Raw genomic sequence first — 115,343 nt, 5'->3', positions numbered from 1 at the left:
TCAAACGTTGTCAATACTTGAGCAACTTGATCATCGTTTCCTGATAGTAATTTTAAGCAAGCCAGTGCCTGCAGGCTTGCAACGATATCAACTACCGGAGAAAGAACGCCTATCGTATCACAAGTTTGTCCTGCCGTGTCATTTGTGGGGAACATGCATCGTAAACAGGCTGTTTTGCCAGGAATAAAAACAGCACCCATCCCCCGTGAACTTACTGCTCCGCCATATATAAACGGTATTCCTTTTTTATACGCAACGTCGTTCATCAAGTATCTTGTTTGAAAGTTATCGGTGCCGTCGATGATAACATCAACACCTTTCGTATAATCCTCGATATTGTCAGTAGAAACATCGGACACATATCCTTCTATCTTTATAGAACTATTTAGCTTTTTAAGTTTCTTTTCTGCGGCAACAGCTTTTGGTAAATAGTTTTCAACATCTTCCTCATCAAACAACATTTGACGTTGGAGATTGCTAAGTTCCACATAATCCCGATCACAAAAAATGAGGTGGCCGACCCCTGAACGTGCAAGATGATTGGCAACAACTGTTCCTAAAGCTCCCATCCCAACTATAAGGACTTTGGAATCGCCTAGTTTTATTTGACCTTCTTCACCGATAGGCTTAAATAGGACTTGCCTAGAATACCTTTCCCAAGAAGCTTCCATACAACGACCTCCTAGATTCATTAATCTTTATAAAAAATAAATGTACCCAATGATTCCACCAATAACCGCACCTGACAGTGTACATAAATCATTCACACGATCATTTGTTATCCATGAGTAACCTTTTACTAAAATGGTGGCTTGATCGCAGTGTCTCCTTCTTTCTGTTAGTTCTCCACACGTTCTGCATTTATACAGCCCTTGGAACTTTGAACCAGCCATTGCGTCAATTACCTGACCTAAATAACCTGCAAAAATAAGGAATAGAGCTATCCACCATGGAAAGAAAAAGTCAACAATCATTCCCTGCATGCTAAAGGCGATGATAACAATAACTGTACTTCCCAGTAATGCAGCGAGGTTTCCTAAAGCAGTTGTTCCTCCTGATTGTCCAACCAAGACTTTCCTATTAGTAAAAAACATCCTCGGAGTTTGTTTACTCGTTTTACCGATAGTGGAGGCCCATGTATCACTTGTTGCGGCTGCTAATGAACCAATAAAGGCCGTAATAAGAAACGTTTCTTTTGTGATTAAAAACAAAAGAGCTAGAATTGCTGACACACCACCGTTTGCAAATACTTGAGAAGCACCTCGAGTCTCCCCCTTTTCCTCAAAGGGTATTGAATTTCTGCCCGTATTTTGTCGACCGTCAATTATTTTACCTAAGATTGTCGAAGTTAGAAAAAAGCTAGCTAACAATACTAATCCATACAAGGAAAGCCCCAACGAAATAATTGCCCCAATCAAAACACTTGCAAAAGCTCCGCTCCGATTTAGCGATTTCTTTTTATAAGAAATAATAGCAAGTAGAAATACACCGGTAATTAAAAAAAATTGGATAGTTTGGGAAGGTGGCAATACAAGTCACTTCCTTCGTAGTTTGGCTATGTATTAAAACATGTGTATTTGAAACCGTTTTAGGCGGCTGAGTACTTTTATAAAATTGAACCTCAGATGCTATAAATAAGTATCGTTGACGTTTGAGATCACTTTTGATGGTGTAACAATTTTATTAACCGGAATATCATGACTTTCAACTGGAAGTTTTCCTTTAATTTGGAAGTCAAAACAAATGGATACTGTATGGAATAAGTAATCTGCTAACATTCGGTCATAATATCCACCACCATGACCAATGCGGTAGCCCCTATCATCGAATACAATTCCGGGAACAATCATTAGATCAATATCCTTCATGTCTACATACTCACATTTATTTGGATCAGGTTCTTTTAAACCATAGAAGCTAGTTTTAAGCTGATTTACATTCTCTAAATAATAAAAGTCTAATTTTTTATCTTTTGGAGAGCAGCGTGGAACAGCTATTTTTTTTCCTTGTTTCCAAGCTTGTTTTATAAGTGGCATCGTATCTAATTCGACACCAACCGCTATTGTGACAGCAACTGTTTTACTGCTTTTCCAATCCACCAATTGATACAATTGTTTATATATCTCAGTCAATTCTTTTGTCCGTATTTCTGGACTATGTAATGAAAGTTCCTTTTTCGTATTCTCTCTTAAGTTTTCTTTCATAATAGGATCCGCTCCCTAGTTAAATAGTCATTTTCATCATCTCATTTTTTATTTAAAAAGTAAAAAATGAAAGAAATAAGTTTAATTTGTAGCTGGAGAATACCACTGGTTTCTTTTTGTGACATTTATCAAACAGCAAGATGGTTTCACCTTTAGATGTCATTTTGTTTTATAATGCGACATTTTCACCTTTATTTAAGTGTATTATTTAAATTGTCCTCCCCTTGTATGGAGGGAGGTGAAAACTATGGGTCTTAAAGATATAGAATTAGCAAGCTTTTCTAAGTATGAACTTGATTGCTTATTAAATAGCATCAAGACGTATTTAGCGAAAAATGATGGAAGTGGAAAACGTAATCTGAAAGATCTTTTATTTATGTTAGAAAAAGAGATCAGTAATCGAAACTAATTAAAAAATCTTGTTGATAAACAGATTTTTTAATTCTTTAGGCATTATTAGGGGAGGACTTTAATATATAAAATAACTGACTTTGACTCGAAACACCTTTTAGTAACTAATCACTTCTAGGAAAGTATTGGTTTATCTTTTTAACCTATAACTCAAAGGATCTACTAGGTCTTTTGAATCCTGAATACATAATTACCTAAGGTTAGTATCCTTTATATTCCCCTCACTTTCACCTATCCTATGGACAATTATTTCAGTACATCTCTTAAGCAATTACAAAGTAAAAGAGCGACTATAAATCCTCTTGTGGGAGGTTTATAAGTCGCTCTTCCAATACTTATTACTTTGTTTCACGGTGAATCGTGTGACGCTGCAATCTAGGGCTGTATTTTTTGAATTCCATACGGTCCGGGTTTGTACGTTTATTTTTTGTCGTAATATAATTACGGTCGCCTGTCTCAGTGCAAGCTAAAGTTACTTGTACGCGCATATATTTCCCCTCCAAACTCTATTGTTACTCATACCTTAAAATAATAGCAGATTTTCGCAGCAGATTCAAGCTAATAAATTATTTTTTGTGTACTTAAAATATTAGTTCGAAAATATTGGCTTTATTACTTAAACTTGTTAGTCGGACAATTCTTGAACTTTCCGAGGAAAAACAATGCCACCTGAACCGACAGAGCTTTCGCCGCCCCCGATCAGTACCTATACAGTACGTGTGGCTTAAAGAGAGCTGTCAGCTCATACTTACCTAAAAACCTCCATAGAAATTAAGGCCTTAACTATTAAAAAATGTAAATAACGGAATATTCTTTTTAAACAAGTCATAGAATGGTGGTGGCTTCAACCATTCGAAAAACTATTTTTTGTGACTACTTAACCTTGTCCCCTAGTAATTGCTTGAATTCCTCGTGAGCAGATTCTAGATCATAAAGCTTTTCTCTCTTCACTGTCCAGTCGTAAAGAGAGACATTTTTATGAGGCTCGATTGTAATATCATAAACCATCCCCCAACCATAACTATGCTGGGATATCGGTGCATAAATCGTACTTCGGGATTTATCTTCTAGATATGCCTCCATGTCAATTTCATTCGTTTGATATTGTGAGGACCCTCCATTTGGACCAATTCCACTAACCAAATAATATTCTTGATCGTCACATACCATTATCGACTCATTATGAGGAGAATAATAAACAAACGGGACTGAAACGGAAGATTTCATATGGTATTGAATCATTAACTTCGCATGACAAATATCGCTTTTATCATTATAAATAACCAACTTATGCAACTGACTTTCTCCCGAGGATATTGGTAAATGAAACCACTTCATTCTTATTCCATTTTCTTCATTCTCTAAAAATTTTAACCCTTGTTGGGGAATAATAGATTGTTTTATGCCTTGATTTATTGTAAGTACGTATTCGTTATAAAAAGGGGCGAGACCTGATGTTGTTATTTCCATTCTGTTCATCTCCTTGTTCATTGTCTTTCTTCTCCTTCTATCGTACCTAGAATAATCCATTTCAACAAGAAGGTATTTTTGTTATTTTTTGTCACTATTTCTGCAGTATCACTAAAGAATAAATATAAAGAACCTAGGAACAAATCGTAATTTATGATATAAAATAATGGTAGCATTCTATTCACTAGGAGGAAAAATTATGGAATTAGTTATTATTGCATTATTAGGTGTGTCCGCTCTCTTATTTATCTTGTCTTTTTTTACTAAAGATCGCTATAAAGTAGTGGAAAAACAGCAAGAAAATATTTCGATTCAATTTATGCAAGAAATTTATCAATTAAAAAAGAAAGTAAAAGTTCTAGAAGAGGAATATATGCTTGAAGATGGCAGTAGCTCACCTAATAACAGTTTGAAAGAAAACACGAAGGTAATTAGCAGAGATGATGTGTTGGCTATGTATGAGGAAGGATACTCGATTGAGGAGATTGCTTCAATGAGTGAATACAACGCGGAGGACATCAAGGATCTATTGGAGAATTAATACATAGGATAGGAAGTGGAAAAGAATATGGCTTCTAAAGAAAACATACGCGGAGCAGCAGCTGGGTTATTCTTTGCTGGTGTTATTTTAGCCGGAATAAATTATCTTCAACCTACATCAAGTGACAGCGAACAAAATTCAGAAACACGTGTAAATGCAAATGATATTACAACTGAAGAGGCTTCATCTTTTTTGGAAGAAAAGGGTTTTTCAACAATACCAACTGAAGAATATGAGTTGCTCACTGAGCAACGAGACGACCTAACCGAAGAAATTAACTCACTGACAAGTCAACTAGAAGAACTCGAGCAATCTCAGGTTAATGAAGAAGAAAATAACCCAGAGGAAACAAGTACTGAAGCTTCTGACTCAGAAGTCATTTATAATAGTGTACTTTCGATCAGCTCTGGAATGACAACGCAAGAAATAAGCGAACAACTAGTATCTCTTAATATTATTGACGATGCTGAGGAATTTTCTAACGCGATATTTGACAGGCAGTTAGAACAACGTCTTCAAATAGGTGAATTTACCCTTGATAGTCAAATGAGTATTAATGAAATTGTCGAAAAAATTACTTCCTCATAAATTAGACTGTTTCTTATAAATCGATGTTTTAATTCGAATTTCACGAAAATATTCTAAGAAAAACGCGTAGCGTCTTTTATTAAATAAAAACAGGCGTATGATCAAGGATAATTCCCCCTTGTCATACGCCTGTTCCCTTTATAAGTTAGTCTTCATTGTTATCAATTACTAAGGTCATTGTCAATCTCATCAACCTCTACCGCGTTATCAGGAGCATTAGGTCCTTCACGATACTCTTGAAGCTCAAAATAAGCCTCTAACGCACCTTCTGCAATACGATTGGCTACACCACTGGTATCAATATTAGCCGTACCAGGTACGACCACTGAGATAGCAACTTCCGGATTATCATATGGCGCATATCCAACAAACGTTTGGTTATTTGCCTCCTGGTTATTTTCGTTCTGATCTTTTACAGTCACCTGTGCAGTTCCTGTCTTACCTGCAACAGTCTCCCCTACGTCACCAAAATAGGAACTTGCTGTCCCTTTAGGACCATTCACAACACGATTAAAACCTTCTTGTATTCTATCTAAATAGGTTGGATTAGAATCGAGATAATTTAGAACATTTGGTTTAATTTGCTGCGAAAGTGCTCCCATCTCATTTATATCCGAGTTAGGCTCACGAATTTCTTTGACGACTCTTGGTGCAACTCTAACTCCATCATTCGCAATTGTCGACACATATTGTGCTAGCTGCATTGTGGTATACGTGTCGAACTGCCCAAATGACAAGAACAATAACGAACTTGGGATATCATATCCACCATTAATTCCTTTAAATTCATTTGGCAGATCAAGACCTGTTTCAACCCCCAGACCAAATTGCTGGTAATATGATCGTAGGGTATCATAACCATGGTAATAACTACCCCAGTTTGTTCCTGAGACACCAGGAGTGTAATCTACAAGCCTCATAGCTACATAAGCCATATATACGTTTGATGAACGTTCTAAGGCTGTGCGTTCATCCACGTATCCTAATGTACTCACAGAACTAATATCTTGTGAACTTGGGAATGAAAGCGGCCGATCATAAATCCCTACTCCTGGTTGCATAACTCCCGAATCTAGGCCTGCAAAAACTGTTGCACCTTTTATAGACGAGCCAACAACGTAGGCTGAGGTGAAAGTTCCAATGTCATTGTTAAGGCCTGTCATGGACAGTACATCTCCTGTATTTGGGTCCATCATAACAACATATGCCTCTTCTTTATCAATAAATGTACTTGCACTGCTGTTCATTTCATCTTCAATGATATCTTGAACACGTTGGTGCAGTTCCAGATCAAGTGTTAGGACAAGATCATTCCCTCTACTTCCAAGGCTCTCTTCAGGATTACTATGGATATTGCCATCTTGGTCGATAGAGTTTTCAAGTTCCCCTTTTCTTCCTTTGAGAACAGACTCATACTGCGCTTCTAAATAACTTCTTCCGACTTCTTCGTTTCGTTCATATCCTTGCGATAAAAACATATCAATTTCATCTCTTGGTATCGAACCTACACTACCTATAATTCCTCGTAATTCATCTCCATACATGTACTTTCTCGCTGAATCACGAATAATGTCTACTCCTGGCAACTGGTCCATATGTTCCATTATTTTAGCACTTTCTTCATATCCGATTCCACGATCAACTTTATGAGGCAAATTATTATACCCTGAATTAAACTCGCGCCAAATTAGAAAAACTTCCAAATCATTGTCTGTCAGCTGAGAAAGCTCTTCTTCCGTAATATTATCTAGTCGCTGTAAATGTGCTTCTGAATCAGAAAGATCCATTTCTTCAGCTTCTTTTATCGAAAGTTTTCCCAAATATTCCTCTTCGTTTAAAATTGACCAAAATTCTTTCCGGTCCCGTTCAAACTTATCTCCTAACTCTTCTACTTCATCACTCATAGAGATAAATTCACTGAGTTTCGTTGCTGTCTCTATCATTTCAATTTGTGAAGTATTTCTGTTTGTGTATGTCACAGTAAATTGTAATTCATTATCAACTAAGAGATTTCCATACCGGTCATATATTAATCCACGAGGGGCTTCGACAGGTTGACTTACATTAACCGTACTTTCGAGCTGTTCTTGATAAGATTCCCCCTGCACAATTTGTACAACACCCAGTCTTAATATCAATGCAGAGAAAAGCATAAATACAACAAAGAACAACAAATTGAGCCGAATTGATAAATGTGGTTTTGTTAATTTTTTTTCACTCATAGCGGAAACCCTTTCTGTCCTTCTGAAATAAAAAGTATGAATATTAAAAAAACATTTAGAATAGACACCCTATTTCATAAGGTGTCTATAAGACGTTGCCCGCATATGCGGTTATCTTCCAGGTTTCACGAACCCGCCAATGACAGGTGGGTGCTTGCAAAAATATCTTCAGCTTCCTTTCATTTTCAATAAGGCATGCTGTTAACATTTTAATATAAAGCTCCCAAAGTGAATAAATGTTCGGCTCGAATTATACTTGAAGTTCACCAACAAAGCAGGCATCTTTATTTAAGATTATTATATCATACGATACTCACTTTTCAATATGAAGCGATTGTCCTGTATTTATCTTTTCTTAAGCGCGCTATAGCTCTCTTTCTTGTTTGACTCTGGTAAAGAAATATCCTTGATAAACCAATAGATAACGAAATGTCCTAGCCCAAGAAAGAGCAAAGCTATCGGTACCCCCTTTTCTTCACCTAAACCTAATATGGCGACAATCAGTATGAGAATAGAGGCAATTCTTCCGAAATTTAAAAATAATTCACGAACTACAATATATTCTACCCTCATTGTCGCAGCATCACGGCTGCTTCCTATGACATCATATGTTAAGGAAAGATAAGGAACTAGTAATAATGGATATGCAATGGATGCAAATACCCCGTAAATAATTAAATGTGTAAAATCTGCACCAAATGCGATGATAAAAACTGCAAAGTATAAAATAGTTCCTCCAACAAGGACCGCATATTTACGTTTGGTTTTCGGCAAAAATCTTCCTACGATAAAATAACAAATAAAGGACAAAAATGAAGTTATTAAACCATATGTGCCAATAGCTAGTTCACTTCCCGTTGCAATGTACAACCAGACAATGACAACAAAAATGAAACTCCCTTCCCTTAAACCTTGAAAAAAGTTCGCATGCAGGATATTCTTCCAATGACGATATTCTTTTCGATACGAAAAACCTTCAGCGAGTCGATATTCTCCTTTTGCTGACCTTCTCCCTAAAAAAAAACTTAAAAATACGGCTACTGAGAAGAGAAAAAGGGATCCTGAGAATATCACTTGATAACCGATTAGGTCTTCCATATATGTAATAACAAAACCAGCAAATATCGGGCCTATCATTCCTGCAAAAGAAGTAAGCAAGCCAAGAAATCCGTTGAAAAAGTCTCTTGTTTCAGGTTCCGTAATCTCAAAAGTAAGTACGTGAAAAGAAAGCCAGTAAAACCCATAGCCAATACCTAAGAGTGCACCTAAGAGGATTAAGTATTTTCCCGCCTGATCACTTAAAATAAGTACCGTCAAATAAAAACAGGATAGTGATATAACACCTAATCGCAATACGATAATCCGGTCAATTTTCTTTGCCCATCTGCCAGCTAGTATAAATGTTATGGGCTGCATAATAACTGCTGATAAATTATAAATTGAAAGTTTAATAAGATCCTCTGATTGTTTCCACAAGAACACATTCACAAAAGTATTTGATAAAGCGATACTTAAAGCATAAAGCCCTCCAATAACCAAAAGTAATGTAATGTCTTTATTTACTTCTATATCACCAATTAATTTTTGAGTCCATTTTTTCACACTACCAACACTCCTTTCACCAACATCACTTAGTTTGTCACGAAGATAAAAGGATATTCTTGATTCTGTATGTAGAATTCAAAAAAGTGTTCCGAAAGCATAAGCTTTCGAAACACTCTAATTAAACTTTATTATTTAGCTGCAGAATAGCGCTTAGCTACTTCATCCCAATTAATTACGTTGAAGAATGCATCAACATAATTAGGACGCAGGTTTTGATACTTTAAGTAATAAGCATGCTCCCAAACGTCTACACCTAAGATTCCAGTCTTGCCTTCCATAATAGGTGTATCTTGGTTTGGTGTGCTTGTTACTTCAAGCTTGCCATTATTAACTGCAAGCCAAGCCCAACCTGAACCAAAACGAGTTAAAGCTGCATTTTTGAATTCTTCTTTGAACTTATCAAAGCTGCCAAAAGTTTCTGTAATAGCGTCCGCTAATTCACCTGAAGGTGCGCCGCCGCCATTTGGAGACATGATTTCCCAAAAAAGTGTGTGATTAAAGTGTCCGCCACCATTGTTTCGAACAGCACCTCGAATACTTTCAGGTAAAGCATCAAGATTAGTAAGTAAGTCTTCTAGGCTTTTACCTTCAAGATCACTGTGACCTTCAAGTGCACCATTAAGCTTTGTTACATACGTGTTGTGGTGCTTGCTATGGTGAATTTTCATCGTTTCTTCATCGATGTGTGGTGTTAGTGCGTCATGTGCGTATGGTAGTTCTGGTAAAGTAAATCCCATTCATATCTCCTCCTTATATTTAGTATTGCAGGTATAAGTTTTATTGAAAAATAAAAAATCCCCCACAATGATAAGGCCTTTTCTAATGTTTATTAGAAGAGGACTTCTTATCTTATTTCACATTATCAAATATTCCCTCAGCTTACAAATAATAAACCTTTGTTTTCAGATAAAGCTACTTAGTCTTTAAATTTAACTACCGTAAAAAAATTGTGATTTAGAAGACTCCGTGAGAATTTTACAAGGATAAAACAGAAAAATAATTTTTAACTAGCACTCAACATACCACTCTATACATTTTGAGTTGACTTGCTCCATGACATGAATGACATCCGGGGATTTATCATTTGGTTAGGACTCTTCAATTGAAGCATATTTGCGTTCTTAGAAAAATCAATAATTAGTTTTTCATCATATATCCATTCGACACGCTTTTCAATAGCAACGCGAAAAGGTAATGGTGTAGTTTCTATGAGTAATTCTCTATCTGTAATGTCTTGTTCCTTTAATTCAACTAATTGACTGACTCCACTTACGACACAGCCACATCCATCTGTTTCATACTGGATAAACAACACTTGATCTTCTTGAAGAGATGCTGCTTCGTTAATTACATTTATCGCTTCATTAGTTATAAAAACTTCCATTACATTCACTCCCTTACTTTCTTCATTATGAAGGAGGAAAAGAAAGAAGACAATTAAAAAGCTCACTAGCAATAGCTAGTGAGCTGTTAAAGTCAATATGGAGGAGGAAGAGGGATTCGAACCCCCGCGGGATTTGACTCCCCTGTCGGTTTTCAAGACCGATCCCTTCAGCCAAACTTGGGTATTCCTCCTAGAAAAATATGGTGGACCCTGTAGGACTCGAACCTACGACCGGACGGTTATGAGCCGTCTGCTCTAACCAACTGAGCTAAGGGTCCAAACTGGATAAGTCTATAAAATCATGGTAGCGGCGGAGGGGATCGAACCCCCGACCTCACGGGTATGAACCGTACGCTCTAGCCAGCTGAGCTACACCGCCTTGCTGTCCATCGCTCTTTTAAAGACAATGATTATCTTAGCACGGGAATCAAATACAAGTCAACACTTTTTTTAATCTTTCTCACAAAAGTTGAAGACAGCAGGAAGAAATGACCCCTTCCTGCTGCTAACAATCCCCATAATTAACTTTATTCTTCTTCCAAAATAGCTTCAGCAATATTCACTGAATGATCGCCTACCCGCTCTAAATTACTAATCATATCTACAAACACGATTCCTGCAGAACCTTGACAACTACCATCATTTAGCCGTAAAATATGTTTTTTGCGAAGCTGTCTTTCCATTTTGTCAATTTGTTCCTCTTTTAATACAACAGATCTGGCAGCATCAACATCTTCATTTTCTAATGCTTTTATTGCCTCATCTAACGTATCGATCGTCAAACTGAACATTTCGCGTAAATCTTCTTTTGCTAATTCTGACATTTTCACTTTATTTGTTACTTGGAATTCAGCTAATTCAACAATATTTTCCATGTGGTCCCCGACTCTTTCTATATCACGGACTGTATCCATAAGCATAGAATGTAAACGAGAATCACTAGCCGTTAAAGAGTTCGTTGAAATCTTAACTAAATAATCCGTGATTTTCCGGTCCAAGTTATTAATCGCATCTTCAAATTGATAAGTAAGTTCTGCGTGTCGCTTAATTTTTGTTTCTACAAATTGAGAAGCTTCGGTTAAGCCTTGCTTAGATAACTCCGCCATTCTCAATGTCTCTTTCTTTGCTTGACCTAAAGCAATAGATGATGACTGGGAAATTAACACAGGATCGAGATGCTGCGCTTTGTACTCAATCACTGTTTCATCTCCTGGAATAAGTTTTGTAACTATAAGAGCCAATATTCCAATGAACGGAAGCTGAATGAGAACATTGGAGACGTTGAAAATACCGTGAGCTACAGCAATGGTCATTTCTGGATTCAATACTAAAGAATCTTGTAAAAAAGAAATCATTGCAATGTAAGGACCTATAATAATTAAAACTAAAATTGTTCCAATAACATTGAAAATAACATGTGTTAGTGCTGCTCTTTTCGCTGCAATGGATGCCCCAATTGCAGCAAGAACCGCTGTAATTGTTGTACCTATATTATCACCAAACAAGACCGGTAATGCAGCACTCAAATCCATAGCGCCTTGAGCAAATAATTGCTGTAATAAACCAATGGCTGCAGATGAACTTTGCACCGCTACCGTGAAAATAGTTCCTATTAGAACTCCTAATAGTGGATTTTGACTCATACTAACCGTTAAGTCCGTAAATGCTTCCATCTCTCTTAACGGTTTCATACCATCGCCCATTAATTCTAATCCATAGAACAATGCGCCAAATCCGAAAAATACTTGCCCGTAATTATTTGCTTTTTTATTTTTCAGGAAGAAAATCAGAAAAGTTCCTACTGCAATAATGGGCAGCGCATAATCGGAAACTTTAAGTCCAATTATAAATGCTGTAACAGTTGTTCCAATATTCGCACCCATTATTACACCAATTGACTGGCGAAGAGTCATAAAACCAGCATTTACAAGTCCAATCGCAAGAACTGTGGTTCCTGTACTGGTTTGTAAAAGTATTGTTACTACAATACCCGCAATAACACCCATAACAGGATTACTAGTAAACTTGTCTAATACATCTCTTAGTTTGTCACCAGCAACCTTTTGCAGTCCATCCCCCATGTATTTGATTCCAAATAGAAAAATACCCAATCCACCGAAAAACATAAACAACAAATCTCTTAGTTCCAATACGTCATCCCCTTGATCTACCAAGTTTCGATTTAATTCGATCTGTTTCGCTAACCTTTACTATCGTAAACTTTAATTATTAATAAAATATTAATGAATTGTAAAGATTATATTAAGTTTATAAACCAACTCAAAAAAACACAAGGAAAGTTTACTTGTCCATTATGATATGTTCCTTTAGAATAAGAGTCATTAACCAAATAATTTACATAAATAAACCAAGGAGTGAACAAATGAATATATTTAAACAATTTATTAGCAGTTTACATTCTCCGGAAACTATTGCAAAATTTCGTATGCAAAAAATTGGCAAAACAATTCTTTATGTATTTTTCCTCATGCTAATCACATCTATCCCTTTTTCCATTCAATTAGGTGCCAATGTTAACAATCTTTATACGTACGTAAGTACAAATTTGGAAGAGTCTATTCCTGATTTCTCCGTTGAGAATGGAATTCTTAAGTCTGATGTAGAGGAACCAATTATTACAGAAAACGATAATACGGTGATCATTTTTGATCCCACAGGAGAGCTCACACCATTAGATTTAAATGAGTATCAAACTGCTTTTGCACTATTAGATCGGGAAGCTGTATTGGTTATTGAAGGGAATCCCCAACCTGTAAGTTATCAGGACCTAGGTACAGACATATCAAAAGCAGAACTATCAGAACACATAGAAACTTTCGGAGAACTCTTACCGTTAATAATCGGTGTCATGATTATAGGACTGTATTTATTTACAACAGCTTTGAAATTTATCGGTATCTTTACTTTGTCTGTTATTACCCTTCTATTGAAACGAAAAACTGCTAACCAGCTAAACTTTAAACAAGGCTGGGTACTCTCCGCTTATGCGGTAACGTTACCAACTATAATTTTCGCGGTCTTTGATGCTATTGGTTTAAATATTCCTTTTTCTTTTGCTATATACTGGGTCATCGCTATCGTTATGATTAACCTAGTTTTAAGAAATATACCTAAACCAAAACAAAAACCAATAAGTGATAAACCTTCAGATCCACAACAACCACAAATTTAGTTCTCAGCTAAATTAAAGCCACTAAAAACAAAATTTGAGCGAATCCTCTAAAGGGCTCGCTCAAATTTTGAATATCATTCTACAATAAACCAATTCGCACGAACTTAACTAGATTTGTTCATCGCTTTTAAGGATGTTTAAAAAGTATAATAGACTCCCGTAATACATCTTCTTTTAACATTAATTCTTAATTAATGTAATTTAGAGGTTTTTCATTAAAAAATGTGATATATTAATATTATATAACGAACAGTAAAGTTCTTGATATAAACCAACACCAAGGCTAGCTGGTGTTTAAGACTTTTAAGGGGGCCTCAAATGATAGGAGAGCGTGTTAAAAAATACCGGAAAGAAGCCGGATTATCTATGACTGAATTAGCTGATAGAGCAAGTGTTGCAAAGTCATATTTAAGTGCATTAGAAAGAAATATACAAACAAATCCATCTATTCAGTTTCTAGAAAAAATAGCTACCGTCTTACATATTGATATGAATGTATTATTGAAAGATGAATCAGATTTAGACAATATACATACCAGTAATCTTGATAATGAATGGCAAGCTTTAGTTAGAGAAGCGATGGATTCAGGTGTGTCAAAAGACGAGTTTAAAGAGTTTCTGGAATTTAACAAATGGAAAATAAATAAAAAATAATGAAAGTCCTTCGCGGGGCTTTTTATTTTGCCTTAAGTAAATTACTAAAATGACGTTCTTTATAAAGTTATATAATGTACATTATACAGAATGAAAAATAAAATATAAAACCTCATAATTCGTTATAATTACTATATAACGAACAGTTATCGTCTTTTATATAGTACATGCTCACATTTACTTCCTTTTTCATTTTTCCGATATTTACGTTTGTGCGTTATAATGAACTAAGTGCAATATACATTCAAGGAGGAATGAAAGTGATTAGTGAAATGATCAAGCGACGCCGTAAAGAAAAAGGGTATACGTTATCAGAATTATCTAGAAAGACTGGAGTATCTAAATCTTATTTAAGCTATTTAGAACGTAATATGAAGAAAAACCCTTCAATTGATGTAGTAAAGCGTATATTCTTAACGTTAGATTTACCTCTTAGTCCTTTATTGCATCACGAGAGAATTGTGGAAGATTTACCAAAACAACAGCAACAATCATAAAAAACACATGATTATAACCTTAAACCCATCAAATTTCTGTAGCACCAGGTATTTCCAAGGTGCTACGGACTTATTCTATACAATAAAACAGATATGATGCAGAACTTAAATTTTGTCCTGACGCAATTCACTTTTTTTGGTTATCGTTATTAATAAAAACTCCCTTACCTCTTCGGTTTTCAAACCTAAATTTTTTGCTTGTAGTATTAGATCTGTCCATTCTTCATCTAGCTGATACCGGTATTGTTTTTCCATCCTAATAGTTAACTCCTCCTAACGGGACTTTTTAACCGACTAGACAGTTCAGCAATCATAGGAAATGCCAATACCCCTTAGACCCGAAACTTTGCGTCTCTATTTTTCAATAGATTTGCCATTTACTAGAATATGTATGTATTTATTCATTTACATCTCAAAACCACAACTAATCACCCTATATTTAGTAATAAATAGCGAAGAGTATCTAAATTATAGACTATATAATTAGAAAATTTTAGGGGAATTTGTCATGTGCTTCAAAACACATCTTTTTACTCACCTTTTTTCATATTACTGAGAAAGAATCTAATTATAAGTTACTCTTTCAAAGATTTGCTTATGTGAATTTCTTTAGAATTTACTATAAATTGATATCCAAATTACGAAAACCAAGTAAATTAAAACGCTTGGATATAATTTATCCAAGCGTTTCAATAGTATTGGCATTTAATAAGAAATTTTCTGTGCTGATTTCCTAGTTACTTTACTTATTCTCTGGCGCTATTAAAATTCTCGTCCCATCAACAGAAATTATCTTCACACTTACCTCTTCATTAATCCAAAGATTATCCGAAGTGGCGCTGAATAACTTACCGTCAATTTCCACAGTCCCTGTTGGTCGAAAAGGCGTTTTGGTTACTCCCATTTTTCCAATTAACTCATAATAATCATCGTTCATTGAATTGTATCCATTTTCACTAGATAATTTGTCTTTTAACGTCATCTTTTCCCACATTTTTCTTGGTCGGAACACCTTAGTAAATAAATATGAACTAGGTGCTGCAATAATCAATGCCAATCCAACCAAAACACCATATACTAAATCCGGTGCCGGGAGAGCCAATCCTAATACCATTAGAAGTATTCCTATAAAAGCTATCGTACCATCTCCGGTCACCTTACCATCAAAAATAACAAGACATAATCCTATCAGGTAAAGTATGACAACCCAAAATCCCTCATCTATTGAGGTTAGGTGGTAGGAGAAATACATTGTCATAATTGCAATACCTAACAACCCGAATAATCCTTTTGTCCTCACCATTATTTCGCCGAATATTAGCAACGTCGCTAGGAAAATAACTAAGAACCCGATGGAAGCTTGATCTAAAAATTCCATATGGTTTCCTCCTCTCAATCTAAATCCTGATGTCTATATTGTATCAAATGTTTTCCTTATATGTGTAAATACGAATCTAAAACTAAAAAGTTTCATTAGTTTCAAAGTAAAAGAACTAAAAAACAAACAGAAGGCTGAAGCATTACCCGGGGAGGACAGCAGCCTAAAGCGGATTTGGGCCTCTCTGTTCGACGAAAAAATAATCTCTAATCCCCAGTAACACTATAGATTTCAGTGTTAAAAAGGGCACTTCAAAGTTTAAACTTTTGAAGTGCCTTTGATTAACTAAGCTGTTTTCTTTGTTTCTGGAATATAGAAAGCTTCAGAGCTAAACCAACCTCTAATAATATCAATTAAACTGCTGAAAAACTCTAAAATAGAGTCAATGAAACCTTGCCCTTCTTCACTGCTTAAAAAATCTCCAATATTTTCACGAATATGGCTAATCTGGTCCTGAACTTGGTCCCAGTCTATATTTAAATCTTTCATTCGATCAAACAAAGAGACAAGGCCATTAAGTTCTTCTTCAGTTAGTGTCATTCCCAGCTCATCCGCTAATCGCTGAATAAGAGCTCTTAAATCTTCTTCCGTTTCAATATTTTCTTCCGCTAATGCTTCCTTTATTCTTGCCATTAGTTCTGTTGCGTCTTCAACACCATATTCTTCGCCTAATTCGGCAGTTTTAACTAACTCTTCATTTGCTACTTCTTTTTGTTCCTCAGGTATAACCTCATCTATTGATGCTTCATAAGCTTTAATAAGACCAGTTAAAGCTCCTGTACCAGAGACATCAAAAGGAGCCGAAACATAAATTTGAGCATCTTTAACACCTGCAGTAATTAAAGCATTTGCATACATTCCTTCAGAAACCCAATTAATACGATTCGTTTCTACATCAATGCCTTCTCCTGCTTCTAACATAGTAATCTTAGAAGATGAAAGGGCATTACTCCCTATAATGGAAGCACTAATATGTTCCCCTAAATATTTGTGTTCCTCTTCATTACTAACTGAGATCATCATGGCTGTTTCTTCGTCTACATTCATTTCATCTAGTAAAGAGGATCGTTGTTGAGGATTCAGATCCTCTCCTAATGTAACTATTTCATCTCCTGGTGCAGCATCAGCAAAGCTCACCGAGACAAAAAGTATCCAAATAGCAAATGTTGAAATCATCACTCTATATATTTTATCCATCGATCATTCTCCTTTTCTTTTGTAAATCATATCACAAATAATATAAACGCTTAATTTACTAGTAGCTAGAGACAAAAGTCTTAACATTTATAAATACTTTTCTCCTCCATTCTTATTTGTACTCTCTTTAAGACGTTTGACAGTTACAAAAAGTTACATCCCGTTGAGTTTATCCGGAAAATTCTAGCATGTCTATATTATCAACGATATTTCGTCATAAGTTAACATAGGGCTTCATAGATTAGAATATAAGAACATTTTCTTTTATATATGAATAAACACTCAAGGTAACAAAGGCAAATTATAAGGAGGATTACCATGCGTCCAATAATAACAATATTACTTATAATTATCATTGGTTTCTGTGTAAGGATTGATCTGACAACTGGTTCTATTCCTACTACCCTTCCGCAAACCAGTTTAGAGAACGATTCTGTTTCTAACGAAGAAGAATCAGTAGTACCACCTCCTGTTGCTATCCCGAATCAAGTGATAATTGTTGAACCCGGGCAAACCGTATATGGAATCGTGCAAGAACTTCATGAAGGGCAGCCTTTTGCTATCCCGATCCATGAAGTTTTAGAAGACTTTGAAACCTTAAATCCTGAAATATCAGCTAATCAATTGATAGCAAACGAACAATATAAGTTTCCATTGTATAAAGATAATGTTACGAATTAATCATACTTCTTGCCACGCTTCTCCTGCGTTGTTACAATGTAATACGATAGAACATATTTTATTGACCTAAACGCGCAAAAGGGGCGATGATGAATAATGACCCAAATGACTCACAGGAAAGATACACGAGCTGTAAAAGTAGGATCCTTAACCATCGGAGGTAGTGATGAGGTCATCATGCAAAGTATGACCATGTCTAAAACCCATGATGTTGATGCTACTGTAGAAGAGATAAACCGACTTGAAGAAGCCGGTTGTCAAATCGTACGTGTAGCTTGTCCAGAAATGAAAGATGCAGAAGCAATATCTGAAATAAAGAAAAGAATAAATATTCCGCTTGTCGTGGATATCCATTTCGACTATCGTTTAGCATTGAAGGCAATTGAAGGCGGTGCCGATAAAATTAGAATTAATCCTGGTAATATCGGCAAAAGGCATAAAGTAGAAGCCGTAGTAAACGCCGCTAAAGCTAAAGGAATTCCGATTCGAATCGGGGTTAACGCAGGTTCTTTAGAAAATCGTATTTTAGAGAAGTACGGTTATCCTACAGCTGATGGTATGGTCGAGAGTGCTCTTCATCATATTAAAATACTGGAAGAACTAGATTTTCACGACATTATCGTCTCTATGAAAGCATCCGACGTGAATTTAGCCGTCGAAGCATATGAAAAAGCTGCTCAAGCTTTTGACTATCCACTTCACCTAGGAATTACGGAATCTGGCACACTTTTTGCAGGAACAGTTAAAAGTTCGGCTGGTCTCGGAATTCTGTTAGGTAAAGGAATAGGAAACACGATGCGCATCTCATTGAGTGCAGATCCGGTGGAAGAAATAAAAGTAGCGAAAGAATTACTTAAAACATTCGGATTAGCAACAAATGCTGCAACTCTTGTTTCTTGCCCTACATGCGGAAGAATCGAAATTGATTTAATTAGTATCGCTAATGAAGTCGAGGAATATCTTCAAACGATCAAGGCACCGATAAAAGTATCCGTTTTAGGTTGCGCTGTAAATGGTCCAGGTGAAGCCAAAGAAGCAGATATAGGTATTGCAGGGGCACGTGGAGAAGGTCTTCTATTCCGAAAAGGGAAAACGATCCGAAAGGTTCCAGAAGCTGAACTAGTAGATGAATTGAAAAAAGAAATTAATATATTGGCCGAAGCACATTATGCAAAAGAAAAAGAAAAACTGCAAGAACAAGAATAAATGGAAATAGCAGAAAGAGGGTGACTCTAAAGTCGCCCTCTCTCTTTTTTTTGTTGTTCACTAACTGACAAAAGGTGCGAAGAAAAAACTCATGATTAAAGAAAATGCTCCAATACCAATTGCTGTATACCCTATTCCCGGATGATCCTTTTTAGCTGAGATTGCCCCGAAAATAATACCTGCGATTGAAAATATAACTGGCAGAAAAAATAGTGACACAATGGAAAGAGCTATACCTAATGCGCCGACACCTTTGCCGGCTGCTTTTGTATCTTCCTCATTGGTCACTTCTTCTTTACCCTCGTCTGCTTCTGGTCTCGGTTCCCTAAACCCAGCTATACCAGCCCCTGCATTCGGTGCAATCTCTGCTGCTGTTTCTTCTCTATACACTTCTGTTATTTCTCTTTCTTCCGGTCGATCTAACGGATATTCATCGTTATAGCTTTCTTCTATCGTTTGGGCTTCTTGTAACGCTTGATCTTCCGTTTCATCTTCTTCTAAAAAATCTTGATTATCAGTTTCATCTTCCCCTAGTAAGCCTTGTTCTTCTTGAACCACTTGATCAACTTTTTCTTCTTGCTTCTCTTGATGATGCGCTAACAATTCTTCTTCTAAATCGTCCTCTATCTTTTCATCATCCAATTCATCATAACTTATCATTACTTTTCCCTCCTTTCTTAGATGCAAGGTGTACAATTAGTATGAGTATGAGACAATAAAAGCATAAGAGGAAAGATTACACATTACGAAGAAGGCAGGCATTAGCCCTGCGAAATGCTATTTTCTACAACAGCTTTAAAATTAAATCATTTATTAAAAGAAGGTGTTCATGATGGGAAAATACAGATTCGGTATTGATATTGATGGAACGATTACTAATCCAGATACATTCTTACCGTACCTTAACAAACATTTCGAGAAACAACTCACGCTGGATGATATCGTCGAGTATGAACTTAGCGGTATACTGGGCTTAACAAAGCAACAGTTTCTAGATTGGATGAAAGTTCATGAACAAAATATTTACAAACAAGCTGAAATGGCAGAACATGCTAAAGATACATTACTTGATTGGAAAAAGTATCATGAATTGTATTTTATCAGTGCAAGACCTAAAGAGGTCAAGACCGTCACGGAAGAATGGTTTCACCGTTTAACGGTGCCTTATGATCACATTGAATTACTAGGCCAACACGATAAGTTGAATGCAGTAAAAAAACATAATGTCGATATCTTTTTTTTTTTGAGGACAAGCATGATAATGCTTGTAATATTGCTGAAGAGTGCCATATACCAGTAATACTTATGAATACCCCATATAACCAGCTCCCTGTACCAAACAACGTCTTTAGAGTTGCTGATTGGAAAGAAGCAAAGCAAAAAGTATCCACGATTTTCTGAAAAAACTGACTTATATCAAAACAGGTACTCAGTCATATTCTACACAGATAAACCCGCCAAGACGGCGGGTTTATCAAACGTTTTTTTGTTCTCCACACTGTTCACAATAGCCGTACACTTCAAATTTATGATCGATTATCTGAAAGCCTTCATCAGATATAATTGACGTATCCATAGGGCATTGATGAATATGTTTTGTTTTCCCACAATCTAGACAAATTAAGTGGTGATGATGATAATCAGTCGAGCAAGAAAATCGAAACTTCTTTTCACCATCCAAATCTGTGGTTTCTAAGATGCCTAGTTCGGTAAACAAGGATAAGTTGCGATAAATCGTGTCAAAACTCAAGCCATTATACTTATTCTGCAGAGCTTCGAGAACATCTTTTGCTGCTAAATACCTGCTTTCATCCGAAAATAATTGTAAAATGTCTGTTCGTTTATCTGTATGCTTATAGCCTTCTGTTTTCAGCAGTTCTTTTGCTTCTACAACATTCATCTATTAACCCCCTTAGAAATTAAACCGTTTTCCTCAAACGTACAATTATTCGTTGGACAACGATAGATACTACAAGTATGGTAACTCCGCAAACAACGATCATTCCACCGGTAGCTATATTTAAATAATAAGAAGTGACAATTCCACCTATTACAGAGATCTCTCCAAATAGAATACCAAAGAATATTACTTGGCGAAAGCTTTTTGCAAACTGAATACTTGCCGCAACAGGCAGTGTAACCATTGCACCTACAAGCAATATCCCTACAACTTTTATAGACATAGTAATCACCAGTGCAATGAGTAGAGAGAATAAAAAGTTTATTTTTTTAACTGAGATCCCCGAAGTGACAGCAAATTCCTGGTCAAAAGAAATAGATAATAATTCTTTGTAAAACCCTGCTAAAATAACAACGGTCACTATGCCAGTGATGACAATGAAAAACAAGTCGGATAAAGTGACTGTAACAATACTTCCAAAAAGATAACTGTACCATTCTGTATAACTGCTTTGTACTAAACTAATTAAAATTGCACTCATACCGATCCCCGTTGAAAGAATAATCGGAATAGCCAACTCTTGAAAATCCTTGTAAATCTGCCTAAGTTTCTCGACTAGGAGCGAACCGGCCAATGAAAATAAGAGTCCGGTATATAAGGGATTGACGGGTCCTAACCAAAAAGCACTCTGACTCATGAATATCCCCGCTGTAATACCAGTGAGGGTAATATGAGAGAGCCCTTCTGAAATAATCGTCATACTTCTTACAAGCAAAAAGGCTCCGATTAATGGACTTAAAAATCCTATAATAATACCAGCGATCACACCTCGTTCTAAAAATGTTAATTGCTCTAATATTTCCAACCTTCTCACCTTACTTCTTTTTTATAATGCCTAACGTTTTTTGGTCAGTGTGATAGAAACAAGCAGGATAAGTACATTAACCATAACAATAGTCCCTCCCGGTGCTAAATCGAGATGAAAGGCACTAATGAGACCTGTTAGTACTGAAATTTCACCAAATAGAATGGCATAGAAAAACATTTGTTTAAAGCCTCTTGCCCACCTCATTGCAGCAGCTACTGGTAAAGTCATTAATGCAGAAACAAGTAATATACCTACTATTTGCATCGAAATACCTATAACCAGCGCTACCATAATCATAAACAGAAAATGGAGCGTTCTTCTAGGAATCCCGGAAATAACTGCTTGTTCTTCATCGAAGCTTAAAAAGAACCACTCCTTATAGAACAAAATTAACAATGCTGTCACAATAATTGTAACGATGATGACAACATAAAAATCCTGTTTGTTAATTGCTATAACACTTCCAAACAAGTAATTAAATAAGTCATTATTAAAGCCATTGGCAAGTGAAATAAACACAACACCTATACCGATCCCCGTTGACAATATAATAGGAATCGCCAATTCTTTATAGAATTTATAGACATTTCTTAAACGTTCAATAAAAATAGAACCTGTAACCGAAAAAGCTATTCCCATATATACCGGATTAAGTGCTGCAAATAATGGATAATGCCTTCCAAGCAATAAACTAAACGCTATTCCAGTCAAAGTAATATGAGATAAAGCATCCGCCATTAAAGAAAGACGGCGTACTACAATAAATACTCCAAGAAATGGTGCTAAAAAACCAATCATTAAACTTGTATACAAAGAGTACATTAAAAAATCATACTGAAAAAAAACGTCAATCATTGCTTATCTCTCCATACATCATCGTGGTCATGGTCATGATGATGGTGATCATGTTCATGATTGTGTTCTAATAGATTAACATCATGACCATACATCGCTGACATCATTTCTTCTTTTTTATTTTCAAATGTTTCTTTGTTTCCATGAAAATGAAGACATTTATTTAAGCAGGCAACCTCTGTGACATATTCAGACATGGCACCTATATCATGAGTAACGAGCACCAAAGTAATCCCTTTTTCATTATTAAGCTTTTTCAGCATCGTATAAAAGTTCCGTACTGATTTAGCATCCACACCAACTGTCGGTTCATCTAAAATAAGTAAATCAGGATCACTTACCAGCGCACGTGCTATAAATACTCTTTGCTGCTGCCCCCCCGATAATTGACCAATATTCTCAGATAAATACTCTTCCATCCCGACTTGCTTCACTGCTTCATACACCTTTTGTTTGTACTTCTTTGTCATGAAGCGAAATAAACCTATTTTACCGAACAACCCCATTGAAACTACTTCAAAAACAGTTGCCGGAAAACCACTGTTGAAACTGTTTGCCTTCTGAGAAACAAAGCCTATTCGACTCCAACTGTCGAACTTGTTAATCTCTTCCCCAAATAATTTCACTGTTCCCTCGTTAGGTTTTAACAGTCCTAATATACTTTTAATTAATGTAGATTTACCTGATCCGTTTGGTCCAACTATTCCTAAGAAAGACCCTTGAGGTATTTTTAAGTGAATGCCTTCCAAGACATTTCTTTGATTGTAAGCAAATGAAACCCCTTCTACATCAATCGCTAATGGGTGTCTTTCTTTTTTCATGTTGATCCTCCAATGTTTATGATCAGAATCATTCCGATTTAACTACTCACAAAAGTATACATGAGCCTGCTAAATTTGTAAATCATTTGAGATGTGTCGTATCTTAACAGTTTCTCGCATTTTATGTCTTTCCCCTATATACTATAGGTATAGTTATAAGGAGGCATTAATGATGAAAGCAGAGCAGATTGGAATCATCGATATGGGCTCAAACTCCATTCGATTTGTTGTTTACGATATTAATGAAAAGGCTTGCTATAAAGAGATTCAAAACTTAAAGGTTGTCGCAAGATTAAGTAGTTATATCACAAAAGAAGGCATCATGTCGAAAGAAGGCATTGATATCATTATTAAAACGTTACATAAATTTGAAGAAGTTCTTGCAGATTATAGTATTTCCCGTGTAAAAGGAGTAGCAACTGCGGCAATTAGAAATTCTAAGAATAAACAAGAAATTCTAAAAGCTATGAGAAAATACTCCAGTTTTGATATAAAAATACTTTCTGAAGAAGAAGAAGCCTATTACGGGTATTTAGCAGTCACAAATTCCACACAATTAGAAGAAGGAATTACGATTGATATCGGTGGTGGCAGTACGGAAATAACGTATTTTAAAGATCGGCTTCTTCAGCATTCCCACAGTTTTCCTTTTGGGGCGATTACATTAAAAAACCAATTTGTTGCTGGAAGTACCCCAACTAAAGAAGAGTGGACAAAATTAACATCATTTTTAAAAGAATCCTACTCTTCCCTTCCTTGGCTTCAGGACAAAAGTGTTCCTGTTATAGGTATTGGGGGTAGTGCGAGAAATCTCGCCCTCGTCCATCAAAATATAATTTCTTATCCTTTATCCGGGCTTCATCAATATCAGATGTCAACAGTCGATGTCACATCTGTTCAGAGCAAACTTTCTGGTCTACCCCTCAGCAAAAGGGAAAAGGTAGATGGTTTATCCAAAGATCGTGCTGATATCATTCTGCCTGCCATAGCTGCCATAGAAGAACTTCTTTATCATGTGAGAGCAGATGAGTTTGTGGTCAGTAATAAAGGCTTAAGAGATGGCATTTTTTACAAACTTTTTTTGGAACCACTGAATACTAGTCACTTTCCAAACGTTACCGAGGAAAACTTTTATCAATTATCGATAAACTATAGTTTAAACATAACGAAGCATAAAAATATTGCTGTCCTTTCCAGTTTCCTTGTCCATGAATTGCTTCATCACGAGCTCATTTCTCTAACATCTGAAGATTTAGATCTTATGAAATGGTCTGCCAAAGTGTTTTATATAGGGAGTTCTATTCACCCAGAGGCTAAAAGTCAACACACCTTCTATTTATTGACAAACCAAGCAATAGACGGTCTTTCTCACATGGATCGGCTAGCAGTGGCCTTTATTTCTTCCTTCCAATCTAAATCTAGCTTAAAACAATTTGCAAAACCTTTTAGTCATTGGATAAAGAAAGAAGAAATATCTAAGTATGAATTACTTGGAGCTATTCTTAAGTTTTCTTACGGGCTGAATGCGTCCGATAGAAATGTTATTAAAAAAATAAAAGTATCATTTGTTCATAAAAGAACCATTGGTTTGAATATTTTTCACACAGACGATCCATTCTTTGAAGAATTTAATGCAACGAAATATAAGAAACATCTTGAACGCGTATTGAATAAATCAATTCAGTTAACGTTTGTGCCTATTTAACTTTTTAGGAGGTCTGCTATGAAAAATAAATCCAAACGACAAGCAGTGAATTTAGACGATCCTCTATACTATAATAACCGCGAATTAAGCTGGTTATATTTCAACAAAAGAGTATTGGAGGAAGCATCTGATACACGTAACCCATTATTAGAAAGATTGAAGTTCCTCGCAATTTTTGGAACAAATCTAGATGAGTTTTTCATGGTACGGGTAGCAGGCCTAAAAGATCAACTAAAGTTAGGATTTAACAAGTTAGATAGTATCTCTGGAATGACACCTAATCAGCAATTACAAAAAATTAGTCAACAAAGCCGTCGACTCGTTAAATCACATGATCAACTCTTTAAAGACACGTTGAAACCAATACTCAAAGGGGAAGGTATACAGTTTTTCTATATAGAAGATTTAAACGCTACTCAATACAACTTTGTATCGAACCATTTCAAAAACTATATTTTCCCTGTACTTACTCCTATGGCTATTGATGCTTACCGTCCTTTTCCGATACTCCTTAACAAAAGTCTTAACCTAGCCGTTTTATTAGAGGACAACTCTTCCGACACATCTGCCAGATTAGCAATTGTACAAGTCCCTGCTGTTTTAAACCGAACACTTAACATTCCTTCCTCTAACAAAAATAAAGGGTTTGTGATGCTTGAAGAGGTTATTAGCTATTTTATCAAAGAACTATTTCAAGGTAATAAAGTTCATTCTGTATCTCCTTTCAGAATTACAAGAAATGCTGATTTAACCATTCAAGAAGAGAGTGCAAGTGATTTATTAGGTGAAATTGAGAAGGAATTGAAAAAGCGTAAGTGGGGCTCTGCAGTAAGATTGGAAATCCAAAAAGGAAACATGGACAAGAAAGTATTGCTTTTTTTATTAAAAGTTCTGGAGTTAAAGCAAGATGATGTTTATGAAGTCGAGGGCTCTATAGATCTTTCGTTCTTGTTAAATTTTTACGATCAGGAATCCACATACTTTGAACATCTTGTATATAAAAAATTGTTCCCTCAGTATCCTGAAGGTTTATCAATGGATGACGATATATTTGATGTTGTAGATAAAAAAGATTTATTTTTCCATCATCCCTATGAATCATTTCAACCTATTGTCGACATGATTGCTCAAGCGGCTACAGACGACCGAGTTCTTGCTATTAAACAAACTCTCTATCGTGTTAGCGGAGATTCCCCAATTATAAAATCGTTAGCAAAAGCAGCGAAATACGGAAAACAAGTCACCGTTTTAGTCGAAATAAAAGCAAGATTTGATGAGCAAAAAAACATTCAATGGGCGAAAAAGTTAGAAAAAGCAGGTTGCCACGTCATTTATGGCCTGACAGGATTAAAAACGCACAGCAAGATCACGCTTATTATTACGAAAAAAAATGAAAAAATTCAAAGATATGTTCACCTTGGTACTGGTAACTACAACGATACTACCGCCAAATTTTATACGGATATGGGAATTTTCACTTCAAAGGAATCGTTTGGAGAAGATGCTACCAATTTTTTTAACGTACTAAGCGGATACAGTGAAAATCCTTCTTGGCGGGAATTAGTTCTCGCTCCTTTTGAAATGAGAGATACTTTTGTAGAGATGATTCATCGCGAAATTATCGAACATGAGAAAAACTCTGACGGGCGTATCATCGCTAAAATGAATTCCTTAACCGATAAACCCATTATTATAAAACTTTATGAAGCAAGCCAAGCAGGGGTGAAAATTGATTTAATTGTACGAGGAATATGTTGTTTGAAACCTGGGATTAAAAATGTAAGCGAAAACATTCGGGTAATCAGTATTGTTGATCGTTTTCTCGAGCATAGTCGTGTTTTCTACTTTCATCAGAATGGAGCAGATAAAATATTTCTTTCGTCTGCTGATTGGATGACAAGGAATATGGAAAAACGCATTGAACTTCTTTTCCCTGTTTATGAAGATCGAGCTAAAAAACGAATTAAAGAAGTTTTGGAAACAACTTTATTAGACAATAAAAAGGCTCGTTCTCTTCAAACTGATGGCAGCTATTGCTATGTAGACAACAAAGAAACGAGAAACATTCAGAGCCAACATATTATCTATCAGCTAGCGGCTAAGAATAATACTACTAGATAGAAAAGTGAACCGCCTTGCGTATAAGAATAGCGGCAAAGCGGTCTTTTATTATACAGCGTCAGCTTCCACCGCCCCGAGTAGCACCTACGCAGTGCGTGTAGGTGCTACTTGAAAGGATGTTGGTTTCCCTTGATACGTGTGGTGTGAAGGTAGCTGCCAATTTTATAAATTCTTATCTTGGAACAAAAAGGATGTCTCGTTAGCTCAAAGTTTGAACTAACGAGACATCCCCTTTTATTAAAATTTATATGTTACTAATCATAAGCCAAAAGTTCTGTAATTTCAGCATTCTCCTGTATTTCCACAGCATACTCACTTTTGGCATGCCCATTTTCATCTTTATAATTTTCTAAGCCAGTCATTCCTCGATGGTAAGCAGTTAAAGCATGGTTCCAATCGCCATATTCGTTATGCAGAAATTCTAAGTAAACGACAGATAATTGTATGGAAAAGTGCGGATCAAATAATTTCTCATCATCATATGGAAGATCTGCCATATCTGCTATCCAAGGACCAGTATTTTTCATAAATTGTGCTAACCCATAAGCATGCCCATACTTTGTTTCAGGACCTACTAACGACGGGTCAAACTGCCCTCCAGTCTCTATCTTTAAGAGTTCATAAACAATATAGGGGTCAACATTTCTCTTTTGAGATTCAAGTGCTAATAAAGTCCCCCATTCTCTTTTAAAGAGTTTATTGCTATCATCATACAACTGATCAGCTACGTGACGCGCTTCGCCCCATCCGTCATATTCACTTGCATCATAATCATCTGGCAGCTGCTCAAAAAAAGCTTCCATTCTTTCCAATTCTAAATTGACTAGCGGTTCTCGCTGTTCTACTTTTTCAAGTTTCAATTCTTCAATTGATTTTTGAGTAGTCGAATACTCGCGGCCTAAAATAATTGAAGCTCCAACGAGGACAACAATTGTAATGATCATTATAATCATTTGATTGCGCATTGTTTGTTCCTCCTTCATAAAATAACTACAAATTAGCATAATAAACGTTTTACACACAAGTTGCAACTTATTACACTCATTTACTAGTACCCTTAATAGTAGAATTGCAAACAACAGCTATTTATGTTTTGAATATAAAAGGGTGATCAGGATCCTGATCACCCTACAAACGATAGCTGTGAAAACAAAAAATCCATTTCCCAGTCTTCAACTGCAATTAAACATGATTATTGCACATTTCTCCTAAATTAACATATTTTAAATAATCTTAAGTTAATCATATCTGTTTACTACAGTAGGAGGTAATACATTGAATCCGTTTATAAAAGATGTTGTTAATCAAAAAATCAAAAATCTAACAGCTAAAGAACTTATTCGTATGGGACGTCAAGAAGGCATTTCACTCACAGTGAAAGAAGCTAACCAAATTCTTTCCATTTTACACGCACAACCATTTGATATTAGTAATAAAAACCAGGTAAATAATATTAAAGCACAATTAAAACAAAAATATCCCCAGCTCTATCAGCAGGGAATACTTTTGTTGAAACCGTATGAACATTATTTAGAGTAAGATAATACTTCCCTTCAAAAGCTTTTAAAGAGTGTTGGACAGGTAGGAAGAAAAACATGTTCAATACTTTTTTTATTTCAGCTGTTTCATATATTAGCGTTGATCGAAGAAACGAAGGCTGTGACTACAGTAGCAAAAAAAATAGCGAAAAACCCCTCAGGAAGACTTTTTCGCAGAGGCTGAAGTCGTTTCCCGCAGAAAACAGCCAACAGGCTTTTTAATCCAGGTCATTAGTTCACGAATTAGTTATTACTAACAATTCCTCTTTTAGTGAAGGATTAAAAGTTTGAGCTTTTAACATTTCTATTTCTTTTTGATAAGGAGCTTTTTTATTTTTTTTATCTGTTCCTACATAAGGTGTCTCTAATATCTTAGGAACTTCCTTTAGTGCATCATGGAAAATAACTCGTTCTAGCGTTTCAAATCCAATATGGCCAAAACCAATATTTTCATGACGGTCTTTACTGGCTCCTTTAATATTTTTACTATCATTCACGTGGAGTACCTTTAGTCGATCTAACCCGATGATCCGATCGAATTCTGCTAGTACAGCATCTAGATCATTCACTATATCATAGCCCGCATCATGTACGTGACACGTATCAAAACAAACGGAGAGTTGTTGATTGTGAGTCACTCCGTCTATAATTTTAGCTAATTCTTCAAAAGACCGACCACATTCAGTTCCTTTTCCTGCCATTGTTTCTAAAGCTATTTGCACGTCTTGATCCGGATCTAAAACCTCATTTAATCCTTCAATAATTTTTTTAATCCCTTCATCAGGACCTGCACCAACATGAGCGCCTGGATGAAGTACGATCTGTTTTGCACCTAGTGCTTCTGTACGATCAATCTCACTTTTAAGGAAATCGACTCCTAATCGGAAAGTTTCCGGCTTAGTTGTATTTGCAATATTAATAATGTAAGGTGCATGCACAACGATATTAGAGATATTATTGGCTTTCATATGTGCTTGACCTGCTTCTATATTCAAGTCTTCAATTGCTTTTCTACGGGTATTCTGTGGCGCTCCTGTATAAACCATAAATGTCGTTGCACCATATGAAGCAGCCTCTTCACTGGCTCCTAACAGCATTTTTTTACCACTCATTGAAACATGAGATCCTAGTAACATCTTATTTTCCCCCTTCAAATCTAACGAGATAATACTGAAAACGTACTTTTTTATATGTAGTGAAGCTTAAAGTCCCAGTAATAAGAACTTACCACTCTTCCGGAAACCAAATTAATATGTCTGGGATGAGTGGTAAGAAATTTTTTTATTTTTTCCGGTTCAGTCTTCGTTGTCGTGTTGCATCTCTTTCCATTTGTTGTTTTGCTTTCTTCTTATAGCCTGGTTTTACTTTTTTAGGAAGTTTAATTTTTGCGTTGGCACCCTTATCATCAGACTTTACTGATCTGTTTTGTACCTGAAATGATCTCTTTTCGATCGTAGTCCATTCATCTTTTTTCAGTTCTGTATACTTAAAATTAATTTTCTGTTTTTCTAGTCTTTCAATACTATTCTGATCATCTCTTCCATAAAGGGTAATGGCAATACCATCCCACCCGGCACGAGCTGTTCTTCCTACTCGGTGAACGTAATATTCTAATTCTTTAGGAATTTCATAATTTATAATATGACTAATTCCTTTGATGTCAATTCCTCTGGCCACTAAATCAGTTGCGACCAAATATTGAATTTCAGCATCTTGCAATTTTTTTAATACTTTTTTACGATTCCGAGCAGGAACACCGCCGTGAATACAATCAACATTCAAGCCTTCTTTTTGCAAGCGGCTGAATACTTTGTTCGCTGAGTCTTTTGTGTTAGTAAAAATAATCGCCAGAAAAGGATTAACCTTTTTTGCTATTCTCACAAGTAAGTCTTCACGGTCTCGATCTCGATCCGGCACGAGCCAATGTTCCATGCGAGTTGGAGAAGCACCTTTTGCTTCCACTTCAATTTGCTTTGGATTCTTCATATATTTTTGCAGGAAAGGCTTTAACTTTTCAGGAATTGTTGCTGAAAAAACTAGAAGCTGAAGATCCTCACCTAATCGAGATGCAATGAGATCCACATCTTCAATGAAGCCCATATCAAGCATTTGATCCGCTTCATCAACGACAAAGGTTTTTATGGCGGATGGTTTTAACGCCTGCTGGTTTAACATATCTAAAATTCTTCCTGGTGTACCTATGATGACATGCGGTTGATTTTTAACTTTTTCAATCATACGCAGACGATCTGTCCCACCAACTACTAATGATGTCGTAATTGGATCTTCACTCGTTTGACTATATGAAGTAAAAACTTCGTATAGCTGTGTGGCTAATTCTCTAGTTGGAGCTGCAATAATATGTTGGGTGGTTTTTGATGCAGGATCTACATTGTGAAGTATTGGCAATAGAAAAGCTAATGTTTTTCCTGTGCCTGTATGTGATCTTCCAATGACATCTTGTCCATTCTTTATTGCTGGTATGAGGCGTTCTTGAATTTCAGTAGGTAAATTTATCCCATTATCCTTCAAGGCTTCAATAAGAAAGCTCTTTAATTCAAATCGTTCAAAATTATGTTTCATCTTACTCCTTCTTTCTCTTTTCGTCTTTATACAAAACGAATCGGCTAAGCTAATTACCTATTTTATCATGAAAACAATCGTGAATGCTAGTTCTAAAGAAGACTTTACTTGTTATCTCCTCAAGATTAATTCGTTTCTTCTTCCCCTCTATGTCTAAATCCAAAATACATTACATATTTTGCGTACCTTATTCTATTTTATGAGAATAACGCCCAAACAACTTTTGATGGTTTGCATATGACTAATAAGAGAAGAATTTGCACGAAAGGATGATATTCATGTTTGGCCCTCCACCATATCAACAATTTCAACCACCTTCTAATCCGGGCTTTAATCTTTTTCAACCTGGTCCTTTCACCGGTGGCGCGCCTCAAGCCCCACCCGCTGCTGCTGCATCAGGTGGAAAGGGATTTTTATCTAAATTACTCGGTGGGAAAGCTGCTGCTGCTGCTGCACCTGCCGTTACCGGCGCTCCTTCTGTTGCAAGCGGGATGAATATTGGTCAAATGCTAGGTTATGCTCAACATGCTCAACACGTTATTAAAACTGTTCAAACAGTAGGACCAATCGTTCAACAATATGGTCCCCTTCTAAAGTCTTTACCCGCTTTACTTGCTGTATTAAAATCAAATACGGATGATGCCGAAGACTCTTCCACTTCAGAAGAACCTGCTGATCCTTCAGAGGAAGATAAAGAATCAACTTCATCGAAATCTAAAGCCTCACCCGCTATTGAAAAAAAGGTGAAGAAACAAGTTCCTGTGCCGAAAAAAATCACTCCTAAGAAAAAAGTATCTACATTCCAATCCGAACCGTCAAAACCAAAACTTTATGTATAGTGTTTTACTGGAAATTTACCTACATCGTCTGACACGATGTAGCATACATAGTAAGGAATATTTTATCACATTTCCTCGAATCTTTTTATTGACTAATCGGAATTAACATAGTAAAATTTTTATTTTAAATTATTTTGTGCTATAATAGAAATATTATTGTATTGGAGGAATGTCTATGTTTAAAGTGGGAGACAGTGTCGTTTACCCTTACCATGGGGCAGGGCAAATTAAAGACATGGAAGAAAAAGATATTCTTGGTGAAAAACTAACGTACTATGTTGTTTATTTCCCTTTGAATCACGTAACATTAATGCTTCCAGAAAAGCGTATTCAAGAATCCGGTTTAAGGAAAATCATTGAAACTACCCAGCTTGAAGAACTGGCAGTAGCTTTAAAAACCTGCGAAGTCCCCGTTAAAAAAGAGGCAGCTCGTCCATATTCAAAGGAAAATGAAACACTTCTGAAAACCGGTAGTATTTTAGATGCTGCAAGCGTCATTGCAAACTTAACTTCAAAAGAGGGCGAACGAAACAACGGCCTTCATATGGAAGATCGTAAAAATTTAGATCGCGCTAAACAATTTATCGCCAGTGAATTAATGCTTGTTAATGATATTAGTGAAGAAGAAGCATTAAGCTTTATAAATGAAAATTCCCAGTCACAAGGTGCTTAACAGTTGTTATGTCAAATGAATAGCATTTTAAGAGGGCACTGAAAAAGTCGTTTTTAACTTTTTCAGTGCCCTCTTTTTGCAATTAAAGAAACCTTCACGTGTTATTTATTACCTCCCTTCGCCTTTCTAACCCCTATCTCTTTGATTGTTTTCCAAAGACACAAGCTTTATAATGAGATAGTGAAGTTAGTATAATGGTTACTAGCTGAGAATTGAATTTAAAGAGAAAAATGATATTTGTATTATAGAGGAGGATTTCTCATGGAAGTCATTAAAATATCTCCACGAGGTTATTGCTATGGAGTGGTAGATGCTATGGCTCTGGCCAGACAAGCCGCAGATAATCTGGATTTACCTAGACCTATCTACATTCTGGGTATGATCGTTCATAATAAACATGTTACAGATGCTTTTGAGGTTGATGGTGTTATTACACTTGATGGTTCTAACCGTTTAGAAATACTAAAACAGGTAGAAAAAGGGACAGTTATTTTTACAGCTCACGGTGTTTCTCCTGAGGTAAGAGAGTTAGCAAAGAAAAAGGGGCTTACTACTATTGACGCTACCTGTCCGGATGTAACAGTGACTCACGACCTTATTCGTAATAAAAAAGATGAAGGATACGAATTCATCTATATAGGAAAGAACGGTCATCCAGAACCAGAAGGGGCTATTGGCGTTGCTCCTGATGTTGTTCATCTTGTAGAATCCGTCAAAGATGTAGAAAATTTAGAACTTAACAATGATAAGATACTTGTTACAAATCAGACAACAATGAGTCAATGGGACGTCTCCCATGTGATAAATGCGGCAATTAAAAAGTATCCTCATGCAGAAGTTCACAATGAAATATGTCTAGCCACTCAGGTACGTCAAGAGGCTGTCGCCAAGCAAGCTGGTGAAGCTGATCTACTTATCGTGGTCGGTGATCCGAAAAGTAACAACTCGAATCGCCTTGCTCAAGTTTCCAAAGATATTGCAGACACACCATCTCACCGCATTAGCCATGTAAATGAAATTCACTTGGAATGGCTAAAAGGCATTGATAAAGTTGCTGTCACTTCTGGAGCAAGTACACCCACACCTATTACAAAAGAGGTTATTACTTTTCTGCAAAACTTTGATGAGGATGACCCACACACTTGGGATACTACTAGTATGGTGAAATTAACTAAAATTCTTCCAAAGATTAAAAAGAAGAAAAAAATTCAAAAAGTATAGTATTTTAAGAAGAAGGCCGCCAAAATATTTTTGGTGGCCTTCGCTCTAGTCTAGAACCTGCCTAGAGCGGATTCAAGTTTCTAAATTATATCAACTCTTTATAAGTAACACTCTTTCTACAAAAATCGGAAAGGATCGGTATGAACATTAGAACTAATAACCTCTGTATCATATTTCTTATCTCTAAGAAAAAGTTCTACTTTTTTCCGTACCCCTTCTTTCATAATTTTTTCTACATTATGTCCAGGGTCTACCATCGCTAACCCTTCTACCATCGCATCGTGAGCCACGTGATAGTATAGATCCCCGGTCACATAAACATCCGCACCTTGCCTTATTGCCTGGAAAGTGTATTTGTTTCCATCACCACCAAGAACAGCTACTTTTTTAACTTTCCGATTTCCTTCACCAACCACACGAAGACCCTTTACGTCAAAAGCAAGCTTCACTTTCTCCGCGAATTCATCTAACGTTAACTCATTTTCCAAATAACCAATTCTTCCTAAACCCAAGGGTTCTCCAGGAGAAGCTATTTGATATAGATCATAGGCAACTTCCTCATAGGGATGTGCTTTGGTCATCGCTTGGATTACTTTTTTTTGCTGAGATGCATGGTACACCGTTTCTATTTTTATTTCATCCACAAATGCCATTTTACCTTTTTCGCCGATGAAAGGATCCGTTCCTTCCTCAGGTTTAAAAGCACCCGTGCCTAGTGAGTTAAAGGTGCAGTGACTATAGTTACCTATATATCCCGCTCCTGCTCCTCCAAGCGCTTGTCTTACGTTATCAGCCTGCTCTTCAGGAACAAACACAACAAGCTTCATTAATGGATCCGTATCTGTCTCGACGAGTACACGAAGGTCAGTTAGTTCTAATGCATCTGCCATCATGTCATTTACACCACCTGGTGCTACATCCAGGTTTGTGTGAGCAGCGTAGACAGTGATATTATGTTTAATAAGTTTTTCAATTGTCCTTCCATACCCAGTATCAGTGCGCAGAGCTTTAATAGGTTTGAATATAACAGGGTGATGAGCAATGATTAAGTCAACATCATTATCAATAGCTTCATCAACCACTGTCTCCAAGACATCTAATGCTACCATTACTTTTTTTATCGGTTTATTTAACGTGCCTACCTGTAAACCGACCTTATCACCTTCAACAGCATAAGATTTTGGTGAAAATTGTTCAAATGACTGAATAATCGTTTGGCCATTCGCTAACTTCACGATAATTCCTCCTTGATCCATTGTAATCTTTTTGAAATTTCATTCATTTTTTCTTCTTTATTTGTTTCTTTTTTTGCTTGTTGAATTTGTGATCTCACGTGTTCTAATTTTAACTCTTCCCTTATCCATTTCTTTTGAAAAGTAGAATTTTTATTTTTCAATAAACAAGGTCCCATCCAGAGTTCTTTTTCTAAGTTGTCGCTATACATTGCAGAAGGTTTACCTGGCTCTGCAACAATTATTTCATAAATATGCTCATCTTCTTCTACCATTTCTTCTGCTATCAAACTCCACTGATGTTGATAGAGCCATTTTCTAATATGATTAGCAGCTACATTTGGTTGTAAAACCAGTCGTTTTACATTCACTAATTGTTGTTTGCCTTCATCTAAAATGGAAGTTATTAATGGTCCGCCCATGCCCGCTATCACAACAGTATCGACATTTTCCCCTTCAAGAACTTCCAGTCCACTACCTAACTTCGCTGTAATTTTTGACGATAATTCATGTTTGTTAATTAGAGATCTTGCTGAGCTCAACGGTCCTTCATTTACTTCTCCGGCAATGGCCGTTTTACACTTTTGGTTTTGCACCAAAAATACAGGTAAATAAGCATGATCTGTGCCGATATCTGCTACAGTGTCTCCAATCACGTATCCACCAACAGTATGTAATCGTATCGAAAGATTTTGTTCATTCATAAAAATCACCTTAGCTCCTATGTTAATACTGGTTCAATGCATTTTAAAAAATAATAATGTTTTTGAACTTCCTTTTATATGACAAAAAGAAGGATACATGATCCTTCTTTTACTAATTAATTATTCAGATTCAGCCATAATAAATTCAGCTACAGCATCAGCTTCTTCTCCTGCTACTAGTCCATCAGGCATATTACCCGGACCTTCTGCAATTGCAGCCAGAACATCATCGTGCGAAAGATTTCCGCCATTTAATGGTGGACCTGACGCACCACTCAAGTCTCCGCCGTGACAACCTGCACAGGTACCTTCAAAAATATTTTCTCCTAATTCCACAGGACTTGCAAATTCTTCTTCCGCAGCGTTTTCATTGCCTTCACCATTTTCGGATGCAATATCCTCCTGATTAATACCAACAAACGATAAAACAATGATTAAACCGATCCCTAGAAATGCAGTTAATGCGAAAGGGAATAGTGGTTTTCCTCTCATCTGTATGTACCTCCCTTATTATATACTAAGATAATTAATTTTAAACGCTTCACATCGCAAAGCTCTATTATATTGTATATGAAAAACTAACAATAGAAAAGTAAAATATCTATTTCCATCACATTTGATATTTTTATCGATCGGATAACCCAAAATCCTCCGTCATAGCCCGAGGATCGTCTGTAATAATAGCATCAACCCCACATAGTTTACATATTTTAGCTTCTCGTATCGTTTTGATGTTATAAACCCTCACCGGAACATTTTTTTTACTCCATCTCCGATAATATCTTATCGACTGAAAGCTATGTCGTATGTGTATGCCATCCGCTTTTATTTTCTGTGCATAATTTGGTCCTCTGAAAATTGGAGTTTTCGTCAACAAAGCCGTTTCGATTTCAGGAGCTTGTTTTTTTATTTCGGCTATATACGGATGATAGAATGTTGAAATAATGACGGAATGAGTAACGCCATGTTGTAGAATTTCATTTACACAACTTTTCACAAATAAATGGTGATTATCAGATTGCTGCTTCAATTCAACATGTAGCTTTAAGGAATGATCTTTTGACCAATTTAGTACTTCAGCAAAAGAAGGAATCTTCTCTCCTCTAAATGATTCTTTAAAACTACTTCCTGCATCAAATTGTTTTAACTCTTGTAATGTAAAAGAACGAACAGCACCACTTCCATTTGTAGTCCTGTTAATTGTTGAATCATGAATAACGACCGGGATATTATCTTTAGACCATTGAATATCGAACTCTATTCCTTTTATAGGGTATTTTACAGCTGACATAAAGGCAGCCAGCGTATTCTCAGGGGTGTAACGATTGTTTCCTCTATGCGCAATAATGTCCATCGCTAAAACTCCTTTCTATATTCCTTGACCAACTACTAGTGCGATAAATAATAGTATCCCAGTTCCTCCTGCGATATATAAATAATGATAACGAAATCTCCACCCAACAATAATCCATACAATACATAACAGGACTATTCCCGTCCCCAAAGCAAATAAATTATCTAGGAAAAATTCCTCTACAGTTACAATGAGTAATATAAAAGAAATAAATGTCGAAAGAACAACGAAAAGATGTGAAATTGGTTTACTTTTGTTATTGTAGTTCCTTGCCCCTATTATCCCGAGAATTAGAAAACCTCCTAATCCACTTAATTGCACCACTGATGAAAATTGTACGAAAAAAATGATGGCAAGAAGAATAGTAATGATAACTATCATAGTTAAAAAACTGACGATAACTTTACGACTATTTTTAAGGATTGCCTTGATTGCAGTTGACCTGTTCTCATTTTCTTCCTGGAGTTCTCCTTCTGTATATAAACTAAGCAAAAAACGGCAATATGTTTCTGGTAACAATTTATTTTCTTGCCACTTTTTTATTTCGTTTATAATAATATCATTTTTACTCTCCTCCATATAAAGCACCTTTCTCCCTAATTAGGCATATTTTAAATCATTACAATAATCATTCTATTATGTATCTTTGACAGATAACCATGTGATGCACCTAACGTAAAGCTTAGTTTATACTCTCTTATAGGTGCTACTGCTACACTATTTTATTATATCGTCTATTTTATTTTATGTATAATGAAGTTCATAATAAAAACGCACAGCGTCTTTTATTAAAAACAACGTGACCTTTCGCTGCCATTTATTTAACAAAGATAGCTGTTTTCTGTACTTTCTTACTATAAAATAAAAGCTTGAAAGAGGAAAACCTCTCCCAAGCTATATGGTCGTTTAAATATTGATGTTTATTCGAGAAAATCCTTCAGACGTTTACTTCTGCTTGGATGGCGCAATTTACGTAATGCTTTTGCCTCAATTTGTCGAATTCGTTCCCGAGTAACCCCAAATACTTTTCCTACTTCTTCTAAAGTACGGGTTCTGCCATCATCTAGGCCAAATCGTAGGCGTAATACATTCTCTTCACGGTCTGTGAGTGTATCAAGAACGTCTTCTAGCTGTTCTTTTAACAATTCATAGGCTGCAGCATCAGCTGGTGCTAGAGCTTCCTGGTCCTCAATAAAGTCGCCTAAATGTGAATCATCCTCTTCCCCGATAGGAGTCTCTAGAGATACCGGTTCTTGAGCTATTTTCAATATTTCTCTAACTTTATCTGGTGTTAACTCCATCTCTTTAGATACTTCCTCAGGTGTTGGCTCTCGACCTAGATCCTGTAGAAGTTGTCGTTGCACACGAATAAGCTTATTTATTGTTTCTACCATGTGTACTGGAATTCTAATGGTTCTTGCCTGGTCAGCAATCGCCCGGGTAATCGCTTGTCTAATCCACCAAGTAGCATACGTACTGAATTTAAAACCTTTGTCATAGTCAAACTTCTCCACAGCTTTAATCAAGCCCATGTTTCCTTCTTGAATTAAATCAAGGAAAAGCATACCTCGACCAACATAACGCTTAGCTATACTTACAACTAGACGAAGGTTTGCTTCGGCTAATCGCCGCTTCGCTTCCTCGTCACCGTCTTCAATCTTTTTAGCTAACTCAATTTCTTCTGCTGCAGATAATAATGGAACACGTCCAATTTCTTTTAAATACATGCGGACGGGATCATTAATTTTAATACCTGGTGGTACACTTAAATCATTTAAATCAAAAGAATCCTCCTTCTCCACTTGCTGGAGACTTGGTACATTCTCGTTATCATTTATGATTTCTACTCCTTGTTCTCCAAGGTATTCGAAAAATTCATCCATTTGATCAGAGTCTTGATCAAATGCACCTAATCTCTCTGTAATTTCGGCGTAGGTTAATGTTCCTCGCTTTTTTCCTTGTTCTACTAATTGTTCCTTAACCTGATCGATGGTAAGATCACCTTCCGCCAATGGACGAATTGGTTTATCAGCCATACGACCCCTCCTTCCTGAAGTTCACAACAAATACTAAAATTATTGGATTCAATGGTTTTTTAATTCTTGTTTCATTTTGATGATTTGCATCGCTATTAACGCTGCTTCTCCAAAATTATTCATTTCTTCTGCTTTTTTTTGCTGTATTTTTAATTGATCAATTTCTCTATATTTAGGAAATTGATGAATCTGTTTCAGATAATCGTTCAATTCCTGCTCAGACAAGTCATGGTTAACCCTCTTCATCGCAAGACTAGTGGCTTTGCTTCTCAAATCACTATCTGATATTCTTTCTATAAAGTGAGATGGATTTGGGTCGTATCCTTCTCCGTAATAGCTATAAATGAGTGCGGCAATTGCTTGGTAGTCATCAATGTAAAAATTACCACCAATTTCTTTTTGCACATGGTCAGCTATTGACCTAGAATGAAGCATAAGGGCAATAAGTTCTCTTTCCGCATTTTCATGGGCGGGAAGCAATTTCTTGGCTTCCTTTGCTACCCTAGTTTGAACAGCTTTATGAATTTGCCGCTTTTGTTTTTTTTCAGCAACCTTCATTAGACCCATTTGTTCTTGCTTTAATGCTTCTAATGATAAAGAGAACTCATCCGCTAATTTTCTTAAATAGTGATCTCGCTCAACAGCACCGGATAATTGACTAATCTCCTGTAAAATGTTTTCTATATACGTTAAGCGATCTCCTTCTTGTTGAAGATTCTTGCCTTTGCGATAAAATTCAAAAATGAACGACATGAATGTCACACTCTGCAGGATGACATCCTGGTTAAATCGTTTTGAACCATGTTTTCTTATATAATCATCGGGATCGTCTCCATCAGGCAGTAATGCTACCTCTACTTCGAGACCAACATTCCGCAGTAATTGCCCGTTTTTATAGGTTGCTTGCATACCAGCATGGTCAGAATCGTAACAAATAATAATCCGATCAATATTTCTGCGCAACATTTTTGCTTGATTTTCAGTTAATGCCGTACCCAATCCGCCTATCCCGTTGTCTATACCCGCCCTCCATGCAGAAATAACATCAACATACCCTTCAAACAAAACAGCTTCACTTTTCTTTTTCATTAAAGGGCGAGCCTGATGAAAATAATAGAGAATATCACTCTTATTAAAAAGCTGGGATTCGGGACTATTTAGGTATTTAGGCTTACCATCATTTAACACACGACCACCAAAAGCAACCATTTTCCCTTGTCGGTCCCAAATGGGAAACATGATTCGGTCTCGGAATTTGTCATACGCTTTGGAGTCAGAGTCTCTTAAACCGACGAGACCCGCTTGTTCCATCTCTTCCATGGAAAAATCCCTTTTCAGTAAAAAACGGGAAAGAAACTCCCAGGAATTTGGTGCGTATCCAATTTGAAAGTGGTCAATAACCTCTTTCGTGAATCCTCTACCCCTTAAATACTCTCTTGCTTGTTTCCCTTCATCAGAAACGGTCAATACATGATGGTAGAGCTTTGCTGCTAGCTGGTGCGCTTCGTGCCAACTCTTTGATTTGTTATCTGAACTCTCGTCCGTTTTGGACAGAGCATCTAATTCTGGAATGGTTACATCTGTTTTATTGGCCAGTTTTTCAACTGCTTCAATAAAACTAACATCTTCTATTTCCATGACAAATGAAAATGCATTCCCACCAGCGCCACAACCAAAACAATGGTACAACTGTTTATCGGGTGAAACAGAAAAAGAGGGCGTTTTTTCTCCATGAAAAGGACATAACCCTTGGAAGTTTCTTCCCTGTTTTTTAAGCTGAACATACTCACTAACTATATCAACGATATCCAGTGATTGACGGACTTGTTCAATTTTTTCATCAGGAATTCGTTGACTCACCAGACTCACCAACCTTTTATTTCAAAACATTCCTTAACCGCGGAAGCACCTAAGCTTCGATTGAGGTATTATCTTGTTTGTTTCGGATTACACCCGATCCTCCTTATAGCGTTTTTAGGTCATAGCAGTACAGCTCTTCATTAGCTTCACTTGGAGGGTGACAAGGCACCGTACAAAATAATCTATTCCTGATCAGGTAATTCCACTCTCCTCTTCACTCAATGAAAAACTTACTATGGTTTAATCAACAACTGGATTCATCACCATCGACAAAAATCCTCATATTTTTCTTTTGCATATGTTGGTTATTCTACATCCATTTTCAGAATCCTTCTTTTTTGGCCACTTATTCCATATTCCCTAAAAAAATAAGAGAGAAGAAATAAATTAACATAATGACTCTTACTATCTTTACCAAAAAAAAAATAAAAAGTCTTGACATTTACAATTTATTTGTTCTCACTGTAATTATTCCTATTTTTATTTATTATTATCAAGTCACAATATTTCATTATATAGGATAAATTGACTTTTGACTAGAATTTTCTCTTATTTCTCATTTTTCTAGAAAAGACAGTTCAAATACTAGTAAATCCACGTTCCAAACAACACTTCAAGTGCCCATACAAACGATGACACTAGTTAATAATTAGAAAATCATAAGAACTTGAATGACTATTTTAGAAAAGAAATTATATTATAAATTTATTTTAATAATTTTAAATGCAGGCTGCTATTTAAACTATGTCGCGCTGAAAAAAATCTTGAAAAGCTTATTAATCATCTAATAAATAAAAACAAGAATAAAAAGTAAAATATCGGATAAACATCTTAATACCGTGTTTCTTCACTTAAATATATTTTTCACAAGCAAAATATGCCCACATAAACGAAGACCCAAAGGAGGAAACCCCAGTGAGCCTTTAACCATTTATTCTTTTTCTTTACGCTGGACAATTTGAAATATTAGATTTGCTGTTTCTTCTACTGCTTTAGTCGACACGTCAATTACTTCACACCCAATGCGCTTCATTACTCCGGCCGAGTAAACAAGTTCATCTTCAATGCGTTGAATTTTAGCATAGTTTGCTTCTTCTTTTAGTCCCAGAGCTTTTAAACGCTCTGTTCGAATACCATTCAACTTAACGGGACTGATCGTTAAGCCAATTACCTTGTCACTATTTATAGAGAATAGTTCCTCCGGTGGTTCTACTTCAGGAACTAAAGGAACATTGGCAACTTTGAGACGCTTATGGGCAAGATATTGTGATAATGGTGTTTTTGACGTTCGAGACACACCTACAAGCACAACATCGGCCCGCAGAATGCCTCTAGGATCTCTTCCATCATCATATTTCACCGCAAATTCAATGGCTTCTACTTTTTTAAAATAATCCTCATCCAGCATATGGATAAGACCAGATTCATTTTTAGGAGGACATTGTAACTTCTTTTCCATCATGGCAACCATTGGTGAAAGAATATCATGCGAAGGTATATTATGGAGCTTTGCCTGCTCAACCAGATGTGTCTTAACTTCCGGAAGAACAACAGTAAATGCAATCATTCCATGATTTTCTTTCGCAAGAGCAATAACCTCATCTACCGTCCCGATATCTCCCACATAGGGAATACGTTGTATCATTGTTTTATCTTCATCAAATTGACTAATCGCTGCTTTTACTACTAGTTCAGCAGTTTCACCAACAGAGTCCGATATAACATAAACGATCGACCGATTAACGGGAATTTGTGAATTAATCATATATACTCCTCTCATTTTGACAGAGAAACCTTAAGAATGAATATCATCATCAGCAATAAATACGAATGCTTTCGTTATATTCGTCTTCGTCAATCGCCCAATTACTTCATGGTGGATTTCGCCATCAGTTTCAACTTCTTTTACGACAGGAAGTCCGTCGATTTGCTTGCCTATTAGTTTGTTTGCTACTTCCAACATACTGTCAGAAGGATGACATGTTGTAACATTTGGCATCCTCGTCATGATTATACTTACTGGAACTGATTCTAAGTCTTGCTTCCCCATACTTGCCCGAAGCAAATCCTTTCTAGAAACAATCCCGATCAGGTGTTTCCTTTTATTAACAACAAAGAGAGTTCCGACATCCTCAAGAAACATCGTGCATATCGCATCGTACACAGATGCCGATTCCTCCACAACTACCGGAATTGATTGAAACTCTTTTACCGTTAGCTTTTTCATTCGTTCATTAAAGAGCTGTGAACCGGTCTTACCGGTATAATAATAGCCCACTCGCGGTCTAGCATCTAAAAATCCAGACATGGTCAAAATAGCGAGATCAGGTCTTAAAGTTGCTCGCGACAATGAAAGTTTTTGAGCAATTTGCTCACCAGTAATAGGACCGCTTTCTTTTACGATAACAATAATCTTTTCTTGTCTTTCATTAAGTTCCATTGCCTTCACCGCCCTCTGTACTCAGGCAAGAGTAATTCTAACTAACCTTATTATATCTTAGTCTTCCCTGCAGGTCTAAAATCTTTCTATTCCTCTGCATGAAACACAATCACTTGGAATTCAGCAAAAGACGTAATGATTGCGGCAACTTTTTTCATTTGTGCTAATCTATTTTGCTTGATATCATTATCTTCGGCCATGACCATAATATTTGCAAAATAATCATGAATAACTGGTTCCAACTCTTTTAATTGCGCATACGCGTCAGAAATATTCCCCTCTTCCAAAAGCTGAGCAATTTTTGATTGTTTTTCTTCCGCTTTGTTTTGCAATGTTATTTCTGCTTGCTCTTTTAGAAGAACAGTGTTTACCTCTTCTTGATCATTCGCTTTTTTAGCAATATTCAGGACGCGACTGAATGCTTCCACATCTTTTTTAAATTCATTCGTATTTAGTAATGTCATTAAAAATTCTGCTCGATAAACTGTTTTAGAAACAAATCCTATCTCGGTACTCAGAACAGCATCCGCGACATCATAGCGGACGCCCCGCTCCTGAAGCATATTTTTATAACGGAGCCTTATAAAATCCTCCATGTCTTTCATGACATCTACTTTATCACGGTTTAGAAGGCCTTTTTCAGCAATAATTTCAAGCGTTTCCTTGATTACCGAAAATAAATTAACATCCCATTCTTGTGATAAAAAGATTGTTAATACTGCCGCAGTTTGACGGCGCAAGCCATGTGGATCTTGAGAACCGGTTGGTATGTTACCAATTCCGAAACTAGTAACAATTGTATCTAATTTATCAGCTACGCTAACATAGGCACCAATAGACGTGCTTGGTGGCTGATCACCAGATTGTTTTGGTAAATAATGCTCACGGATTGCTTTCGCTACTTCTGCTTCTTCACCAAACTTTAGAGCATACTCTTCCCCCATTCTTCCCTCCAGTTCCGGAAATTCATTGACCATGTGGGTTACTAAATCAGCCTTTGCTAGTTGGGCAGCACGCTTTGTTTGATTAAGTTGAGTGGGACTAGCTCCTGTTTTTACAGCGATCTTTTCTGAAATTTCTTCTATCCTCCGAACTTTGTCACCAACAGAACCAAGTTTTTCGTGATAAACAATTGCTTCTAAACGAGGTAACCTTGAATCTAGTGACTTTTTCAAATCCTCCTGATAGAAAAACTCAGAGTCAGCAAGGCGTGCCCGTAATACTTTTTCATTTCCTTTTTGAACGTTCTCTAAATGACGATGATCACCATTACGGACAGTCACGAAATGAGGCAGCAGCTCTCCTGCTTTATTTTTCACCGGGAAATATCGCTGATGTTCACGCATCGATGTAATTAATACCTCATCAGGAACTTTTAAAAATCGTTCGTCAAAGTTTCCAAAAAGAGCTGTAGGGTATTCTACCAGATTATTTACTTCTTCCAATAATCCGTCATCAATAGGAATGACCCAGTCTTCACTCTCTGCTATTCGCTCGATTTGAGTGCGTATAGCCTCTTTTCTCTCCATTGGGTTTACCATAACATGCTCACTTAAAAGCGTTTCAACGTAACTATCAGCATCAGCCAGCTGTCTCGTTGTCCCTAAAAAACGATGTCCTATCGTTTCATTGCCGGTATGGACGTTCGTTATTTCAAACGGAATAACCTCGGATCCATATAATGCTACAAGCCACTTCACGGGTCTGACATAACGGAGGTCATTGGCACCCCACTTCATGTTTTTAGGAAAAGGAACACGCAGAATAACATCTTTTAATTGCGGTAGAAGTTCAACTGTCTTTTGACCCGTCACATGCTTTTTAACAAAAACGTATTCCTCGCCTTTTAATTCTTTGAAAAATAAATCATCGACAGAAACCTTTTGTCCCCTTGCAAATCCTTGAGCCGCTTTCGACCAGTTTCCTGACTCATCCATCGCAATTTTCTTAGAAGGTCCTTTTGCTTCTTCTTCAATATCACGTTGTGTTCCTTCCAACCCTTTAATGACTATTGCTAGGCGTCTTGGAGTTGAGTAAGCCTCTATGTTATTATATCGAAGGCGATTTTCCTTCAACCACTTTTCTACTAATCCCGATAGATTGTTCATTGCATCCGTGACAAATCTCGCAGGCATCTCTTCTAATCCAACTTCTAGCAATAACGATTGATTATTCATGAGATGTTTCCTCCTTATCCTTCAACATTGGAAATCCTAAATCTTCCCGTACATTGTAATACTGCTGAGCACAATTCCTTGCTAAGTTTCTGACCCGTCCAATGTACCCCGTTCGCTCGGTTACCGATATGGCACCTTGCGCATCTAATAGATTAAATACGTGCGAGCATTTTAAAACATAGTCATAAGCAGGTATAACAAGTTTTTCTTCTAAAATTCTCTGTGCTTCTTTCTCATATTTAGAGAACAAATCAAACAGCATCGCTGCATCTGCAACCTCAAACGCATATTTTGACTGTTCATATTCATTTTGTAAAAAGACATCTCCATACGTGAATCCATTCACCCATTCAAGATCAAATACATTTTCTTTATCTTGAATGTATGAAGCAAGTCTTTCAATACCATAAGTGATTTCAACAGATACAGGCTTAGCGTCTAAACCGCCTACTTGCTGGAAATAAGTAAATTGGGTGATTTCCATTCCATCGAGCCATACTTCCCAACCTAGTCCCCATGCAGCTAACGTCGGAGCTTCCCAGTTATCCTCCACAAAGCGTATATCATGTTCTGCTGGATTTATTCCTAATTGTTTAAGGCTTTCTAAATACAATTCCTGAATATTGTCTGGAGAAGGTTTCATGACTACCTGGAACTGATGGTGCTGGTATAAACGGTTCGGGTTTTCACCGTATCTTCCATCTGCCGGACGTCTAGAAGGTTCTACATACGCAACATTCCACGGCTCTGGTCCTATACTTCTTAAAAATGTCATAGGGTTCATCGTACCAGCACCTTTTTCCACGTCATAAGGTTGCAAAATCAAGCAGTTTTGGTTGCCCCAAAATTTTTGTAACGTTAAAATCATTTCTTGAACGTTCATTTTCATACCCCTCCAATAATAGTGTTTACAAAACTAAAACATTAGACTATTCTTATAAAATCAAAAAACTCTCATCCCTATGCCCAGACTTTGGACATAGGGACGAGAGTTACCCGCGGTTCCACCCTAATTGCATATAAGAATATGCCTCTTTCTAAAGTATGCTCCGGAACGCCTTCTTTACTGTCATTGACGCTTAGCTTTCACCGCCCTAAGCTCGCTTTTGTCAAGATTAAGTAAGTACTATTTTCCTTCTTCGCATTTATAAGTATAATAAAAAAATTTCTTTTGCTTCTAACGTGTGATCTATGCTTATACAGCAAAATCGTTTTGCTTTCACTTTTCTAACATATTACATAAAGAACACTTACGTGTCAATGTGTTGATCTGTAAACTTCTCCATTTGATCTAAAAAGCGCTTTGATTTCAAATACACACCAACATGTTCCTGGTAGTACATTTCCAAGACTTTTTTCAATTGCTGTTTTGTTTCCGTTTTGACCGAGATATGCCCGATCCTAGTTGGATTCAACTGCTGAAATAATTGCAGTAATTTAATCGTTGCTGAGGAAACCTTTAAATGGTAGTCATCTATATGCATACATTGAGAGCATAAAACACCACCTTGGCGTAAAGAAAACACAAATGGCAGATCAAATCTGCCACAATTTGTGCATTCATGAAGTACTGGCATTGAACCCGTGTAAGCCAACATTTTTGTTTCAAATATCCGTAACAGTATTTCGCCATCCTCTCCTTCATTCAAGTGATGAAGGAGCTGATAAATTAACTCAAACAAATACGGATTCTTTTCGCGATCGTCAATAAGTTTATCTAGCAATTCAACCATATAAGCCCCGTATGCCGTTAACATTAAATCACTTCTAATCTCACGGAATGAATCCAAAATATCCGCTTGGTTTAAAGTGCCAATCCCTTTAGATTGATGATATACAAACGAGCCATAAATAAATAATTGTGAACTTGAAGCAAACCGACTTTTAGGTTTTTTCGCTCCTTTGGCCATTAAGGCAACCTTGCCAAATTCCCGGGAATAAACCGTTAGTATTTTATTTGATTCTCCATAGTTAGTTGTTCTAATAACGATTCCCTCTATTTTTTGTAACAAAGCCACCACCTCTAATTCATAAGCATTAACTTAGTGAAGAAGCGACTCTTGATCCTCCGAGGAAAGTCCCTCTTCTTGTAGAGGGTTTTCTTCCATTCCATCCCTTTCTACCTCTTTATAAAGTAAATAGGATTCCGGGTGTCCTGTAACTGCAAAAAGATTCCAAGTTAAATGTTTCATTAAACCTCGCCCCTTTCATGCAAAGAACGTTTTTTCGTTCTCCTCAATTATTAGGATGACCCTCTCCGTAAGGAATAAATCATGAAATAATTACCCACTTAGTAATCTTCTTCCCCGTAACCAAAATCTCTCAAATATTTTGGCTTATTACGCCAATCTTTTTCTACTTTTACCCAAAGTTCCAAGAAAATTTTTGACCCAAGAATCTTTTGAATATCTTCCCTAGCTAATCTTCCTATCTCTTTAAGTAATTTTCCCTGCTTACCAATCACAATGCCTTTTTGAGAGCTTCTTTCTACAACAATCGTTGCTCCAACATACACCGTGTCCGTATTGTCCCGGTGCTTTACTTGTTCAATCTCCACAGCGATAGAGTGTGGAATTTCTTCATGTGTCAGATGTAAAACTTTTTCCCTTATCATTTCTGACATAAGAAATCTTTCAGGGTGGTCTGTAACTTGATCCTCAGGATAGTATTGCGGTCCTTCGCCCATGTAGGAAAAAACCTGATCCACTAAAGTATTGACATTATTTCCATTTAAAGCGGATATTGGAATCACTTCTGTAAACGAAAAAGAGTTTTGATATTGTTGAATAAGCGGTAACAGCTCATCAGGGTGTACTTCATCAATTTTATTAAGAATTAAAAAGACAGGCGTCTGCAAATTTTTAAGACGTTCAATAATAAATCTGTCTCCTGCACCTTTTCCTTCTTTAGCGTCAACTAAAAAGAGGACAACGTCTACCTCTCTTAGCGTGTTTTGGGCTATTTTTGTCATAAAATCACCTAAACGGTGTTTCGGCTTGTGAATCCCTGGTGTATCAATAAACACTAGTTGACCGCGATCTTCTGTGTAGACCCCCTGGATACGATTTCTCGTTGTCTGAGGTTTATCACTCATGATGGCGATTTTTTGACCCAGCAAATTATTCAAAAGTGTCGATTTTCCGACGTTTGGTCGACCAATTAAGGCTGCAAATCCAGATTTCTTAGTTCCTTTATTTTCCATGTAGATCCTCCGGTGTAAAAGCTCCTGGTAATAGTTCAGTAACTTTCCATTCTGATGTAATACCTTTTAAATTTGTTAAATATACCATTGTATCTGGTTGTAGTAGTTCAGACATCACTTGTCTGCACGCTCCACACGGTGATACAGGCCCCTCCGTGTCCGCAATGACCGAGATTGCCTTAAAGTCTCGAGCCCCCTCAGAGACTGCTTTAAAGATCGCTGTGCGCTCGGCACAATTAGTCATGCTGTAAGCAGCGTTTTCAATATTACACCCATGATACACGACACCATCGTTCGTTAACAAAGCTGCACCTACCTGGAATTTAGAATACGGTACATAAGCTTTCTCTCTTGCGAACTTTGCTTCTTTTAATAATGATTCTTTATCCATTTCATCACCTTCACATTGAAAATATTTAATATAGCAGTTTCCGGACAATTCTAATAACTGTGAATTTGACCAATTTTAGCTAGTAGTTTTACGAAAACAGTTCGTTAATTTATTTACTTCTTTTAGAAAAAAAGATTGTATATTCTTGGAAGGAATATCATACATCCCACAACAGCTGCTGTCAAAGCAAACATAAATACAGCACCAGCTGCTACATCCTTAATAATTTTTGCTCTCTCGTCATATGTTTGTACAACAAGATCAACCATGTGCTCTAAAGCAGTATTAATCAATTCCATTCCAAGGACTGCACCAATGACAACAACTAAGATAATTTGCTCGGTGAAAGGAATAGTTAATAATTGCGCCACCACCATAATTACGATCGAAATAACACTGTGAATACGAAAGTTCTGTTCGTATTTCCATGTATGCCGAACTCCTTGAGATGCATAAAAGAAACTCTTCTTCAGGCGATTCCACGAGACAAATGGCTGGTTATTTTTTGAGTCCATGTTCCTGCAATATTTCCTCTTGACGTGAAAACATCTTTTGTTCATCTTCTTCAGAATCATGAATATATCCCACTAAGTGAAGGAAGCCATGGACAGCTAAAAAACAAAGCTCCCGATGAAAATCATGACCATACTCTTCTGCCTGTGCATGTGCCTGAGGAAGAGAAATAATAATATCTCCCAATAAATTCGGAACTTCGCCTGTCTCACCAACGTCGTCTCCTTCATCTAATGCAAAAGATAACACATCTGTTGGGCGGTCGATACCACGATATTCTTTGTTTAATTCATGTATTTTTTCTTCATCTACGAATATAATTGAAATTTCAGATTCCTCTGCAATAGATTCATATGTCAATGCAGTTCTTATAACATTACTGACCAATTCTTGGTCAAAACTAGAGAGTGTTTCTGTTTCATCTAGCAAATCAATTGTATAATTACTCATTGTTTTACCCCTCCTTTTTTTCGGCAATTTCATCATCCGGATACTCTATCCTTGAATGAAAAGTTCCTTGCATCGTTTCTAATAAAGATGTTGCTAGCGTATTTAATTCCTTTAATGTTAAATCACACATATCAAACTGACCATCTTCCAACCGGTCAGAAATAATTTTTCTGACAAGCGACTCAATTTTTTCGGGTGTCGGGTTTTGCATAGATCTCACTGCTGCTTCCACCGCATCCGCAATGCCTACAATGGCTGATTCTTTTGTCATTGCCTTCGGACCGGGATATCGATAATCACTTTCAGACACATCCTCACCAAGCTCTTGCTTCGCTTTGTAGTAAAAGAATTTTAACAATGTCGTTCCATGGTGTTGTTCTGCAATATCAATTAATTCTTTCGGCAATTTATTGGCACGTAGCATCTCAGCACCATCGTATGGATGAGCTATTATGATCGTTTTGCTTAGTTGAGGGCTCAATTTATCATGAGGGTTACCCATTTTCATCTGGTTTTCTATAAAAAAATGAGGCCTTCTTGTTTTTCCAATATCATGATAATATGCCCCAACTCTAGCCAATAATCCATTTGCACCTACCGCCTCACACGCTGCTTCTGCTAAATTGGCTACCATCACACTATGATGATAAGTTCCTGGTGCTTCTAACAGAATCTTTCTCAATAAAGGATCATTGGGATTTGATAATTCAATGAGCTTGGTATTTGACAGTACCCCAAATCCTGCCTCAATAAAAGGAAGTAGCCCAATTGTTAAAACTGCTGCGATAAAGCCGCTTAAGACAGCAAAACCAAAGTTAGATCCTATATCCATCCACCCGTATTGGGCGTTTTTCAGCATAAGAAGCGCCATAACGACAAGAATATTGATAATTGCAACAAACATACCAGCCTGGAGTACCCTCATCACCCGATGAGATTTATTCAAGAAAAATACTCCTGCTATGCCACTAAAGAATATATACACACCATGCGAATAATCTAATATCCCTGTCGCTTGGTTGTTAAACATAATACTTGCGATAATTGCAAATACCATACTCGTAAACAGAGCAATTCTCGCGTTTAATAATATCGTTAAAAGCATAGTTCCCATTGCTACTGGAGCAATGTAAGTAATTCCATCTAATTCAATGCCGTGCATGATACTGACTAACTTCATTATTCCTAGTGAAAGAATATAAATTAATGAGTACATGAGTAAATGCGTATTATTGGTTTTTAAAGAGGTTTTTGCATCACTTAAGTAATATCCAAGCATGGAAATTAATAAAATAACTATAATTGCAAGCCCTATATATGGGTAAAACATCGTAACTTCTTCTGTTAGCCCTACCAGCGATAACTTTTGATAAAGTTCAGAAGTAATAACTTGTCCTTCTTCAACGAGCAGTTGTCCTTCTCTGACCATAACCGGCTCAACTTGTTCTTGTGCCATTTCTCTAGCTTCTAAAGTTGCTTCTTCATCTAACATATAATTAGGAGTTATTCCAAATCGTGCAATTTCAATCATCGCTCTCGATAATTGAAAGTTAGCAGTAGCCGTTAATACTTTTTCTTCTGCTTGATCTTTCGCCTCTGATACTTGGTCCATCGGAATTTCAATATTCATGACATCATCCACAACACTTGTTGTCGTTTCTTGAGCCATTTGCAAATTTTCAGAAGATGATTCCAGCAAAGTTATCAGCGTCTCATCAGATAACACATCACTTGTTTGCTGTGTTAACGTAGTCCTGACCTTTTCCAGCATATCATCAGTACTTATAGGTCCAGTCATGTCGAGCGTCTCATCATTCTCAGGTGCATCTTCTCTAACATCTAGTTGTAAATCAATTTCAAATTCAGACTCAGCAAGATCGGCTTCCGCCCTCACTTGTTTAACGGTATGAAACACATCCTGAATACGTTCTATTTGATTTTGAGCGTACCTTGGTTTTAGAGAATAAACGGGTTCAACAGATTCATAAGCGTCCAGCCTTAGTCTATCGGTTTCTTCTCTATTCTCAATCGTCAAAGGGGAGCGAATATCCTGCTCGGATATTGTCCCAAGTTCTACCTCAAAAGTATCAGGAATGACATTCGAAACCAATAATCCGTATGTAACCATTCCTAAAATAAAAAATAGAGATATTCTGATATATCTGTGTGCTTTTACTTTATTCCACCACGTATGCTGGTCAATTGATGAACGTAAAGACATGCCCACCCTCCCTTTTTAAAGACCCTACTCATAAACTTATCCATTTTTAGTTAGTTTTATTTTCGCGATCATCCTCTGCTTCATAGGCACGAATAATTTTTTGCACAAGCGTATGCCGAACTACATCAGACGGTTCTAAGTGGATAAATGACATACCTTCCACATTGCTCAAAATATTAGTTGCGACTTTTAATCCAGACACTTTGCCACGGGGAAGGTCTATTTGTGTTAAGTCACCTGTAATAACCATTCTGGAACCGAACCCTAGACGTGTAAGAAACATCTTGATTTGCTCTGATGTTGTGTTCTGTGCTTCGTCTAATATAATAAATGAGTCATCCAATGTGCGCCCTCTCATATATGCAAGAGGTGCAATCTCTATTGTCCCTCGCTCAATCAAACGTTCTGTATGTTCAGCTCCTAATAGATCATGTAGAGCATCATACAAAGGACGCAGGTAAGGGTCTACTTTTTCTTTTAAATCCCCTGGCAGGAACCCTAAACTTTCCCCGGCTTCAACCGCAGGGCGAGTCAATACAATTTTTTTTACATGTCCTTCTTTTAATGCATGAACTGCTAATACCACAGCTAAATAGGTTTTACCTGTTCCAGCGGGCCCAATCCCAAAAACAATATCATTTTTTCGGATTGCTGATACATAGTGACGCTGACCTAAAGTCTTCGCCAAAATTGGTTTCCCTTTGGATGTCGTTGTTATTTTATCTTCGTACAAGTCAGTCATCTCATCCAATAAGCCACGATTAGATAGCTGAGATGCATAAACAACATCTCTTTCTTGAATAGCGACACCATTTCTAATCAATTTTAATAGCATCTCTAAAATATCAACAATATGCTTAATCGTTTCTTCATCACCAGAAATAGTTACTTCTTGACCTCTTGTTAATATCGTTGTTGAAAACGTTTCTTCCAGTCGTTGTAAATGTTTATCATTTGGTCCAAACAAAGCTTGTACTTCATTTGCCCCTTGAATGTTTAAATCTATTGTCTTTTTATTCTCCGTCAAATTTACTCAGTCTCCTTGAATGATAGGCTGTCTCACCGCGATATCATCGATGATTTTAAAGTGTATGGATACCTTTACTTTACCACCCTCAATTGATTGGTGCAAAACTTTTTCATCCATAATTTGTGCGTGATTGGAAAAATTATCAAGTAAACTTTTTTTCCCTTCCTCCATAGCAATTTCCAATGCCTCTTTTTTTAGCAATTCTTTTTCAATATCTTCTATTCCGTATTCATAAGAATACCCATATGAAATGGGAAGAGTTACACCTAGTATCTCCCAATTCTCTCTAAAAATTTCTTTCACTGTTTCCTCTGAATTAGGTTTACCTATCCCCCATATCGGAAATTGGAATCGATCATTACCGATAAAATGTTTTTTTTGAACTTCTCCAGTTAACTCTTCCACAGCGGATAAAAGAGGGACCTCAATGTCAGCTTTGTACCAAAACTCTCCTAGAACTGTTCCTGTAGCTGACACTTGCTTTTCTTCTCCTTCTTTACCTATATTACCCGAGACTAATATATCACCCTTTTCGACAAGTTCATTCTCACGCACGACCAATTTTCCTTTTTCTACAAAAAAGTCATGAACCATCGCTTTTCTAGTTGCTACTAAGTGACCGTTTATCGTAGCAGGTGTTTTTTCAACAATCTCTTTTTCCACTATTTGGAAGTGGTAAGATGAGCCTTGTCTTGTAACCCCTACCCAAGTAATATCTTCTCTTTCATTCATGATATGCGTTTGAATTTGTTCAGGAGGTGGCAAAAATAATGCGATACTTCCCTTTTTAACTCCCAATTCGTCTATCGTTGTCATTACTTCGTGTTCTAACTCCGGAGTAGCTCCATCTATTTCAATTTTCCAAACCATATTAGAAAGCACAATTATACAGAGAAAACAACTTAATATACCCATAACCATTCCCTTGCGATTCCATATGCTTACCCATAAAAAAGGTGCGCCTTTCTTTCTCGTAAATGTAACCTTGCAGGACAAAAGCTTGGCCACTTTTTTGACAGCCCCCAAATCTTCTAAATTAACATGGGCTGTGAAAATCTCTTCTGACTCGTATTCAATCCCCCATATCTCTAAACCAATTTCTTTGCTCAGTCTAATAAATTTCTCAGGAGTCGTCTCTTTGATCCGAATTTTCATGAAACCTTTGTAATTCTTCAGCCAATCATTACGCATATTTACTTCTCCTCTCAGTCACGATTTCTATCGAGATAATGGACATCTTTTATTTTTCCTTCAAGTAATATTTCTTCAGCATGGATTTTCTTGATGATGAACTGTTCACCTCTAATTAAAAGTTCCCCATCCGTTAAAGCTAGCTTTAATTCCTTGTCTGTAAATAACAAGACACCTTGATGGTTCTCAATATAAATATGAAGGTTCCCAACCAAAGTGATCCTAGGTAAATCCATCACAACATCGGCAGGTAAATCTAAATAATTTACCATCCACTTTTTTACCCATTTATGAAATTGCTTCATGTTGAACCACCTCTCCACTAATATGTATGAATTTAATCACTCTACTATCACAAAAAAGAAAAGAGACTAGCTGATTTATCACTAAAAGTGATAAATCAAACTAGTCTCTCAAGTTTAACTATATGATTATGGGCGTCTTCGTCCTTTAGGCTTCCCTAAAATTTCTGCCCAAATGACTCCTTTTACTGCATCGTTTCCAGAAACTCTGCTAAAGTCGAGTCTGACTTTAGGTGACCTTGCATTTCCTGGACGACCTATTGCAGAATCATCCACTTCTCCAGCTCTTTTCATTGCTTGTTTTTTACGCTCTTGAAGCCTATTATAACGTTCTTGCAGCTCATGACTTGCAGTGCCTATTTCAGCATCTACCTCTGATAGCGATGCACTCCTTGAATCTGAGTCATTTGAGTGATCCTCTGCTTGACGTTCTTGGGGATAATTATCCGCTGACCGTTCTTCCTGGCGAAAAATATCTTTCCAATCAACCTCTTGCTTTCGATTATCAGTTTCTGATTTATGCTGCGACTGTCCTTGTTCCGGAGCATTCTTTTTGGCACTGCCACGAAAAAAGCTAATCAATGCTGCAATGATGAAAAAGAGAATAAGAGGTGATTCTTGTAATAATTGGAATATACCTTCCATTAATCTACGCTCCCTTCATAATAGGAACAAAAGGAAGTCCCTCTTTCAATCATTACCGATTGGATCCTGGGTTATTTGTATCATCTTCACTTGAGTCAGTAGCTTTACCGATAGATCCTCTCATATCCGTATCTGCCTTGACATTGTTGAAGTTCATGTAATCCATTACCCCTAAATTTCCTGAACGGAAAGCTTCCGCCATAGCCCTAGGTACTTCTGCTTCCGCTTCAACAACCTTCGCTCGCATTTCTTCTACTCTTGCTGTCATTTCTTGCTCAGCTGCAACAGCCATAGCACGACGTTCTTCTGCTTTAGCTTGAGCAATTTTCTTGTCAGCTTCTGCTTGATCCGTTTGCAATCCTGCTCCAATGTTTTTACCGATATCAATATCAGCAATATCAATTGATAGAATTTCAAACGCTGTACCAGCATCTAAGCCTTTTTTCAATACCGTCTGAGAAATCATGTCTGGACTTTCCAGCACTGCCGCATGATTTTTAGCGGAACCAATTGTAGATACAATCCCTTCACCAACTCGGGCGATGATTGTTTCTTCTCCAGCACCCCCGACAAGGCGATCAATGTTAGCACGAACAGTAATTCTAGCTTTGGCTTTCACTTCGATACCATCCATTGCCACACCAGCAATAAAAGGCGTTTCAATTACTTTCGGATTAACACTCATTTGAACAGCTTCTAGTACATCACGTCCTGCCAGATCAATAGCAGCGGCACGTTCAAATGTCAAATCAATATTTGCTCGTTGTGCAGCGATGAGAGCGTTTACGACTCTATCTACGTTACCACCTGCCAAATAATGGCCTTCAAGCTTGTTAGTATTGAGTTCTAAACCAGCTTTTACAGCTTTAATCAATGGATTAACAACACGATGTGGTATAACCCGACGAAGCCTCATTCCAACTAGTTCGAAAATACCTACCTTAACACCAGCAGCCCATGCAGAAATCCACAATGCCACTGGAACAAATGTTACAAGTACACCTATTGCAATTATAATAAGACCAATGACAATAAATATACCAATCTCTTCTAAGTTCATTTGTTTTCCTCCTTTTCCTTTTTCAACCGATTAATCATCAGACCCGAGTCTTTCTTCCCGAACAACTATTCGAGAGCCAACTGCAGATATGACCTTGACTTTACTTCCTTGTTCAATATATCCTCCTTCAGAAACCACGTCAAGTCGTTCGTTCTTTATTAACGCAGTTCCTGAAGGTCTAAGGCTTGTTAATACTTCGCCTACCTCTCCTACAATCTCACTGCGAGACGCATTAGAAACGTAACCCTGGTCGGTTTTCGTTTGAGCAGTTAAGATAACCTTTTTAAATGGCCCACGGTATCCAACATATTTAATAAACATAATAGAAGCAATTACTGTAATTATTCCTGCAATTACAACGGATAAAAGGATATACGATGTGGAGTATGAACTTAACACCAGACTCCCCACTATTGCACCAATTCCCATAATCCCGAAAATTCCAAAGCTGGGTAAGAAAATTTCAATCAGGAGTAATATTACCCCTATTCCAAACAAAATTAAAGTTTCCCAACCAGCGAATCCCGCAACTAAATGTCCAAAGAAATACAAAAACAATGAAGTTGCTCCCATAATACCGGGGATTCCAAAGCCGGGAGAAAATAATTCTAATACTAGTCCTAAGCTTCCTACAGATAAAAGTATCGGGATAACAATAGGATTTGTAACAAATCGGGCAATTTTTTCGGCTAAACTAACTTCAGCTACCCGTTCTTCAGCATTTTCCATACCTAGGAAAGCAAGAAGATCTTCTCTATTCTCTAGAACTGCTTCGGCATAGCCAACTTCCAAAGCCTCTTCGCTAGTTAATGAAAGAAGTTTGCCTTCCGGGGCACCGTAATCAGGTAAATCCACTTGCGGATCGGCCATTGCCAACGCGTATTTTTCATCTCTATCGTTTAAACCCGCAGCACTTCGCATTCTTGAAAGCCATGCGGAGTGGGCTTTGCTGCTTGCAGCATTCCCGGAGCCATCAATTACTTGAGCAGCTCCCATCTCCGTTCCTGGCATCATAACGATCTTATTAGCATTTAGAGAGATATAAGCACCTGCAGACATTGCTTCACCAACAACAAAAGCCGTGGTTGGTGTCGTTGTATCTCTCACCAGCTTAGCTATATCGCCCGCTGCATCTACCAAACCACCAGGTGTATCTACTTCCAAAACAATATGGTCTGCTCCCTCTTCCTCCGCCTTTTTTATAGAACGGTTTAGAAAAGCTTCCAAGCCTCTTTCTACAGCTTGCTCAACTGGTATATAGTATACTAAATCACCTTCACCTTCACTTTCTGCCTGGGGTGGGGAGAATATTAATAAGACAAAAGCCAGGATAATCATAGATGAAAAAATCATTAGCCTTATTTTTTTATTCATTTTTCTGACCCCCCTTTCTATTTCTTACTGTTTTCTCCCATAAATTTATTTACGGATAAGTCAGTATGAAGTTTCACTAATCATACTATTAACAATTACTTCTTTTATTTTACCTTTTATTTCAGAAAACATAAAGAAAGAGGCTGTCTCCAAAGATACAAAATACCTTTTTGAGACAGCCTTTAAAACAGTGAGCGTTCCCTCGCTTCTTCATGTAGCACTTAGAACAGTAGGTGGAGGTGCTACAATGTACAAACGCTTAATTCATTTCTTGAAAGTGTGCTTTTGTCTTCTCAGTTCCTATAGCTTGTATATAATCAAACAATTCCTTTTCATCCGACTTTAGTTTTTCTTTATCTGCATCATCAGCAGTTTCATCGAATGGTCGTACAAATATATGTTCTTGCATTACGTCTTTTTCATTCACTTTACCGATGAGGAGTTTTAATTTTTCGTATTCATCCCTATCTGCCTCTACTTCATATTGAATCGTTCGTGAATCAGCTTTGATAGGAAGGAGTTCAATGGAATCACCTGAATTCCAAGTTACATAATAATTTTTCTTCGTCATCGTACATACCTCCAAATATTATCGTTTCCTATTCTTTACCCTTAAGAAAGAAAAAGTATTCATTGGTTTTGTGGCAGATCGTTTATGAAAAGGGGGACTCATTCAATTCATCATCGGATACATACATTTCATCACCTTTCACATTCATTTGAGCAGCTTTGCATTCATTTGTTCCTTTCCTTTTCATTTACCCTCGCATCCAATCATTTCCTCACCTTACACGTTCATTTGACCAGCTTTCGTATTCATTTGTTCCTTTCACCTTCATTTCATCCCCGCATCCAATCATTTCCTCACCTTACACGTTTATTTGACCAGCTTATGTATTCATTTGTCCCTGTCCTTTTCATTTCATCCCCGCATCCAATCATTTCCTCACCTTTCACATTCATTTGAGCAGCTTTGCATTCATTTGTTCCTTTCCTCTTCATTTCATCCTCGCATCCAATCATTTCCTCACCATACACGTTCATTTGAGCAGCTTTCGTATTCATTTGTTCCTTTCCTTTTCATTCCACCCCCGTACCCAATCATTTCCTCACCTTACACGTTCATTTGACGTCCCTCACCTTAAATGATCACCTTGCTCATCAACCAAACAAACTCAGACAAAGTAAAAACGCCTTGTAGAATTCTACAAGGCGTTCGTTAATTAATTAAGTTAATGATTGTTCCACTTGTTGTCTAATTTTCGATCCATCTGAACGGCCTTTTACTTTAGGCATAATCGCGCCCATCACTTTACCCATATCTGCTTTAGACTTTGCACCAACTTCTTGAATCGTATCATTCACTACTAGTTGGAGCTCCTCATCAGAGAGCTGTGACGGCATATATTCAGTCAAAATATCAATATCGACTTTTGTCTTTTGAACGAGATCTTCTCTATTTGCTTGCTCAAATTCCTGGAGGGATTCATTGCGTTGTTTCATCTCACGATTTAAAATCGTTAAGATTTCATCTTCAGTAAGCTCCTCACCTTTGTTGATAGATTCGTTCTGAATTGATGCTTTTACAGACCGAATAACCGAAAGGCGTTGCTTATCTTTACTCCGCATGGCATCCTTCATATCTTGATTTAATCGATCAAGAAATTTCAAGGAAATACACCCTCTCCTTAGAACTTACGATTACGAGCCGCTTCGGACTTCTTCTTTTTCTTAATACTAGGTTTTTCATAGTGTTTACGCTTTTTAACCTCTGCCATCGTACCTTCTTTAGAAATAGTTTTCTTGAAGCGACGAAGAGCAGTATCTAAAGTTTCATTCTTACGTACACGAGTTTCTGCCATTCTGTATCCCTCCCTCCGAGCAACCAATCAAAACATGCCAAATTGCATGTCTTTATTTATTATATATGAATGGGAAGTTATGGTCAACTTTTTTTTAAAAATATCCTACTATTTATACTAATAAAAAGCAAATCTATTACTATAGTGCTTGTTCAAAATCGTTTATAAAAATAATCTGAAATACCTGTCATCCTTGTCCCACTATAGCCATATAGTTGGAGGAGGAGGTATGTTTATGAGTGAATGGATTACATTATTTGCAATATTCATTTCTTTATTTTTGTTTGGAATGTTCGTCATGAGGCACGGATTATTGCTTCGTTTCAAAACCAAAATCCCTTACCTGACATATCAATTCATCGATCATCCCATAAAAGGACTATTAACAGGAATAATTGCTTCCGCAGCGCTTCAGAGTAGTTCAGCTGTAATGATTATCACAATAGGTCTTGTCTCCACTAAGATAATCCGTTTCAAGCAATGCATTGGCTTAATTCTTGGTGCGAACATAGGTACTGTATTCACCCTGGAACTTCTTGCCTTTGAATTATCATATCTTATTATCCCATGCCTTATTATTGGAGCTTTATTACTTTTTTCATCTCAAGAAGCAACATTCTCGATGGGGTGTTTCTTTTTTGGGCTAGGTATCATTTTTGTTTCTATGCACGGTTTTGAAACATTGGCCGCACCTTTGTCGGCTATCCCAACCGTATATGATTGGTTTATGTGGTCACAGGAATATACAAGTTTAGGTTTGTTTATCGGCATTATTCTTAGTAGTGTCATTCAATCCAGCTCTGCTGTTTCCGCTATGGCAATGAGTTTTTTAGACGAAAATATTCTCTCACTCCCTGCTTCAATTGCAATTGTATTTGGTGCAAACATCGGCACCTGTGCTACAGCTTGGTTAGCTAGTCTAGGAGGTTCAAAGGACGCAAAACTCGCAGCTTATGCTCATATATGGATAAATATAATTGGTGTTTGCTTATTCTTTCCGTTTATAGAAACCTTTTCAGAGTTGATAATATTAACAAGCGATAATAAGAGTCAACAGCTTGTTAACGCTGCGTTCCTATTCAATATAATAAGTGCATTACTAATTTTACCTGTGATTAGTCCTTTCTCAAGATTTATAGAATGGATTCACTATAGGAAAATCTAGATTAGAATACACTTTTTATCTATTAAAACTAGAGTCATTTCAAATAAAAATCCAATTTCCAGTCCGCGCCTCGTTTCGAATACCCTCTGAGCTTGAGCTACTCAATCAACAATTAGATTAAACAGAACCAAAATCAAAAAAGATGACCCTGGCAGAAAACCAAAGTCATCTTTTTCATTTTTAGAACATCACAATAGAAAACTAAACTAATTCTGGTTGTTCATCTTTTACTACTTTTACGAAAGATCCAATATTGAAAGGATACCCGGGCCACTCAATTTTCACTTTCACGATCTTGCCAATCATATCTTTTCCTAATGGAACTTTCACTTTCATGTAGTTATCCGTATAACCAATTAAGTACTCCGGGTTTTCTTTATCCTCTTCCTCAGGAATCATTTCAAGCACTTCACCTTCATGAAGGCTGGCATACTCTTTTGCTTGCTGATTGGAAAGCTCTATTAGCTGCTGGACACGCTTATGTTTAATGGTGTCCTCAACCTGATTTTCCATTCTGGCAGCAGGCGTACCTGTTCTCATTGAATAAGGAAAAACATGAAGTTCAGAGTAACCAATTTCACGGATAAAGTCATACGTTTCCTGAAACTCTTCCTCTGTCTCACCTGGGAAACCTACGATAACATCGGAAGTGACAGCAAGACCAGGAAGTGCTTTTTTCAAGAGATCTACCCTCTCCCTGTAAAAGGAGATTTCATATTTACGTCTCATTCTTTTTAATACCGTATCTGAGCCTGACTGCAAAGGCACATGAAGATGTCGTACAATTTTCTCGGACTTATCAATCACGTCAATGACAGCATCAGTAATCTGACTCGCTTCAATAGAGGAAATGCGAATTCTTTTCAATCCGGTAATTTTCTCTAAATCCGCCAACAGGTTCGATAAGCTGTAATTCTTCATGTCCTCTCCATACCCGCCTGTATGGATTCCTGTCAAAACAATTTCTTTATAGCCTGCTTCTACTAATTGTTCTGCTTGCTGAAGAACATCCTCTGGTTTTCTAGAGCGCATTAGTCCTCTTGCCCATGGAATAATACAGAACGTACAAAAGTTATTGCAGCCCTCTTGAATTTTCAGCGAGGCACGAGTTCTGTCAGTAAAAGAAGGAACATCCAGTTCTTCATAGACTCGTGCTTTCATGATGTTACCTACACCATTAATTGGCTCGCGTTCATTTTTATACTGTTCGATATAGTCTATTAGCTTATGACGATCCTGTGTCCCTACTACAATATCAACACCAGGAATAGCCATTACCTCTGCGGGAGATGTTTGAGCGTAACATCCTGTTACGCAGACAACTGCATTAGGATTTTTTCTAATCGCACGACGAATAACTTGGCGACTTTTCTTGTCACCAGTATTTGTTACTGTACAAGTATTAATAACATAAACGTCGGAAATATGTGTGTATTCTTCTTTTTCATAACCTGCATTTTGAAACAATTGCCAAATTGACTCTGTTTCATAATGATTTACTTTACACCCTAACGTATGAAATGCGACCGTTGGCATTATTTTCACCCCAGTAATTCAAAATGGTATGATATGGCTGCTAAACCATATAAAGGAGCTGTTTCACTCCGTAAAATTCTTGGACCTAACGCACAGCTAATAGCCCCTGCTTCTTTCATTTTTTCTATTTCTCGATCAGAAAAACCACCTTCTGGACCAACTACAAGTAAAAGTGAATCTCCAGCTTTAGTACGTTGCAGGACTTGACGGAATCGGCTTTTCTCATCGTCCTTAGCATCCTCTTCATAGGCAACAATGACTGAAGAAAAGTGATGAAAGGTTTTTAGTAAGTCGTTTAATAAATGGACTCGATGAACTTTTGGTACATAGTTGCGGTGCGACTGTTCGGCAGCTTCTTTTGCAATTTTTTCCCAACGTTCAAGTTTTTTTGCTTGTTTTTTGGAATCCACTTTAACAATTGAACGGTCGGCTTGAAAAGGAATAAAAGAATGCGCTCCAAGTTCTGTTCCCTTTTGAATCACCAGCTCTAACTTATCGCTTTTTGGTAACCCATGAGCAATCGATACTTTTACTGGCATTTCTGCGTCTTTATTCAATTCCTCCACGACTTTTGCTTTCACTAAATCTGGTGCTGTCTCTGTTAGCTCACACAGGTAACATGAACCTTCCTCATCACAGCAAATTACCGTGTCCTCAGGATTCATCCTCATTACACGGGAAATATGCTTTGCATCTTCATTCTCTATCATAACATAGTCGTCTTCAAATTGAGATTTCTTCAAAAAATATCGTTGCATGCACTCACCTATTCTGGCTTTTTTGCGACAATTGCAATCCAGTCTTCCATCTCTACGATTTCATCTATTTGAAAACCAGCAGACAGCATAGCCTCTTTTACCATTGCTCTTTTTGTTTGAATAATTCCAGAGGTAATTAACTTTCCGTTTGGTTCAAGCAGTCTAAAAGCATCATTCGTCATCTTAACAACTACTTCTGCAAGAATATTTGCTACGATAATATCCGATGAATCTTTCACTTGATCTAACAAGTTACTTTGCTGAACGGATACGATATCTTGCGTGTTATTAAGTGTGATATTTAATAATGCTGACTCAACAGCAACCTCATCTAAATCTAAAGCCTCTACACTCGCAGCTCCTAATTTTGCGGCAGCTATGCTTAAAACCCCTGATCCTGTTCCTACATCAACTACCGTTGAACCCTTTTTCATATGTTTTTCGAGAGCTTGAATACAAAGAACTGTCGTGGGGTGTGTCCCTGTTCCAAATGCCATGCCCGGATCTAGCTCGATGATCATCTCGTCGTCTTGAACTGCTTTATAATCTTCCCAAGTCGGTGTTATCGTAATGTGATCGGAAATTTTCACAGGCTTATAATATTTCTTCCAAGCCGTTGCCCAATCTTCTTCATTTACTTCACTTACGGTAACTTTATTGTGTCCAATATCAATATTATAAGCAAGAAGTTGGTTAATGGCCTCTTTTATTTCATCGACGGCATCTCCAAGAAAACTGTTTACGGGAAGATATGCTTTTAGTAAAACTCCTTCTTCAGGATAGTCAGCAGGGGAAAGTTCATAAATTTCCCCAAACTTTGTTTCCCAATCACGTTTTAAGTCCTCTGGATCCTCTATTACAACTCCACTGGCTCCTGCTTCGTGCAGAATATTACTAACCGGATCAACTGCTTCTTGAGAGGTTTGTATGCTTATCTCAGACCATTTCATCTAACCAACTCCTCGTTTTAATCTTTATTCTCCGAAGCTCTTAAAAGTTCTTTTTACTTTTGAAAAGAAGTTATCATTTTGTTCATCTGGTGCTTCATTTCCGCTAATTTCAGAGAATTCTCTTAATAACTCTTTTTGACGGTCGGTAAGGGTTTTAGGAGTAATGACTTTCATTTGAATGTGCTGATCACCTTGACCCATACCTCTAACATTCGGCACACCTTTACCACGTAAGCGGAAGTTGGTACCAGTTTGCGTTCCTGCTGGTACTTTTAACTTTATTTTTCCTTCAAGCGTTGGCACTTCAATTTCATCACCTAACGCGGACTGAACAAAGGTAATTGGCATTTCACAGTAAATGTCATCCCCGTCACGTTTAAAGAATTCATGTCCTTTTACGTTAAAGACAACGTATAAATCGCCAGCTGGACCTCTGTTCATTCCAGGTTCACCTTGGCCGGATACACGAATTTGTTGCCCTGTATCCACCCCTGCTGGTATTTTAATATGAATTTTTTTACGCTTTTTAACTTTACCTTTACCGCCACAAGTACGACACTTATTTTTAATGAATTGACCCGTTCCGTCACAATGGTGACATACTCGACGGTTAACTACTCGACCAAATGGTGTGTTTTGTTCGACGTTTAATTGACCGGCACCACCACAGTGAGAGCATGTTTCCGGAGAGCTTCCTGGTTTAGCACCTGAACCATCACATGTGTCACACTCTTCTTCGCGAGGAATTTCAATGTCCATTTCTTTTCCGAATACTGCTTCTTTAAAATCAAGGTTCATCGTATATTGCATATCAGCACCTTGTCTAGGAGCATTTGGATCTCTACGGCCTCCGCCTCCGAAGAACATATCAAAAATGTCACTAAAACCGCCGCCACCGAAATCACCTTGTCCACCGAAACCTTGATTCGGATCTGTGTGACCAAATTGATCATAATGGGCTCGTTTCTGTGGATCACTTAATGTATCATATGCATCTTTTACTTCTTTAAACTTCTCTTCCGCGTCAGCCTCTTTGTTGACATCCGGATGAAATTTTCTTGCTTGCTTGCGATACGCTTTTTTTACTTCCGCTTCAGATGCTCCTTGTTCAACTCCAAGGACATCGTAAAAGTCTTTTTTACTCATCATTCTCACTCCCCACTGCTTCTAATACATAACGAATATCTTAACATTCCCAATGTAATCAGGCAAGATTATCTATTATTTACTAACTTGATCATTCGTGAAAAAAGTCAAAGCCAAGGAAAACCTGACTTTGACTTTTCACTTACTTAGTACTATTGATCCTTTTTATCGTCATCTTTCACTTCTTCATAATCTGCATCTACGACATCTTCATCGTTTCCGCCTGATTCTCCGCCACCTTCTGCTTCTTGAGCAGCCTGTGCTTGTTGTGCTGCTTGCTCATACATCTTTGTGGAGAGTTCCTGTACAATCTCTTGAAGCTCATCTTTAGCTGTTGTGATAGCTTCAATGTCTTCTCCTTCAAGAGCAGTTTTCACTTTTTCTTTTGCAGCTTCCGCTTTTTCTTTATCGGCAGCATCTACGTTATCTTCTCCAAGATCTTTCAACGTTTTCTCCGTTGTGAATACGAGTTGATCTGCTTCATTACGAAGGTCAATCTCTTCACGACGTTTCTTGTCTTCTTCAGCATTCTCTTCTGCATCCTTGACCATTTTCTCTACTTCTTCATCAGACAAACCTGAAGAGGAAGTAATGGTGATGGATTGTTCTTTATTAGTTCCAATATCTTTCGCACGAACATTCACAATACCGTTCGCATCAAGATCAAACGTCACTTCAATTTGTGGAGTACCACGTGGTGCAGGTGGAATATCCGTTAATTGGAAACGACCAAGCGTTTTGTTATCAGGTGCCATTTCGCGCTCACCTTGTAAAACATGAATATCTACGGATGGCTGATTATCAGCAGCTGTAGAGAATGTTTGTGATTTACTTGTAGGGATAGTCGTATTTCTTTCAATCAACTTTGTCATTACGCCACCCATTGTTTCAATACCTAAAGAAAGTGGGGTAACATCAAGTAATACAACATCTTTCACGTCTCCTGTTAATACACCCGCTTGAACAGCAGCACCTAATGCTACTACTTCATCCGGATTTACACCTTTATGAGGATCTTTTCCAGCTACTTTTTTAATTGCTTCTTGAACAGCTGGGATACGAGTAGATCCACCAACTAGAACTACTTTATCCACTTCGCCTGCTGAGATACCAGCATCTTTTAGAGCCTGACGAGTAGGTCCCATTGTTCTTTCAACAAGATTAGAAGTAAGATCATCAAACTTAGCACGAGAAAGGCTTAATTCTAAGTGCTTCGGTCCTGATTGATCAGCTGTGATAAACGGAAGACTGATTTGTGTTTGAGAAACACCTGACAAATCTTTTTTCGCTTTTTCAGCAGCATCTTTCAGACGTTGAAGTGCCATTTTATCTTGAGATAAATCAACACCGTTTTCTTTCTTAAACTCAGCAACTAAATAGTCGATAATTACTTGGTCAAAGTCATCCCCACCAAGTTTGTTATCACCGGATGTTGCTTTAACTTCGAAAAATCCTTCTCCAAGCTCAAGGATAGACACGTCAAATGTTCCACCACCAAGGTCATATACAAGGATCGTTTGATCTTCTTGTTTTTCCAAACCGTAAGCTAAAGCTGCAGCAGTTGGCTCGTTAACGATTCTTTCAACTTCAAGACCAGCGATTTTACCAGCATCTTTAGTAGCTTGACGTTGTGAATCATTAAAATAAGCAGGAACAGTGATAACTGCTTTCGTTACCTTTTCCCCAAGATAAGCTTCTGCGTCAGATTTTAATTTTTGTAATACAATAGCGGAAATTTCTTGTGGCGTGTAATCTTTGCCTTCTGCCTCAATTTTATAATCTGTACCCATGTGACGTTTAATAGATGTAATTGTGTTAGGGTTTGTGATCATTTGTCGTTTTGCTACTTCCCCAACTTGACGCTCTCCATCCTTAAATGCTACAACAGATGGTGTCGTTCTTGAACCTTCAGCATTTGCAATAACTACTGGCTCGCCACCCTCCATTACTGCTACACAAGAGTTAGTCGTACCTAAATCGATTCCAATAACTTTACTCATGAAATATTCCTCCCATTCTTTGCATATGTATTATGCATTAACTTTTACCATTGCTGGTCTAATAATTCTATCTTTCAGTTTGTATCCTGGTTGTAACTCTTCTACGACAATATTTGACTCAAATTCATCTGATTCTACTTGCATCACTGCCTGATGAAAATGAGGATCAAACGGCTGCCCTACTGTCTCAATAGGTACAATCCCCTCTTTTTCAAGAGCTTCTTTTAACTGTCGGTATACCATTTCCATCCCTTGTAACAAGCCCTTTGTATCCTCTGACTGAGCATCAACCTGTAATGCTCTTTCGAAGTTATCCATGGCCGGTAAGAGACTTTCTGCTAAGCTTTGAGATTTATATTTAGCCGCCGATTCTTTTTCCTTATTCATTCGACGTCGGAAATTATCAAAGTCTGCTTGAGTTCTCAATAGACGATTATTAGTTTCTTCAAGTTTTTCATTCAACTGGTTAAGCTCATCTGAAGTTTCTTCTTCGTCAGTATCCTCTTGACCCTCTTCGTCGTCTACTAGCTCCGCGTGAACAGGCTCAATGACTTCGTCTTCAGTGGAACCTTTTGTATCTTGATCGTCGTAAACTTCTTTTCTTTCTTCATTTTCCATGTTTCTCACCTCCTTAAATAAATAAAATATTTTTATTCAGTATAAAAAAGGAACCCCTCTTTTATACATGAATATTATTCCGATTTTCGATGATTCCATGCCGTCAATAGCTTTGTCATATCTTTAGACAAATAATCCATAATGCTGATGACACGGGGGTACTCCATTCGCGTAGGACCCAAAATACCAACCGTGCCCATATGTTTCCCATCCAGAGAATAAGTGGCAGTAATAATTGTACAATCGCTGAATGGTTCAAAATGATTTTCTTCACCTATTTTAATGGTTAACCCATTTTCTGCTGAACGAAACAACTTCGAAACTAATTTATCTTCTTCAAAAATATCAAGTATGTTACGAACCCGCTCCACATCATGAAACTCAGGTTGACTCAAAATATTAGTTTTACCACCGTAAAATACTTTTTCATGTTGGTGCCTTTGAAAAACATCCTGAAGCATGTCGATCATTGACTCGTATTGAGTAATATATTTTTTCAAAACATTCGAGATTTCCAACGATAATTTTTCCTGTAGTTGTACCATTGGAATACCTCGAAGTTTCTCATTTAAAATATTAACCACTTTTTCTAGTTCAGAACCGTCTAATTTCCCAGGAAAATGAACAGTCTGATTTTCTACGTGGCCAGTATCCGTTACGATAATGACAACAGCCTGGGTTTCGGAGATAGGTATAAGCTGCAATTGCCGTAATCTCGATTCGAATACTTCTGGACCAATGACAATGGAAGTATAACTGGTTAAACTTGATAGCACTTTTGCTGACTCTTGAATAACTTGCTCTATTTCATCAAAGCGATTCGCTAAAATGGACTGAATGTCGGATACTTCATTTTTTGTTAATTTGCTGGGTGATATTAAATGATCGACATAATACCGATATCCCTTTTGTGAAGGAATTCTGCCAGCGGAACTATGAGGTTTCTCTAAAAAACCTAATTCCTCTAAATCTGACATCTCATTCCTAATCGTTGCTGGACTAAAAGTTACATCATCTCTTTTTGATATACTTCTTGATCCCACAGGTTCAGCATTCGTAACATAGTTATCTACGATAGCTTTGAGAATTAGTAACTGACGATCTGTCAACATATACATCCCCCCTGTTAGCACTCTGTGTCTGCGAGTGCTAAATCTATAATATAAGTTACCAAAGATGGATTGAAGTTGTCAACGGGAGAGCGTTATTTCTGTAAACTTTTTTCTTTAATCAGCTAGAAGGAACTTTTCAAATACCTCATTACCAAGCAGTAAACCCTTATCTGTCAAGCGTATGAACTGATTTTTTTCTTCTAAAAGAGAGTTTGCTTTTAAACTGTCAATAACATCCGGAAAAACATCGTGAATGCCTAAAGAAAATCTTTCGTAAAAGGTTTCACTCGAAATCCCTTCTAATTTACGGAGTCCCATAAACATTTGTTCCTCCATCTTTTCTTTTACAGGTACTTCATGTTCTTCTAAATACGGTAACGCATTCTGACGAAGTGCCTTCATATATTTTGGCAACGGACCATTATTTGCTCGTCTTACACCGTTTACATAGCTATGCGCTCCCGCACCTATACCATAATATTCATCATTGTTCCAATAAGTTAAATTGTGCTCACTTTTTAATCCATTTTTAGCAAAATTACTAATTTCATATTGCTGGAAATCATTTATTTGTAAAACTTCACGAAGTTTCTCATACATATCTGCTTCGAGCTCCTGAGGCAGCAATGAAAGTTGACCTTTCCGATGCATTTGATAAAACACCGTTTTCGCTTCAACCTTCAATGAATAAGCACTAATGTGCTCAATCGGCAAGTCACAAGCTTCTTTCAGAGTTGATTCCCACTGTGCCATTGTTTGATTCGGCAATCCGAACATTAAATCAAGAGAAAGATTGGTAATCCCTGCCTCACGACTCATGTGGACAGTCCGCTCGATGTCACTTGTTTTATGGTCACGGTTAATCGCCTGCAGTAATTTTGGGTCAAAGGTTTGAGCACCAATACTTAATCGATTAACCCCTATCTCTTTTAGCATTGCAAGTTTCTCTTTGTCTGCACTGCCGGGGTTTACTTCCACGGTCCATTCAACTGGATCAGCCAACGGAAAATGCGATTTAATACTAAGTAACAGCCTCTTTAATTGCTCAGTTGATAGAGATGTCGGTGTCCCTCCACCAACATATATCGTTTCAATTTTATCTTGCGAAGGGAACTTTTCCTGCGTTAACTTCATTTCTTTCTCACAAAGAGCTAAATATTCATCAATTGGTTGATTTTCCAGGAAAAACTTATTGAAATCACAATAATGACAAATCTGCTCACAAAATGGTACATGTACATAAATAGAACGTGGCACAAAGATCCTCCTATAAAATGCAACGTTAGCTTCCGCCGCCATCTTTTAAGTAGCAAGGTGATCTTCCTTGCTACGCGCGGCTGAAGGTAGTTGCCTTCTCTATACAAACTACAAACTATTGCTTAAGCTCTTTAAAGGCGAAGAGGGCGTGCCAAAAGGTCAATAATGTCCTTCTGATACTCCCCTCATCACTTGAGTTATTTTTTTTCATCCATACTCAAGACAGACATAAACGCCTCTTGAGGTATTTCAACGTTTCCTACACTTTTCATTCGTTTCTTACCTTCTTTTTGTTTCTCCAGTAATTTTCTTTTCCGCGAAATATCGCCGCCATAACATTTTGCCAAGACATTTTTACGCATTGCTTTGATCGTGGATCTAGCTACTATTTTTTGACCTATACTAGCTTGAATAGGCACTTCAAAATGTTGTCTCGGGATTAAATCCTTTAACTTTTCAACAATTGTTTTACCACGATCGTAAGAGCTGTCTCTATGAACGATAATCGATAAAGCATCTACGGTTTCTCCGTTAAGTAAAATATCCATTTTAACCAGGTTACCTTCTTTATAGTCGATTAATTCATAGTCAAAAGATGCGTATCCTTTTGTACTTGATTTTAACGTATCAAAAAAATCATATACAATTTCCGATAACGGTAGTTCGTAAATAATATTGACGCGGTTCTCATCAAAATATTTCATATCAATATAATCACCACGTTTTCGTTGACAAAGCTCCATGACTGCTCCAACATACTCATTTGGAACCATGACTTCCGCTTTGACATAAGGTTCCTTCACAACCTCAATTTTTGCGGATTCAGGCATGTTTGACGGATTATCAATTCGAATTTCTTCTCCGTCTGTTTGCGTTACTTTATAAATAACACTAGGAGCTGTAGTTATAAGGTCCATATTGAATTCTCGCTCAATTCTTTCTTGAATAATCTCCATATGAAGAAGACCTAAAAACCCACAACGAAATCCAAAACCTAACGCTTGGGAGGTTTCCGCTTCAAATTGAAGAGCAGCATCGTTCAATTCTAATTTTTCAAGTGCATCCCTTAACTCATTATAATTGTTAGTATCAACCGGGTACAATCCACAGAACACCATCGGATTTAGTTTACGGTATCCAGGCAAAGCTTCGGCGGTAGGGTTATTTGCTGAGGTTACTGTATCACCGACTCTACTATCGCTGACATTTTTAATACCGGCAATCATGAAGCCTACGTCCCCAACAGTCAATTCTTCCCGAACAACCGGTTTAGGATTAAATACACCAATTTCCTGAACTTCAAACTCTTTCTCTGTTTGCATCATTCGGATTCTTTCACCTGGCTTTACTGTCCCTTCCATGATTCTTATATAGACAATAACGCCTCTATAGGGATCATAAAGCGAATCAAATATCATAGCCTTTAACGGTGCCTCGGGATCACCATCAGGTGCAGGTACGTTTTTGACAACAGATTCCAATATCTCTTCAATACCAATTCCGCTTTTAGCCGATGCTAAGACACAGTCCTCTTTCTGCAACCCTATAACATCTTCCACTTCCTGCATCACACGCTCTGGTTCGGCACTAGGAAGATCAATTTTATTAATCACAGGAATTATTTCTAATTCATTATCAAGTGCTAAATAAACGTTTGCTAATGTCTGTGCTTCAATTCCTTGTGCTGCATCGACAATAAGCAAAGCTCCTTCACAGGCAGCTAAACTCCGGGAGACCTCATAAGCAAAGTCGACATGTCCCGGTGTATCAATTAAATGGAATATGTATTCTTCCCCGTCATTTGCAGTATAAGTTAACTGAACTGCGTTTAACTTTATGGTAATTCCCCGTTCTCTTTCTAAATCCATCGCATCCAGCATTTGATCCTTCATCTCACGTTGAGTGAGCGCACTAGTTTTTTCTAATATGCGGTCAGCAAGTGTTGATTTTCCATGATCAATGTGGGCAATAATTGAAAAATTCCGGATCTTATCTCTTCTTTTTATACGATCTACAGGTTTCATTGCATCATCACTCCTACAAAACTCCATTCCAAAAGAGGGTTATGTCTCCTCTTTAAATCATACTACTAAGTATTATAGCAATAATTGAAGCAATCCTACAAATACATTTATTCTACTGTTCGAAACAAACCTTGAAATACACTCTCGAACATGCCCGAAGTTCTCTCCCCCATTTCCGAAAAAAGGAGGCTGCTTTCCTCCCCTCCGTACGTGGAGGATTCGTGCGTTATTTTTTGATGGAATTCTTCATCTCCACCTTCACCATCATACACAACTATCCCATTATCATCTTCCATATCAATAATATTTGACTCTTTCTCTTTGAGAGTAAATAACGGTTCATCTTCCTTTTCAGCGTTCGGATTTTGATCATTCTCCACTTCTTCTTCAATTACCTCAAAGTTAGATTGATAAAGAGCAAGTCCTTCATTCTGATATATAATTCCTAAAATAAAACCAAACATAAGGATAGAAAGCAACATACACATCCTTACCAATAAATGACCCATCACGGATCCCTCCAATCAATCTTCGGATTCTTGATTCTCCCAATAATACTCGCTGAACACCTCTGCAAATAATTCAATCGAACGATAAACTTCTTCTAACGAGTTTTCTATCCCACCAAATTCAACAGTCATAGCCTGACTCGACAAATCCTGATTATAGACCCCATTTTTTCCGCCTCCGGTTGTATTTGGTGCAAAAATCCCTCGGCTTAATCCATAATGCTGGTCTTGGAGTTGTTTGTGTAATTCATTGGCTAATGCTTCATTTTCTTGATAATTCGGATTATTTTCTCCAATTACAAACAAAGTTTTAGCATAAGATTCGCCATTCATTTCCACTGTAGTCACTTCTTTTGGCTGGGAATCACGGTGTAAATCAAAATAAAACTGCAGATCTTCATTTTTTTCCGACGCTTCTTGTACTATTTCCCGGGACATAACGTAGGATTGGCTATAATCCCATTGGCGCTTATTTAATTCCTCACCTATATCCGTTGTATCAACTTCTGCTCCGATTCCGTACTTTGCAAGCTCCAGTCCTAACCGCTCTCCTGCCAGTGTAATATTGACACTTTCGTGTAGTGCCTCCTTCGAGTTTTGTAATTCAGGAAGGTAAGATTCTCTGTTATGTGTATGGACAATATGTACAGTAACTGGTAATTCTTCCTTGTTCTCTTCGGAAAATGTTTGCTTCAATTCATCAAGCTCTTCAATTCTCTCGGTCGATGCTTCTCGTTCCGCTAATAAAACTTCCATCGGTGGTGCAGATTCAATCGGCATATTTGTATAATCAGAACCTTCTCCAGCGGTAAGTATTTTGCCGTCAAATAGTGAAAATCCCGGTAACTCTCTTCCAAGCAGACTTCGAGGATCATCTGGATCTAAATTTGTTGCTATCTCGAACAAAACAGGTGCCACAGAAGGTTCTTCATATCCATCTGGCAAGCTTTGCTGTAAATACCTATTTTCTTTTCCCATTACAGACACAAGATCTTCAGCAGAAAAAAGGTGACTCACTTCATGAATTGATGCAGAGGTAAGGCTGTAACCCGGACCCAAAGTCGTTAGTGTTGCTGTTAAGAAAAAGATAGTGATAACTCCGAAAATAAAGGATAGCAACTTTTTATGAGGGCTTGTCCTTTTCGACCCTATAAGCCTTCTGTTATTTTTATTTAAATGTTTCGCTGCCAACATTCTCACCCTCTCTATCCCCGTATAACAAATCTATATGAAGGAAGAGAGGATATAGAACGTTGAATTTATCGTGTGTATGCTCCTACATTTTTTTGGTCTACATCTCCATGTAAAGCAGCATTTAAACTTTGAGCAATTAGGTGGGCCATATCTTTTATGAAATCATCTACTTCTTTAGGAGTTACCATAAGATTTTGCCCTAACGGTGACAGAACCTCTGCTATGAGTTGTCGCTTTTCTTGCTCTTCCAATCCCCCAACTACCCCTAAATAGAGCTCTTTTTCCTTGTCACCTGGTAAGTCCTCATCGGTTAGTTTTCTCTTTTCTCCGAATGTCATTCCAGCAGGAGCTAACCTTCCTTTTGGTCCTTGAGGATCCCGAATTTCTTTTCCAAAATGCTTTAAAATATAATCAATCGTATCACTAGTGATTGAAACAGCATCTACAACAGTAGGTACACCAATCGCTATAACCGGAATCCCAAGAACTTCTTCGGACAATTCTTTCCGTTTATTACCGACCCCTGAGCCTGGATGTATCCCTGTATTTGAAACTTGTATGGTTGTATTCACTCTTTCAATAGAACGCGATGCCAAGGCGTCAACAGCAATGATAAAATCGGGTTTCACTTTTTCAACAACACCCATAATGATATCACTCGTCTCAATTCCAGTAAGTCCCATGACACCTGGGGTCAGTGCACTTACTTCACGAAAACCTTCCTGGACATTTTCTGGCTGCAACTGGAATAAATGTTTGGTAATTAACAAATTATCAGTAACCATCGGCCCTAAAGCATCTGGTGTTACATTCCAATTTCCTAATCCTACTATTAAACAAGAATCTTCCTTTCCTACCCCTACAGAATCTAAAAAGTGACTAAATTCTCTTGCAAAAACATTTTCCGCTTTGGCTTGAAGTTCAGTATCTTTTTCCCGTATTCCTTCAATGTAAAGTGTTAAATACTGTCCTGCTTTTTTGCCGATAGCGTCCACTGCACTATCCTCAATGGTTACGTAAGTAATATCAATTCCTTCCTCATTTTTCTCAGAAACACTTACTCCCTGTAATGATGATGGAGAGTCTGTGTCCTTTTCTTTTACAATGCCCTCTCTTTGTTTTGCAAGATCATGTGCTTCTACAGCCAGGTCGGTTCTGACCTGAAATTTCGTTAAATCCAATTCTTCCATCTTTCACACTTCCTCTCTTTTCTCCATCTTCACAAACCATTGATGGAAAATGTTATTGCATTTTAAAAAAGCTTTTGGTACAATCCATAGTGTTGCACACAAAACAAAACGTTATTACTGTCTAGGGGGTGAATAAGATGGCAAACATTAAATCTGCTGTCAAACGTGTCCAAACAAATGAGAAGCGTCGCGCTCAAAATGCTGCATTTAAATCAGACCTTCGTACGGCAATTAAAATTTTCAATACAAAAGCTGATCAAAAAGATGTGGATGGTTCTAAACAAGCATTCCTATCTGCTACTAAGAAAATTGATAAAGCTGCAAATAAAGGAATCTTCCATAAAAACGTAGCGAATCGTCAAAAGTCTCGCTTACAACAGCGTTTAAACGAAATTTCTGCTTAATAAAAAAAACCAAGTTACAGGGATTTCCCGAACTTGGTTTTTTTTATGGGTTATTTTCCGATTCTGATTTTAGTTCCCCTTTGTATCAAGAATAACTCTACCCCTAAAGCATCATTCATTTTTCCTGTTTTAATCCGAAAATCAAGTTCGGCAAGCTGGTCTAAGTAAGACAGTAATTCTTCATCCTTAAATCTTTGTACTTGCTTTAATGCTAATTTAACAACATACGGATGAAGCTTAAGCTGGGAGGCGATCATTTTCTCCCCGTAACCCTGCTGTGCCAACTGCTTCACCTGATATAATATCCGAAATTGACGAACCATCATTGCAAGTATTCGTAAAGGTGGTTCTTTTTGTTTAATTAAATCCTTGAATATTTTCAACGATTGATGAGCTTGACCTTTCACTACGCCATCTACTAAAACAAAAATATCTTGCTCTAGTGACCGGACTACTAGCGAAGATACATGTTCCTTAAGTACTTCGTTGTTTTCTCCGACATGTAAAGCCAATTTTTTTATTTCAGAAGCCATTTGCATTAAATTGGCAGCTGTTAATGTTATCAGTTCTTGCTCAGCACCGTCGTTGAACACTACTTTTTCTTCTTTTGCTTTCGCTTGAATCCATTGTCGCAATTCTTTTTCAACCAGAGGACGAGCCTCCATTACCGTTGCTTGTTTTTTCATTAATTTGACTATTTTTTTTCTGTCATCTAATTTTTCGTAAGGAGCAAGCACAATTAATACAGTTTCTGGTGCCGGTTTTTCTATGTAGCTTACTAATTTGGTTAAATCATGTTCGACTTTTTTAGGATCTTTTTGGCCAGAAAAAAAGATGGCATCTTTAATTAATACGACTCTTCTTTCCCCCATAAAAGGGAATGTATATGCTTCTTCCACTGCAATTTCCACAGGATTTTCAGCCATATCGAACTTCGATAAATTAAAGTCCTGCTCTTCTGCAGAAAGCCCTTTTGAAATAATACGATGCAACATGTCTTCAAGTAAGTAAGTTTCCGTTCCGTATAATAAATATAAAGGAGCTAACTCCCCTTTATTTAATTCTTGCAATACTTTTACATAGGACAAGACTTCCTCCTCCTCCTTCACCATCTCAAGTTTACCATAGCTTTAGGAGAATAGAAAAAGGGAAACGCCTATCTCAGGCGTTTCCCATTTATGATAAACGCCACCCTAAAAAAGACCTAGGTTCCTTCCGGGGACGATAATCAATCTTGTAGTCATATGTTATCCTATGTCTCGTTAATATATAGGTGACAGCACTTAGGAAATAGAGCCAATTTATATTAAATGTACCAGTCTTGAAATCACAAAAATTTTTTCTTCTGCATGCTTAAGTATGGATTTTTCCAACGAAATGACTTATACTAAAATAAGCATATGCACCTTAATTTTGGATCACACATTTCGCTGGTGAAAAGGCGCTCGAGCTAGTCGGTGTAAGAAACAGATTTGTACTTTCTTACCTTTCTAAAAAGCAACAGGAGGGATGCAAAATGAACGAATTTGAAAAGGATGTTCAATCAAATCGCAATGATGCTATTGATAGCGGTATTGGATTTGTTGTAGTATTTGGTTTTTTTATGACCATTTTCGCTATTGCACAAGTAATCGATCTCCTATTTTAAATGATGGTACTACATAAATAACACGCTTCCTTTAGACTTGGAAGCGTGTTTATTTCTTTTCAGAACCTTTTATTACTGGTGGTTCACGGTAAAAATGGCGTTACATTTATAATCCCGTTATTTATTTTTATCACAATAGCCCCTTGCTTATCTGTTCGAAATACCTTCGTTTTATGGCTTGCAAGTCTTTGCAATACTTCCGTACTAGGGTGACCATGACGATTATTTTCACCAGCAGAAATAAAGCCATATGTTGGCTTTAATTGGCTTAGTAAAGCTTCCCCCGAAGAAGTATTGCTTCCATGATGCGAAACTTTCAAGAGATCTACTATAATTCCAGGGTAATTCTCAAGCAGCTTTATTTCTCCGTCTTCTTCCAAATCTCCTGCAAACAACATCGTTCTTCCAGCTAAAACTGCATACATTACGATAGATCTTTCGTTTTCATTTTCCGTATTCTCTGTTCCTGATGGATGAAAGATATAAAATGAGTTTTTCCCAACACTCCAATTCATCCCTTTTTCGGCCAAAGTAATCTCGACTTTATCATTAAATAAACATTCCAGACTTCCCTTACCTTCTTCTGATATCGGAGTACCTTTAGGATATAACGCCTCCTTAATCAAAAATTTTTCATATAAGTAACACGTTTCACCGATGTGGTCTAAATGTCCATGAGACATAATAAGTAAATCAATTTCTTTCATTCCTTTAGCCTTTAAAAAAGGTTCAATTACATAGGCACCAGGTCCTTTAGGGCTTACCGACTCATCTTGTTCTCCCCATTGTACAACTCCGCCTGTATCGATGAGATAGACCGCTTCTCGATGGGGTAATTCCACGACAATGGCATCACCTTGCCCTACATCTAACATCGTTACGGTTATATCCTCATTCATATAAGGCATGAGAAACTGAATGATAAATGGCAGCAACATGATTGTCCCCCCCATTACCCGTATAGATGGTTGCTTTTTTTCAATAAGAACCATGCCAATAAAAATACTAATATACATACTCCATAGCATCCATTCCGGTGGTTTTCCTAAAGCAATAACACTCCAAGAGAGAGTGGATACAAAGTCTAATACAAGTTGAATGAGATGGGTACTGACGGAAAGAAGGTTATAAGTAACTAGAGCTAAAGGGGGAATCACAGCATCTAAGATTACCGTAATAAACGATAGCGGTAATATCCACATGGAGATAAACGGAATAAACACTAAATTAGCAGGAATAGATAATACCGAAAATTCAAAAGAGTGGTAAAGAAATAGAGGCATGGAAATAATTTGAGCGGTAACTGTCACTTTTAATAATAACAATATCGGAGAAGTCTCATTGAATACTTTGTTAGACAGCAATAATCCAAAACTCGTCAAAAAGGACAACTGGAAACCTAAATGATACAAGTAAAATGGATCGATAATAAGAAGAACGAGACAGACAAACGAAATCACATCGATGCCCTTGAGATTTATTCGATATCTAGTTATGACTAAAAATAGCATACACATGAATGAAGCACGCACGACGGAGGGAGCACCACCAGCAATAAATATGTAGAAAGGAAGAAAAAAGAACACGATCAAGGACGCTTTCTCTTTCGTTAAACCTATTCGCAAAAGTATCGCGAAAATAAAAGCTGTTACAATCCCTACATGTAAACCAGATACAGCTAGCAAATGCAATACTCCTAACTGTCGAAACTGTTCCAATCTTTCTTCATTCATGTACGATCTTTCACCAAAAACAAGGGCTGATATCAATGCAGAAGTTTCCAAATCATCTTTTTGGACTATCTTATGAACTGCTTTGCTTCGAGCAGAATCCAACCATTTTAATAAACCTTCCCCTGCGTCACATACAAGGGTATTCTCATTTACTGTCATTCTCCAGTGGATATGTTGTTCGTATAAATATTTTTTATAATTAAAGGTATAGGGGTTTTTAGAGGGAGGAGGAATCTCTAGCTCACCGGTGAAATTGCAATAGTCATACTTATTGGGGATTGTTTTTAAATCATGTTCTTGCCTGAAAGAAAGTAAGATTTTCTCTCCGTTATCTAACAATACTTGGAAAGAGTATCCTCCTGATGTTGATTGTTTTACATTGGAGACTATCTTGCCTTTGAAATTTGCTTCTTCACCTGTCAGTCTCGTTGACATGGTTTCTAGATGGTAAAGTCCATATAAATAAAATATACTCAAAACCAGTACAGATACTACTGCACTTAGAAAGTTTTTTCTTTTTACACCATACACTACCAACGGGAAACAGCCCAACACTAAAAAACCTGCTGACCAAAGATTCCACCCATCAAACGCTAACAGTAATCCTGAGATCGCAAAAAACATAAAACAATAACCGCGAGAAAACATAGCTCCCCCCTTGTGCTGAACGCAATAAAGTTAAAACTGCGTAAAAATATTCTGCAAAAACTTAGAGTCTTTAATAGCTATTTTGTTGCGTCTGCCTAGAAGAGCGAGTTCGAGCACCTCTGTCTAAAGTAAAAGAACACTCTCTAAAAATAATAGAACTATAAGTAGCTTCGAGTTTTATAATATAGATAAGTAAAAATAGGGATTTTTAAAAACAATGCTGGGGGGATTAGTAAAAGTTGGAAACTGTTGCAGAGGACTTGCGTCATTAGATCATTATAAAGAAGATTGCCTCATACACAAACTTGGTATAAATTATGAGACAACCTCATTTAAATAAATTAACTTTAAGGAGTTGCTGTAAAGAGTTTATTTGCCTGATCTTTCAATTTTTCAACTTCTGTTGATTCTACACCATTTTCTTCTAGTTTATTTAATAGATTTGCCGCGAACATTAATTTCTCCTTTGAATTAACATCCAGAATCATTTCCTCTAGCTCGACCTGTTCCACTTCCACACCACTCTGTTCAAACATTTCAAGAGCAAACGGATGATTCTTATACTCTTTTGCGTAAATAACTTTTTTAATTCCAGCTTGTATCAAAGACTTACAGCAATTCAAACAAGGGAAATGCGTAACATATATTTCCGCACCCTCGGTGGGAACTCCAAACTTCGCACATTGCAAAATCGCATTAATTTCAGCATGAACTGTGCGGGCACAATGATCATCGATTAGATAGCAACCATCATCAATACAGTGTTTTCCACCCGATATAGACCCATTATATCCGCCAGCGATCATACGCTTATCTCTAACAATTGTAGCTCCTACCATCAATCTCGTACACGTACTTCTAAGGGCTAACAAATGACTTTGCGCCATAAAATACTGATCCCATGAAATTCGATCCATCTTATGTATTCCTCCTAATTACTCTTCATTCTCTATCCAGTTTAGACAAAGCCTGTCCCTCACGTCAATCAAAATAAAAAGGTGCACATTTCCATTAAAGAAAATAATTACCTAACTATGAGAAATTCTTTTATTGACTCCAGTGTTTTCTCGCCTATGCCAGGTACCTCAACTAAATCTTCAACATTTTGAAAGGGTCCATTCTCGTCACGATAGGCAACTATAGCTTCTGCTTTTGAGGGACCAATGCCCGGAAGCTCCGTCAACTCTGTATCTGTTGCCTGATTCAAAAGTATCCCTTCATTCGAAGGACTTTCACTCACGCCAGATATGTCGCTTATTTCTGCTTCTTCCCCTTCTTTTGGAACCACGATCACCATTTCATCATAGCACCTCTCTGCCAGATTTATCGCTTCTTTAAGAGCTTCTCCTGTGAATCCTCCAGCCTGTTCAATAACATCATGAACTCTTTCACCATCTTTAACTGTATAGACACCTGGATTCGTGACTTCTCCTTTAACATCAACTACATAAAAGGAAGGTTCGACTTCTGCTTGCTCTTCACTATTATCCTCAGGACCCTCTTCCTCCCATGGAAGTGCAGCAACTTCTGCCTCTTCCTCCTCCGTTGAATAAGAAGAAACTCCGAAACCAATCAAACCGCCAACAGCCACTAATATCGTTACACCCAACACAATGAACTTTTGCTGAACGTTATTTTTAGTGAAATTCATTATTTTATGCTCCTTTTCTACTTGCTTTAGTTTGACACGAACCCCTTTATCAATAACTCGTCTAATCATTCACTAACATTAAAAAATCATAGGAAGCTTTTTCGTTTCATAAGTATAAGAATTAGTTTATTAGGAGTGAGGTATATGAAAAATATCGGCTTCATCGGAACAGGAAGTATGGGGAGTTTGATCATAGAAGCATTTATTAAGGCAAAGTATATTCCTCAAAAAAATGTACACATGTTAAATCGTACTATGGAGAAGCCATTAAAATTGCAGGAAAAGTATAAGAAAACCACGATTCATCAAAATGTTAATGAGTTGCTTAGGGACTGTGAGTGGATTTTTTTATGTGTGAAGCCTCATGAGATGGTTGCTGTCCTAGAATCTATGAAAAAAAATATTACCACCAATCATATTATTATAACGATCACAAGTCCTCTTCAAGTGGAAGAATCAGAAAGGATTTTACAGCCTTCTTCTATCCCGGTTGTGCGTTTCATCCCAAGCATTGTTAATCTATCCTTAGATGGGCCTTCCTTAGTGACATTTGGCTCTCAGTGCACCAAGAAGCATCGGAAAGAACTTTGGGAAATGTTTTCTTCTATCTCCAGACCTCAGCTGATCTCTCCACCTATCACAAGGGTAGCGTCTGACATCGCCAGTTGTGGACCAGCATTTCTAAGCTTTCTCTTAATGAAAATGATAAAAGGAGCTACAGACGAAACTGAAATTGATGAAGAAACGGCTCTAAAAATAATGGAACGGATGATTATCGGTTATGGTGAAACTCTTCGACAACAACATTTTGATTTAGAAACCTTAAAGAAAAGAGTTACAGTGCCGGGTGGTGTGACTGGAGTTGGATTAAAAGTACTTGAGGATGAAGTAGGAATGATGTTTCACCATTTATTTCGAGAAACAGAGAAAAAATATCGAGAAGACCGCCGAAAAATTGTTGAGCAGATAAAAGATAGGGGGGAACCATGAGTTAATCGTTAAAAAGAAGTTTTGACTATGTTATTGAATAAAATGAGGAAGTTTTGAGTAGTTAAAGGCAGTGCCCCTGTTTCGGGGCAGCCTATGCTTATCTATTCTTTAGTATATAAGAATAAACAATTTTTGAAAACTATTTTTTTACAGCTTTGAAAAAGATACGGTCTTTCTCTTCTAAATCCGTACTTTCACCAAAATCACTTGAAATTTCAATCTCTTGAAACCCAGCTTCTTCCAACCATTGCTTATATTCTTGCAGTTGAAAAGTTCTTTGATACTGAGTTTCATCAATACGTTCATATGAACCATCTTGTTTTTTCAGAAAAAAAGTAAGCTCGTGTTCGATACTCAACGTTTTTTCTCCTTGTTCACAAAACCACATATAGGAAATATCTTCCCCATTTTCCCCGTATAGCTGATTTGAAAAAATGTATTCCATTTTATATTCTGAATGAACATCAAACAAAAATACCCCATCAGACTTCAAAGCTGAATAAGCTTGTTGGAAGGTTTGTTTGACGTCCTTTGAATCAAGAAGGTAATTCAAACCATCGCAAAAAAGCGTAATGCCATCGAGCTGTTCAAATCCGTTAAAAGATCTCATATCTTGAAGTATAAAAGGAATATTTAATCGTTGCTCTCTTTTTTTATCGTCAGCAATTGTCAACATGTCTTGAGACAAATCTACCCCAAACATGGTAAATCCTTGCTTTGCAAGCATACACGTTAACGTTCCTGTTCCGCATGCTAGATCTAAAATTCTCCCTTTATGAGGGAAATTAGTTGTTGCAAATGACAGCCAGGACTTGTAGGGCGCGTCTTCCATTAAACCATCATACAAGGAAGCGAAGTGATCGTGTTTCATGTAATCGTCCTCCTTGTACTATCTATTCAGAATTTCTTCTACGTCGATTATACGTGCGTCTCCCCATAACTTTTCGAGGTTATAGTAAGAACGCTCTTCCTTATGAAAGACATGAACGATCACATCATTTAAATCAATTAGGATCCATCTAGCCTTATCAGCTCCTTCTAACCTTTTAAGTTCAAAGCCCGCTGCCACTGCAGATTTTTTTATTTCGTTAGCAATCGCGGCTACTTGTGTTTCTGAATTACCATGGCAAATCACAAAATAATCCGCTATTAGGGAAACTCCTTGCATATCTAATGTAGTTATTTCATGCGCTAGTTTATCATCTGCTGCTCTAACAGCTATATCCAGTTTCTCATTCGAATTCATATATTATTGACAACCTCCATTTTTAATAAAAAAACATATTTTAACATTTTCCTCTTACCAGCTTTAAAATTAATTAAACGAGTTACCTTTACTATAACCTATCTTAAAACAAAATCATTATATGCTGCAAAAGTATCCGGATATATCGGCAACTGTTTATTGCTTAAATATTGAATCGTATTTCCCAGTGCAGTCAGACAAGCCAGATCAAGATTTTCATCGGAAATTTTTCTTACTTCTTCCGCTTGTCGAAACGTTCTGCCTGGTTCTATATAATCCGCCAAAAACACAATTTTTTCTTCCAGTGACATACTTACTTTTCCCGTCGTATGAGATCGAATACATGATAGGATTGTCTCATCCGTGATGAAAAGTTCTTCTTCAATAAATACAGCTCCAACGAATGAGTGAAGTATCTCATCGCCATAGTCTAACATGGCATTGGGAAGTTTATCGCACGTTTGCACTTTACGCCTCATCTCAATAATTGGACGGTGCTTTGCATAATCGTGAAGAATTGCAGCTAATCTGATTTTTTCTAGATTGCCACCATAAATGCCAACTAATCTTGTTGCTTCCTCCGTAACTCGCACAGTATGCTCATAACGTCTAGGTTTCAAGGCCTTTTGAACCGTTTCAAATGCAGTAACCTCATTCATATAAACGATTCTCCTTTATAAATTGGTATACCTCATGTAGAAGCAAAAACTTGTTCTCCTTGTTCGATCTTATACTTTTCCGAATATAACTAGACGATAATTCAACTGTCACTTCCTCTAGTAAAAGCACTTCTTTTGGGACACTAACACGAGGAACTTGAAATCCTGGTCTAACTATAACTATAAATGGCAACATCGCTTGTAATTTTTCGCTTTTATGCCAAGAATGGAAATTTTTCAAGCTGTCTCCACCCATTATGAACGAAAATTGCACATTCGGATAGTCCTCTAGAAGATCTTGAACCGTATCGGCTGTAAATGAAAGACCTTTTCGTTGCATTTCGATGAGGCAAAGTTTATAAGAATCATGCGTGTTAACCATCAGTGTCACTAAATCAATACGTTGCTGCTCCGTGGTTTTGGAAGAGACTTTTTTATGGGGAGGAACATAATTCGGCATCCACCATATCTCATCCAACTCTCCTTTTATTCTTGCTTCCTCGGCCATAATTAGATGCCCGAGATGCGGAGGATCAAATGTTCCACCAAAAATACCTACTTTTTTCATGTTGCTCCTCCCTATTAATTCGGAAGTTCAATCGATTTTTGTTCTTTAGATTCCTTGTAGAAAATCAATGTATTCCCGATAATTTGAACGACTTCCGCTTTCGCTCCACGCCTGATTTCTTCTGCGACAACTTCTTTATCTTCTTCGCAGTTTTGTAAAATACTTACTTTAATGAGTTCCCTTGCTTCTAATGCATCATCTGCCTGTTTAATAAGGTTTTCATTCACTCCGCCTTTTCCAACTTGTAGTATAGGCTTTAAGTGATGAGCCTCTCCTCGTAAAAAGCGTTTTTGTTTTCCAGTTAGCATAATTATCCTCCTAATTCTTTCATAACTACATCTTTCATTATTTCCCGTGGAGCTTCCTGTCCTGTCCAATACTTAAATGATAGTGCACCTTGATTAACAAACATGTCTAAACCGTTAAGAATCTTTGCACCTTTTTTTTCCGCCTCCAGTAAAAATCTTGTCTGGAAAGGAGTATATATAAGATCGCTGACAATTACATTTTTACCTAGCATCTCTAGTGATAAAGGCATGGTATCTATGTCAGGCGTCATTCCAATCGAAGTTGTATTAATTATAATATCAAATTCTGTTAATTTAGCCTGTGCCATTCCAATTGGCATAGCTGCTGAACTTGTGTACTTTCCACAGTCCTTTGCCAGACTTTCCGCTTTAGATAACGTCCGGTTTGTTATAACCAATTCCTTTACACCATAAGAAGCCATCGTTATAGCTATACCTTTTGCTGCACCACCTGCACCTATTATTAATACACGAGAGGAGGCAATCGTTTTTTCTGAAATTGGCTGCAAAGACTGCATATAGCCTTCTCCATCTGTATTATAACCCACAAGCTTACCATCCTCCTGAACAATCGTATTAACAGCTCCTATTTTCTCTGCTAAAGGATCAATCTCATCAAGAAAATTCATAATTTCCACCTTGTGTGGGAGCGTGACATTTAATCCCTTCACTCCCAAGCCTCTCATTCCCTGAACTGCTTGTTCTAGATACTGTTTAGGAACATGAAACGCATGATATGCTGCATCTAAATGACAATATTTAAAAGCTGCTTCTTGCATGACCGGAGATAAACTATGCGAAATTGGATCGCCTATCACACCATATACTTGTTTCATTCTCCATCACTTCCCCTATTAGCTAATTAAAATTAAAATATTGAAGGTCTTACACTTACCGTGACTCCTTTAGGTGCATAAGATTTTACAATACTACCTGAACCACTAACAGTCACCCAGCCCAATCCAGAAAAAACAAGGTCGTATTTCCCCTCTTTTATTTTCCATTCTCTCTCTGTCATTTCAGGAAAAGCAGCTATATTCTCTTTTTTAGGCGGTGTTAATAGTTCCCCTAAATGATTAGAATACAATTCATCAGCTTTTTCCGTTTTAGTACGATGAATATGAAGATCATTGGATACATAAACAACAAACGATTGAGGTTCTCCATTATTAAAGTCCACTCTTGCCAAACCGCCTAAGAATAATGTTTGACCCGAAGTAAGTTGAAATATTTTTGGTTTCACTTCTTTTTTCGGTGTAATTATCTTAAGCTCTTCTTTATCTACAAGGTGAGCCATCTGATGATGATTAATAATTCCAGGTGTATCAAAAAGATTAGAACCGTCGTCTAGAGGAACATCGATCATGTCCAATGTCGTTCCGGGAATGTTTGACGTTGTGATTAACATCTCATCTTCTGCTCCAAACTCCTTTAACAACTTATTAATAAATGTTGATTTTCCAACATTTGTGGAACCAACGATATATACATCTTTTTTACCACGATGTTCATCGATTAAATTTGCAACATCCATCAATGCTTCACCTGTGTGCGCACTCATTAAGTGTACATCTGTAGCCGTCAAACCATATTCTTTTGCTGTCCGTTTCATCCATTGAATGACCTTCTGCCTTTTTACGGATTTAGGAAGCAAGTCCACCTTATTACCAACGAGGAGAACTTTATTTTTCCCTACAAATCGATGTAAACCTGGCAACCAACTTCCATCAAAATCAAATATATCAACAATTTTAACGATAAGGGCTTCTTTTGTTCCAATTTCATTTAGAATTTTTAAGAAGTCGTCATCTTTTAAAGAGACATCTTGAACCTCATTGTAATGTTTTAACCGATAACATCGCTGACATATAATAACATCCCGTTCCATTGCTGAAGATGGTGTGTACCCTAGTCCATCTTTACTCTCCGTTTGAATTTTCACTCCACAACCCGAACAAATTACTTCTTCTCTTCCGATTTCTCCCATTCTATTAACCCCTTCTTTTTCATTGATTGGAAAACTATTCGCTCAATCCGACGATTGAATTTAGTAAAAAAACCATCGTTTTTTGCTACTGGCACGACGAGTATCGTTTGAAACCCACTTCTGTTGCCACCTAAAATATCTGTTAACAGCTGATCACCGATCACAACTGTTTCTTCTCTTTTTACATTCATGAGTTTGCATGCAGTTTTAAACGCACGGCTCAACGGCTTCTTTGCACTGTGTATAAAAGTAATTTTATGAGGGTCCGCAAAATACTTTACTCTCTTTTCATTATTATTAGATACAATCACAACTTGAAACCCTAGTTCTCTTAAATTTTCAAACCAAGCAATTAATTCTTCTGTAGCATCTGGACGATCCCATTCTACTAGGGTATTATCAAGGTCTGTTATTATTGCCTTGATACCTTTTTCTTTGAGTTCGGTAATCGATATATCAAACACAGATTGAACATATTGGTCTGGAATAAATTGTTTTAGCACAAACTTCCCCCATTTCGCGTTCAGAAATTGCATTTTCCTCTATTAGAAAATATTTCATCTCTTTATATTACCTGTAATCGATCATTGATTTCAAATATAACTAGAAATTTTAAAAATAAATTGCAACTATTACAAAAATCTTTCGACAAAATTTTACATTTATGCTTATCTGTGGATAAGTTTTTGCACAGGAACAAAAGAGATGTACCTTTTATTTAGAGTCTTTATAAACAACATATCCACAAAGATATCCACCGATTTTGTGGATAATGTCTAGTTTGAGTACCACTGACATTCGTGGTAATATCAACTAAACTCACTAAGAAACACACTTTCTAAAGAGTGAACGTTTTGAATAAAAGGAGGATAATTTTCATGAGAAGATATGGAGCGATGCAAAATTTGTCCGATGAACTTCTTGTTGAAACATACTATAAAGCTCGAGAATTAAACCTATCTGACGATTTCCTGTACTTAGTACTTAAAGAAATGGAACTGCGTGCTATTTATGATAAGAAAATTGATCTATAGAAAAAAATAGGACAAGTACCAATAACTTAAGCAGCTATTTCTCTTGTCCTATTCCTGACGCCTTGTAATAACCCGGATATATTCCCTGGGTTCAAACTTTATTGGTATTAATCGTTCTTCATCTAATTGAAACCCCTCATACTGATCCTCATTTTCACGATATTTCATCATGTCACTCATTGTATTTATATGAAGAACACCTCCAACAGAAAATATAAAACTAAATATTATCAAAGATATCAATACTTTTCTTTTTAATCTCAACAAGGTCACCTCCCTTTATTATAAGGGTGAGCCTGTTTTTTTTATTTATACAATGAAATAGAAAATTTCTGAGAAGAATACTCTTTAACTAAATTAAAGATGCTATGTAAGAGGATTGGCTTGTTTTTAGGGGAACTTGTTTGGAATAAGTACCGTTTTCTATCCTCCTCAATCTAATCGCTCCGCGGGGGGCGGGTTAGCCTTCGGATCTTTTTTCACAGGAGTCTTGTCGGATTAGCAATGATTGAGGCCCCCGCAAGGACGAGCGTTACTTCAAAAGTATGCATCGAGTTTTATAAACTTTTATAAAAACAAACTGCTTAAAACAACATTTAGTCATAACAAATCGTAATTTAAAAAAAGGTTAAAAAAAAAGTTTTCATTTGTTTTAACTGTGTTTCTACATATTTAACATTATTTATAAAGTCCACGCATGTTAAAGTAATAAAGGATGCAAGGACATTCGATTTATATTATACTTTTATTTGCGCGAAAAAGAGTAATTCCCTGCGACCCATTTAATAAAAGTGGTAAAATGAAAACCCATGAATCAATTGTTCAATAAGGAGGTAAATAACTTGTCAATGCTTCATTTTGTTGCTTTAGCACCTTTTATAGTAGCGATAATCATTCCGTTTCTATACAAAAAATTCCGTCATATACATACAGGCTGGTTTGTTTTGCCAGTCCCTTTACTATTATTTATCTACTTAATTCAATATCTCCCTTTGGGTGGAGAGGCCATGGAAATAGTAGAAAACACTGTTGCATGGGTGCCCTCTTTAGGCATAAACTATACTGTCTATTTAGATGGTTTAAGCCTTTTATTTGCCTTGCTGATCACTGGAATAGGGGCTTTAGTTGTTCTCTACTCCATTTATTACATCGCAAATAAAAGAGACGAACCACTTAACAACTTTTACGTATTTTTGTTAATGTTTATGGGAGCTATGCTAGGAGTAGTCTTATCTGATAACTTAATTGTTCTTTATGTATTTTGGGAGATCACAAGTCTTTCTTCCTCTTTGTTAATTGCCTATTGGTATCATAAAGAGAAATCACGTTATGGGGCCTTAAAGTCTATGTTAATAACTGTTGCAGGTGGATTCGCTATGCTTGCCGGTTTTGCATTGCTTTATGTAATGACTGGAGCTCTCGGCTCTGCAACTTTTAGTATTCGTGAAATCATTTCATACGCGGATGTTTTAAAAGACAGTCCTTTATTTTTACCCGCAATGCTATTAATTTTACTTGGAGCTTTTACAAAATCAGCTCAATTTCCTTTCCATATATGGTTGCCTGACGCTATGGAAGCACCTACGCCTGTTAGTGCTTATTTACACTCTGCAACCATGGTTAAAGCAGGAATTTATTTGGTAGCTCGCTTTACCCCTTTATTTGGCGGGGAGGCTGAGTGGTTCTGGATCGTAACCGGAGTCGGATTATTTACCATGCTATGGGGATCCGTATCCGCAATTAGACAAAAGGATTTAAAAAGTATTCTTGCCTTTTCAACCATCAGTCAGCTAGGTTTAATCATGAGTTTGCTTGGACTTGGGTCTGCAACTTTGTATTTTGATATTCCTAATGCCGGATCGGTCTATTCGGTCGCCATTCTTGCGGCAATATTCCACCTTGTTAACCATGCAACTTTTAAGGGCAGCCTATTTATGGTAGTAGGGATTGTGGACCATGAAACAGGTACACGTGATATTCGTAAACTTGGTGGACTTATGGCTCTAATGCCTATTACATTTACCATTTCACTCATAGGAATCGCTTCAATGGCTGGATTACCTCCTTTTAACGGTTTCTTGAGCAAGGAAATGTTTTTTACCGGCACGCTGCAAAGTATGACGCTTGATATTTTTAACGTTCAAACACTTGGTTTTATTTTCCCGATTGTTGCTTGGATTGCAAGTGTATTTACGTTTATCTACAGCATGATTTTGTTCTTTAAAACATTTACTGGAAAATACCAGCCTGAAAAACTGGATAAAGAGGCTCACGAGGCTCCAATGGGCTTATTAATCCCGCCAATTATCCTAGCTTCTTTAGTTGTAATCTTTGGTTTCTTTCCGAATTTATTGGCCTACACGATCATTGATCCTGCGATGCAATCCATTCTGCCAGGACTCCTCACAGAAGGAGAACAATTTGACGTAAAAATATACCATTGGCATGGACTTAATCCTGAATTGTTTATGACGATAGCTGTTGTTGCTTTCGGTACACTTATTTATTTGAATTTAGACCGCTGGAAAGAAGCTACTTTCTTCATAAGAGAAAGAGATCCACTTAACGCATTTTACGATAACGGATTAGACGGGTTGGTCACGGGATCTCAAAAAGTTACAAAGTTACAAATGACCGGCTTACTAAGAGATTACATTCTTTACATGTTAGTTTTTATTATTGGTATGATCACCTGGACCTTTATAAAATTCAATGCTTTTCAATACGACTTTGCAAATCTGACTGTGGTGCCTCCATATTTATGGATTGTAATACTAGTAATTATTGCGGCATCCATTTCTTTACCATTCATCTCCCATCGGATATCTTCCATCTTAGTCCTTGGTGTGATTGGTTTTCTTGTAGCACTGCTATTTGTGATTTTTAGAGCTCCTGATTTAGCATTGACACAATTACTGATTGAAACAGTAATGGTTGTACTCTTTTTATTAGCTTATATTTATCTACCTGAGCTGAAAAAAATAGATGTGAAACCGAGATTTAATATATTAAATTTAGTCGTTTCTATCGGTATGGGCCTGATTGTTATTGTCACGGGAATAAGCGTCCATGCAATGAGAAATGATCTCGACATCACGTCCATTTCTGAATATTTCATTGAAAACTCAAAAGCTTTAGGTGGCGGCTATAATATGGTCAATGTCATCCTTGTCGATTTCCGTGGTATGGATACATTACTTGAAGTGTTGGTATTATCTATTGCAGCATTAGGTGTTGTAACGATGATTAAATTGAAAATGAAAGGAGGAGAGGATATATGAAGACAAATTACCTCATGCTCCATACCATTACTCGTATCGTTACTTTTATCATCCTTTCCTTCTCGATTTATTTATTTTTTGCAGGACATAATAGTCCAGGTGGAGGATTTATCGGTGGATTAATGATGGCTTCAGGGCTTATTCTTCTCTACTTAAGTTTTGATTTAAAGACTATTAAACGAGTTTTACCATTTGATTATTCAACGCTTATTGCAACGGGATTGTTAATCGCTTTGTTAACTGGCTTCAATGGTTTATTGTTTGGAGATCCTTTTCTTACTCAATATTTCGATTACTTTGAATTACCTATACTAGGTGAGGTTGAATTAACAACCGCTCTTCCTTTTGACCTTGGAGTTTTTATCGTTGTCGTTGCAATCACTCTATTAATAATTTTAACCATTGCAGAGGATGATTCATAATGGAAATATTAATGATCGTCACAGCTGGCATCATCATTTCTGTGAGCACGTATTTATTGCTAACGAGAAGTATATTAAGGGTAGTATTTGGGATTGTCCTCTTGTCACATGGGGTCCATCTATTGATATTAACAATGGCTGGTTTAATGGGAGGGTCTCCGCCTCTTTTAACAGAAGATGCTTCTTCCTATACTGATCCACTTCCTCAAGCATTAATTTTAACTGCTATCGTTATTAGCTTTGGAGTTACTGCATTTGTATTAGTGCTTGGATATCGAACATATAAAGAACACAAAACCGATGATTTAGATCAATTAAGGGGTAATGGCGATGAATAATATTGTTGTATTACTTCCAGTCCTAATACCTTTTGTGGCAGGCGTAATTCTTATATTCTTCAAGAATTTTTCGACGATTCAACGTACAATCAGTGGTCTTGCTGCATTTATACTATTATTCAGTTCTGTTTTCCTCACGTATCACGTTTATCAGGACGGAATATTAACATTGGAGGCTGGAAATTGGTCCGCACCATTCGGTATCATTTTTGTTGCCGACTTGTTTGCTGGATTGATGACTATCCTAAGCGGAATTGTTGGAGTAGCTTGTCTCTTTTTTGCTTATAAAACCATTCATAAGGATAGAGAAAAGTTTTATTTCTATCCGTTTTATTTTTTCTTATTAACCGGGGTTAATGGTGCCTTTTTGACGGGCGATATATTTAACCTGTTTGTCTTTTTTGAAGTTATGCTGATTTCGTCTTACATATTAATTGTAATGGGCGGAACTAAGTACCAGCTTAGAGAATCTTTCAAGTATGTAGTAATTAATATTTTCGCTTCTGCTTTATTTCTAATTGCCCTTGCATTTCTGTATTCGTTAACAGGCACTTTGAATTTTGCACATCTCGCACAACGAATTGCTGAGGCTGAACAAACCGGTGTCTTCAATGTTGTAGCGATTCTATTACTAATCGTATTTGCGATGAAAGCAGCTTTGTTTCCATTGTATTTTTGGTTGCCTAATTCCTATTATGGACCTCCTACAGCAATTGCAGCTATCTTCGGCGGACTTTTAACAAAAGTAGGTGTATATGCGATTTTCCGAGTGTTTACACTCGTATTTATACACAATATTGATTTTACACATTCGGTAATTTTATTTTTGGCTGGAGCTACTATGTTTGTAGGAATATTAGGTGCTGTCGCCAAGTTCGATTTCAGACATATCCTGTCTTACCAAATTATCAGTCATGTTGGGTATATGATTATGGGACTAGCGTTGTTTACGCCATATGCGATAGCGGGTGCCATATTTTATATAGCACATGATATGATTGTCAAAACATCATTATTTCTTTATGCAGGCGTCACACAGAAAATAACAGGAACAACGGATCTAACAAAAATGGGTGGTTTATTAAGAACATATCCCCTGTTAGGCTGGTTATTTTTCATTTCAGCTATAGCACTTGCAGGTATTCCTCCACTAAGTGGATTTTTCGGAAAGTTTGCGATGATCGTAGCCGGTTTAGATCAGGGTCAGTATATTATCGTTTTTATTAGTTTACTTGTAGGATTATTAACGCTGTACTCTATGATCAGAATATTTATCTATGTTTTCTGGGGAGAACCTAAGATAGAGAATGACAAAGAAAATCCTGTAAAAATAATGCCATTACTACTCCCTATTATTCCTTTAGCAGCTTTAACGATTGCAATGGGAGTATTTGCAGAACCGATATTCTCATTCTCTATGGAAATAGCAGAACAGTTACTGGACCCATCACAATACATTGAATCTGTGTTTAAGGAGTAGGTATTATGGCGTTTCAAATTTTACTTAATATGTTGATAGCAGTAATTTGGATGCTATTGAAAAACAATTTCAGCCCCGTTGAATTTATGTTGGGTTATATTGTCGGGTTGGTCCTATTGTTTTTCTTGAGAAGGTTTTTAAAGTTTGATTTTTACTTCCGGCGGATTTATGCCCTTTTCAAACTGATTATTCTCTTTTCGTATAAATTGATAATGTCTAATTACGATGTTATTAAAATCATTCTCAGTCCCAAACTGAACATCGAACCAGGAATTATTGCGGTGCCAACAAAACTTAAAACAGATTGGGAAGTAACCTTGTTGGCAAATCTTATATCGTTAACACCTGGAACGCTTTCGATGTATTTTTCAGAGGATGGAAGAACGATTTTTATACACTCCATTCATGTGCCTGATAAAGAGGCGGCAATCAAAGAAATACACGATTCGTTTGAAAAAGCTATTATGGAGGTGACCAACTAATGCTTTATACCTTCAGCCATATTACATTAGTATTAATGTCGCTTTCAATTGCTATTTGTCTTTACAGAGTTTTTATTGGACCTACAATCGCCGACAGGATAGTAGCCCTAGATACTACAGGTATTAACTTAATAGGGTTTATTGGGATCATCATGATTCTGCAGGATACAGTTGCTTATTCAGAAGCAATCCTGGTTATTGCAATATTAGCCTTTATTGGTACGATTGCATTTTCTAAATTTTTGGAAGGAGGAGTTGTCATTGATCGAAATCATCATTAGCATCCTTCTTCTCATTGGTGGAGGGCTTACCTTCATCGGGTCCATTGGCATTCTTCGTTTTCCAGATGTTTATGGCAGGTTACACGCTGCAACTAAAAGTGCTACTTTAGGTGTTATCAGTATAATGTTCGCAACGTTTTTTTACTTTTGGTTTACACATGATATTTTTGTCGGCAAGCTTCTCTTAACCATTTTATTCGTGTTTCTTACTGCTCCCGTTGCAGCATTTATGGTTTCTAAGGCAGCATATAATACCGGAATTAAAATGTCGGACAAAAATAGTCAAGACGATTTAGCGATAGCAATGAGGGAACATGAGAAGAAAAATAAGCAAGAAAAATCAAATAGTGATGTTTAAAAATACAGAGGGTGCCTCAAAAAGTCATAATTGACCTTGAGACACCCTCTTTGAATATTTTTTCATTGTTTTTACTCTTTCCATCTACCAATTGATTGCCCGTGTTTGATAACAACATCCACTTGCTTGACTTCCTCGTTTATCACGATCGTATCTGGCTCGAATAACAGAACAATACTCGATCCAAATGAAAAATAAGCTACCTCTTCTCCCCTATCAAGTGTTTTTCCTGCATGGGTAGGATGAATACTGTTCACATTCAATGCTCCTACCTTTACCATCGCCATCCGTTTATCCTGATGAGTTAGCTCGGTGATTAATCGATAATTGGAAGCAAGGGGTTCTTTGCCATAAAATTTCCCCATCTCATTCACGGGCTCTGAGTATTTCCCTAGTGCCCATCTTTTGACGACTTTTCCCGAAAAAGGACTATGTATTCGATGATAATCTTTCGGGGATAAATAAAATACAAAGTAATCCCCATGTTCATATCTGTTAATCGCCGACTGAATACCTAACAGAGTTTTAAGTGAATATGCCTTTCCTTTAACATGAAAAGACAAATCCTCCCCTATTTTCCCTGACTCCGTTAAAACTCCATCAACCGGGCTAACAATTTCGTTTTCATTTTCAGGTAATGCACGAACCCCAGTTTTCAGTTCACGGGTGAAAAATTCGCCAAGTGTAGGGTAATCAGTGACTTCCCTTGCGAGTTCTCCAAGATTTACACCGTATACTTTCGCAAATGATGAGACAAATGGTTTACTTAATTTTGTACTTACAAAATCCTTTAATAGCCTTGAATAGACCGGGTTGTTTGTTAATTCCAGCATTAATTTATACATTTCTTTTTTCATAATTAAGACTCCTCTATTTGTGTTCAGCATTTTAATGCTATACTTACCTTTCCTTTATGTTAACAATTTTAACATTTTCCATCCTTGTGATAGGTATTTTCCCGTATAAAAATATAATTTAATATAGTTGTCTTCCATCGGGGAGACTTTTCTAAGAAAAACGCAAAGCGTATTTTATTGAATACAGTGTGTCTTTTACTAATATAAGATTTGGTAGTAAAATTAAGGTAAGAATTTCTTCCTTAGCTTCTCATATTAATATTTACTCTTTTTTGGAGGACAAAAATATGCAAATTATTCTTTCCCATTCTAATTTAGATTTTGACGGTTTAGCTTCGATGATAGCTGCCCAAAAACTATACCCGCAGGCTGAGATAATTTTGCCCTCGAAAATAGGGCCGGAAGTATCTCACTTCCTAGCTATATATAAAGATACATTCCCGTACAAACAAACTCAACAAATTGAATGGAAACATGTTAAAACGGTTATTCTCGTAGACACTAATGATCTTGACCGGACGGGGCAATCTGAGTTATTGCCAACACAAACAGAATTGATTATTTATGATCATCATCCTCGTACGAGTGAGACACCTGAACATAAAGAAACGATTATAGAACATGTTGGTGCTACAGTTACACTATTAATAGAACTACTCATTCAAACTGATGTTCTAATTACACCCTTTGAAGCTACTGTTTTTTCAATGGGTCTGTATACGGATACCGGTTCCTTTTCATATGGGCATACAACTGCAAGAGATTTCAAAGCGGCTGCATGGCTGTTGGAAAATGGCGCGAACCTTCAAGTAGTGGAACAGTTTTCCGATGCTCCATTGAAAGAAACACAACAGATACTTTTTAAAAGCTTATTAAAAAATAGTGAATTCATTTCGATAGATGGCTTGGATATTGCACTTGCTTCATTTCAGCAAAAAAATTATACTGGTCATCTTTCGAAAATTACGCGTAAATTAATCGAGGTAACTGGAGCAGATGCAGTATTTTCTGTCGTGCAGATGGGAGAAAAAACGTTTGTTACGTACCGGGCTGCTTCAGAGAGGATAAATGCGCTGCCTCTCATGCAATCTCTTAACGGAGGTGGGCATAAGAAAGCTGCTTCTGCACTAATCAAAAATCAACCGGTTACATTGATAGTAGAGAGGATTCGAAAAAAACTTCCCTCTCTCGTTTCTCCAGCCTTAATGGCGAAACATATGATGTCGTCCCCAGTGAGAGTCGTTGCTCCTGATACAACCATTGAAACGACTTCTAAAATGTTATATAGATATGGTCATACTGGCTTTCCCGTTGTGGATAACGAAAAGATCCAGGGTATTATTTCGCGAAGAGATGTAGATAAAGCTTTACACCATAAATTGGGACACGCTCCTGTGAAAGGATTTATGAGCCATGAGCCAATCACTATAACGATTCATGACACCATTGACCGTATTCAGGAAATCATGATTGATAAACATGTCGGCCGACTACCGGTATTACATGAGAATACTTTAGTAGGTATTATTTCGAGGTCAAATATCATTCAAGCTATGCACGGTGAAAAAACAGGTAGTACTATGTTGCCATCTAGCTTTCCCCACCCAACAAAACGGCAAGTAACAGAAACAATGAGAAAAAAATTCCCGAGTTCGATTTATCAGTTATTAGTAAGTATAGGCGACCAAGCCGCAAAACTTTCCATGGCACCGTATCTAATCGGTGGAATGGTTCGTGATCTTTTGCTTGATAAAGATAATAAAGACATGGATATTGTTGTGGAAGGTAATGGGATCCAACTTGCCCTTCACTTGCAATCAACTTATGGAGGTTCAGTAAGGCAGCATGAAGAATTTAAAACAGCAACTTGGAAACATCCTTCTGGTTTCCTTATAGATTTAACAAGTGCCAGGACTGAATATTATGATTTTCCGGCGGCACTTCCAAAAGTAGAAATGTCAACCATTAAAGAGGATCTATTTCGACGGGATTTTTCTATTAATGCCATGGCTATATCCCTCAATTACGAAAGTTTTGGTGAGCTGCTGGATTATTTTCACGGATATGAAGATCTTAAATCAGGGAAAATTCGTGTGCTTTATAATTTAAGTTTCGTAGAAGATCCTACCAGAATTTTAAGATCGCTTCGTTTTGAAAGCCGTTTTGATTTTCGTATGGACACTCAAACAGAAAAACTGGCTCACCAATCTGCGAATAATATTCTCTCTGTATCAAAACAAAGATTAGCGAATGAACTATGTCGACTTTTTTACGAAGGAAACGCCTCTCACTGCGTGAATCGACTTTATGAACTAGAACTTCACACCTATTTAGTCACAAATCCAATCAAACATGAGATTGCTGCAAATCGAATACGCGAGCTGGAGGATTACCACAGGGATCTACATCAAAAAGGACTCGCCATTTCTAGGTCTGTCTGGATAGGCTACATGGCGGCATTGACGTATGGAGACTCTAAAGACATACGGGAATTAGAAGACTATTGTTTATCGAAAGAAGATCAAACTGTGTTAAATAAAATCGAGGAGTTAATACACCATCTAAACCAAGACCTTGTGAACGTCCCTATAGCAACATTTCACGAACACTTTTCTACTTATTCATTGGAATCACTTTTAGGTTTTCTAGCATTTATTCACCTAGACGCTAAAAAATCATTTATTGATTATTTAATCAAAAGAGAGAGATTACAACGAAAAATAACGGGAAATGATCTCAAAGAATTGGGATTGACTCCAAGTCCTTTATTTAAAGAATTACTTTATAAGGCGGAAATATTTCAGTTACAATCATCCACTATTACGAAAAGAGAAATTCTCGAGAAACTCACTGGACAGTATTAGTAATGACATTTGAAATCGAGTTTTTAAGACACATTTTTACAGTGGCATTCCAACTATTTGTCTTTTCAAAGGGATTATCCTTGCTATCACTTTTAAGCTCTTTTATAATAGCAATTGAGTCCGAAAAGTTAGTGAATCATTTCACTTAAATGATACTATTTCATTTTAAGGAATACAATTGGACTTAAATGACAATCATTATTTATAAAAGGAGAGATTTATAACATGGCTGAAAAACGTATGGTAGGAAAACAAGCACCAAGATTTGAAATGGATGCGGTTATGCCTAATAAAGAATTTGCGAAGGTTTCTTTAGAAGAAAATATGAAAAATGATCAATGGACAGTTTTATTTTTCTATCCAATGGACTTCACATTTGTTTGTCCAACAGAAATCACTTCTCTTAGTGACCGATTTGATGAATTTGAAGATTTAGATGCAGAAGTTATAGGAGTTTCAACCGACACTGTCCACACACATAAGGCTTGGATTAATACTCATCGTGATGATAATGGTCTTGGTGATCTGAAATATCCACTTGCGGCAGATACTAATCACCAAATTTCTCGTGAGTATGGTGTACTTATTGAAGACGAAGGTGTTGCTTTGCGAGGTCTTTTCATCATTAGTCCTGAAGGCGAATTAATGTATGCAGTTGTAAATCACAACAATATCGGTCGTGATGTTGATGAAACATTACGTGTATTACAAGCACTTCAAACAGGTGGATTATGCCCTGCCAACTGGAAGCCAGGACAAGCTACGCTGTAAGTTATCAAACAATAGATGCGTCAGATAATATTATTGATGTACCATCTAAGAAAATGTGTTTTAAGGAGTGTTTTTGATGAAGTTACGAGCACAAATGCCTGATCTTAATGGGGCAACTGCGTGGCTAAACGGAGAAGTTTCTAAAGAGGATCTTGTGGGTGACAAGCCTACATTAATTCATTTCTGGTCTGTAAGCTGCGGATTATGTAAAGAAGCAATGCCAGATGTCAATGAATTTCGTGATGAATACAGCGATAAACTAAACGTTATTGCGGTTCACATGCCACGATCTGAAAAGGATCTTGATATGGCAGTCATTGAAGAAACTGCTAAAGAACACGATATCAGTCAGTCGGTTTTTGTTGATAATGAACACAAACTTACGGATGCTTTTGAAAATCAATATGTACCTGCCTACTATGTGTTTGATGAAGAAGGTCAACTTCGTCATTTCCAAGCAGGTGGTGGAGGCATGAAAATGCTTCGTAAAAGAGTGAACAGAGTTTTAGGTATTGAGATAAAAAAGTAAAAATACCCGTGATACGGTGTAAGTAAAGGCACTTCAGTTGAAGTGCCTTTTTTTCTGACGCTGAAAGGAATTTTTACACTAAAGAAGGTGCAATAAAAATTTCCTGAATATGAAGGTCCCTCTTTTTGCGTAAATCAATAAATTCTTCCCCTACTTTCAATAATGGACGCCGTATTTCTTCTTTAAATAATTGAACAATACGTCCTTTAGTACCATTATCCAATAATACATCGTTGCCTATATAGCCATATAAAATGTGTTCGACAAAAGGAATCACAATTTCACTGTTAAAGCGCCCTTTGAAAACTTCAAGAAGCAACTCATCAAGAGCTTCAAGAGGACCGTGTTTTTCTTTATAAATGCGGTCTGATGAGATTGCATCATATACATCAGCAACCGCAATAATTTGCGATAAAAAAGGGATTTGATCACCCTTCAATCCGTATGGATAACCACTTCCATCGAGCCTTTCATGATGACACAATGCCCCATATTCAATCTCTTCATTCTCTCCTGACATCATAGCTATCATTTCTTTCCCATAAATGGTGTGTTGCTTTACCTCATCAAATTCATTTTTAGACAGTTTCGTTTCTTTGTTTAGAATTTGCGGGGAAACCTTCATTTTACCAAGATCGTGCAGAAAACCTATTCTACCCAGCTGAAGGATATCATCAATAGGAAGCAACAATATTTTTCCGATGGTTGCTGAAAGTAGACCTACATTTAAAGAATGTCTATATGTATATTCATCATGCCCTTTAATATGGCGAAGTTCTAAAAATATATTAGGTCCCTTTAAAACACTTTCTAGCAAAGGAGTAAAAGGTTTCATAAAGTCTTGTAAACTAGGTACCTCTCGAGATATTGCAAGTTGAAATAATCGTTTAACTTCTACGACACTTTCTTTATATATGATCGAAATATTCTCTCGATGTTTAAATATGTCCTCTACTTGGTTTGATAGAGGTTCTTGGGGCATATCCATTAAAAAAATATCCTCTATGAGATGGTTTTGTAAAATAGAAAGGTGCCAGTGCGTTAATACCATCCCTTGTTTTAACAGGAAATGTCCAGAATCTGATATAACATCATTAGCTAAAGTACGGCCAATAACCGATTGATCCCATTGCTCACTTTTAACTTTTATCATTAAATTACACCTCTATCCTTTATTTCTTTGGAATTTATTTCTAGAATATCATATACTAGAACAAAAGTCTCACTTTTTAGTGTTTGTTAATACTTTTTGTGAAAAAGCTTTATCGCTAATTAGTTAAAATCTAAAGGACATTTTTTTGCTTTTGCAGTCCCCATTGTGATACGTTTATTTCACATAAATTAGTTAGATGAAAGGATGAATGAAATGAGTGTACATATTGACGCAAAACAAGGAGAAATAGCTGAATCCATTCTTTTACCTGGAGATCCTCTTCGCGCAAAATTCATCGCTGAAAACTTCCTCGAGGACGTAACTTGTTATAACGAGGTTCGCGGCATGTTAGGTTACACTGGAACATATAAAGGGAAACGAGTTTCTGTACAAGGGACCGGAATGGGCGTACCTTCTATTTCTATTTATGTTCACGAGTTAATTAATAGTTATGGTGTAAAAAATCTTATTCGAGTTGGTACGTGTGGTGCCCTGCAGAAGGATGTAAAAGTTCGCGATGTTATTTTAGCGATGAGCGCTACGACAAATTCTGGCGTAAATCGTCATCACTTCAATGGCATAGATTTTGCTCCTACCGCTAATTTTGAGTTGTTGAAGAAAGCTTATGACGGAGCAAAAGAACACAATTTGAACGTAAATGTCGGCAGTGTTTTCACAAGTGATGTCTTTTATAATGATGATAAAGACCTAGTCAAAACTCTTGCTGATCACCAAGTACTAGCTGTGGAAATGGAAACTTCCGCCCTATATACAATTGCTGCAAGATTTGGAGTACAAGCTTTATCAGTATTAACAGTAAGTGATCACCTAATAACCGGGGAAGAAACCAGTTCCCAAGAACGCCAGGAAACATTTAATGAGATGGTCGAAGTTGCTCTTGCGGCAGCCGTTAGTGAATAAACCATCATATAAGAAAAACGGCAGAGCCGTCTTTTATTAAATACAGATTTTCCCTTGACACGCGTGGCGTAAAGATAGCTGCTAATTTTATTAATTCTTATCTCTTAAAAAAGCCGCTTCCTTTAATAAAAGGAATGCGGCTTTCTTAGTTTTCTAGACCTATGATTGTAGGTGAAGTCTGTCAAAAACATTGCGTACGCTGAAACGAGTTCCATTCAACACGATTCGGGTTCATTTGAGCACGCGTCACACTCATTTCCAAGTATTTCTCGTTCATTTGAGCACACAACACGTTCATTTCCACTCTTCATCTTCATTTGAGAACGTTTCACACTCATTTCCACGCCTCTCGCGCTCATTTGAGCACACAACACGTTCATTTCCATTCCTAATCCAGTCATCTCTTTTAATAAATCAACTCGACAAATCCTTCTCGGGAGATTTTACCGAAATAATAGGTCATATCTAAATCAGATAAAGCCTTTTGAATCGCATTTTTTTCGTACTTCACACCTGTTAGTTTTTCTTGTACATCTGTAACATCACCGATTCCAAAGAAATCTCCATATATTTTACAATCTGTAATTTGACCTTTAGAGACATTAATACGAATATCGATTGTACCAGCATCGAATCTTTGGGAACGTTGGAGATCAAACTTCGGAGATTTACCATAGTTCCAATCCCAGTTTTTATACCGACGTTGAGAGATTTCTTCGATGCCTTTCCAATCTTCTTCTGTCAAACGGTAAGTTTCTACATCGCCACTTTCAAAGATATAATCTAACAGGATTTTTTTCAGTTGGTCCACAGTTAATTTATCATCTAAAAATTCATTGATGTTTGCGACTCTGCTACGGACTGACTTAATACCTTTAGATCTCATTTTTTCTTCGTTTACATTTAATGAATCCACGATATTTTCAACATTGACATCCAACATGAGCGTACCATGACTGAACATCTTTCCTTTTGTCGTATATTGTGCATTTCCGGAAATTTTTCGCTCGCCAACATGGATATCATTACGTCCACTGAGCTTTGCATCGATTCCCAGCTCTTGCAATGCATCTATAACTGGCTGGGTGAATTTTTGATAGTTTGAAAAACTGTCCCCATCATCCTTCGTTAAAAAACTAAAGCTTAGGTTTCCCAGGTCCTGATAAACCGCTCCTCCGCCTGAAAGTCTTCGAACGATGTGGATATTATGTTCGTCAATATATTTTTTGTTGATCTCTTCTAATGTATTTTGATTTTTACCAATGATAATACAAGGTTCATTCACGTAAAAAAGTAAATAGGAATCATCAATTGGTAAATTTCGAAGAGCATACTCTTCGATCGCTAAGTTAACTGTAGGATCGTTTACTTGCTCATTATCAATAAATTTCATTCAAATTGCCTCCTAATTCTCGTTTATACGTCATTATCATATCATATTTATCCTTGAAAGCTTAAAAAAAGACACGCGGATAATCCTCCTCGTGTCTTCCTATTTGGCATCGTTATTCCTTGACGAACTCCTTGGTACTTCTAATCGTATCAATTGGCCGAACCGATTTTTCAATTTGCTCACGTTTCGGCTCTAACATTGGTGGTAAGGATAATTTTTCACCAAGCGTTTCATAGGATTCATCTCCCATAAATCCTGGTCCGTCTGTTGCAAGTTCAAATAATATTTGCGGTGCTACTCTCGTGTACATTGACTCAAAAAAGTGACGATTGACATAACCGGATGTCTGCAATCCTATGCTGTGAAGTCGCTCAATCCACTCGTCTAAAACGGATCTGTCTTCTACCCGGAATGCTGCATGGTGAACGGTACCAAACCCTTGTCTGGCTTGTGGGAGAATCTTGTTATGTTCTACCACAACCTGAGCACCATTTCCCCCTTCTCCCACTTCAAACAATGAGTAAGAACCTTCTTTACTAACTTCTCTAAATAAGAAAGCTTTTTCTAATATTTCTTTAAAAGAATCAACATCTGCAAGACGAATATGAATAGGTCCTAGCCCAGTAATCGCATATTCTAATGGGATTGGTCCTTTTTTCCATGGAGTACCCGACGCCACTCCAGTGTCTTTTTCATCGGAAACCAACTCGTATTGCTGATCATCAAAGTCAATAAAAGCAAGCCTCTTAGTTCCAAACATTTCATTAATTCCATCATGCTTTATTTTTAAGCGGTCAAAACGTTTGACCCAATAATCCAACGCTGCATCATTCGGAACTCGAAAAGCTGATTTTGAAATTTCATTTGTACCGTGGACTCCTTTGGGGATGCCCGGGAAATCAAAAAATGTCATATCTGTTCCTGCGTTTCCCTTGTCGTCTGCAAAAAATAAATGATACGTCTGAATGTCATCTTGGTTAACTGTTTTTTTGACTAAACGCATCCCTAATACATACGTAAAAAACTCATAGTTCTTTTCCGCACTACTAGTAATAGCTGTTACATGGTGCATCCCTTTTAATTCATTCATTAATAATTCCTCCATTTATACATTACTAAGAGTTTTACACAAATCTAAATTTCTATGTGCTCCTTCTATGATAACACGCCACACACTTTTATAAAGCAAGTTACTTAAAGTAACTAGCCACTCTCTTCCCCAGTAATTAATATATTACTGATTCAAGGTAAATATCGTAAAAATCTAAAAGTAAACATGTTTTCACTCGATACGTTTCCTGTCATCCAGAAGCCTTTAATCTTTTAACAACCATTTTTTTATCTCTAATTCGAGATAATTATATAATAACTGTTTTTTTATGTCAACAAAAAAGCATTCATACACTTCCATTCTACTTTTGCTAAAATAAACGTTAGGAAATGAAAAAAGGTCTCTGCTACTTAGCAAAAACCTTGTTTTCTATTTGATTAATCCTCTGCAACGCTCTTTCTTTCCCCCAACAGCTTTTTGAGTTCTTTTTTACTCTTTCTTGAAACGAGGATATATAAAATGTCATTTTCATTGATGACAGTTTCTCCATAAGGAGTTACTAATTCTCCCTTACGAATAATTGCATTTATCAACACATCATTCGGAAAATTTATTTCAGTTAAGTTTTGACCAACGATTTTTGTTTCTTCGTTCACCACGTACTCGACAATTTCAGCATTGGCCTGACCTATCGAAACTAGTTCTAGAGAATGAAGAGGTGTTACTTTCTTTGGTCCTGTTAATCCTAATTTATTTGCAAACACTGAAATAGTTGAACCTTGAATTAAAGCAGATGTTAATACAACGAAAAAGACAACGTTGAAAAATAGTTGGGCATTCTCTACTCCTGCAATCATAGGAAATGTCGCTAATACAATCGGGACTGCCCCTCGAAGACCCGCCCAAGACAAAAGCGTTTTTTCTTTCCAAGTGTAGCCAAAACCAATAGTTGATAGGAGAACGGCCAAAGGTCTTGCAATTAGAATTAAAATAAAAGATAAAAGTAATCCATTTAGGATGATCGCTCCTGTGAAAAGCTGACCTGGAAACACCAATAACCCTAAGATGATAAACATTAAAATTTGCATCATCCAAGCAAATCCTTCATTAAATCGGAAAATAGTGTGTCGATACGTTAAATCTGAATTTCCAATAAGCATCGCTGCTACATAAACAGCTAATAACCCACTTCCACCGACATTTGCAGTAAGGCTATACGTTAATAGTGCAAATCCCATCGCTATAATAGGGTACAAACCACCGGAATCAAGATTAATCCGATTAATAATCCAAGAAGCTATCCATCCCATCGCTAACCCTAACAATAATCCTAATCCCATTTGTAAAAAAAAGGATCCCACTATATGCCATATTCCTTTTTGGTCCATTAATAACAATTCTATGAAGGCCAGTGTTAAAAACATTGCCATTGGATCATTGGTTCCTGATTCAGCCTCTAGAGTTGCCCCAATCCGAGACTTTATGTTTTGTTCCTTTAATGCTGCGAAAACTGCCGCTGCATCAGTTGACCCTACTATAGCTCCAAATAACAATCCTTCTAGCCATGTTACATCTAGAACAAACTTCGCAGCGACAGCCACAATAATCGTAGTAATAAGGACCCCCACGGTTGCCAGCACCAACGAAGGCACAGCTACAGGCTTAATAGTTGTCCATTTTGTCGAGAGGCCCCCTTCAAAAAGAATAATAACGAGGGCAATAATACCAATTAATTGCGCTTGTGATGCATTATCAAAATAAATAATACCTAGTCCGTCACTTCCCGCAATCATCCCAAGCAAAATAAATAATATAAGCGCTGGGACACCGAAGCGTGATGAAAGCTTGGTTGTAATCACACCCATTATTAGAAAAGAAGCAAGGATTAGGATAAAGTAATCCGCACTTAACATGTTTTGAACCATCCCGTCTACTCCCGCCTTTTAATAATTTCTGTTTTTAGGATACTATCTTCTCTTTTTATCTTATCATGTAACACTCCCATATTATAAATGATACACATCGCTGCAATAGCAATTCGTTTCCCACTAGGAGACCTATCATATTATTTATTCTAAAATAATTAGTTTAATGTCATAGAAATTGCCTTACAGTGATTTCAATAGAAGATGAACAACTTTTCTTTCGTTCTGGAATACATTAATCTAGGTGATATCACGAAGCTGTTTAATAATTTATTAAAACGTTGTTTAGAAGCATTAAAAAACAGTGAAAGAGATGCAAAAAATAAAAACTTTATTCGCCTTAAACAACCTAAAGAATATGGTAAACCAGTTGAAAAAGATCATGATGATTTTGTTTACTCAAACATTCTCAAGGAGTATTTAAAAAATGCCCAAACTTCCAAAAAAGGACAAAGACCCCTTGCTAACTAATAGGTGGTGGAACTGCTTCAGGCAAGACTACTTTAAGAAAAAAGGTTGTTCCACAATTACTAAAAAAGAAAAAAGTAAGAGCCATTTCCGTAGATCCTGATGATATAAAAGAAGAAATGCCACAATATCAATTATTAAAAGAACAACAATCACTTGTAGCTGCTTCGCTTGTTCACAAAAAGTCACGACAGTTGTGTCATAAGGTTTTGAGCTCCTTCATTAAGCGTAGGAAACATTTTATTTATGAGGGAACAATGGCAAAACCAAAATGTACGTTCAGCTCATAGAAAGATTGAAAGCTGCTAACTATGAAATCCATCTATTTGTTGTTGACGTTCCCCTTGAAATTGCTAAGATTCGTTCCGACCGTCGTGGGGAGAACACGGGGCGATATGTTCCTCATTCTATCATTGAAAGCACCCATCAACTTGTCCCTAAAACATTTGCAAAAATAAAAAAGGAATGTGATAGCTTTAAATTGTACGATAATCAGAACGGATTGAAATTAATAGCTTCAAATAACTTTATTGACGAAAAAAAGTACCGCTTGTTCATGGATAAAATCTATGGGGGGAAAATCATAATGCCTATTATAAAATTAAAATAGAAATAGAATGATTAATCATTCTATTTCCTCGTAATATACGTCTCATATTCCTCGAACCACAAAGTTTTATCGCCTCTTAAAATTGAGAAAGCCCAGTACTCAGGTAATTCTTGCATTAATTGATTTTCAATTCCTGGAGTAGATGTCATCCAAGATCTATTTAAGAGAAGAGTAGCTTCTTTTCTTTTTTAGAAAGATTTCCTATACTCATAAGTTCTTGTTTAATAGTTCTCAATAAATCAAGTTTCATTCGTTGACCTCGAAGAGATGGTATTGAGAAAATAGACTTGGTCCATTTAGATGACAACCTCTCCTCTTTTATTGCTATAATTGTTGGCTTCATGAAACATTGAATGGACGCTTCACTCGCTAAAGATAATTGATCTTTTGAATTTGAAAAATCAAGTGCAAAAGGAATATCCTTATGAGCTTTTCCAACTGGACCATATACATAATCAAACTGATAAGATTGTCCATTTATGCAATTTTTTACAAATTGCTCCCACTCTTTTTTATGAGATAGCCAAGTGTAATGGTTAGGAAGAGGAAAACACTTTCCGTTTAACTTTTTTAACTGTGTCAGATCGATATCATAAACTAAGTAAGCAGCTTTCCTTGTATCGGGATGTTTGATATACTCATCAAAACTAATGTTTAAACGGTCAATTAAGGATTTATATGCTTGTGGTTCACGTGATTTTACAAGTGCCCATTTTTGTGCTTGTTTTCGATTAAGAGTGACATAAAATCCTGGCCCAAAGTCTGTTAACCTCCGCTGTACACTTAACCAAACGCCATGATTAGCAATTGTCTTTGCAGCAAATAAATTCGTCCCATGATATACACTTATCGTAGTAGGAATAGGCAATATTTTTTCACCTCTTTATACACTTTATTCAGCTACATTCTTTGTATTAACCAAAAAACTATGGGGACCATTCTCATTATTGATAAATATTCTCTTTTATCCTGGACACACGACTAATTTTTTTCCTTCTCAGACCAAAACATAAAAAGGTGTAACAAGAAGTCACTAAGACTTTTTGTTACACCTGGCAACAAGTACTTTTACTCTTCTCTTTTTAAAGCTGCACGTTGGTGTCGATAAAATTCATGGAATAACTTCATTAACGACCGTTTCTCAATTCGAGATACATAGCTTCTTGAGATTCCTAATTCTTTAGCTATTTCTTTCTGCGTTCTTTCTTTTTGTTTATCTAAACCAAATCTTCCTACGATGACCTCTTTTTCTCTGCCATCAAGAATATGAATATACTCATATATTTGTTTTTTCTCCATTTTTAACTGGATTTGCTCCGCCAAATCATCCGTGTCGGCCTGCAAAACATCAATTAAACTAATCTCATTTCCCTCTTTGTCCTGTCCGATCGGGTCATGAAGAGAAACATCCTTACGTACTTTCTTTAATGCTCTCAGATGCATGAGAATTTCTATCCTAATGTCAGAAGGGTGCCAATCAAAAAAGCTTGTCTATTCAAATCATAATAACTTAGAGATAAATTATCAAATGCTTTTTATTACCATTTCAAATTGTGGGAAATGTCTTCATCGTAATTTCCTTCGTCGGAACCCTCATCAGTTTCTTCTTCAGTTGCTTCTTCTGGCAATACTTCAATTGTGTTGAGCAGTCCTGAACTTCTATTATATTAATAAGTGTCTCGTCAATTGTATTCTCCGTAGCGACTACTTCTTCTGCTCTACCATCTACTTTTTTGAGAATAGCGTTTAGTTGGTTGGTGGAAGCGTTCATACGGTTATTCAAAGAATTAAGCATTCCTTCATAGTCATCGTGTTTATTCCGAAATTTAGAAGGAAGCTAATATACGGAAAATTGTGAGAGATATAGGAGCAATTTTAAGAAGGTTGTGTGAGATCAAAAATGTAGAAATTATAGAAGCTCATACAATGCCAGATCATATTCACATGTTTAGTAAGAATCCCCCCAAAAAAATGTCGGTTTCGGTACTTAAATGGAAAAAGTTCGTTAATAATCCATGATAGACATGTAAATTTAAAATACAGTCATGGAAACAGGACTTTTTGGGCAAAAGGATATTACGTGAGTACAGTATGATTGAATCAAAAAACGGTACCGAAATACATTCGAGGGCATTATTTCTCATCATCATTATTAACCTTCCCGTTAGCATCATAGAAACTCCGACAGCTTGTTGTGCTAAGTCTCCCCGTTAGTAAAAAATTATAAAAAATTGTAACCTATCCCCTTTCTCTTTATACTTCCTTGCCGTTAGAGACACAAGAAAAAGAACCTTGATAGATGTCAAAATCATGTAAAGTTCACCAACTTGTCACATCTATTCAAAGTAAGCACTATATTGCCATTCAAATTAATGATATATTTGGATAGATATGATTCTTATTACCTATAAACTCACCAGAACAAGTGTTAATAGTGACAAATATCACCGACTTAACCAGTCCTAAAGTATTATAATATGGGTAACAAAATTTAAATTTACGAAGGTGAGGCTTAATTTACAATGACAATATTAAGTAATCAAACATTAATTGACTCCTATGAAAAAGCTCTACAACTGCAATTATCAAAAGAATTTATTGGATTATTACTTGAAGAACTCTACAAAAGAGAATTAATACACACATAAAATTAAATGCATTACAGAATCTCTCTCTAACACTTAAAGTTTTCAGTGAAATCCCTTAATTTATTTCCTTAAAGTTCACACAATTAAAGGATTCTCCCCGTTTATTTAAGTGATCATTTCACAATATCACTATATCTCCACTTTCATTTAACATATATATCCAAACCCTTTTAATTATATTTGACACTTCACATACTAAATCGCAGTGGACTCACATAGCTTCTAATAATTATTGAATACCTTGTGAAAAGAGGTTTGAGTTTCTATGTGATTTCTCTTAGAAAAGCTCAAATCATTTGAATTGTGAATGGCTTGTTTGTACCTCTGAAGTAAACCCGTTAATCTATTAGGCGTTTTTTTCTGATTTGTTTCAATCTCTTTTTTTCAATATAAGAGCAACCACGGTTTACTTCTTTAAACCTCCCTTATTGTAAGAGGAAGATAGACAGACTATTTAGAGAAACGGATATTAAATGTCGTTCCTTCAGGACTTGATGTATAATCGATTTTGGCATTATTTCTCTTGGCAATGGAAAAACAAATGGGTATTCCTAAACCTGTTCCTTTGTCTTTAGTTGTAACAAAAGGGATTGCAATATCGTCTATGATGTCAGAGGGTATTCCTTTTCCTTCATCCATAATGGATAAAACCATTTTATTATTCTCTTCATACGTCATAATTTGAACTTTTTTTCCTGCATTCATGGCATCTAAGGAGTTATTAATCAAGTTCAAAAGAAGCTGTCGAATTTCGTTTTTGTCAATAAGTAAGTCTGCGATATTACTCAAATGTAAGTCAAGCAATTTACCTTCTTTTAGAGCTCTTGTTTCTAGCAAGGGGAGGACGGATTTTATTAATTCATTTAAATTACACTCCTCCAATTTTTCAGGTTTATCCTTCGCTATATCAAGAAATTCAGTAAGGATGTCGGTCACACGGTTGACCTCATCAATCATCAAATCAAATATAGGTTTGTGTTTTTCAAGTTCTTCGTTTTCAGCCATCAACTGCAAAAATCCTTTAACAGTCGTCATTGGATTCCTTACTTCATGGGCAACACCTGCCGCCATTTCTCCGATAAGATTTAATTTTTCATAGTGTTGCTTTTGCTTTTCACGTTCTTTTCTATCTGTGATGTCACTAAAAGTAACAAATATCCCGTTTATATTAGGAAACAGTTTTACTTCGAACCACCATTTTGAATATTCAGATATCATCTCAAATACTTGGGGTTTTTGTTCTTCATATGCTTTATGGTAAGCAGTGTCTATTTCTGTATCTATGTATTTAGGGTTAACATCCCAAACGTTTGTCCCAATAAGTTCTTCTTTTGTCCTTTCAAAAAATAGTTCTTTTAAATACGGTTCTGCTGCCTTATTAATAAATACAAATTCATAATCGGAATTTAAAAAATAACAAGCTTCAGACATATTTTCTAATATTTCGATCATATCTAATTTATTTCCAAGCGACTTTAACGGCATTTACTTTACTCTCCTTTTAAAATAAATTCTCTTTCTATACATTATCACAAAAAATATCATATCCCTTCATAATCAATCAATTCTTGAAGAAGATAGCTTCATTTAGATGGTAACATGAAAAAAAGCGCTCCTTCTTAATGAAGAAACGCCGCCCTTTTGTTTATGTGTAATTATTTACTTAACTCTTCCTAAGGTACTGATACAAACCCTACCAGTAATAGTAACATATATAAATTAAATACTAGCTGAGTACGGGAATCGATATGGTGACCTGGGTTCCAAGCCCGACTTTACTTTGGATGGTTACTTTCCCTTTATGTTGTTCGATAATTTTATAGGTCAGCATTAAACCTAGTCCAAATCCTTTTTCTTTATTTGAGTAGTAGGGCTCTCCTAACTTCGGAATACGATCTTCATGAATTCCCACGCCTTGATCATTGACATTCACTTCGATCCTATCGTCTTTCGATGTAATATCAATATACAGATTCCTTCCCATCTTTGTCGCTTCAATCCCATTCTCGATAACATTAAAAAATGCTTGTTTAAGCAAACCCTCTTCACACCAAATGAAAGGCACCTCATCATAATCTAATTCAATATGGACATTATTTGTGATTGTTTGTGTCTTTAGTGATTGAATAACTTCTTGAAGTAAACGAGTTATGTCGATCATTTTATAAGACTGTAATTTAGTCCTACCAAGTAAAGAGAATGCATCCACAAACGTTTCAATATTATTTACCTCATCTGTCATAATATCAAGGCAACGACCGTAATCCCTCACTCCATCAGAAGTTCTTATTAATTGCGTTAGTCCTTTCAATGATTGCAATGGATTCCTAATTTCATGTGCTACACCAGCTGCAAGCTGCCCCACAGCGAGTAATTTTTCACTTCTTAAAAGTGATTTTTCAGCTTCTTTTTGCACTGTAATATCCCTTAGATGAACGGCCCAATTGCAGATTTCACCATTTCCATCCTTTATTGGTGTGATGGACAGCATCATATGATATGCCTTTTCATTATTTGTAACTCGAATCGTTTCTAAAGTTGATAAATTAGAGTCAGAAATTGCATCAGAGTTATATTGAGCAGTAACAACACGACGGTAGTAATCTCTCATTTGTTTTATCAAATGGGGTGGTATGGAAGGGCAACGAAGAATATGAAACCCCTCAAGATTTTCTTTCCTCCACCCTAACAATCGAGAAAAGGCGGGATTTGCTAATACGATAGTAGCATTCATATCTAATAAAAGAATGGGATCTCGATTCGTTTCAATGAAAGATTCGGACAATTCTTTGTTGATTTGTTCCAACTCCACTTTTTTTTGTTTCGTTATTTCCTTTACATACACAGAGATATTAATAATTTGACCTTCTATTTCGTTGGGAACCATCATCACTTGAAGCTCAACTTTGTGCCCTTTTTTATAGTTAACCCCTAATTCAAACCTATGAGTTTCGCCTTCAAACGCCTTATACAGGAAGTAATAATAGTTTTCAACTTCCTCTGAAGAAACGAGCCTATTATAGTTTAGGTATAGCAGTTCCTTTTTGTTATGACCGAACAGTTCCGATGCAGTTTGATTAGCGTAAACAATACAACCTTCAAGATTCAAGACACAAATTGCATCTTGGTGATTACCAAAAAAAAATTCATAGTTATTGGGAACAATATCTTTACTCATTTCTTCTGTGTTTCGCAACGCCTTCACCTCGTTTATTTATCCGTAGCCCTTCAGCCCGTGGGTGTCCCTTTTTATTCAAAGATAAACCAACGATGACCTTGGTCTTTTCAGTACCACGACGACGTTTTCCGCCTTCAGTGGAAGCACCAAAGAAAGCGTCGTCGAGTTCTACAATGCCAGCAAGTGTGTACTCGGAATCCTGTTTTCGTATAGCGGTGCGAATCTTGTGAAGCATAAGCCAAGCTGTTTTATAGGTGACTTCAATTTCTTTTGAGAGCTTATACGCTGATATCCCACGCTTATCATAGGCGATTAAATAAATGGCTAAAAACCACTTTTTCAGGTCTGTGCGTGTTTTTTCCATCACAGTTCCGACAAACACCGCGGCATTCTTTACACTCATAAAGGCGGTTCTTTCGCGTTTTGGTGACGAGTAAGCGTCATGTCCGCACTTTTCGCAACAGTATCCATTTTTCCACTTCAATTGAAAAAGAGGGTCCTGACAAATTTCTTCAGAAGAAAACTGTTTTTGAAATGAAATTAAACTCATCTGTTGGTATTTAGCCATTGAAAACACCCTTTTCAGAACACTTGTTTTCATTTTATATTATATCAAACATTTGTTCGTAAGGGTAGTGATTTTGAGCAAAAGGGATACTCATTTTATTTTTTTAAATTTGCTCAACTTTATTTACAAAATTCTTTCCATTAAATTGCAGCACGGGTACGTTTACGGAAACTCTTATGGATGGCAAACCATCATCCAACCATGTCTTTGCTGGTTTACAAGCAGACTTATTCCCGTCTGGGAAAAGAATAATCACCATTTCAAGTTTTGTGTTAAAAATGATCAGACTTTGTATGAAAGGTGACTACTAAAATGTAAAATATTATGATTTTATGAATCAAAGATTCCAGTCACCAATTGTTTGAGGTCTGGTTAGATGGTTAAAATAGAAATATCCCAATTGATTGTAAAATGTTGGAGGGAAGAATGTAGTGATTGACCCTTGTGGCGGTCGATATATGTGATCACAGCCAACGAAATGTACCGCCGTTGACATAGTTCTTACCACTTAATGACAGGCTGTTTACCAGTTTGTCTTCTTTGATAATTAGTCAGATAAATGGAATTAATAATGTATTTTTAGCAGTCTAAGACTATAAATCGTGTATAATTAGTACTGATTGGTATAATTTGTATATAAAGTATAATTGTACAACGTCAGTATAGAATTCAACTTATTGCAGTCTTCTCCCTATCAATAAGACGATAGACTGAAAAAACGGGTATTAGGAATCATTCCTTCAGAGCTTGATGTATAATCATTAACCTTACTGACGTAACCCCGTTACTACTTCAGTAAGGTTTAATAATGGTCATTGCACAAAAAATAATCAGATAACTAAAAATTATTCTAATTTAAAGTTTTCGTTCATAAAATTTGTGATTCCATTTTGGTCTATAATTTTTTCCTTACATACCTGTATTAGCTTATTCATGTAAAGGATGGGATTACCCATTTTGTCACATATTCTAGTAAGTTCAGAAGTAAAATATAGATACATAAAAGAGAAAAGGAGGATTCTAACATGGCA

The 115,343-nt window shown here is 36.8% G+C and carries 119 protein-coding genes, 3 tRNA genes, 1 other RNA gene, 3 pseudogenes, 1 riboswitch and 1 other annotated feature (1 of these 128 running past the window's edge); of the genes and pseudogenes, 36 read left to right on the top strand and 90 right to left on the bottom strand.

Annotation, left to right across the window (positions count from 1 at the left end; all coding sequences use genetic code 11):
- From ACHABW_RS02380 to ACHABW_RS02370, 3 genes are all read right to left on the bottom strand, one after another.
- Window positions 1-671, bottom strand: the 5' portion of a protein-coding gene (locus ACHABW_RS02380; protein WP_435753869.1) for a ThiF family adenylyltransferase. 352 nt of this gene lie to the left of the window's left edge; 671 of the gene's 1,023 nt are visible here — the first part of the coding sequence; it begins with the start codon at window positions 669-671; the stop codon falls past the left edge of the window.
- Between the two features lie 27 nt (window positions 672-698).
- A complete protein-coding gene (locus ACHABW_RS02375; protein WP_435753868.1) occupies window positions 699-1,529 on the bottom strand; it encodes a DUF92 domain-containing protein in 831 nt (276 codons plus the stop codon).
- Between the two features lie 99 nt (window positions 1,530-1,628).
- Window positions 1,629-2,204: a 5-formyltetrahydrofolate cyclo-ligase gene (locus tag ACHABW_RS02370; protein WP_435753867.1), complete on the bottom strand. Its 576-nt coding sequence runs from the start codon at window positions 2,202-2,204 to the stop codon at window positions 1,629-1,631.
- A gap of 247 nt (window positions 2,205-2,451) precedes the next feature.
- Between ACHABW_RS02370 and ACHABW_RS02365 the strand changes: the two genes are divergently transcribed.
- Window positions 2,452-2,613, top strand: a complete 162-nt coding sequence (locus ACHABW_RS02365) for a hypothetical protein (protein ID WP_435753866.1) — start codon at window positions 2,452-2,454, stop codon at window positions 2,611-2,613.
- Window positions 2,614-2,953: 340 nt separating this feature from the next.
- Here the strand turns inward: ACHABW_RS02365 and rpmG are convergent, their stop codons facing one another.
- Together rpmG and ACHABW_RS02355 are read right to left on the bottom strand one after the other, a co-directional pair.
- Entirely contained in the window at window positions 2,954-3,103 is a 150-nt protein-coding gene (rpmG, locus tag ACHABW_RS02360) for a 50S ribosomal protein L33 (protein WP_110936638.1), read from the bottom strand.
- 385 nt (window positions 3,104-3,488) lie between these two features.
- The gene (locus tag ACHABW_RS02355) at window positions 3,489-4,085 is read right to left on the bottom strand and encodes a hypothetical protein (RefSeq protein ID WP_147421958.1); all 597 of its coding nucleotides are present in this window, start codon (window positions 4,083-4,085) and stop codon (window positions 3,489-3,491) included.
- Between the two features lie 199 nt (window positions 4,086-4,284).
- Here ACHABW_RS02355 and ACHABW_RS02350 point away from each other — a divergent pair, with 199 nt between their 5' ends.
- Both ACHABW_RS02350 and ACHABW_RS02345 read left to right on the top strand, forming a co-directional pair.
- On the top strand, window positions 4,285-4,626 hold the full coding sequence (locus ACHABW_RS02350; RefSeq protein ID WP_435753865.1) for a hypothetical protein: 342 nt from the start codon (window positions 4,285-4,287) through the stop codon (window positions 4,624-4,626).
- Window positions 4,627-4,653: 27 nt separating this feature from the next.
- Window positions 4,654-5,214, top strand: a complete 561-nt coding sequence (locus ACHABW_RS02345) for a hypothetical protein (protein ID WP_435753864.1) — start codon at window positions 4,654-4,656, stop codon at window positions 5,212-5,214.
- A gap of 161 nt (window positions 5,215-5,375) precedes the next feature.
- Here the strand turns inward: ACHABW_RS02345 and ACHABW_RS02340 are convergent, their stop codons facing one another.
- From ACHABW_RS02340 to ACHABW_RS02300, 9 genes are all read right to left on the bottom strand, one after another.
- Complete coding sequence (locus ACHABW_RS02340) at window positions 5,376-7,436, bottom strand: peptidoglycan D,D-transpeptidase FtsI family protein (RefSeq protein ID WP_435753863.1); 2,061 nt, start codon at window positions 7,434-7,436, stop codon at window positions 5,376-5,378.
- 92 nt (window positions 7,437-7,528) lie between these two features.
- A non-coding RNA gene (ssrS, locus tag ACHABW_RS02335) (6S RNA) lies at window positions 7,529-7,720 on the bottom strand.
- A 61-nt stretch (window positions 7,721-7,781) separates the two neighbouring features.
- Window positions 7,782-9,038, bottom strand: a complete 1,257-nt coding sequence (locus ACHABW_RS02330; RefSeq protein ID WP_435753862.1) for an MFS transporter — start codon at window positions 9,036-9,038, stop codon at window positions 7,782-7,784.
- A gap of 131 nt (window positions 9,039-9,169) precedes the next feature.
- Window positions 9,170-9,778 carry a superoxide dismutase gene (locus ACHABW_RS02325; protein ID WP_110936644.1) on the bottom strand — a complete coding sequence of 203 codons (609 nt, stop codon included), beginning with the start codon at window positions 9,776-9,778 and terminating at the stop codon, window positions 9,170-9,172.
- Window positions 9,779-10,068: 290 nt separating this feature from the next.
- On the bottom strand, window positions 10,069-10,425 hold the full coding sequence (locus tag ACHABW_RS02320) for an iron-sulfur cluster biosynthesis family protein (protein ID WP_435753861.1): 357 nt from the start codon (window positions 10,423-10,425) through the stop codon (window positions 10,069-10,071).
- 98 nt (window positions 10,426-10,523) lie between these two features.
- A tRNA-Ser gene (locus ACHABW_RS02315) sits at window positions 10,524-10,616 on the bottom strand.
- Between the two features lie 10 nt (window positions 10,617-10,626).
- A tRNA-Ile gene (locus ACHABW_RS02310) sits at window positions 10,627-10,703 on the bottom strand.
- A gap of 24 nt (window positions 10,704-10,727) precedes the next feature.
- Window positions 10,728-10,804: transfer RNA gene (locus tag ACHABW_RS02305), tRNA-Met, on the bottom strand.
- Between the two features lie 148 nt (window positions 10,805-10,952).
- A complete protein-coding gene (locus ACHABW_RS02300) occupies window positions 10,953-12,575 on the bottom strand; it encodes a Na/Pi cotransporter family protein (protein ID WP_435753860.1) in 1,623 nt (540 codons plus the stop codon).
- A gap of 233 nt (window positions 12,576-12,808) precedes the next feature.
- On the opposite strand from ACHABW_RS02300, the gene ACHABW_RS02295 reads away from it, so the two are divergent.
- The 3 genes from ACHABW_RS02295 to ACHABW_RS02285 all read left to right on the top strand — a co-directional run bounded on the left by ACHABW_RS02295 (window position 12,809) and on the right by ACHABW_RS02285 (window position 14,769).
- Window positions 12,809-13,618: a DUF1189 domain-containing protein gene (locus ACHABW_RS02295; RefSeq protein WP_435753859.1), complete on the top strand. Its 810-nt coding sequence runs from the start codon at window positions 12,809-12,811 to the stop codon at window positions 13,616-13,618.
- Window positions 13,619-13,936: 318 nt separating this feature from the next.
- The gene (locus ACHABW_RS02290; protein WP_110936647.1) at window positions 13,937-14,272 is read left to right on the top strand and encodes a helix-turn-helix domain-containing protein; all 336 of its coding nucleotides are present in this window, start codon (window positions 13,937-13,939) and stop codon (window positions 14,270-14,272) included.
- Between the two features lie 254 nt (window positions 14,273-14,526).
- On the top strand, window positions 14,527-14,769 hold the full coding sequence (locus tag ACHABW_RS02285) for a helix-turn-helix domain-containing protein (protein ID WP_110936648.1): 243 nt from the start codon (window positions 14,527-14,529) through the stop codon (window positions 14,767-14,769).
- Window positions 14,770-14,874: 105 nt separating this feature from the next.
- Here the strand turns inward: ACHABW_RS02285 and ACHABW_RS02280 are convergent, their stop codons facing one another.
- The 3 genes from ACHABW_RS02280 to ACHABW_RS02270 all read right to left on the bottom strand — a co-directional run bounded on the left by ACHABW_RS02280 (window position 14,875) and on the right by ACHABW_RS02270 (window position 17,344).
- On the bottom strand, window positions 14,875-15,024 hold the full coding sequence (locus ACHABW_RS02280; protein ID WP_435753858.1) for an anti-repressor SinI family protein: 150 nt from the start codon (window positions 15,022-15,024) through the stop codon (window positions 14,875-14,877).
- A 39-nt stretch (window positions 15,025-15,063) separates the two neighbouring features.
- Window positions 15,064-15,154: riboswitch (cyclic di-GMP riboswitch) on the bottom strand.
- Between the two features lie 357 nt (window positions 15,155-15,511).
- The gene (locus ACHABW_RS02275) at window positions 15,512-16,147 is read right to left on the bottom strand and encodes an NfeD family protein (protein WP_435753857.1); all 636 of its coding nucleotides are present in this window, start codon (window positions 16,145-16,147) and stop codon (window positions 15,512-15,514) included.
- 285 nt (window positions 16,148-16,432) lie between these two features.
- On the bottom strand, window positions 16,433-17,344 hold the full coding sequence (locus ACHABW_RS02270; protein ID WP_110936651.1) for a DUF1002 domain-containing protein: 912 nt from the start codon (window positions 17,342-17,344) through the stop codon (window positions 16,433-16,435).
- A 318-nt stretch (window positions 17,345-17,662) separates the two neighbouring features.
- Here ACHABW_RS02270 and ACHABW_RS02265 point away from each other — a divergent pair, with 318 nt between their 5' ends.
- Both ACHABW_RS02265 and ispG read left to right on the top strand, forming a co-directional pair.
- Window positions 17,663-18,025 carry a hypothetical protein gene (locus ACHABW_RS02265; protein WP_435753856.1) on the top strand — a complete coding sequence of 121 codons (363 nt, stop codon included), beginning with the start codon at window positions 17,663-17,665 and terminating at the stop codon, window positions 18,023-18,025.
- Window positions 18,026-18,121: 96 nt separating this feature from the next.
- Complete coding sequence (ispG, locus tag ACHABW_RS02260; protein ID WP_435753855.1) at window positions 18,122-19,231, top strand: flavodoxin-dependent (E)-4-hydroxy-3-methylbut-2-enyl-diphosphate synthase; 1,110 nt, start codon at window positions 18,122-18,124, stop codon at window positions 19,229-19,231.
- Window positions 19,232-19,291: 60 nt separating this feature from the next.
- Here the strand turns inward: ispG and ACHABW_RS02255 are convergent, their stop codons facing one another.
- On the bottom strand, window positions 19,292-19,891 hold the full coding sequence (locus ACHABW_RS02255; protein ID WP_435753854.1) for a DUF4190 domain-containing protein: 600 nt from the start codon (window positions 19,889-19,891) through the stop codon (window positions 19,292-19,294).
- Between the two features lie 172 nt (window positions 19,892-20,063).
- Here ACHABW_RS02255 and ACHABW_RS02250 point away from each other — a divergent pair.
- Window positions 20,064-20,632, top strand: a pseudogene (locus ACHABW_RS02250) (hypothetical protein).
- Window positions 20,633-20,705: 73 nt separating this feature from the next.
- Here ACHABW_RS02250 and ACHABW_RS02245 read toward each other — a convergent pair.
- Genes ACHABW_RS02245 through ACHABW_RS02230 form a run of 4 tightly spaced genes read right to left on the bottom strand, consistent with a single transcriptional unit; the run spans window position 20,706 to window position 23,675 of the window.
- The gene (locus tag ACHABW_RS02245) at window positions 20,706-21,131 is read right to left on the bottom strand and encodes a Fur family transcriptional regulator (RefSeq protein ID WP_110936656.1); all 426 of its coding nucleotides are present in this window, start codon (window positions 21,129-21,131) and stop codon (window positions 20,706-20,708) included.
- 19 nt (window positions 21,132-21,150) lie between these two features.
- Entirely contained in the window at window positions 21,151-21,996 is an 846-nt protein-coding gene (locus ACHABW_RS02240) for a metal ABC transporter permease (RefSeq protein WP_435753853.1), read from the bottom strand.
- Between the two features lie 30 nt (window positions 21,997-22,026).
- Window positions 22,027-22,854 carry a metal ABC transporter permease gene (locus ACHABW_RS02235; protein WP_110936658.1) on the bottom strand — a complete coding sequence of 276 codons (828 nt, stop codon included), beginning with the start codon at window positions 22,852-22,854 and terminating at the stop codon, window positions 22,027-22,029.
- Window positions 22,851-23,675, bottom strand: coding sequence for a metal ABC transporter ATP-binding protein (locus ACHABW_RS02230; protein WP_110936659.1), 825 nt, complete (start codon window positions 23,673-23,675; stop codon window positions 22,851-22,853). Before ACHABW_RS02230 ends, ACHABW_RS02235 begins: the two co-directional genes overlap by 4 nt.
- A gap of 169 nt (window positions 23,676-23,844) precedes the next feature.
- On the opposite strand from ACHABW_RS02230, the gene ACHABW_RS02225 reads away from it, so the two are divergent.
- Window positions 23,845-25,380: a Ppx/GppA phosphatase family protein gene (locus tag ACHABW_RS02225; RefSeq protein WP_435753852.1), complete on the top strand. Its 1,536-nt coding sequence runs from the start codon at window positions 23,845-23,847 to the stop codon at window positions 25,378-25,380.
- Between the two features lie 18 nt (window positions 25,381-25,398).
- Entirely contained in the window at window positions 25,399-27,501 is a 2,103-nt protein-coding gene (locus ACHABW_RS02220) for an RNA degradosome polyphosphate kinase (RefSeq protein ID WP_435753851.1), read from the top strand.
- Between the two features lie 254 nt (window positions 27,502-27,755).
- Here the strand turns inward: ACHABW_RS02220 and ACHABW_RS02215 are convergent, their stop codons facing one another.
- Window positions 27,756-28,466, bottom strand: coding sequence for a lytic transglycosylase domain-containing protein (locus tag ACHABW_RS02215; protein ID WP_435753850.1), 711 nt, complete (start codon window positions 28,464-28,466; stop codon window positions 27,756-27,758).
- Window positions 28,467-28,776: 310 nt separating this feature from the next.
- Between ACHABW_RS02215 and ACHABW_RS02210 the strand changes: the two genes are divergently transcribed.
- On the top strand, window positions 28,777-29,040 hold the full coding sequence (locus ACHABW_RS02210) for a DUF2624 family protein (protein WP_183040880.1): 264 nt from the start codon (window positions 28,777-28,779) through the stop codon (window positions 29,038-29,040).
- Between the two features lie 235 nt (window positions 29,041-29,275).
- Here ACHABW_RS02210 and ACHABW_RS02205 read toward each other — a convergent pair whose 3' ends face one another.
- Window positions 29,276-30,175 carry a deoxyribonuclease IV gene (locus tag ACHABW_RS02205; RefSeq protein WP_435753849.1) on the bottom strand — a complete coding sequence of 300 codons (900 nt, stop codon included), beginning with the start codon at window positions 30,173-30,175 and terminating at the stop codon, window positions 29,276-29,278.
- Between the two features lie 145 nt (window positions 30,176-30,320).
- Window positions 30,321-31,622, bottom strand: coding sequence for a DEAD/DEAH box helicase (locus ACHABW_RS02200; RefSeq protein ID WP_110936664.1), 1,302 nt, complete (start codon window positions 31,620-31,622; stop codon window positions 30,321-30,323).
- 278 nt (window positions 31,623-31,900) lie between these two features.
- On the opposite strand from ACHABW_RS02200, the gene vrrA reads away from it, so the two are divergent.
- From vrrA to ACHABW_RS02185, 3 genes are all read left to right on the top strand, one after another.
- Complete coding sequence (gene vrrA, locus ACHABW_RS02195; RefSeq protein ID WP_435753848.1) at window positions 31,901-32,461, top strand: VrrA/YqfQ family protein; 561 nt, start codon at window positions 31,901-31,903, stop codon at window positions 32,459-32,461.
- A 175-nt stretch (window positions 32,462-32,636) separates the two neighbouring features.
- Complete coding sequence (locus tag ACHABW_RS02190; protein ID WP_110936666.1) at window positions 32,637-33,134, top strand: CarD family transcriptional regulator; 498 nt, start codon at window positions 32,637-32,639, stop codon at window positions 33,132-33,134.
- Window positions 33,135-33,395: 261 nt separating this feature from the next.
- A complete protein-coding gene (locus tag ACHABW_RS02185; protein ID WP_435753847.1) occupies window positions 33,396-34,355 on the top strand; it encodes a 4-hydroxy-3-methylbut-2-enyl diphosphate reductase in 960 nt (319 codons plus the stop codon).
- A gap of 116 nt (window positions 34,356-34,471) precedes the next feature.
- On the opposite strand, the gene ACHABW_RS02180 is transcribed toward ACHABW_RS02185, so the two are convergent.
- From ACHABW_RS02180 to rpsU, 28 genes are all read right to left on the bottom strand, one after another.
- Window positions 34,472-35,593, bottom strand: a complete 1,122-nt coding sequence (locus ACHABW_RS02180) for a Nif3-like dinuclear metal center hexameric protein (RefSeq protein ID WP_435753972.1) — start codon at window positions 35,591-35,593, stop codon at window positions 34,472-34,474.
- The gene (locus ACHABW_RS02175) at window positions 35,587-36,291 is read right to left on the bottom strand and encodes a tRNA (adenine(22)-N(1))-methyltransferase (protein WP_435753846.1); all 705 of its coding nucleotides are present in this window, start codon (window positions 36,289-36,291) and stop codon (window positions 35,587-35,589) included. Before ACHABW_RS02175 ends, ACHABW_RS02180 begins: the two co-directional genes overlap by 7 nt.
- Before the next feature lie 120 nt (window positions 36,292-36,411).
- Window positions 36,412-36,783, bottom strand: coding sequence for a c-type cytochrome (locus tag ACHABW_RS02170; RefSeq protein ID WP_110936669.1), 372 nt, complete (start codon window positions 36,781-36,783; stop codon window positions 36,412-36,414).
- 133 nt (window positions 36,784-36,916) lie between these two features.
- Window positions 36,917-37,645: a glycerophosphodiester phosphodiesterase gene (locus ACHABW_RS02165; RefSeq protein ID WP_435753845.1), complete on the bottom strand. Its 729-nt coding sequence runs from the start codon at window positions 37,643-37,645 to the stop codon at window positions 36,917-36,919.
- A gap of 15 nt (window positions 37,646-37,660) precedes the next feature.
- Window positions 37,661-38,224, bottom strand: coding sequence for a hypothetical protein (locus ACHABW_RS02160; RefSeq protein ID WP_435753844.1), 564 nt, complete (start codon window positions 38,222-38,224; stop codon window positions 37,661-37,663).
- A gap of 341 nt (window positions 38,225-38,565) precedes the next feature.
- Window positions 38,566-39,681, bottom strand: a complete 1,116-nt coding sequence (gene rpoD, locus ACHABW_RS02155) for an RNA polymerase sigma factor RpoD (protein ID WP_110936672.1) — start codon at window positions 39,679-39,681, stop codon at window positions 38,566-38,568.
- A gap of 48 nt (window positions 39,682-39,729) precedes the next feature.
- Complete coding sequence (dnaG, locus tag ACHABW_RS02150; protein WP_435753843.1) at window positions 39,730-41,541, bottom strand: DNA primase; 1,812 nt, start codon at window positions 41,539-41,541, stop codon at window positions 39,730-39,732.
- 931 nt (window positions 41,542-42,472) lie between these two features.
- Complete coding sequence (locus ACHABW_RS02145) at window positions 42,473-43,306, bottom strand: pyruvate, water dikinase regulatory protein (protein ID WP_110936674.1); 834 nt, start codon at window positions 43,304-43,306, stop codon at window positions 42,473-42,475.
- Window positions 43,307-43,336: 30 nt separating this feature from the next.
- The gene (locus tag ACHABW_RS02140; protein ID WP_110936675.1) at window positions 43,337-43,981 is read right to left on the bottom strand and encodes a helix-turn-helix transcriptional regulator; all 645 of its coding nucleotides are present in this window, start codon (window positions 43,979-43,981) and stop codon (window positions 43,337-43,339) included.
- 86 nt (window positions 43,982-44,067) lie between these two features.
- On the bottom strand, window positions 44,068-46,158 hold the full coding sequence (glyS, locus tag ACHABW_RS02135; protein ID WP_435753842.1) for a glycine--tRNA ligase subunit beta: 2,091 nt from the start codon (window positions 46,156-46,158) through the stop codon (window positions 44,068-44,070).
- Window positions 46,151-47,041, bottom strand: a complete 891-nt coding sequence (glyQ, locus tag ACHABW_RS02130; protein WP_183040877.1) for a glycine--tRNA ligase subunit alpha — start codon at window positions 47,039-47,041, stop codon at window positions 46,151-46,153. The genes glyS and glyQ overlap by 8 nt, the downstream gene beginning before the upstream one ends.
- 95 nt (window positions 47,042-47,136) lie before the next feature.
- Window positions 47,137-47,307, bottom strand: a binding site (T-box leader).
- A gap of 101 nt (window positions 47,308-47,408) precedes the next feature.
- Complete coding sequence (recO, locus tag ACHABW_RS02125) at window positions 47,409-48,170, bottom strand: DNA repair protein RecO (RefSeq protein ID WP_435753841.1); 762 nt, start codon at window positions 48,168-48,170, stop codon at window positions 47,409-47,411.
- Window positions 48,171-48,200: 30 nt separating this feature from the next.
- Entirely contained in the window at window positions 48,201-48,350 is a 150-nt protein-coding gene (locus ACHABW_RS02120) for a YqzL family protein (RefSeq protein ID WP_110936679.1), read from the bottom strand.
- Window positions 48,351-48,448: 98 nt separating this feature from the next.
- Entirely contained in the window at window positions 48,449-49,360 is a 912-nt protein-coding gene (gene era, locus ACHABW_RS02115) for a GTPase Era (RefSeq protein ID WP_110936680.1), read from the bottom strand.
- Window positions 49,350-49,751: a cytidine deaminase gene (locus ACHABW_RS02110; protein ID WP_435753840.1), complete on the bottom strand. Its 402-nt coding sequence runs from the start codon at window positions 49,749-49,751 to the stop codon at window positions 49,350-49,352. Before ACHABW_RS02110 ends, era begins: the two co-directional genes overlap by 11 nt.
- Window positions 49,752-49,873: 122 nt before the next feature.
- Window positions 49,874-50,266 (bottom strand): diacylglycerol kinase, encoded by a 393-nt coding sequence (locus tag ACHABW_RS02105; RefSeq protein ID WP_435753839.1) that lies wholly within the window; start codon window positions 50,264-50,266, stop codon window positions 49,874-49,876.
- Window positions 50,250-50,714, bottom strand: coding sequence for an rRNA maturation RNase YbeY (ybeY, locus tag ACHABW_RS02100; protein WP_435753838.1), 465 nt, complete (start codon window positions 50,712-50,714; stop codon window positions 50,250-50,252). The genes ACHABW_RS02105 and ybeY overlap by 17 nt, the downstream gene beginning before the upstream one ends.
- A 4-nt stretch (window positions 50,715-50,718) precedes the next feature.
- Window positions 50,719-52,935, bottom strand: coding sequence for an HD family phosphohydrolase (locus ACHABW_RS02095; RefSeq protein ID WP_435753837.1), 2,217 nt, complete (start codon window positions 52,933-52,935; stop codon window positions 50,719-50,721).
- A 46-nt stretch (window positions 52,936-52,981) separates the two neighbouring features.
- Window positions 52,982-53,962 (bottom strand): PhoH family protein, encoded by a 981-nt coding sequence (locus ACHABW_RS02090; RefSeq protein ID WP_435753836.1) that lies wholly within the window; start codon window positions 53,960-53,962, stop codon window positions 52,982-52,984.
- A gap of 6 nt (window positions 53,963-53,968) precedes the next feature.
- A complete protein-coding gene (yqfD, locus tag ACHABW_RS02085; protein ID WP_435753835.1) occupies window positions 53,969-55,156 on the bottom strand; it encodes a sporulation protein YqfD in 1,188 nt (395 codons plus the stop codon).
- Between the two features lie 14 nt (window positions 55,157-55,170).
- Window positions 55,171-55,461, bottom strand: coding sequence for a sporulation protein YqfC (gene yqfC / locus ACHABW_RS02080; protein ID WP_435753834.1), 291 nt, complete (start codon window positions 55,459-55,461; stop codon window positions 55,171-55,173).
- Window positions 55,462-55,587: 126 nt separating this feature from the next.
- Window positions 55,588-56,103, bottom strand: a complete 516-nt coding sequence (locus ACHABW_RS02075) for a hypothetical protein (RefSeq protein WP_435753833.1) — start codon at window positions 56,101-56,103, stop codon at window positions 55,588-55,590.
- A gap of 52 nt (window positions 56,104-56,155) precedes the next feature.
- A complete protein-coding gene (gene floA / locus ACHABW_RS02070; protein WP_110936689.1) occupies window positions 56,156-57,163 on the bottom strand; it encodes a flotillin-like protein FloA in 1,008 nt (335 codons plus the stop codon).
- A 30-nt stretch (window positions 57,164-57,193) separates the two neighbouring features.
- Window positions 57,194-58,537 carry an NfeD family protein gene (locus tag ACHABW_RS02065; protein WP_435753832.1) on the bottom strand — a complete coding sequence of 448 codons (1,344 nt, stop codon included), beginning with the start codon at window positions 58,535-58,537 and terminating at the stop codon, window positions 57,194-57,196.
- Between the two features lie 259 nt (window positions 58,538-58,796).
- Window positions 58,797-59,108, bottom strand: a complete 312-nt coding sequence (locus ACHABW_RS02060) for a hypothetical protein (protein WP_435753831.1) — start codon at window positions 59,106-59,108, stop codon at window positions 58,797-58,799.
- A gap of 293 nt (window positions 59,109-59,401) precedes the next feature.
- Complete coding sequence (locus tag ACHABW_RS02055; protein WP_435753830.1) at window positions 59,402-59,602, bottom strand: hypothetical protein; 201 nt, start codon at window positions 59,600-59,602, stop codon at window positions 59,402-59,404.
- A 162-nt stretch (window positions 59,603-59,764) separates the two neighbouring features.
- Window positions 59,765-60,208 carry a GatB/YqeY domain-containing protein gene (locus tag ACHABW_RS02050; RefSeq protein ID WP_110936691.1) on the bottom strand — a complete coding sequence of 148 codons (444 nt, stop codon included), beginning with the start codon at window positions 60,206-60,208 and terminating at the stop codon, window positions 59,765-59,767.
- Between the two features lie 17 nt (window positions 60,209-60,225).
- Window positions 60,226-60,399, bottom strand: coding sequence for a 30S ribosomal protein S21 (rpsU, locus tag ACHABW_RS02045; RefSeq protein ID WP_110936692.1), 174 nt, complete (start codon window positions 60,397-60,399; stop codon window positions 60,226-60,228).
- 235 nt (window positions 60,400-60,634) lie between these two features.
- On the opposite strand from rpsU, the gene ACHABW_RS02040 reads away from it, so the two are divergent.
- Window positions 60,635-61,564 (top strand): Na/Pi symporter, encoded by a 930-nt coding sequence (locus ACHABW_RS02040; RefSeq protein ID WP_435753829.1) that lies wholly within the window; start codon window positions 60,635-60,637, stop codon window positions 61,562-61,564.
- 201 nt (window positions 61,565-61,765) lie between these two features.
- Here the strand turns inward: ACHABW_RS02040 and mtaB are convergent, their stop codons facing one another.
- The 12 genes from mtaB to gpr form a co-directional block, all read right to left on the bottom strand.
- Window positions 61,766-63,100 (bottom strand): tRNA (N(6)-L-threonylcarbamoyladenosine(37)-C(2))-methylthiotransferase MtaB, encoded by a 1,335-nt coding sequence (mtaB, locus tag ACHABW_RS02035; protein ID WP_435753828.1) that lies wholly within the window; start codon window positions 63,098-63,100, stop codon window positions 61,766-61,768.
- 5 nt (window positions 63,101-63,105) lie between these two features.
- On the bottom strand, window positions 63,106-63,858 hold the full coding sequence (locus ACHABW_RS02030) for a 16S rRNA (uracil(1498)-N(3))-methyltransferase (protein ID WP_435753827.1): 753 nt from the start codon (window positions 63,856-63,858) through the stop codon (window positions 63,106-63,108).
- Between the two features lie 8 nt (window positions 63,859-63,866).
- Complete coding sequence (gene prmA, locus ACHABW_RS02025; protein ID WP_435753826.1) at window positions 63,867-64,808, bottom strand: 50S ribosomal protein L11 methyltransferase; 942 nt, start codon at window positions 64,806-64,808, stop codon at window positions 63,867-63,869.
- A gap of 24 nt (window positions 64,809-64,832) precedes the next feature.
- Window positions 64,833-65,954 carry a molecular chaperone DnaJ gene (dnaJ, locus tag ACHABW_RS02020; protein ID WP_435753971.1) on the bottom strand — a complete coding sequence of 374 codons (1,122 nt, stop codon included), beginning with the start codon at window positions 65,952-65,954 and terminating at the stop codon, window positions 64,833-64,835.
- 152 nt (window positions 65,955-66,106) lie between these two features.
- Window positions 66,107-67,954 carry a molecular chaperone DnaK gene (gene dnaK / locus ACHABW_RS02015; RefSeq protein WP_110936698.1) on the bottom strand — a complete coding sequence of 616 codons (1,848 nt, stop codon included), beginning with the start codon at window positions 67,952-67,954 and terminating at the stop codon, window positions 66,107-66,109.
- Between the two features lie 30 nt (window positions 67,955-67,984).
- Entirely contained in the window at window positions 67,985-68,572 is a 588-nt protein-coding gene (gene grpE, locus ACHABW_RS02010; RefSeq protein WP_435753825.1) for a nucleotide exchange factor GrpE, read from the bottom strand.
- Between the two features lie 74 nt (window positions 68,573-68,646).
- A complete protein-coding gene (gene hrcA / locus ACHABW_RS02005; protein ID WP_110936700.1) occupies window positions 68,647-69,684 on the bottom strand; it encodes a heat-inducible transcriptional repressor HrcA in 1,038 nt (345 codons plus the stop codon).
- Between the two features lie 114 nt (window positions 69,685-69,798).
- Window positions 69,799-70,941, bottom strand: a complete 1,143-nt coding sequence (gene hemW, locus ACHABW_RS02000) for a radical SAM family heme chaperone HemW (protein ID WP_435753824.1) — start codon at window positions 70,939-70,941, stop codon at window positions 69,799-69,801.
- Window positions 70,942-71,138: 197 nt separating this feature from the next.
- Window positions 71,139-72,965 carry a translation elongation factor 4 gene (gene lepA, locus ACHABW_RS01995; protein ID WP_435753823.1) on the bottom strand — a complete coding sequence of 609 codons (1,827 nt, stop codon included), beginning with the start codon at window positions 72,963-72,965 and terminating at the stop codon, window positions 71,139-71,141.
- 107 nt (window positions 72,966-73,072) lie between these two features.
- Window positions 73,073-73,474 (bottom strand): hypothetical protein, encoded by a 402-nt coding sequence (locus ACHABW_RS01990; protein ID WP_435753822.1) that lies wholly within the window; start codon window positions 73,472-73,474, stop codon window positions 73,073-73,075.
- Window positions 73,475-73,489: 15 nt separating this feature from the next.
- Entirely contained in the window at window positions 73,490-74,668 is a 1,179-nt protein-coding gene (spoIIP, locus tag ACHABW_RS01985) for a stage II sporulation protein P (RefSeq protein ID WP_435753821.1), read from the bottom strand.
- Between the two features lie 65 nt (window positions 74,669-74,733).
- Window positions 74,734-75,858 carry a GPR endopeptidase gene (gene gpr, locus ACHABW_RS01980; protein ID WP_110936705.1) on the bottom strand — a complete coding sequence of 375 codons (1,125 nt, stop codon included), beginning with the start codon at window positions 75,856-75,858 and terminating at the stop codon, window positions 74,734-74,736.
- 137 nt (window positions 75,859-75,995) lie between these two features.
- Between gpr and rpsT the strand changes: the two genes are divergently transcribed.
- Window positions 75,996-76,262, top strand: coding sequence for a 30S ribosomal protein S20 (gene rpsT / locus ACHABW_RS01975; RefSeq protein ID WP_110936706.1), 267 nt, complete (start codon window positions 75,996-75,998; stop codon window positions 76,260-76,262).
- 50 nt (window positions 76,263-76,312) lie between these two features.
- Here rpsT and holA read toward each other — a convergent pair whose 3' ends face one another.
- The gene (gene holA / locus ACHABW_RS01970) at window positions 76,313-77,350 is read right to left on the bottom strand and encodes a DNA polymerase III subunit delta (RefSeq protein WP_435753820.1); all 1,038 of its coding nucleotides are present in this window, start codon (window positions 77,348-77,350) and stop codon (window positions 76,313-76,315) included.
- A 428-nt stretch (window positions 77,351-77,778) separates the two neighbouring features.
- Here holA and ACHABW_RS01965 point away from each other — a divergent pair, with 428 nt between their 5' ends.
- Window positions 77,779-77,910 carry a YqzM family protein gene (locus ACHABW_RS01965; protein WP_110936708.1) on the top strand — a complete coding sequence of 44 codons (132 nt, stop codon included), beginning with the start codon at window positions 77,779-77,781 and terminating at the stop codon, window positions 77,908-77,910.
- Between the two features lie 83 nt (window positions 77,911-77,993).
- Here ACHABW_RS01965 and ACHABW_RS01960 read toward each other — a convergent pair whose 3' ends face one another.
- From ACHABW_RS01960 to ACHABW_RS01950, 3 genes are all read right to left on the bottom strand, one after another.
- Window positions 77,994-80,291, bottom strand: a complete 2,298-nt coding sequence (locus ACHABW_RS01960; protein WP_435753819.1) for a DNA internalization-related competence protein ComEC/Rec2 — start codon at window positions 80,289-80,291, stop codon at window positions 77,994-77,996.
- A 347-nt stretch (window positions 80,292-80,638) separates the two neighbouring features.
- Complete coding sequence (locus ACHABW_RS01955; protein ID WP_435753818.1) at window positions 80,639-81,208, bottom strand: ComE operon protein 2; 570 nt, start codon at window positions 81,206-81,208, stop codon at window positions 80,639-80,641.
- Between the two features lie 107 nt (window positions 81,209-81,315).
- A complete protein-coding gene (locus ACHABW_RS01950; RefSeq protein ID WP_435753817.1) occupies window positions 81,316-81,942 on the bottom strand; it encodes a helix-hairpin-helix domain-containing protein in 627 nt (208 codons plus the stop codon).
- Between the two features lie 144 nt (window positions 81,943-82,086).
- Between ACHABW_RS01950 and comER the strand changes: the two genes are divergently transcribed.
- Window positions 82,087-82,932: a late competence protein ComER gene (gene comER / locus ACHABW_RS01945; RefSeq protein WP_435753816.1), complete on the top strand. Its 846-nt coding sequence runs from the start codon at window positions 82,087-82,089 to the stop codon at window positions 82,930-82,932.
- A 139-nt stretch (window positions 82,933-83,071) separates the two neighbouring features.
- Here the strand turns inward: comER and ACHABW_RS01940 are convergent, their stop codons facing one another.
- From ACHABW_RS01940 to ACHABW_RS01905, 8 genes are all read right to left on the bottom strand, one after another.
- Window positions 83,072-83,803, bottom strand: a complete 732-nt coding sequence (locus ACHABW_RS01940; RefSeq protein ID WP_435753815.1) for a class I SAM-dependent DNA methyltransferase — start codon at window positions 83,801-83,803, stop codon at window positions 83,072-83,074.
- Window positions 83,804-83,821: 18 nt separating this feature from the next.
- Window positions 83,822-84,178 carry a ribosome silencing factor gene (rsfS, locus tag ACHABW_RS01935; RefSeq protein ID WP_110936714.1) on the bottom strand — a complete coding sequence of 119 codons (357 nt, stop codon included), beginning with the start codon at window positions 84,176-84,178 and terminating at the stop codon, window positions 83,822-83,824.
- Between the two features lie 98 nt (window positions 84,179-84,276).
- On the bottom strand, window positions 84,277-84,837 hold the full coding sequence (gene yqeK / locus ACHABW_RS01930) for a bis(5'-nucleosyl)-tetraphosphatase (symmetrical) YqeK (RefSeq protein WP_435753814.1): 561 nt from the start codon (window positions 84,835-84,837) through the stop codon (window positions 84,277-84,279).
- Window positions 84,830-85,405, bottom strand: a complete 576-nt coding sequence (nadD, locus tag ACHABW_RS01925) for a nicotinate-nucleotide adenylyltransferase (RefSeq protein ID WP_435753813.1) — start codon at window positions 85,403-85,405, stop codon at window positions 84,830-84,832. The genes yqeK and nadD overlap by 8 nt, the downstream gene beginning before the upstream one ends.
- 14 nt (window positions 85,406-85,419) lie before the next feature.
- The gene (gene yhbY, locus ACHABW_RS01920; protein ID WP_110936717.1) at window positions 85,420-85,713 is read right to left on the bottom strand and encodes a ribosome assembly RNA-binding protein YhbY; all 294 of its coding nucleotides are present in this window, start codon (window positions 85,711-85,713) and stop codon (window positions 85,420-85,422) included.
- 2 nt (window positions 85,714-85,715) lie between these two features.
- A complete protein-coding gene (gene aroE, locus ACHABW_RS01915) occupies window positions 85,716-86,549 on the bottom strand; it encodes a shikimate dehydrogenase (RefSeq protein WP_435753812.1) in 834 nt (277 codons plus the stop codon).
- A gap of 32 nt (window positions 86,550-86,581) precedes the next feature.
- A complete protein-coding gene (gene yqeH / locus ACHABW_RS01910; protein ID WP_435753970.1) occupies window positions 86,582-87,691 on the bottom strand; it encodes a ribosome biogenesis GTPase YqeH in 1,110 nt (369 codons plus the stop codon).
- Window positions 87,673-88,203 carry a YqeG family HAD IIIA-type phosphatase gene (locus ACHABW_RS01905; RefSeq protein ID WP_435753811.1) on the bottom strand — a complete coding sequence of 177 codons (531 nt, stop codon included), beginning with the start codon at window positions 88,201-88,203 and terminating at the stop codon, window positions 87,673-87,675. The genes yqeH and ACHABW_RS01905 overlap by 19 nt, the downstream gene beginning before the upstream one ends.
- A 393-nt stretch (window positions 88,204-88,596) precedes the next feature.
- On the opposite strand from ACHABW_RS01905, the gene ACHABW_RS01900 reads away from it, so the two are divergent.
- Complete coding sequence (locus ACHABW_RS01900; protein ID WP_110937681.1) at window positions 88,597-88,734, top strand: sporulation histidine kinase inhibitor Sda; 138 nt, start codon at window positions 88,597-88,599, stop codon at window positions 88,732-88,734.
- Between the two features lie 48 nt (window positions 88,735-88,782).
- On the opposite strand, the gene ACHABW_RS01895 is transcribed toward ACHABW_RS01900, so the two are convergent.
- Entirely contained in the window at window positions 88,783-88,998 is a 216-nt protein-coding gene (locus ACHABW_RS01895) for a hypothetical protein (RefSeq protein ID WP_435753810.1), read from the bottom strand.
- Between the two features lie 578 nt (window positions 88,999-89,576).
- On the opposite strand from ACHABW_RS01895, the gene ACHABW_RS01890 reads away from it, so the two are divergent.
- The 7 genes from ACHABW_RS01890 to mnhG are packed head-to-tail and all read left to right on the top strand — an operon-like array spanning window position 89,577 to window position 95,376.
- Window positions 89,577-92,015: a Na+/H+ antiporter subunit A gene (locus ACHABW_RS01890; RefSeq protein ID WP_435753809.1), complete on the top strand. Its 2,439-nt coding sequence runs from the start codon at window positions 89,577-89,579 to the stop codon at window positions 92,013-92,015.
- On the top strand, window positions 92,012-92,437 hold the full coding sequence (locus tag ACHABW_RS01885) for a Na(+)/H(+) antiporter subunit B (protein WP_110936721.1): 426 nt from the start codon (window positions 92,012-92,014) through the stop codon (window positions 92,435-92,437). Before ACHABW_RS01890 ends, ACHABW_RS01885 begins: the two co-directional genes overlap by 4 nt.
- Complete coding sequence (locus ACHABW_RS01880) at window positions 92,437-92,775, top strand: Na(+)/H(+) antiporter subunit C (RefSeq protein WP_110936722.1); 339 nt, start codon at window positions 92,437-92,439, stop codon at window positions 92,773-92,775. Before ACHABW_RS01885 ends, ACHABW_RS01880 begins: the two co-directional genes overlap by 1 nt.
- Window positions 92,768-94,255 (top strand): Na+/H+ antiporter subunit D, encoded by a 1,488-nt coding sequence (locus ACHABW_RS01875; protein ID WP_435753808.1) that lies wholly within the window; start codon window positions 92,768-92,770, stop codon window positions 94,253-94,255. Before ACHABW_RS01880 ends, ACHABW_RS01875 begins: the two co-directional genes overlap by 8 nt.
- 5 nt (window positions 94,256-94,260) lie before the next feature.
- Window positions 94,261-94,737: a Na+/H+ antiporter subunit E gene (locus ACHABW_RS01870; protein ID WP_435753807.1), complete on the top strand. Its 477-nt coding sequence runs from the start codon at window positions 94,261-94,263 to the stop codon at window positions 94,735-94,737.
- A complete protein-coding gene (locus ACHABW_RS01865; RefSeq protein WP_435753806.1) occupies window positions 94,737-95,018 on the top strand; it encodes a Na(+)/H(+) antiporter subunit F1 in 282 nt (93 codons plus the stop codon). Before ACHABW_RS01870 ends, ACHABW_RS01865 begins: the two co-directional genes overlap by 1 nt.
- The gene (mnhG, locus tag ACHABW_RS01860; protein ID WP_435753805.1) at window positions 94,993-95,376 is read left to right on the top strand and encodes a monovalent cation/H(+) antiporter subunit G; all 384 of its coding nucleotides are present in this window, start codon (window positions 94,993-94,995) and stop codon (window positions 95,374-95,376) included. Before ACHABW_RS01865 ends, mnhG begins: the two co-directional genes overlap by 26 nt.
- 71 nt (window positions 95,377-95,447) lie before the next feature.
- Here mnhG and ACHABW_RS01855 read toward each other — a convergent pair whose 3' ends face one another.
- Window positions 95,448-96,233, bottom strand: coding sequence for a phosphatidylserine decarboxylase (locus tag ACHABW_RS01855; RefSeq protein ID WP_435753804.1), 786 nt, complete (start codon window positions 96,231-96,233; stop codon window positions 95,448-95,450).
- Window positions 96,234-96,520: 287 nt separating this feature from the next.
- On the opposite strand from ACHABW_RS01855, the gene ACHABW_RS01850 reads away from it, so the two are divergent.
- The 3 genes from ACHABW_RS01850 to ACHABW_RS01840 all read left to right on the top strand — a co-directional run bounded on the left by ACHABW_RS01850 (window position 96,521) and on the right by ACHABW_RS01840 (window position 100,397).
- A complete protein-coding gene (locus ACHABW_RS01850) occupies window positions 96,521-99,097 on the top strand; it encodes a CBS domain-containing protein (protein WP_435753803.1) in 2,577 nt (858 codons plus the stop codon).
- A 225-nt stretch (window positions 99,098-99,322) separates the two neighbouring features.
- Window positions 99,323-99,868 carry a peroxiredoxin gene (locus tag ACHABW_RS01845; protein ID WP_110936729.1) on the top strand — a complete coding sequence of 182 codons (546 nt, stop codon included), beginning with the start codon at window positions 99,323-99,325 and terminating at the stop codon, window positions 99,866-99,868.
- 76 nt (window positions 99,869-99,944) lie between these two features.
- Window positions 99,945-100,397 (top strand): TlpA disulfide reductase family protein, encoded by a 453-nt coding sequence (locus tag ACHABW_RS01840; RefSeq protein ID WP_110936730.1) that lies wholly within the window; start codon window positions 99,945-99,947, stop codon window positions 100,395-100,397.
- 73 nt (window positions 100,398-100,470) lie between these two features.
- On the opposite strand, the gene ACHABW_RS01835 is transcribed toward ACHABW_RS01840, so the two are convergent.
- On the bottom strand, window positions 100,471-101,550 hold the full coding sequence (locus ACHABW_RS01835) for an HD-GYP domain-containing protein (RefSeq protein ID WP_435753802.1): 1,080 nt from the start codon (window positions 101,548-101,550) through the stop codon (window positions 100,471-100,473).
- A 213-nt stretch (window positions 101,551-101,763) separates the two neighbouring features.
- Here ACHABW_RS01835 and deoD point away from each other — a divergent pair, with 213 nt between their 5' ends.
- Entirely contained in the window at window positions 101,764-102,471 is a 708-nt protein-coding gene (deoD, locus tag ACHABW_RS01830; protein ID WP_110936732.1) for a purine-nucleoside phosphorylase, read from the top strand.
- A 215-nt stretch (window positions 102,472-102,686) separates the two neighbouring features.
- Here deoD and ACHABW_RS01825 read toward each other — a convergent pair whose 3' ends face one another.
- The 4 genes from ACHABW_RS01825 to ACHABW_RS01810 form a co-directional block, all read right to left on the bottom strand.
- Window positions 102,687-102,809: a hypothetical protein gene (locus ACHABW_RS01825; RefSeq protein WP_435753801.1), complete on the bottom strand. Its 123-nt coding sequence runs from the start codon at window positions 102,807-102,809 to the stop codon at window positions 102,687-102,689.
- A 68-nt stretch (window positions 102,810-102,877) separates the two neighbouring features.
- On the bottom strand, window positions 102,878-103,864 hold the full coding sequence (locus tag ACHABW_RS01820; RefSeq protein ID WP_435753800.1) for a lipoate--protein ligase: 987 nt from the start codon (window positions 103,862-103,864) through the stop codon (window positions 102,878-102,880).
- A 112-nt stretch (window positions 103,865-103,976) separates the two neighbouring features.
- Window positions 103,977-104,954 carry a ring-cleaving dioxygenase gene (locus tag ACHABW_RS01815; protein ID WP_435753799.1) on the bottom strand — a complete coding sequence of 326 codons (978 nt, stop codon included), beginning with the start codon at window positions 104,952-104,954 and terminating at the stop codon, window positions 103,977-103,979.
- 398 nt (window positions 104,955-105,352) lie between these two features.
- Complete coding sequence (locus ACHABW_RS01810) at window positions 105,353-106,840, bottom strand: potassium/proton antiporter (RefSeq protein ID WP_435753798.1); 1,488 nt, start codon at window positions 106,838-106,840, stop codon at window positions 105,353-105,355.
- A gap of 204 nt (window positions 106,841-107,044) precedes the next feature.
- Between ACHABW_RS01810 and ACHABW_RS01805 the strand changes: the two genes are divergently transcribed.
- Genes ACHABW_RS01805 through ACHABW_RS01795 form a run of 3 tightly spaced genes read left to right on the top strand, consistent with a single transcriptional unit; the run spans window position 107,045 to window position 107,918 of the window.
- A complete protein-coding gene (locus ACHABW_RS01805) occupies window positions 107,045-107,311 on the top strand; it encodes a hypothetical protein (protein ID WP_435753797.1) in 267 nt (88 codons plus the stop codon).
- Window positions 107,311-107,598, top strand: a complete 288-nt coding sequence (locus tag ACHABW_RS01800) for a zeta toxin family protein (RefSeq protein ID WP_435753969.1) — start codon at window positions 107,311-107,313, stop codon at window positions 107,596-107,598. The genes ACHABW_RS01805 and ACHABW_RS01800 overlap by 1 nt, the downstream gene beginning before the upstream one ends.
- The gene (locus ACHABW_RS01795; protein ID WP_435753796.1) at window positions 107,580-107,918 is read left to right on the top strand and encodes a zeta toxin family protein; all 339 of its coding nucleotides are present in this window, start codon (window positions 107,580-107,582) and stop codon (window positions 107,916-107,918) included. The genes ACHABW_RS01800 and ACHABW_RS01795 overlap by 19 nt, the downstream gene beginning before the upstream one ends.
- Before the next feature lie 160 nt (window positions 107,919-108,078).
- Here ACHABW_RS01795 and ACHABW_RS01790 read toward each other — a convergent pair whose 3' ends face one another.
- The 3 genes and pseudogenes from ACHABW_RS01790 to ACHABW_RS01780 all read right to left on the bottom strand — a co-directional run bounded on the left by ACHABW_RS01790 (window position 108,079) and on the right by ACHABW_RS01780 (window position 109,701).
- Window positions 108,079-108,786, bottom strand: a complete 708-nt coding sequence (locus tag ACHABW_RS01790) for a DUF3990 domain-containing protein (protein WP_435753795.1) — start codon at window positions 108,784-108,786, stop codon at window positions 108,079-108,081.
- 200 nt (window positions 108,787-108,986) lie between these two features.
- A pseudogene (locus ACHABW_RS01785) lies at window positions 108,987-109,379 on the bottom strand (sigma-70 family RNA polymerase sigma factor); the annotation flags it as partial.
- Between the two features lie 85 nt (window positions 109,380-109,464).
- The gene (locus ACHABW_RS01780; protein ID WP_435753794.1) at window positions 109,465-109,701 is read right to left on the bottom strand and encodes a hypothetical protein; all 237 of its coding nucleotides are present in this window, start codon (window positions 109,699-109,701) and stop codon (window positions 109,465-109,467) included.
- A gap of 71 nt (window positions 109,702-109,772) precedes the next feature.
- Here ACHABW_RS01780 and tnpA point away from each other — a divergent pair.
- A pseudogene (gene tnpA / locus ACHABW_RS01775) lies at window positions 109,773-110,013 on the top strand (IS200/IS605 family transposase).
- 427 nt (window positions 110,014-110,440) lie between these two features.
- Window positions 110,441-110,566, top strand: a complete 126-nt coding sequence (gene sda / locus ACHABW_RS01770) for a sporulation histidine kinase inhibitor Sda (protein ID WP_435753793.1) — start codon at window positions 110,441-110,443, stop codon at window positions 110,564-110,566.
- A gap of 450 nt (window positions 110,567-111,016) precedes the next feature.
- On the opposite strand, the gene ACHABW_RS01765 is transcribed toward sda, so the two are convergent.
- The 3 genes from ACHABW_RS01765 to ACHABW_RS01755 all read right to left on the bottom strand — a co-directional run bounded on the left by ACHABW_RS01765 (window position 111,017) and on the right by ACHABW_RS01755 (window position 114,312).
- Entirely contained in the window at window positions 111,017-112,051 is a 1,035-nt protein-coding gene (locus ACHABW_RS01765) for an ATP-binding protein (protein WP_435753792.1), read from the bottom strand.
- A 241-nt stretch (window positions 112,052-112,292) separates the two neighbouring features.
- Window positions 112,293-113,762, bottom strand: a complete 1,470-nt coding sequence (locus tag ACHABW_RS01760; RefSeq protein ID WP_435753791.1) for a PAS domain S-box protein — start codon at window positions 113,760-113,762, stop codon at window positions 112,293-112,295.
- Window positions 113,737-114,312: an IS1595 family transposase gene (locus tag ACHABW_RS01755; RefSeq protein ID WP_435753790.1), complete on the bottom strand. Its 576-nt coding sequence runs from the start codon at window positions 114,310-114,312 to the stop codon at window positions 113,737-113,739. The genes ACHABW_RS01760 and ACHABW_RS01755 overlap by 26 nt, the downstream gene beginning before the upstream one ends.
- Window positions 114,313-115,343: the final 1,031 nt, after the last annotated feature.

It is taken from the genome of Salipaludibacillus sp. CF4.18 (assembly GCF_051262595.1).
Lineage (GTDB): Bacteria > Bacillota > Bacilli > Bacillales > Salisediminibacteriaceae > Salipaludibacillus > Salipaludibacillus neizhouensis.
This window is presented reverse-complemented; position numbering and strand designations above follow the sequence as displayed.

Coding starts and splice junctions, on each gene's coding strand:
- ACHABW_RS02370 (WP_435753867.1), bottom strand. CDS start 2,204: ATGAAAGAAAACTTAAGAGAGAATACGAAAAAGGAACTTTCATTACAT.
- ACHABW_RS02365 (WP_435753866.1), top strand. CDS start 2,452: ATGGGTCTTAAAGATATAGAATTAGCAAGCTTTTCTAAGTATGAACTT.
- rpmG (WP_110936638.1), bottom strand. CDS start 3,103: ATGCGCGTACAAGTAACTTTAGCTTGCACTGAGACAGGCGACCGTAAT.
- ACHABW_RS02355 (WP_147421958.1), bottom strand. CDS start 4,085: ATGGAAATAACAACATCAGGTCTCGCCCCTTTTTATAACGAATACGTA.
- ACHABW_RS02350 (WP_435753865.1), top strand. CDS start 4,285: ATGGAATTAGTTATTATTGCATTATTAGGTGTGTCCGCTCTCTTATTT.
- ACHABW_RS02345 (WP_435753864.1), top strand. CDS start 4,654: ATGGCTTCTAAAGAAAACATACGCGGAGCAGCAGCTGGGTTATTCTTT.
- ACHABW_RS02340 (WP_435753863.1), bottom strand. CDS start 7,436: ATGAGTGAAAAAAAATTAACAAAACCACATTTATCAATTCGGCTCAAT.
- ACHABW_RS02325 (WP_110936644.1), bottom strand. CDS start 9,778: ATGGGATTTACTTTACCAGAACTACCATACGCACATGACGCACTAACA.
- ACHABW_RS02320 (WP_435753861.1), bottom strand. CDS start 10,425: ATGGAAGTTTTTATAACTAATGAAGCGATAAATGTAATTAACGAAGCA.
- ACHABW_RS02295 (WP_435753859.1), top strand. CDS start 12,809: ATGAATATATTTAAACAATTTATTAGCAGTTTACATTCTCCGGAAACT.
- ACHABW_RS02290 (WP_110936647.1), top strand. CDS start 13,937: ATGATAGGAGAGCGTGTTAAAAAATACCGGAAAGAAGCCGGATTATCT.
- ACHABW_RS02285 (WP_110936648.1), top strand. CDS start 14,527: ATGAAAGTGATTAGTGAAATGATCAAGCGACGCCGTAAAGAAAAAGGG.
- ACHABW_RS02280 (WP_435753858.1), bottom strand. CDS start 15,024: ATGGAAAAACAATACCGGTATCAGCTAGATGAAGAATGGACAGATCTA.
- ACHABW_RS02275 (WP_435753857.1), bottom strand. CDS start 16,147: ATGGAATTTTTAGATCAAGCTTCCATCGGGTTCTTAGTTATTTTCCTA.
- ACHABW_RS02270 (WP_110936651.1), bottom strand. CDS start 17,344: ATGGATAAAATATATAGAGTGATGATTTCAACATTTGCTATTTGGATA.
- ACHABW_RS02265 (WP_435753856.1), top strand. CDS start 17,663: ATGCGTCCAATAATAACAATATTACTTATAATTATCATTGGTTTCTGT.
- ispG (WP_435753855.1), top strand. CDS start 18,122: ATGACCCAAATGACTCACAGGAAAGATACACGAGCTGTAAAAGTAGGA.
- ACHABW_RS02255 (WP_435753854.1), bottom strand. CDS start 19,891: ATGATAAGTTATGATGAATTGGATGATGAAAAGATAGAGGACGATTTA.
- ACHABW_RS02245 (WP_110936656.1), bottom strand. CDS start 21,131: ATGAATGTTGTAGAAGCAAAAGAACTGCTGAAAACAGAAGGCTATAAG.
- ACHABW_RS02235 (WP_110936658.1), bottom strand. CDS start 22,854: ATGATTGACGTTTTTTTTCAGTATGATTTTTTAATGTACTCTTTGTAT.
- ACHABW_RS02230 (WP_110936659.1), bottom strand. CDS start 23,675: ATGAAAAAAGAAAGACACCCATTAGCGATTGATGTAGAAGGGGTTTCA.
- ACHABW_RS02225 (WP_435753852.1), top strand. CDS start 23,845: ATGATGAAAGCAGAGCAGATTGGAATCATCGATATGGGCTCAAACTCC.
- ACHABW_RS02220 (WP_435753851.1), top strand. CDS start 25,399: ATGAAAAATAAATCCAAACGACAAGCAGTGAATTTAGACGATCCTCTA.
- ACHABW_RS02215 (WP_435753850.1), bottom strand. CDS start 28,466: ATGCGCAATCAAATGATTATAATGATCATTACAATTGTTGTCCTCGTT.
- ACHABW_RS02205 (WP_435753849.1), bottom strand. CDS start 30,175: ATGTTACTAGGATCTCATGTTTCAATGAGTGGTAAAAAAATGCTGTTA.
- ACHABW_RS02200 (WP_110936664.1), bottom strand. CDS start 31,622: ATGAAACATAATTTTGAACGATTTGAATTAAAGAGCTTTCTTATTGAA.
- vrrA (WP_435753848.1), top strand. CDS start 31,901: ATGTTTGGCCCTCCACCATATCAACAATTTCAACCACCTTCTAATCCG.
- ACHABW_RS02190 (WP_110936666.1), top strand. CDS start 32,637: ATGTTTAAAGTGGGAGACAGTGTCGTTTACCCTTACCATGGGGCAGGG.
- ACHABW_RS02185 (WP_435753847.1), top strand. CDS start 33,396: ATGGAAGTCATTAAAATATCTCCACGAGGTTATTGCTATGGAGTGGTA.
- ACHABW_RS02175 (WP_435753846.1), bottom strand. CDS start 36,291: ATGAATGAACAAAATCTTTCGATACGATTACATACTGTTGGTGGATAC.
- ACHABW_RS02170 (WP_110936669.1), bottom strand. CDS start 36,783: ATGAGAGGAAAACCACTATTCCCTTTCGCATTAACTGCATTTCTAGGG.
- ACHABW_RS02165 (WP_435753845.1), bottom strand. CDS start 37,645: ATGGACATTATTGCGCATAGAGGAAACAATCGTTACACCCCTGAGAAT.
- ACHABW_RS02160 (WP_435753844.1), bottom strand. CDS start 38,224: ATGGAGGAGAGTAAAAATGATATTATTATAAACGAAATAAAAAAGTGG.
- rpoD (WP_110936672.1), bottom strand. CDS start 39,681: ATGGCTGATAAACCAATTCGTCCATTGGCGGAAGGTGATCTTACCATC.
- ACHABW_RS02145 (WP_110936674.1), bottom strand. CDS start 43,306: ATGATTAATTCACAAATTCCCGTTAATCGGTCGATCGTTTATGTTATA.
- ACHABW_RS02140 (WP_110936675.1), bottom strand. CDS start 43,981: ATGGAACTTAATGAAAGACAAGAAAAGATTATTGTTATCGTAAAAGAA.
- glyS (WP_435753842.1), bottom strand. CDS start 46,158: ATGAATAATCAATCGTTATTGCTAGAAGTTGGATTAGAAGAGATGCCT.
- glyQ (WP_183040877.1), bottom strand. CDS start 47,041: ATGAACGTTCAAGAAATGATTTTAACGTTACAAAAATTTTGGGGCAAC.
- ACHABW_RS02120 (WP_110936679.1), bottom strand. CDS start 48,350: ATGAAACATTTAACTTGGAATCTTTTTGCAGTTACAGGACACCCGGAA.
- era (WP_110936680.1), bottom strand. CDS start 49,360: ATGGAAAATAAAGGAACTAAGAAATCTGGATTTGCAGCCTTAATTGGT.
- ACHABW_RS02110 (WP_435753840.1), bottom strand. CDS start 49,751: ATGGATAAAGAATCATTATTAAAAGAAGCAAAGTTCGCAAGAGAGAAA.
- ACHABW_RS02105 (WP_435753839.1), bottom strand. CDS start 50,266: ATGGACTCAAAAAATAACCAGCCATTTGTCTCGTGGAATCGCCTGAAG.
- ybeY (WP_435753838.1), bottom strand. CDS start 50,714: ATGAGTAATTATACAATTGATTTGCTAGATGAAACAGAAACACTCTCT.
- ACHABW_RS02095 (WP_435753837.1), bottom strand. CDS start 52,935: ATGTCTTTACGTTCATCAATTGACCAGCATACGTGGTGGAATAAAGTA.
- yqfD (WP_435753835.1), bottom strand. CDS start 55,156: ATGCGTAATGATTGGCTGAAGAATTACAAAGGTTTCATGAAAATTCGG.
- yqfC (WP_435753834.1), bottom strand. CDS start 55,461: ATGAAGCAATTTCATAAATGGGTAAAAAAGTGGATGGTAAATTATTTA.
- ACHABW_RS02075 (WP_435753833.1), bottom strand. CDS start 56,103: ATGGAAGGTATATTCCAATTATTACAAGAATCACCTCTTATTCTCTTT.
- floA (WP_110936689.1), bottom strand. CDS start 57,163: ATGAACTTAGAAGAGATTGGTATATTTATTGTCATTGGTCTTATTATA.
- ACHABW_RS02065 (WP_435753832.1), bottom strand. CDS start 58,537: ATGAATAAAAAAATAAGGCTAATGATTTTTTCATCTATGATTATCCTG.
- ACHABW_RS02060 (WP_435753831.1), bottom strand. CDS start 59,108: ATGACGAAGAAAAATTATTATGTAACTTGGAATTCAGGTGATTCCATT.
- ACHABW_RS02055 (WP_435753830.1), bottom strand. CDS start 59,602: ATGAATACGAAAGCTGCTCAAATGAACGTGTATGGTGAGGAAATGATT.
- rpsU (WP_110936692.1), bottom strand. CDS start 60,399: ATGGCAGAAACTCGTGTACGTAAGAATGAAACTTTAGATACTGCTCTT.
- ACHABW_RS02040 (WP_435753829.1), top strand. CDS start 60,635: ATGAGTGAATGGATTACATTATTTGCAATATTCATTTCTTTATTTTTG.
- mtaB (WP_435753828.1), bottom strand. CDS start 63,100: ATGCCAACGGTCGCATTTCATACGTTAGGGTGTAAAGTAAATCATTAT.
- ACHABW_RS02030 (WP_435753827.1), bottom strand. CDS start 63,858: ATGCAACGATATTTTTTGAAGAAATCTCAATTTGAAGACGACTATGTT.
- prmA (WP_435753826.1), bottom strand. CDS start 64,808: ATGAAATGGTCTGAGATAAGCATACAAACCTCTCAAGAAGCAGTTGAT.
- dnaJ (WP_435753971.1), bottom strand. CDS start 65,954: ATGAGTAAAAAAGACTTTTACGATGTCCTTGGAGTTGAACAAGGAGCA.
- dnaK (WP_110936698.1), bottom strand. CDS start 67,954: ATGAGTAAAGTTATTGGAATCGATTTAGGTACGACTAACTCTTGTGTA.
- grpE (WP_435753825.1), bottom strand. CDS start 68,572: ATGGAAAATGAAGAAAGAAAAGAAGTTTACGACGATCAAGATACAAAA.
- hrcA (WP_110936700.1), bottom strand. CDS start 69,684: ATGTTGACAGATCGTCAGTTACTAATTCTCAAAGCTATCGTAGATAAC.
- lepA (WP_435753823.1), bottom strand. CDS start 72,965: ATGAAACCTGTAGATCGTATAAAAAGAAGAGATAAGATCCGGAATTTT.
- ACHABW_RS01990 (WP_435753822.1), bottom strand. CDS start 73,474: ATGGGTCATTTATTGGTAAGGATGTGTATGTTGCTTTCTATCCTTATG.
- spoIIP (WP_435753821.1), bottom strand. CDS start 74,668: ATGTTGGCAGCGAAACATTTAAATAAAAATAACAGAAGGCTTATAGGG.
- gpr (WP_110936705.1), bottom strand. CDS start 75,858: ATGGAAGAATTGGATTTAACGAAATTTCAGGTCAGAACCGACCTGGCT.
- rpsT (WP_110936706.1), top strand. CDS start 75,996: ATGGCAAACATTAAATCTGCTGTCAAACGTGTCCAAACAAATGAGAAG.
- ACHABW_RS01965 (WP_110936708.1), top strand. CDS start 77,779: ATGAACGAATTTGAAAAGGATGTTCAATCAAATCGCAATGATGCTATT.
- ACHABW_RS01960 (WP_435753819.1), bottom strand. CDS start 80,291: ATGTTTTCTCGCGGTTATTGTTTTATGTTTTTTGCGATCTCAGGATTA.
- ACHABW_RS01955 (WP_435753818.1), bottom strand. CDS start 81,208: ATGGATCGAATTTCATGGGATCAGTATTTTATGGCGCAAAGTCATTTG.
- ACHABW_RS01950 (WP_435753817.1), bottom strand. CDS start 81,942: ATGAATTTCACTAAAAATAACGTTCAGCAAAAGTTCATTGTGTTGGGT.
- comER (WP_435753816.1), top strand. CDS start 82,087: ATGAAAAATATCGGCTTCATCGGAACAGGAAGTATGGGGAGTTTGATC.
- ACHABW_RS01940 (WP_435753815.1), bottom strand. CDS start 83,803: ATGAAACACGATCACTTCGCTTCCTTGTATGATGGTTTAATGGAAGAC.
- rsfS (WP_110936714.1), bottom strand. CDS start 84,178: ATGAATTCGAATGAGAAACTGGATATAGCTGTTAGAGCAGCAGATGAT.
- yqeK (WP_435753814.1), bottom strand. CDS start 84,837: ATGAATGAGGTTACTGCATTTGAAACGGTTCAAAAGGCCTTGAAACCT.
- nadD (WP_435753813.1), bottom strand. CDS start 85,405: ATGAAAAAAGTAGGTATTTTTGGTGGAACATTTGATCCTCCGCATCTC.
- yhbY (WP_110936717.1), bottom strand. CDS start 85,713: ATGCTAACTGGAAAACAAAAACGCTTTTTACGAGGAGAGGCTCATCAC.
- aroE (WP_435753812.1), bottom strand. CDS start 86,549: ATGAAACAAGTATATGGTGTGATAGGCGATCCAATTTCGCATAGTTTA.
- ACHABW_RS01900 (WP_110937681.1), top strand. CDS start 88,597: ATGCAAAATTTGTCCGATGAACTTCTTGTTGAAACATACTATAAAGCT.
- ACHABW_RS01885 (WP_110936721.1), top strand. CDS start 92,012: ATGAAGACAAATTACCTCATGCTCCATACCATTACTCGTATCGTTACT.
- ACHABW_RS01880 (WP_110936722.1), top strand. CDS start 92,437: ATGGAAATATTAATGATCGTCACAGCTGGCATCATCATTTCTGTGAGC.
- ACHABW_RS01875 (WP_435753808.1), top strand. CDS start 92,768: ATGAATAATATTGTTGTATTACTTCCAGTCCTAATACCTTTTGTGGCA.
- ACHABW_RS01870 (WP_435753807.1), top strand. CDS start 94,261: ATGGCGTTTCAAATTTTACTTAATATGTTGATAGCAGTAATTTGGATG.
- ACHABW_RS01865 (WP_435753806.1), top strand. CDS start 94,737: ATGCTTTATACCTTCAGCCATATTACATTAGTATTAATGTCGCTTTCA.
- ACHABW_RS01855 (WP_435753804.1), bottom strand. CDS start 96,233: ATGAAAAAAGAAATGTATAAATTAATGCTGGAATTAACAAACAACCCG.
- ACHABW_RS01850 (WP_435753803.1), top strand. CDS start 96,521: ATGCAAATTATTCTTTCCCATTCTAATTTAGATTTTGACGGTTTAGCT.
- ACHABW_RS01845 (WP_110936729.1), top strand. CDS start 99,323: ATGGCTGAAAAACGTATGGTAGGAAAACAAGCACCAAGATTTGAAATG.
- ACHABW_RS01840 (WP_110936730.1), top strand. CDS start 99,945: ATGAAGTTACGAGCACAAATGCCTGATCTTAATGGGGCAACTGCGTGG.
- ACHABW_RS01835 (WP_435753802.1), bottom strand. CDS start 101,550: ATGATAAAAGTTAAAAGTGAGCAATGGGATCAATCGGTTATTGGCCGT.
- deoD (WP_110936732.1), top strand. CDS start 101,764: ATGAGTGTACATATTGACGCAAAACAAGGAGAAATAGCTGAATCCATT.
- ACHABW_RS01825 (WP_435753801.1), bottom strand. CDS start 102,809: ATGAGTGTGAAACGTTCTCAAATGAAGATGAAGAGTGGAAATGAACGT.
- ACHABW_RS01820 (WP_435753800.1), bottom strand. CDS start 103,864: ATGAAATTTATTGATAATGAGCAAGTAAACGATCCTACAGTTAACTTA.
- ACHABW_RS01815 (WP_435753799.1), bottom strand. CDS start 104,954: ATGAATGAATTAAAAGGGATGCACCATGTAACAGCTATTACTAGTAGT.
- ACHABW_RS01810 (WP_435753798.1), bottom strand. CDS start 106,840: ATGGTTCAAAACATGTTAAGTGCGGATTACTTTATCCTAATCCTTGCT.
- ACHABW_RS01805 (WP_435753797.1), top strand. CDS start 107,045: ATGAACAACTTTTCTTTCGTTCTGGAATACATTAATCTAGGTGATATC.
- ACHABW_RS01795 (WP_435753796.1), top strand. CDS start 107,580: ATGTACGTTCAGCTCATAGAAAGATTGAAAGCTGCTAACTATGAAATC.
- sda (WP_435753793.1), top strand. CDS start 110,441: ATGACAATATTAAGTAATCAAACATTAATTGACTCCTATGAAAAAGCT.
- ACHABW_RS01765 (WP_435753792.1), bottom strand. CDS start 112,051: ATGCCGTTAAAGTCGCTTGGAAATAAATTAGATATGATCGAAATATTA.
- ACHABW_RS01755 (WP_435753790.1), bottom strand. CDS start 114,312: ATGGCTAAATACCAACAGATGAGTTTAATTTCATTTCAAAAACAGTTT.